This window comes from Marivirga lumbricoides, from assembly GCF_014636295.1.
GTDB classification, from domain to species: domain Bacteria; phylum Bacteroidota; class Bacteroidia; order Cytophagales; family Cyclobacteriaceae; genus Marivirga; species Marivirga lumbricoides.
Genome location: NZ_BMEC01000010.1, coordinates 115,344 through 230,686, shown reverse-complemented (window position 1 = coordinate 230,686; position 115,343 = coordinate 115,344). Strand labels below are relative to the sequence as shown.

Here is a 115,343-nt window from a genome sequence, read left to right as displayed (position 1 = left end):
TTCAGCAGACTTCTCATCCATAAAAATTACCGGGTTACCCTGACGAACTAAAGGAGCATATAAAGTCTCCATAATTTTTTTGGCTTTTACAGATTCCGTACCAATTACTACCCTGTCCGGTTTCATAAAATCATCTACTGCCACTCCTTCACGAAGGAATTCAGGGTTAGAAACCACATCAAATTCTACTTTAGCATTTTTGGAAATTGCCTGAGTAACTTTTTCAGCAGTACCTACAGGCACTGTACTTTTATCTACAATTACTGCATATTGCTCCAGTATACTTCCTAAATCATCTGCTACTTTCAATATATATTTCAAATCCGCAGAACCATCCTCGCCAGGAGGTGTTGGTAAGGCTAAGAAAATAACATCCGCGCCTTTAATACCCTCTTTCAGGCTAGTAGTAAATTCTAATCTTTTCTGACGAATATTCCTTTCAAAAAGTACCTCAAGACCCGGTTCATAAATAGTAATGATACCTTGTTGAAGTTTATTTACTTTCTTTTCATCAATATCTACACAAGTCACATGGTTTCCTGTTTCTGCAAAACATGTCCCTGTTACTAAACCTACATAACCTGTTCCTACTACTGCTATTTTCATGCGCTAATTTAAATTTAAGAGTTGATCAAAATGAAAAGGATGGTCCTTTCCGAAATTTATTAAGATAGTTTTACACAAAAATAAAGTAAGTATATTAAATAGCTACTTTTAAAACGGAAAATTCATCACATTATATTTAATATTAAGATAATTAAATAAACAGATAGATAAACTCATCTAAATCTTCAATGAATAATTTCTCATTTAGAAATCAATTACAATACCCAAACTGGGAAGTAATGAGCTGTTATCAAGTTCCTCGATCTTCACTAGCTGTCTTGGTGTAATTACATTTCCATTATCATCTCTTAATAAACCATAATTAGGTTCAGATGGAAGCTGCTGAACAAAAACATTCTGAAATTCGAGGAATACATTGAAGGTCCACTTAGGAAAGTTCCATTTTTTATCAATTCGCAAATCTGTTTGGTTAAACGGATCCAACAACAAATCCCCCTGGCGCGAGTAGTTTCTGATGATGGTAGGGTAACTGGCCAAAGTAGCTTCTTCATCCACAGGAGCCAAAGGTGTTTGGCCTAAGTAGCGAACTCTCGCACTCACTTCCCAGTTATTACCGAATTTATATCCCCCTGTAAAGGTGATTAGGTTTCTGTTGTCCCATGTAGAAGGCAAATATTGCTCTTGGTTAAAGCCAGTAAATTCACTTTTATAAAATGTATAAGCCAAAATTGCATAGAAATTCTTAGTGAATTTTCTCTGGTATAAAAATTCTATACCAAAGGTTCTCCCCAGGCCTGCACTCTCTACGTTTTCATTACCCAAAACAGAGAAGCCTCCTCCTAAATTAGCTAAAGAAACGCTATCCACCACTGACACAGGATAATCTTCATATTTTTTATAAAATCCCTCTATACTTATTCTGGAAGAAGGAGTTAAGAGATATTCAATCCCCGCTACCAAATGGTCGCTTTGAATATATTTGGTATTTTTATTTAATAAATTACCTGTACTATCTGCAAAACCTAAAATAGTGTAAGGAGGGATTTTGTAATATCTACCGATTGATGCATTAACTGACCATTTTCTCGCTTCGTCTAACTGATAAGAAACAGAAAATCTTGGACTGAAAGTTTTGTAAATCGCATTCCCACCTTCCATCAATGTATTCCCATCCATCCTAAAACCGGCCGACACACCCAATCTTTCTTTAAAAAATTTTCTTGAGGCCTGTGTATGAATTCCGTATCTCGTGAAATTTAAACTATTTGAATAAGAAAAACCCCTTGCACTATCAATCCGCTCACTTTTATTGCTGTAGATAGCCTGTTGTACGATGAACCCTGTATTTACAGTCCATTCATTCAGGAACTTTGTGAGGTTATATCGAAATTTAATCTCTTGCTCCTGAGAATCATTGTTAAATACCAGTCCTTCTTGTTCTGCCACATCATCAAATTGCTGAAATCTATTGTTAAGGATGTTGGTACTTAAGGCGGTTGTCATAAAACCGGAATTATCCTTGAACCGATTTTTCCAGCTTAAGCCTGCTGTAGTAGACCATTGATCAATGATAGGAATCTGATCTAATGTAGCCTGCTGATCAGGGCTAAATTCATCTGGAACATTGATCGATATATTATCCAGAGAACCTACACCAGTAAAAATCAATTCATTGTAGTTATCAAATTTGTGAGACAACTTATACTGATAGTCCCAATAGTCCGGCAGAAAGGGTAAATCAATTGCCTGAAATAGAAGTTGTAAATATGATCTTCTTACAGAAGCGATAAAAGATGTATTACTTTGCTCCTCATTTTTACTTTTGAATAGCGGGCCCTCGGTGGTCACTGCTGCTTCACTACTACTTACTCTAATGTTAGTTTGATACTCCCTGTTATTTCCGTTCCGCTGATCAAACTGCAAAACGCCTGATAAAACATTATCATACTGAGAGGGAAATGCGCTGGATGAGAGTGTGACCCCTTCAAAGAAAGAAACATTTAACAAACCCACCGGACCACCTGCACTCCCCTGTGTGCTAAAATGGTTAATATTAGGTATTTCTATCCCATCAAGGTAATAAACATTTTCGTTAGGAGCTCCACCTCTAATAATCACATCATTTCTAAAGCCTCCAACTGAGCCACTTACACCAGGTAAAGATTGTACTACTTTAGCAATATCATTATTTCCCCCGGGATAGGTAGCTATTTCTTCAGGTGATAATTTCTGAACAGACAAAGGTGTATCCTCCGTTTTGCGAAATGGATTTGCCCGCACGGTTACTCCTTCAAGTTGCTCAACGCTTTCCTGTAATTCAAAATTAAGATCAGGAATTCCTCCACTTTTAAGGACAATATTGAATTTTGTTTGAGATTGATAACCAACAAAAGAAGCTTTTACATTATAAGTGGCAGGTGTAGCATTGCGGATTGTAAAATAGCCATTTACATCGGTTACAGCTCCTAGCTCTGTTCCTTCAAGTAGTACAGTTGCACCAATTAGTGGCTCATTTGTTTTGACATCACGCACATAACCCGAAACTTGGGCTACATTTTGAGCAATAAGTGAGTGAGGCAAAACTGTATAAATTATTAGTGAGGTTAAAATTGAGAAACATCTGTATAACTGTAACATAACTTATATATGATTAATAGTTGTTCATTTAGCCAATTACCAACTCAGGCTGAGTATTTTTGAAACACTAAACTAAAAGCTCAATTAATTGTTACAAATTAATAATAATTATATTACAATTTTGTTATAATTAATAAAACATAAAATACATATGCTAAATGAAGGGATAACTTTATTACAGGAGTTTCAGAAGTTCAAGAAGAAAAATCCTTCAGGAAGTATGGCAGAATTTGGCAAGTTTCTTTCAGACACTGAAGAAAGCAATTCTACAAGTTTGGAGAAAATGGGTGAAAAAATGCCTTTTCAGTTTCCTGCTGATTCAATCGATGACTACTTAGGCTGGGTTTGGGGCAGATTAATTGAATTCACTCATGTTTGGGAGAAAAAAGCTTTTGCGAATCTGGATATAAGTAATACTACAGAATTTGGCATTCTCTTATTTGTATTAAGTCACTCAGGATGTAGTAAAAGAGATGTTACTGCACATGTACACCAGGAAAAGAGCACCATTTATGAGGTAATTAAACGCTTGGTGAGTAAAAATTTAATTATTGAAAATGCTGACGAAAATGACAAACGTGTAAAATCACTCACATTGTCAGAAAATGGAAAGCAGGCTGCTTTTATGAGTTTAAGCCGAATGAAAAAAGTGAGTAAGCATTTAGTGGCTCCACTTAATGAAACGGATAAAGTTCAGATGTTTGACGCACTTGTTTTACTAGACAAGTATCATCAGAAGTGTTTTGAAAAGTATAATGGCAAAAGGTGGGAAGAGATGGAGAAGGATTTACTTTCTTAACTTATTTTATTCTTGTTATCGACTTCATACTTTTTTGGAGCATATAAAAAGCCGAATGCCTCTGCACCATCCTTGGTATGAACTTCATGATGAATATAATGAGCCCTCATCATTCTTTTGAGATAAGAGTTTTTTGCTTTAAATTTTAATTTCACCCTTCTATGAACAAGTATATCATGAAAAAGAACATAAAAGACACCATAGCAAGCTACTCCTATTCCTACAAATAACAACCATCTTACAGCAGGAAACTCTATACCTGCCATAATTAAAGCTGCTGAAGGGATGCTAAATACTACTGCAAATAAATCATTCCTCTCTAACTTATGATTATGCACTTTATGGTGCGACTTATGCCAGGTCCATAAAAAACCATGCATAATATATTTATGTGTAAACCAGGCTACTGCTTCCATGAAAAAGAAGGTGCCTACTATAAGAAATGCATAAAATAAAATCAATAAAATATCAGTCATTGTTGCAAATATACTACTGAAAGGATATTAATAATTTAAAAGTTCATCCCTAACCTGTTCCATTAGCCACATGGGGGTGGATGTGGCACCACAGATTCCTACAGTATCATTATCTGCAAACCAATTTTTATCTAATTCAGAGGTGTTAGAAATGAAATAAGTGTTTGGGTTTTGGTCTTTACAAACATTATAAAGCACTTTCCCATTAGATGATTTAGTTCCTGAAACAAAAATTATTTTATCGAATTCACCGGCAAAGTTTCGAAGTTCCTTATCTCGGTTAGAAACCTGCCGGCAAATTGTATCATTAGAATTTACAGTAATTCCTGCATTGGTTAGTATTTCTTTTATTTCATAAAATTTGTCGGTACTCTTAGTAGTCTGGCTATAAAGCGTTAAATTTTTGGGTAAAGATGGAATGTCTAGCTCATTAATATCCTGAAAAACAACTGCTTTCTGGTTGGTCTGACCTAACAAACCTTCTACTTCAGCATGACCATGCTTTCCATAAATATAAATCAACTCCTCTTTATCGAAAGAATTTTTTATTCTGTTTTGCAGCTTTAAAACTACAGGGCATGAGGCGTCAATTAAAGTAAGATTATTTTCAATAGCTAATTTATAAGTAGAGGGCGGTTCTCCGTGTGCACGGATGAGTACCTTTTCATTATTGAGAAGCTTTAAATCCTCTCTATTAATAATTTTGAGTCCTTTATTCTCAAGTCTTTTTACTTCCTCATCATTATGAACAATATCTCCTAAACAATAAAGATATCCTTGTTCTTCCAGCATATCTTCTGCCATTTCTATAGCATAAACAACTCCGAAACAAAAGCCTGAATTATTATCAATTTTCACACTAAGATTCATCATGAGTCTATTTTATTATAAGGCGTTTAACCTATGCTTTAAATAACTACCAATCAGCAGAAATAGTTTTTTAGAATCTTTTACTCTAACCCTTTCTTCCAGAATTTTCTGTGGTGGGAAATTTTTAATCTTTTCGAAAAGCTTCAAATAGTATGTATATGCTAAATACACCCCTAGCCGCGCTCCTTTAGGTAGTGCTAAAATCCCCTGATAGGCAGCATCAAAATCACCCTGAATGTCTGCTTCAATTTTTTCTTTGTGACTTTTAGCAAAATCATTAAAATCTACTCCAGGAAAATAAACGCGTCCTCTTTCGTAATAATCTGATTTAATGTCGCGCAGAAAATTTACCTTTTGAAAGGCTGATCCTAAGCTTTTAGCTGGCGATAAAAGTTGCTGATACTGCGTCTCATTTCCTTCGCAGAATACTTTTAAACACATAAGACCTACCACTTCCGCAGAACCATAAATATATTCTTCGTAAGAAGATTGCTCATATTCAATATCAATCAGATCCATCTCCATGCTTCTCAAAAAAGCCTCTATTAAAGAACGGTCAATCTGGTACTCATTTACTACCATTTGAAAGCAATGTAAGACAGGGTTTAAACTTATTTGCCTTTCAATAGCTTCGAAAGTTTGCTTTTTAAATTCCGCTAATAAACTTTTTTTGTCCTTGCTATGAAAAGTATCTACAATTTCATCTGCATAGCGCACAAAACCATAAATAGCATAAATAGGGTAGTGAAATTTTTTATTCAGTGTTTTAATTCCCAGAGTAAAGGAGGTGCTATATCTTTGAGTAATCAGCTTGCTACACTCAAATGTGGTTTGGTTGAATAGTTCTTTAGCGTCCATAATTTAAACCATTTTCAAATCTTTTAAAACCTCTTTGCCTACTACCTGCCCGGATATAAGCGAAGGTGGCACGCCAGGTCCGGGAACAGTTAACTGCCCTGCGTAATAGAAGTTTTTAATTTTTTTATTTTTTAGAGAAGGTTTCAATATGGCTGTTTGTCTTAAGGTATTGGCTAAACCATAAGCATTTCCTTTAAAAGAATGATATTCACTTTTAAAATCATTATGTGCAAAGCTCCTTTTATAAATTACATGATCACGTATATTCTCTCCTAATAAAGCTTCCATCCTACCCATGATAAGATGATAATATTTCTCTCTAATCTCTTCTGTATCTTTAAGGTCGGTGGCTACAGGCATCAATATAAAAAGATTTTCCATTCCTGCAGGAGCAACTGTATCGTCAGTTTTAGAAGTAGCACTTACATAAAACAAGGGCTCTTCGGGCCATTCAGGAGTTTCGTAAATCTGCCGGGCATGAGAACCAAAATCATGGTCAAAAAATAAATTGTGGTGAGCTAGTTTTTGTATTCTTTTATCAACTCCTAAATAAAATATGAGTGATGAAGGTGCCAATTCTCTTTTATCCCAGTATTCCGAATCGTAGTTCCTGAACTGCTCCGGTAGAATTGACTGGTCTGTATGTTCATAATCAGCAGAGGAAATTACTACATCAGCTTCAAATGTTTGGTTAATTGTATGCACCTTATTTACTTTATTTCCTTCACAAGATACTGAAATCACCTCCTGATCCGTAATAAATTCAACTCCTTTTTCTTTAGCAAGATTTACCATGCCTTCTACAATTTTAAACATCCCTCCTTGCGGATACCAAGTACCAAGGCTTATATCTGCATAATTCATGAGGCTGTAAAGTGCGGGAGTATTCTGTGGCAGAGCTCCTAAAAACAATATAGGGAATTCCATGAGACGAATGATTCTCTCATGCTTAAAGAATTTTCTGACATGGCTGTGGATAGATGAAAATATATCCATCCTTAACATGTCATATAACAATCCGGGATTCATGAATTCGGTTAGAGACCGGCCGGGTTTATATACCAGATCATTAATACCTTTTTCATATTTATAGGCTGCCTGCTTCAAAAACTCATCTAAAGCTTTTGCACTTCCGGGTTCAAGCCCTTCAAGCATCTCTTTAAATTGATTGAGATTTGCAGGAACCTTCATCACATCATCCTTGCCAAACACTATATGATAGGAAGGATCAAGACGTTGCAGCTGGTAATAATCGGAAGTTTTCTTGCCAAAATTTTCGAAATATCTATCAAAAACATCAGGCATCCAGTACCAGCTTGGTCCCATGTCAAAAGTAAAGCCTTTAGCTTCAAACTTACGAGCTCTACCTCCTAAATCTTTATTTTTTTCAAGTACTGTTACCGCAAATCCTTCATTTGCCAAAAAAGTAGCTGCAGATAGTCCTGAAAAACCAGAACCTATTACAATAACCCGTTTTTTCACCATTTATTAGCTTGCTTTGGAATATATTTTAAGAGCATCCTTTAACTCTTTTCTGGCAATATGTATCCGATTTTTAACAGTTCCAATAGGTATCTCCAATTTCTCTGCTATCTCATGATATTTAAAACCTCTGAAATGCATCATAAAAGGAGTTTTATAGGCATCATCCAGTTTATCTACCTGTCTTACAATGTCATTCATTGCAAAAGTACCATAAGCTGTATTTTGAGCAATATTTTCGGTGGAATTGATGAAGTGTAAATTTTCTGTTGTATCTATAAAGGTTTTCCTTCTTACCATTCTCTGATAATTGGTAATGAATGTATTCTTCATAATAGTAAACAACCAGGCTTTAAGATTAGTACCTTCCGAAAATTTATCTCTGTTAGAAAAAGCTTTTAACACTGTTTCCTGAATCAAGTCATTAGCCTGTTCCATGTCCTTAGTCAATCTCAAAGCGAATGGCTTCATCGATTTTGTCATACTATTAATTGCGTAACCAAATTCTAAAGCTGTCATGATTGTTCTTTTATGTTTGTTTAACAAATCTATACAAAAGTTAAACGTTAAACAACATTTTTGTTTAATAATTACACACTTTTAATTAAACACAATTACCTAAAAAATGTATTAAAACTGATAAATAAAGCATCTAAACCAAATAAATCGATTTATCAATATATTTACATTTAATTAAATAAGATCGTAAAATGTTTAACAATACATAACAAAACTTGAAATTTATAAACATAAAGCAATGTTAACATTTAAGGGTCTAGTTCCTCATAATTCTATATTACCCGGGCAATCACCTAAATTTCATAATCATTACAAAAGCATTGGGAACAACATTTACAAATGCTAAAAAACACAGAATTTCGAGCTCAATGCTTTAAGAAGAGACTAATTTTTGAGTCAAAAAAAAGAGGCTATCTTTTGCAGAAAGCCTCTTAAAACAATTTTCAGAAACGTACTTTTAATGATACTTCATTTCATTAGTTGATTGATGCACTGTAGCGTTTCCCATCTCCTTTTCTTCCAAAAAATCGATTAGATCTTCAATCTTCATTATAAATTCAACGTTCTTCTTTCTCTTGATATCCTGACCAATTACCTGATAACCTCCCACGAATAATGTAGCACTACTGAAGAGTTCAGCTACTTCATTTACATACTCTTGTAATTCAGCTTTTTTGGGTGCCACAGCACTCATTGTGAGAACAAAATCAGGATTATGCACCTCTTTTACTGTATATAAATCTTCTTTAGGTAAACTTTGGCCCAAGTAGATCACTTTATATTTTCTGACTCTTAAGAGAAAGGCTGCAAACATTAGAGAAAGTTCGTGCAACTCACCTTCAGGCAAGTACAACAACCACTTTCCTTTGGATTCTTTATCGGTTACAAATTGTCCATCAATGGCTACAGTAAGCTTTTGACGTATTAGATTAGAGATAAAATGTTCCTGGGCAGGAAGAATACTTCCTGTTTGCCACAGCATTCCTATTTTTGAAAGAAATGGATAAATGATATTTAACATGGTTCTTTCAAAACCATATTTAATAATGTTATTACTCAGTATTTTCTCAAACCTGTCCTCATCCATATCAATCATACTTAAGGTTAAGGAATTGATTTGATCAGGAAACCGCAGGTTAGTTTCTGCAATTTTCAGAACTTCAGAATTAAGTTCTGCCTCAGACATTTTAGCTATTTTGGAGATTTTATAGCCATTCTCTTTCAGTGTGGAGATATTGAGAATTAACTTTAAATCTTCATCACTATAATACCTAATATTGGTATCTGTTCTTTTGGGCTCTATAAAATTATACCTCTGCTCCCAAATTCTTAAAGTATGCGCCTTTATTCCTGATAGATGTTCTAAATCTTTTATTGAATAGTTACTCACTTTCTTCTTCTCCTTTCTACTTACCTTAAGTTAACAAAACATATATCACAATGGTTGGATAAGTAAATAAATAACCAAAGGAAGACTAAAAATGTTTTCAGGTTAAATTTAAAAACTCCAAATTTGAGGAAAAATAAGTAAATTATATGATTATTTATAATGTAACAGTCAATGTTGAGAAAGAAATAGAGAAAGAATGGGTAAACTGGATGAAAGAAACTCACATTCCTGACATTCTCGCTACAGGTTTTTTCCATGATCACAGAATGTTGAGGCTTTTAAATGAGACTGAAGGCGAAGGTGAAACTTATGCTGTTCAATACTTTACTGATGATCTTGACAAACTGGAAAACTACATGACAAAGGAAGCTCCTCGCTTAAGAGATGAGCATTTTGCTAAATTTCAGAATAAATGTGTTTCTTTCAGAACGTTTCTTGAAACTGTTTAAATTTAAAAGTCCCACACTGAATATTTGTGGGACTTTTAATACCTATTGATTGTAAACTGACTTATATTGAGACTTCTTCACAGTACAATTAATCCATGACTCGTCAAGATTTGCACCTATGCTCTTATAGAAATTAATAGAAGGCTCATTCCAATCCAGTACCTGCCATGTACACAACCTGCAATTTTGCTCATCTGCTTCTTTTAAAATAGCATTTAGAAGAACTCTTCCATATCCTTTCCCACGTTCAGATTCAGTAACAATTAAATCTTCCAGATATAGAACTTTTCCGTTCCAGGTTGAGTAACGATAATAATATAAAGCAATTCCTACTATTTGCTTCTCATCTTCCCCAACAAATAATCCATAAGCAGGATTTTCGCCAAAACCATCCTTAATCAATTCTGCCTCATCTATTACTACTGCATCTGGCTCACGCTCGTAAACGGCTAATTCTTTAATCAATTCCAGTACTCTGGGGATATCATTTTCTGTTGCTTTTCTTATAACTATGCTCATGTTTAAATTTAACTGCAATGCGCCAAACGCACAAAGTTTATGAAACAATTTATTAGCTAAAACAGGGTGCATCAATCACGAAAAAGATTAGGAGATACTTTTATAAACTTAAAGTTATGATCTGTTTAGCAATACATGTCATTAGTAAAGGATAGTATTACTTATCTTGTATTTCACGCTTAACTCTTTCATTTTCCTGCTAAATGCATTTTTATAATATTCCGGCATCTGTGAGCCATATTGAAAATATTTCTCATACTTGCTTCTCAAATGTGGAAAATGCTTTGCTATAGCATTCAAAACCAATACTTTGCTATCTGCAGCGCCATTTCCGTACAATGTTAATGTTGCAGGAAGAATATAATTAACATCACATCTCTTAAAAGTTGAAAACAAATTTTCCAGATGCTCTGTAGTATCTGAAATAAAAGGGAGCAGGGGCATCATGCTTATTCCTGTATGAAAACCCTCCTTTACAGCTTTTTCAACAGCTTGAACGCGCAAAGATGGCTTGGTAGCACCTTTTTCAAAAATTTGAGCCACCTTGTCATTAAGAGTTGAGAAAGAGAATGATATAATTACTCCTCTTCTCATACTTTCCTGAAAACTTCTTGGCAAAATAGCTTCCTTATCTATTTGATGCAATAAATCAAAATCTCTTTCTATTAAATCTGATTTTGTAATAATGTGAACGGGAAACTTATATTTAGCTATTACTTCTAATGCATGACGAGTTAACTGATATTTGTTTTCCAACTGTAAATAAGGATCTGTTGCTGAAGAAAGTACAATAATTCCAAATTGCTTTTTTCGAGCTCGGTTGAACAGCTGTTTTTCCAGAATTTCTATTGCGTTCGTTTTTATGCTTAAACTTTCTTCAAGGTTAGCTCCATATTTACTTCCTCTTATGTAACAATAGAGGCAATTGAATGAACAGCTGCTATATAAATTGAGTGTATAATCATCTAAAAACCATGGATCTCTCCTTTTGGTTTTATTTAAAACTGATTTCACTTCAATTTCCTTTGGCATAGCTATTTCTATTTAATCCTATCTCCACTTTTCTCCTGAACCAATTGGCTACTTCTTTCTGATTATTTATGTCTAACTTATAAGAAGAGATGATATCAGGATGAAATTTGGCTGTGGTTTTTGCAGCCCAGCCTACCCCTTGCCTGATTTCCTTATCACTGCTGTTTGCCATAGTCAAAAGTATTCTAAAAAGCTGCTGACAGTGAGCTTTCCCTAAACCCTTCTTTATAGCATAATGGCCTCCTGCCCCCAATGAGCGCACAACCCAGTTACTTGGATGTATTGAAAGTTGATCAAATTTTGGAAACATTTTATGAGGATAATTAAGTAACGCATATCCGAAAACTCTTTCGCCAATGATATCACAGACATACCAAATGTCAGCTTTGGAGATATATTCAGCAGCTTTTTCTATAGATAAATCAAAATCTACTACTAATCTTAACTGCAATATTTTCCCTATCAGCACATTCCCTCCTTCTGTTTTTAGGCTTTCTATCTTATCACATACAAGAATATGTTCAGTATCTGGCAAAAAATCAAACATCTTATGAGCACAATATTCTAAAAGCGGGAATTTAACCTTTTGGGAAAGTATAACTTCATGTAGTTTTTCAACGAATAGACTTATTTGACCCGGAACATAACTCTTTACACAAAGCTCCCACTGTGCTTTCAAATCACTTTTTCGTGTAATTACAGTCATAATCCTCAAGTGTTAAACTCCTTCTAATGTACTACTATCTAATTTCCAAACAAAAAAGGGATGAGCAAGCTCATCCCTTTTCTAAAAGAAGCCGGTCAATCGATATTACATCTCTTTATCATATGGCACCACACCCATATTATACCATGCAAAAGCATACATATCTGCATACTCATCAATAATTTTATCTGTTGGCTTGCCTGCTCCGTGTCCTGCATTGGTTTCAATTCTAATTAAAACCGGGTGATCTCCTTCATGTTTACTCTGTAACTCTGCTGCAAATTTAAAGGAATGTGCAGGTACTACACGATCATCGTGATCTGCCGTAGTAACCATTGTAGCAGGATATTCTACTCCCTTTTCAACATTATGAACAGGAGAATAGCCTAAAATATACTCAAACATTTCTTTGCTATCTTCAGAAGTACCATAGTCAGAAGCCCAACCAGCTCCGGCAGTAAAGGTATGGTATCTTAACATGTCCATTACTCCTACAGCAGGAAATGCTACTTTAGCCAAATCCGGTCTCTGCGTCATAGTAGCACCTACCAGTAAACCACCATTAGATCCTCCGGCAATTGCAAGGTAATCAGAACTTGTATAATTGTTTTTGATGAGGTACTCTCCGGCTGCTATAAAATCATCAAACACATTTTGCTTATTCATTTTAGTACCCGCTTCATGCCAGGCTTCTCCATATTCTCCTCCACCTCTTAAGTTTGGCTGAGCGTAAATCCCACCTTCTTCTAACCAAATTAACCTTGAAACGCTAAACCCAGGCCTTAAGCTTACATTGAAACCACCATATGCATATAAGTAAGTGGGATTTTTGCCGTTTAATTCTAATCCTTTTTTATAGGTGATAAACATAGGTATTTTAGTACCATCCTTGCTATCATAAAAAACCTGCTCTGTTACATAAGCCTCAGGGTCAAAATCTATAGCCGGCTTCCAGTATAATTCTGAGGTACCCTCTTTAATATTATACTTAAAAATTGCTGACGGATAAGTGAAAGAAGTAAATGAATAATATAATGTAGCATCTTCCTTTTCACCACCAAAGCCACCTGCCGTGCCTATACCTGGCAACTCCACTTGTCTGATTTTATTACCTTCATAATCGAATTGGTGGATTTCAGTTTTCACATCAACCATGTAATTAGCAAATATATTTCCCCCTGCAGTACTTACACTAAGTACGTTTTCAGTCTCGGGAATGATGTCTTTGTAATTTTCAGTAGAAGGGTCATTTACACTAACCTGTACCAGCCTTTGATTTGGCGCGTCCAGATTAGTAACGATTAATAATTTTTCCCCTTCATTGTCTAATACATAATGTTCACTTTCAAAACCTGTAGCAATTGGAACTATAGGGCTATTTTCCTTAGAAAGGTCCTTAATATAGAGTTCATTTCCGCTTGTACTATTTGCTGCAGTAATGAAAAGGTATTTTTCATCATCACTTACGGAGCCACCAATGTATCTTCTCGGGGTTTCAGAGCCTCCAAACACTAATTTATCACTAGATTGTGGAGTGCCTAGCTGATGATAATAGAGCTTATGTTCCTGTGTTTTTGCTGATAGTTCACTCCCTTTTGGTTTATCGTAGCTACTATAATAAAAGCCTTCATTTCCTTTCCATGAAACACCACTGAATTTTACATCTGTCAAAGTGTCTCCAACCATGCTTTTATCAGCTGTATTGAGAACAATTATTTTACGCCAGTCAGAACCTCCTTCGGAAATAGAATAAGCCAGCAAAGAGCCGTCCTTAGTAAATGAAGTGCCGGCTAATGAAGTAGTAGCATCTTCTGAAAAAGTATTAGGATCAAGAAATAGTTCTTCTTCTCCTTCCAAACCCTTTTTTCTGTAGATAACCCACTGATTTTGCAATCCGTCATTTTTATAGGTATAATAATAATCACCGTGCTTTTGAGGAGCCCCTTCCTTTTTATAATTCCACAGCTTAGTTAATCTTTCTTCTATTTTATCTCTGAAAGGAATAGAATTTAGGTAGCCAAAAGTAACTTCATTTTGAGCTTTTACCCATTCTGCTGTCTGTTCGGAACGATCATCCTCCAGCCATCTATAAGGATCAGCCACTTCAACACCAAAATAGGTGTCAACTGTATCTACTTTTGCAGTTTCTGGATAAGATTCAATTACTTTTTTCTCTTCTGCTTTTTCCATATTACATGCCATTAATAAGGCAAAGGAAAGAATTATCAAGTTGTTTTTCATCATAAAAAGAGGGTTTAACATAGAATTAGAAAAATAATAAGAAAATATGATTATGGCGAATAATATATATCAGGGTTCCGTATAAATATTAAATGCGGTTTGTTAAAGTTATAATTGGCTAGGTTCACAATTGAAGATTGTAATTATTCTCTTTGAATTAGAAAGCTTAACTTGCCGCTTAATAACAATCTATAGAATATTTGGAAGTATTAGGCATTGACATAGGCGGATCAGGGATGAAAGCTGCCGTAGTTGACTTAGAAAAAGGAATATTTGTTTCCGAAAGGAAAAGGTTTCAAACACCTCAGCCTGCAACACCTGAGGCGATGATAAAAACAATTGTACGACTTCAAAAACACTTCCAGTGGGCTGGCGAGATAGGCTGTGGATTTCCTGCAGCTATTGTTGATGGAATTGTAAAAACCGCTTCCAACATTGATGAAAGCTGGATAGGTAACCCCATCAATCAATTAATAGAAAAGGCCACCGGCTGTAAGGCTGAGGTAATGAATGATGTGGATGTAGCAGGCTTAGCTGAAATGAGGTATGGTGCCGGGAAAAATTATAATGGGGTGGTGTTAATGATCGCGGTTGGTACAGGAATAGGTTCTGCTTTATTTTACAGGAAAAAGCTTGTACCTAACACAGAATTAGGTCACCTTCAACTACATGGAGATATTGCCGAAGCTTATGCAGCAAATTCGGTAAGAGAAAGTGAAAGGCTAAGTTGGGAAGTATGGGGAAATAGACTCAATGAATATCTGTTAGAGGTAGATAAATTATTTTGGCCTGAATTAATTATTTTAGGAGGCGGGGTAAGTAAGGAGTTTTCTAAGTATAAAAAATTTCTACATCCAAAATTAAATATCATTCCTGCTCAGCTACGCAACCATGCAGGAATTGTGGGTGCAGCCTATCAGGTACATTCTGAGAATAAATAATATATTACAACTATTAAATAAAATAATGTGTCCTTTAACTATGAAAAATCTATCCATATTACTTTCAACTATTATTTTATGCCTTATGGCTTCAAGCTGTAAAGATCAAAATAATGATAAAAACGATGATGCAGCTGGTAACAATGTTACTATTGAGGCCAAAAGTGGGGAATTAATTATTCACCCGATTAGTGACGCTATTCCTACAGAAGGAGGTTACAAAATTACTCAACAAGCCAAAAACTATAACAAAAGTGAGATAATAAACGGAGGAGAGGAAGCTGCTATCGAGTATCATTATCAATCTAAAGAGGGCTTTACCGGCACTGAAACTGTAGAAATTACCAGTACCTATAGCATTGGTGATGGCAATATGAAAGTAGGAGATATTATCACGCTTACAATCACTGTAAAATAAAAAATGTCTGCCGTAAAATTATGGCAGACATTTTCTCATTAAACCCTGATCGAAGTTTATTTGCTATATAGTTGCTTTCCTGCTTCATAGTATTTATCACCTTCCATCCAAAATGGAGTTTCAGGATCATTGGCAATTAATCGGGCAGAAAGAACAAAAGCTTTAAAAAACTTTTCAAGGTATTCATAATCCAGGTTATCAGGATTATCAGCCTGCTGATGATAATACTTCATTATTTCAGCATCAAAAGCTGTAAACCCTAAACTAAATGTAGGTGCAGGAATCCCTTTTTTCGCAAAATTCACATTATCACTTCTGTCGAACAGACCTTGCTCACCGGCAGGATCATCAATAGCTTCTAAACCAAAAGTAGTAGCCGCTGTAATAATATGTTTTCCTGCAGTAGTTCTTCCCAAACCAACAATTGTTGCAATACTTGTGTCATTATAGCCACCATTATCGCTATTAAAGCAGTATACCATCTGATTAAGTGGTATTAGCGGATTTTCTGTATAGTATCGGCTACCCAATAATCCCTTTTCTTCAGCTGTAAACAGGATAAAAAGGGCTGACCTTTTAGTCGGATTTCTGGCAATACTTTCTGCAGCACTCATTACGGTTACTACACCAACTGCATTATCCCTGGCTCCATTATAAATTGAATCTCCTTCTGCATTAGGCTTACCAATACCTATATGATCATAATGTGCTGAATAGATCACATACTCATTTTTAAGTTTAGGGTCTGTGCCCTCCACCATACCTACTACATTTTTTGCAGGGATATTTAATTGCATTTCTTCGCCAATGAAAACATCAAAGTACTGCTTAATTCTTTTAGAAATAGCCATTAATAAATTACTCTCATAATCCTTCACCCAAAGCTTAAAAAAATCATTCCCCTCAGTTTTTTCCTGCTTTTTTATAGTAACAGTACTTCCTCCAGTATACCTTTTAAACTGAGTCCAATTTTCGGGTGATTTTGTATGAAGTTCTATCAACCCTTTAGCACCTGCTTTTTTTGCCCGTTCTGACTTGGCATTGCTTTCTATAAAAACTGTTCTCAAATCCTGAGCCTCTTCTGTGCCAGCTAAAACCACAGCTATTTTCCCTTTTATGTTTTTATTTTCGAAATCCTTTTCTGTCCCGTAACCGGCATAAACAAATTCAGCTTTCTTCGTATCAACACCTGAACCCTCAATACGCATTAGGTTTTCAGGGCTTACCACGGTTTCTCCTAACTTTAGTGAGTAAACCTCCGGTGCTATAGTTTTAACCAGAGGCACATGTTGAAAATAAGGTTCTTCAGTTCCGGGAACTGGTTTTACGCCATATCTTTGAAATGTACTGGATAAATATCTTGCCGCCACATCAATTTCGGGCGAACCTGTTTCTCTTCCTCTAAGCTCATCAGAAGCAAGAAAGTAAATATGACCTTTAATGGTGCTCTTTTGAATTACCTCTTTTGTAAGCGCTTCATCAGATGATTGTGCAAAGACTGAAGCAGCAAAAAAGACAGAGATAATAGCTATTACATAATTTTTCATATGGTTAGTTTTATTTTATAACTTTATTATAATCGCAAAATGATCAATTAATTTAGATCAATCTATTGTTGAATAAGTGGTATTGCTCTCTTTGTGCATTAAAAATAGCACTAATAAATTTATGTACTACCTTAATTAGTGGGCATCCATCCAATTATCGGCCACACCAACACCAATATCCATAGGCACTTCAAGATCCATTGCTGTTTTCATAAAGTGAACTACTTTCTCCTTTAGCAGCTCCAATTCATCTTTATGCACATCAAAAATCAATTCATCATGTACCTGCATAATCATTCTGGACTTTAACTGTTCCTTTTTCATCCAGTTATGAATATTAATCATAGCAAGCTTAATCATATCAGCTGCGCTACCCTGGATCGGTGCATTAATAGCATTTCGTTCTGCGTATCCTCTTACCGTTTGATTTCTGGAATTGATATCTCTTAAAAACCGTTTCCTTCCCAGAATAGTCTTTACATATTCGTTTTTCCTCGCCTCTTCCACACACTCATTCATATAAGCACTTACATTCGGAAACTCTTTAAAGTAGGCTTTAATAATATCTGAAGCTTCGGTACGGGAAATATTTAGGTTTTGAGCTAATCCAAAGGCAGAAATACCATAAATAATACCAAAATTCACCTCTTTGGCCTTCCTTCTCATACCCGGATCAACATCCTCAAGCGCTACTCCAAATACTTTAGCCGCTGTGGTGGAATGGATATCTCTGCCATTTTTAAAAGCTTCCATCATGGCCTCATCTTTGGAAAAAGCAGCCATTATCCGAAGTTCTATTTGAGAGTAATCCGCAGACATTAAAAGGTAATCTTCGTTGCGGGATACAAAAGCTTTCCTGATTAGCCTTCCCTTTTCCGTTCTTATAGGGATATTCTGAAGGTTAGGATTATTGGAGCTTAATCGACCTGTTGCAGCAACAGCCTGCCGGTAGTCAGTGTGCACTCTTCCATCTACTTTGCTAATTAGCTTAGGTAGCGCATCCACATAGGTAGATTTCAGCTTTTGATACTCTCGAAATTCAAGAATTTTAGCTGCTATAGCATGCTCATTAGCTAATTTTGAAAGTATTTCTTCACCTGTAGCATACTGCCCGGATTTTGTTTTCTTTGGCTTATCCACCAACTTCATTTTATCAAAAAGGATTTCCCCCAGTTGTTTAGGCGAAGCAATATTAAATTCCTGCCCGGCTATTTCAAAAATTTCGGCCTGGATGTCAGCAGCAGACTTTTCCAACTCTTTTGACATAACAGCCAGAGCTTTCTCATCAATTTTTACGCCTTCGTATTCCATATCTGCTAAAACGTAGGAGAGAGGCTCTTCTACCTCATGCAGTAAATGCTCCAGCTCATTGGCTTTAATATCTTTTTCTAAAACATGCTTAAGTTGTAAGGTGATGTCAGCATCTTCTCCTGCATATTCCACCACATCCTTGACATCCACATCACGCATATTCCCTTGCTTAACACCTTTCTTACCTATTAATTCTGTAATTGAAACCGGAGTATAGTTAAGATAGTTTTCAGCTAAAGCATCCATATTATGCCTGGTTTCAGGATCAAGCAGATAATGCGCCAGCATGGTGTCAAACATTTTTCCCTTTAGGTTAACGTTATAATTGCGCATTACCTGAATATCGTACTTAAGATTTTGACCGATTTTAACAATCTTGTCATTTTCAAGTACTTCTTTAAATTCATCTACAATTTTCTGTGCTTCCTTCTGGTCTGCAGGAATTGGTACATAGTAAGCTTCCCCCACTACATAGGCAAAAGCCAAACCGACTAATTGCGCATCTTTAGGCTCTAAATCAGTGGTTTCTGTATCAAAGCAAAATTCATCCTGTATGGAAAGGTAATAGATTAAATCTTTCCTTAATTCTTCTGTATCGATAAGATGGTAGTCATGAGCAGTGTTAAGAATGGTCATTTTTTCTTTCGGAGGCTCTTCCTCAGAAAGTGCGTTATCTTCAGGGGAATCCGTAAACATAGAAATCTGAGCAGGATCCACTTTTGCGCTTGATGAAGATTTAGCTGCCACTGGCTCTTCACCGAGTACACGCTTCATCAAAGTTCGAAATTCCAATTCATCAAAAAGTGCTCTTAATTCATCTTCCTTTGGCCCATCATATATAAGCTTCTCAGGTTCATAATCTATAGGTACATCAACTTTAATAGTGGCTAACCTTTTAGAAAGTAAAGCCTGCTCCTTAAAAGCTTCTACTTTCTCTTTCATCTTTCCTTTTAAATCAGCAGTATTTTCCAGTAAGCCTTCCACAGAGCCATATTCTTTTAGAAACTTTATAGCTGTTTTCTTACCTACTCCCGGAATGCCAGGAATATTGTCAGATACATCGCCTTCCAACCCTAAAATATCAATTACCTGTTCTACTCTTTCTATTTCAAACTTTTTGAGGACTTCAGGGATACCTAAAACATCAACCCCATTTCCCATAAAGGAGGGTTTATATAAATAAACATGCTCCTGAACTAACTGGGCATAATCCTTATCGGGCGTCATCATAAATACTTCAAAACCTTCATCGGCAGCCTGTTTTGCAATTGTTCCAATAATATCATCTGCCTCATAACCATCCATGACCAGAACAGGAATATTGAATGCTTCCACAATTTTTTTCACATAAGGAATGGCCACACGAATATCTTCAGGCTGTTCCTCCCGCTGGGCCTTATAATCAGGGAATTCTATATGGCGAAAGGTAGGTGCACTGGTATCGAAAGCAACACCAATATGAGTAGGCTTTTCCTTTTTTAAAATTTCCAGCAACGAATTGGTAAATCCTAAAGCTGCTCCTGTATTCAGACCTTTAGAGTTAATTCTTGGGTTCTTACTGAAGGCAAAATGCGCTCTGTAAATTAATGCCATTGCATCTAAAAGGAAGAGTTTTTTATCCGGCTTACTCATGAAGTGTTAAATATTATTATAATTTATAATCAGTTTTTAAAGGTAGGAAAACTTTCAGCTTTTTGGAATGCTGGACCTGGTTTAAATAGCAAGTACCTTTCGACACATAAAAAAAGCCCGAAGCTAATTAAACAGCTTCGAGCTTATAGTAAGTATAAGATTTTAATCAATCTGCTATCTTAAAAGTAAGAACAGGGCGTTTGCTATGATTTACTACATCTTCCGCAATACTGCCGCTTAGCAAATGCATTAAACCTTTTCTTCCGTGAGTACCCATTGCAATCAGATCAACATTGTTTTCCTTAGAGAATTCCAATATACCTTCCTCCTCATTTGAGGCATTATAAATATGCTTATCTGCATCCAAGCCATTTTTATGCATATATTCATCCATCTTTGTATGCATAGAAGAAGTGGATTCAAAGTTATTTGGTGTATTAACCTTCAATAAATGAATTTTAGCATTCGAGAGCTCTAAAATTTGCTTTAAACTTTTTATTATACCGAGGTCATCATGTTTGAGTGCACTTGCAAATACTACATTATTTATCTTTTCAAGGCTAATTTTCTCCTTTAAAGTAAGAACAGGGCATTTAGCATTTCTTACCACTTTTTCAGCATTGGAACCTATTAAAAGTTCTTCCGCACCTGTGCTACCACTTGTCCCCATTACTATTAAATCAGGCTCAAGCTCATTTACAATACTTGAAATATTGTAGTATGCATTACCGGCTTTTAACTCAGTTTTCAGATTTACGCCTTCAAGAATAGCAGAATTACTTAATTCACTTAATTTCTGTTTTCCTCTTTCCAACATTTTCATCACAAAAACACCTTCCATGCCATCACCATAAGTAGAGGATGCCTCACCAGTAACATTGAAAGAGGGCTGGGTGCCCGGAATTTCTACTACGTGCAATAAAATCAATTCGATATTTCCTTTTTTGGCTATTTCTGCCGCAATGTTTAAAGCTGATTCCGCTTGTTCAGAAAAATCAGTAGGTACGAGTATTCTTTTCATGTGTGTATAGTTAATTTTTTAGTTGTCACATGGAATTCAATAAATTTTGTTCATCCTTGGTTGGTATAGTAAGGATTCGAAGAAATTTATATTCATTTCATGGTTTATGTTTCGATTAAGTTTAATAAGTATACGATTCTTAGCAGTAAATGATATAACTAATTTCAGAAGTAAATTACATCTGCTAAAGTACAATTCCAAATCCGAACGCAAGCACAAAAAAAAGTGAGGATAGGGCTAGCTGTTTTAACAATGGGTCTATTTCACTACTTTTATTGCTTTTCCATAGAATAATCAGATGGTAAACAAAAAGCGGAAATGATAAAAAAAGCAAAAAATTCCACTGAGAAACGTAGTTGATAAAAATAAAAATTCCAATTGCTACCCATGCCGAAACTATTAATGCAATATGGTATATTTTAGCATTTTTTTGACCTAATCTTACCGGAATGCTTCTTTTGCCTGCTAATTCATCCGATTTTATGTCTCTGATATTATTTACATTTAAAACTCCTGTAGCTAAAAAACCACATGCTATAGCTGGTAAAAACACAGTAGGTTCAATGGATTCCGCATGAAGAAAATAAGTTCCCACAACTCCTACTAATCCAAAGAAAAGAAAAACAAAAACATCCCCCAGCCCAAGATATCCATAAGGCCGCTTCCCATTGGTATAAGCTACTGCAGCAAGAATAGCTAATAAACCCATTCCTAAGAATGCAAAAAATGTGTTTGAGCCTATCCCTACAGCGAAATGAAGTAAAAGCAAGCCACTAATAAATGACAAAACAGCACAGATAATAATTGCTCGCTTCATGGAAGAAGCACTTATGACCCCTTGCTGTACGGCTCTACCAGGTCCTTCCCTATCTGCACTGTCTGCACCGTGCACTGAATCTCCATAATCATTAGCCAAATTAGAGAGAATCTGTAAAAATAAAGTTGTGATTAAACTTAGCACACATACAATCCAATTGAATGTGGAGAAAAAAGCTGCTAAAAAGCTGCCCATTCCTATGCAGGCCAAAGCCAGCGGAAGTGTACGTAACCTAAAAGCTTCAATCCAATGTTTCAGCATGCGTGGTATTATAATTTTTCTGCAATTTCACCAGGATTAACTGATGATGGATAAAAGCTCACTTCTTTTCCATCCTCGGAAATCAAATACTTACAAAAATTCCAGGTCGGTTCCTTGCCAGTTTTTTCCTTAAGCCAAACAAACAATGGATGCTGATTTTCACCTACCACATCCATTTTGGCAAACATAGGGAATTCTACTCCATAGTTTTTTTCACAGAATGTAGCTATCTGACTATCCGATCCCGGCTCCTGTCCTCCAAAATTATTAGCAGGAAAACCTAAAACCTGAAGTTGTTCTTTGAAACTCTCATACACTAATTGTAAATCAGCATATTGAGGAGTGTAACCACATTCAGATGCGGTGTTTACTATTAATATTTTTTTGCCTTTGTAGTCTGAAAAATCAACTATTTCTCCAGAGATAGACTGTATTTGAAAATCGTAAATGCTCATTTCTTTCTGTTTTGACTGCGAAAATGAAGTATTGTTATAAAATAATAAAAGCTGAAACAGTAAAAGAATATACTTTTTCATTCTAGACCTTTAAACTACATTCATTATTTACTGTTTCAGCTACAAGCTTGTCCACTACATTTTTTCGGGCACATTTATACCTAAAAGCTGCATGGAAGCTTTAATTACTCTCGCTACCATTTCTGAGAAAGCGATTCTAAAAGCCAAAGCTGCTTTATCTTCTTCATTAAAAATTGAAACCTCTGAATAAAACCGATTGTATGCTTTAGCTAATTCATACACATAATTGGCAATTACGGAAGGTGCATAAGCATTGGCTGCCTCTTCTATTTTTGAAGGAAAGTCTTGTAACAGATTCATCACAAAAAGCTCCGATGGTTCTAATTGATTTAAATCGGTAGAAACTTCAGGAGTTACACCTAATTGTTTGGCTTTTCTTAATAGAGCACAGATTCTAGCATGTACATATTGAATGAAAGGCCCTGTATTCCCCTGGAAATCTATGGATTCTTCAGGGTTAAATAGCATTCTTTTTACAGGGTCCACTCTTAGTAAATAGTATTTTAAAGCGCCCAGACCTAAATCCTTGTAGAGCTTTTCTGCTTCTTCTGATGTGAAACCTTCAATTTTGCCTAATTCATCGGTTCTTTGGCGGGCAGTATCAAACATATCCTGCATTAAATCATCCGCATCTACCACCGTTCCCTCCCGTGATTTCATTTTCCCGGAAGGTAAATCCACCATTCCATAAGCTAAATGATAGCAGCTTTTGGCCCATTCATAACCCATTTTATCCAGAATGGTAAACAATACCTTAAAATGATACTCCTGCTCATTTCCAACAGTATAAATCTGTTGCGATATACTTGGGAAGTCCCTGTAGCGTAAAATAGCAGTACCTATATCTTGTGTCATGTACACAGAAGTTCCATCCTTTCTCAACAACAGCTTTTCATCCAGCCCTTCCTCTTTCAAGTCAATCCAAATGGAGCCATCTTCTTTTTTGAAAAGCAATCCCTGATCCAATGCTTTTAATACCTCTTGTTTTCCTAAAGAGTAAGTCTGTGATTCGTAATAAAGCTTATCGAAATCTACTCCCATAGTTCTGTAAGTAGCATCAAATCCTTTATAAACCCAACTATTCATCTTCTCCCACAGCGCTACCACCTCAGCTTCATTCTGCTCCCATTTAAGTAGCATTTCCTGCGCTTCCAACATTATAGGAGCAATCTTTTCTGCTTCTTCCTGAGCCTTACCCTCTTCTACTAATGCTTTAATCTGCTCTTTGTATTTCTGGTCAAAGATTACATAATATTTACCTACCAGCTTATCTCCTTTCATTCCAGCAGATTCAGGTGTTTCCCCCTCCCCAAACTTTTGCCAGGCCACCATGGATTTACAGATGTGAATTCCACGATCATTTATAATCTGTACTTTATGTACAGTATTTCCATTTGCTTTTAAAATTTCAGAAACTGAGTAACCTAAAAAATTATTTCTAAGGTGCCCCAGGTGCAATGGTTTATTGGTATTAGGAGAGGAATATTCTACCATCACTTCCCTTCCATCTGGCTTTTTAAACCCATAGGAGGAAGTTGAGTAAATATCAGCTGCCAGTTGAATCCATATGGCATCTGAAATACTTAAATTCAGAAACCCTTTTACCACGTTATAGTTAGCTACCAGGGATGTTTTCTCTTTAAGATAGCTTCCTAATTTTTCTCCTGTCTGCTCCGGATTGAGTTTTGAAAACCGCCCTAAAGGAAAACAAACTAATGTGTGACTGCCTTCAAACTCTTTTCTTGTGGGTTGAAAATTCAGTAAATCTTCTTCAATTTTTTGATCAAATAATTCTTCAAATGCAGATAGTGTAAACTTCTTAAGTTCCTTTTCTATATTCAGCATGGTTTTTCTTTAATTCTTTTTTAGATGGAAATTATATGGACTTTGGCAAAAATACTTCTGCCATCATGCATCGTGCACTACCTCCGCCTAAAGCTTCAATAGTATCCAAAGAGCTACTTATAATTTCACAATATTTCTCAATACTTTTAATTTGAAAATCTTTTAATGACTGAAGAGCTGCACCTGACATTACCAGATAAGGCTTTCCATCAATAGATTTCACCTGCAACATATTGCCTGCAAAATGATGCTTTTGATGCTCAGATATTTCAATAACTTCCTTACCGGTTACTTCAAGACTTTCTATTACCGCCTTCCTTTCTTTTTCATCATCAATAGATTCGGCACAAAGGATAGCGAAGTTATCTGCCACACACATCATTACATTGGTGTGGTAAATAGGTAGTCGCTTGCCCTCCACAGTTTGGTTAGCTACAAATTTTACCGCTCTATAATTAAATTTACGGCAAAAATCCTCAAGCACTTTTTCGTTGGTCCTTACAGAAATAGCTGCATAAACTATTTTATTTGGTCTATCCAAAATCATGCTTCCTGTACCTTCCAGGAATTTATCTTCTGCTTCGTATGGAGTAAAATCTTCTATTTCCGAAATTTTTAGTCCGTAATTCTGCTGTAGCTTTCTTAGAATATCTTTTCTTCTTTCAACTCTTCTGTTTTCCGCAAACATGGGGTACAATCCTACTCTGCCATCTCCATGAAATGAAATCCAATTATTCGGAAAAATTGAGTCAGGCGTGTCAGTATCTTCGGTATCATCGATAACAATTACTCTTATCTTTTTTGCTCTCAGCTTTTCTACAAACCTGTCAAATTCCTGTACAGCTTTATATTGTACCTCTTCCGGCTTAATACCATCAATTACTCTTTGATAATAATTATTGACAGCCGTCTGTTCATTAAGCCTAAAATTTATAGGCCTAATCATCATTAAGGTATCAGTGCTTTGCTTTTCCATTTTAAACCAATCTTTATTTAATTTTTATCACGGATTAGTGGTAAGGTAGAACACCTTAATAAACCTTCCATCTTAGAAATTTCAGCATAGGGTACTTTTTCAACTGTAAAGCCTCTTTCTTCCAAAACTTTAGACAAACGATCAAATTTTTGTTCTACTACTACAACCTTCGGACTTATGGAAAAGACATTTGAGTTCATCTCATACATTTCATCCCTGTTGATGTGAATTAAATTTTCTTCCCCAAAATAGTTTACGAGGTATTGATAGTCTTCTTCCAGCTTAAAGCCATCTTTATAAATAATAGCCTGATTTTGGCCAATTGGCTGAAAGCAACAATCCAGGTGCAAGGCATTATCTTTTGCTACCTCATCAGATTTTTTTAGCTGAAAACCTATTACCTTTTTATTAGGGAACTGTTTTTGTAAAAATTCAAGCCCTGCCCTGTTGGTTCGGGAGACAATATATTTTCCAAAATCTTCCTGTTCAGAATAGCCTACAAAAACATGATCTTTCCATGGCATAACATCCCCCCCTTCAATTCTACCATCATCAGGAACATCCAGAATATTTTCCGGAGCAATTTGATCAATTACATACTGAATACCCTGAATTTCCTCATCCCTGTCCTTTAAAATTCTAGGCTTTATAAATTTATCTTCAATTACAAAACCTATATCTCTGGAGAAAATCTGGTTGTAATTACCAATAATCTCAGGTCTGTATACTTTAACATCATATTTCTCCAGAATCTCGGCAAAAGCCTCCATTTCTTCAATCATATCATCTTCTTTCGGATAAGTGCCTGCTTTAATGTGCTCTTTTGATTTAGGATCATACGCATCTTCCATGTTAGGAACGTCTCCAACCCCTTTAGCAGTTCCTAAAATCACAGCCCTCAGAAACGATGTTTCATCGCCCACATAAACATTTATCATAAAAAAGTATTGTATTAATAAGTAATTTCGTCAGAATTTCGTAACTAATATTTTAGCTTTGCAAAGATTGCAAATTTACACCAATATTTCACGCAAGCATAAAAAGCAAAAAATTATTAAATGAAGAGTTATATAGATTTAATTGAACAAACCTTTTATTGGCCTCAAAAGGAATTTAATGTTGAAAATAATGCTTTAAAATTTCACGATGTCCCCTTAATGGACATCATCAAAAAATATGGAACTCCGCTCAAGCTAACCTACCTTCCTAAAATCAGTGAAAACATTAATAATGCCAGGTCCTTTTTTGCTAAGGCATTTGAAAAACATAATTATAAGGGTAAATACACATATTGTTACTGTACTAAGTCATCCCACTTTTCTTTCGTTATGGAGGAGGCTCTGAAAGCAGGTGCCCACATTGAAACCTCTTCATCGTTCGACATCCCTATTGTGCGAAAGCTTCATGAAAAAGGTTTGTTAAGCAAGCAACATTTTGTGGTATGTAACGGCTTTAAAAGACCACTTTATAAGAAATACATTAATGAATTAATTAATGATGGCTTTGAAAATGTTGTGCCGGTTTTAGACAATTTAAATGAGCTTGAAGCTTATGAGGAAGGTGCTAACAAGCCATTTAAAGTTGGTATAAGAATCGCCTCTGATGAAGAGCCTAATTTTGAATTTTACACAAGTAGATTAGGCATTAGGTATAATGATGTAGTAAGCTTATATAATGAGAAAATAGCTCCCAGCAAGAAAGCTACATTAAAAATGCTTCATTTTTTTATTAATACTGGCATTAAGGACACTGCTTATTATTGGAGTGAGCTAAGTAAGTTTGTAGACATGTATTGCGAATTGAAGAAAGTATGTCCGGAACTGGATACTATTGATATAGGAGGTGGGTTCCCTATTAAAACTTCGCTTGGTTTCGAATATGATTACCAGTACATGGTTGATCAGATTGTGGAAAATATCCAATGGATTTGTGAGAAAAACAACGTAGAAGTCCCTCATATTTTCACTGAATTTGGCAGCTATACTGTGGGCGAAAGCGGTGCAACTATCTACTCTATACTTGGTCAGAAACTTCAGAATGATAAAGAGCTATGGTATATGATTGATGGTTCATTCATTACGCATTTACCAGATGTGTGGGGATTAAACCAGAAATTTATTCTGATGGCTATTAATAATTGGGAAGAACCCTTTCACAAAGTGAAGATGGGAGGTTTAACTTGTGATTCCATGGATTATTATAACTCTGAAGCGCATTCATTTGAGGTTTTTTTACCTAAGGTGGAACCTAAAACACCTCAGTACATAGGATTTTTCCATACAGGTGCTTATCAGGAATCATTAGGGGGTTATGGAGGCATTCAGCACTGTCTCATTCCCGCTCCAAAGCATGTATTAATCAATAAAGATAAAGAAGGCAATATAACTTCCGAGCTTTTTGCTGATGAACAGGAAAGTGAATCGATGCTTAAGTTGCTAGGCTATTCGAAATAAATATTATATGGAATCTAGAATTAGATTACACAAGGGGAGATCATTTGTCACTTACTTTCCCATATATCAAATTGATTTTCGTGTAATTGCCTAATAGGCTCTATTTAAGCTTGAGAAAGAGTAAAGAAGAAGGTACTCCCTTTTCCTTCTTTACTCTTTATCTCTAAAGACGAATTATGTCTTTCCAAAAATTCATTTATCAGCTTTAATCCTAAACCTGAACCTTTTTCCTTTCGAGTACCCAGGGTAGTAATTTTTTTCTCTCCTTTATTTAACTTGTTGACTAATTGCTCACTCATCCCAACACCGCTATCCTTAATTGCAATGCAAATTTTCCCATCTTCCTGTAACGAAGAAGATAACTCAATGCTTCCATTCTCAGTAAATTTGATCGCATTACCTGTCAGATTTCTAAGTATGAATCTTAACATTGAAGAATCAGCTAATACTTTGAGATGACGGTCTACCTTATTCAGTAATTTGATATTCTTTTTATTAGCCTGCACCTGAAACAACTGTATTACCTCGTAAATGTATTGATGCAAATTGAGGCTACTTAAATTAAAGTCTCCTACACTTTGCGACCACTCTAGTAGATTCTCTACAAGATTATGAATACCATTAACACTTTCTTTAATCACGGGCATCAATTTCAGCTTTTCCTCAGTAGAAGAATTTTTAAAATAATCTGAATTGAAATAAGATCGCACACTTGAAATTGGCCCTCTTAAATCGTGAGAAATAATACTTGTCATTTCATTATTCTGATTATTGAGATTTTTTAATTTCTTATTCTGTACCTCAATAATTTTTACATTTTCTTCAAGTTGTAATTTTTTCTCCCGAAGTTCAATCAACCTGGAAACCTGATTACTGAGAATCTCCAATGCTGTTTTTTGAGATTTATTTAAAGTTTTAGGTTTTGAATCAATAACACACAGGGTACCGAGATTATATCCATTTTCAGTTGTAAGTGGCATACCTGCATAAAAACGAATACTCGGATCATTTATCACTAAAGGATTGTCGGTAAAACGTTCATCCTTGGTAGCATCTTCAATTATAAATAAGTCATTTTGATAAATTGCGTGTCCGCAGAAAGAGATGTCTCTTTCAGTTTCGCTCCAGTCAATGCCTTTTTTTGATTTAAACCACTGTCTGGAAGCATCTATCATCGTAATTAAGGAAATGGGCACTTCGCAGATAATAGAAGCCAGCTCTACAACATCATCAAAATCTTTCTCAGTTGCTGTATCAAGAATTTTAAACCTGTAGAGCTCTTCTAATCTCTTCTCCTCATTTTCAGGGTTCAATGGCTTTATCATAATCAAACAATTTCATGGTAGCGATTTTCTGCCCTTTAGCTTAATGATGAACTGCTAGAGCTGGTCTACTTCCGATTCTCTATTTATTTTTTTTACTAACCCCTGAAGAACTTTTCCGGGTCCACTTTCAATAAAAATGTCCGCGCCATTGGCTACCATATGTTGCACCGATTGTGTCCATCGAACCGGAGCTGTTAATTGAGCAATTAAATTTGCTTTGATAATGGCTATGTCTTCCGAAGGGCTCGCATTAAAATTTTGATAAATCGGACACTTAGGTTTAGAAAAAGTGGTTTGTTCTATGGCTTTTGCTAACTCCTCTCTGGCGGGTTCCATTAGAGGTGAGTGAAAAGCTCCCCCTACAGGCAAAGGTAATGCACGTTTAGCTCCCGCTTCCTTCATTTTCTCGCAGGCTATTTCTATTCCTTTATTAGATCCTGATATGACCAGCTGACCAGGACAATTATAATTAGCAGGTACTACAATTTCTTCAGTAATACTTGCACAAATTTTTTCAACTTTTTCATCCTCAAGCCCGAGGATAGCGGCCATAGTAGAAGGATTGATTTCACAAGCTTTTTGCATTGCAAGCGCTCTTTTATAAACAAGGTTGAGACCGTCATCAAATGAAAGCGTGCCATTTGCTACTAAAGCAGAAAATTCTCCTAATGAGTGACCTGCTACCATATCGGGCTTAAAATCTGGATGAACCAATGCCGTTATTACTGAATGCAAAAAAACTGCTGGTTGCGTCACCTTGGTTTCCTTTAATTGCTCATCGGTTCCTTCAAACATTATCTTAGTGATTTCAAATCCTAAAATATCATTAGCCTGCTCAAAAAGTGTTTTGGCTTTTGGTTGGGTCTCATATAGTTCTTTACCCATTCCTGAAAACTGAGCACCCTGGCCCGGAAAAACGTATGCTTTTTTCATTTGTAAAATTTATTTTCTAATTGAAAAAGGATTCAACTTGAAACAATTATAATTTAGTTAATATTCAAGCCTTATTAAAGCTCAAAGATATAAATTTTACAACAGACAGGAAGTATTAAAATTTAAGCCTATATTTTAAAGAAACCTTGTCTTTATATCAGGCGTAGGCATCCTACAAGTTTCCTGCTTCCCAAACCATTTATATCTATTTTTCGCAACTAAATCATAGAAAAAATCTCTCATGAAAGGGGGAATAATTATCAGTCCGTATAATAATGGCCACGCACCAGTTAACTTTTTTGCTATTCGAAGTGCAGCACTACTCTTTTGATAAATTTTGCCTTCTTCAAAAAGTGCAATGCTATTTAAGTTATCTAATTGTTCTTCCTTTAAATATTTGGCTGCAATATCAGATTGTAGGGGTGCCAGCTTAAACTTTGCTTTGGGATCCCTATCTATCACAAAATTTACAGCCCCATTACACAGATTACAAACACCATCAAAAAATATTATCCTCATAGAATCTTATCTTCTGATTTCTACATAGCCTTTAATAAAACGCTCCTTATTTTCAGGCCTAAGCATATCAAATGTTACAAGGGCTTCAAAATAGTAAATAGCAGAAGGCAACTGTTCACCACTAAAATTGGTACCATTCCAATTAATGTATACACTATTTTCTCCACCTGAAGTATATTCATAAACCTGTTTTCCGTATCTGTTATATACCTTGAACTCAATTTTCTCCAGGAACCTCGGGCACTTATCTAAAGGAATTGCTCCTGTTGCAGCCCCTCCCGGGTAAAAAGGAGTAAAAAGATCATTTTTATTGTCACCATTAGGAGTGATCAAATTAGGGAAAGCTATATTAGGACAATTTTCTTTGCAGAAGACTTCAGAGAAATCACTTCTATTTTCCGACTGATCTACTGCACGTATTTTATAACATCCCGCAAACTCTTCCAAATCTTTATGAGTAAAAGTAGTTTCTGTAGTAGTTCCTACTAGCTGAAATTCACCATCAATGGTATTGGTATAAAAAATCTCGTAATAGCTAATATTGGCATCACAACTATCAGTCAGATTCGCTTCCCAAACAAGTGTGTTTTCAAATTGGTAGAAATTACAAGGCTTATCCGCCAGAAAGCTTAAGCAATCTCCCTCTGATCCTAAATTGAAAGAAACTTCGAAAGGAGGGCAAGGATTGATATTATCATCCGGCATAGCACAAAGCACCTGTGAATTATTTAATAGAGGTTCAAAAATATCCTCGTTACCATAACCACCTGAAGTTGTTACATAGTAACAATATTGCTCATTATTTGATAGCTTCACATTATTAAAAGCCCCACTATCTATATATTGATACCCAAACTGAGTTACATCCACAGAATCTATCAAAACCATTAAGTTAGTATCTGCTGCTACCTTATTCCTGTAAATATAGTGGTAAGGAAAATCCTGATTTGTATTACTCCATGGTACATCAGCTTCCCAATTCAATTCCACTGCTTCAAATAAGCCTACCGAGCCTAAACGTACTGTTGAAGCTGTAGCAGACACTTCAATTAGATTTTCTTCATTAATTTCTGCCTCATCCAAATATAAATTTAAGCGGTATCTGTAAACCTCATCTAAGGTATTTAATCCTGAATCAGTATAAGTGGTATCATTCACAACTGTAGTTACAGGTGAAAAGCCACTTCCTGAAGACCTCAATACCTGATATTTGTAAGGAGGAGGATAAATACTGGTGTCAATTTCAAAAGGAGGAAGCCAACTCACTATAACTTCTCCATTATTAGCATCTGTAGAGGATATACTAACATTAGTTATAACCGGCCCTGTGGCAGCTATTTGCTCACAAACTTCCTCGGAAGCATAGCTCACCCCACCTGTAGGCAACTCAAAAACAGCCACTAATCGGTAGCAATAGGTTGCTCCGAAATCAAGACCTCTACCAGCATTATTATCAAGAAAAGAATTTTGAGCTACAGGAACAGCACCAATTAATTCGTAGCCTCCATTTTCAGGAATTCCAATCTCACAGTTTTCAGGGTTAAATGCAAAACTATCCACCCTTCTGTATACCTGCACTACTTCAGCTAAACCGCAGTCGTAAGGATCCCATGAAACCTCTATAGACCTTTGAGGTTTGCTTTCTGCTACAACATTCTTAGGTGCCGGAGGTACAACCGTAACACTCCATGTCTCAAATGCTGTAAGTCTAATACCCGGGCCATTATCAGTAGCTTTAAAGCGAATCAAATAAGGATCTTCCCTAATATGATCGCAAGTAGTTTGCCAGCTAAAGTCTGCTGTTGTTGGGCTTTGATCATAAACAGCAGGGTCAGGTGAAAGTGTAGCTGATGGCACCAGGGTAAAAGGCCCTCCAAACGCTTCAATTTTAACTAAAGATTCAGGATTAGGATCTGTTGCAATGATTTGAGCCTCTAATAAAGTACCTGCTTCAATACAGGTATCCATCGGTATTTCCAGTTCAGGTGGGTCATTATCCGTTTCCCCTATAATAATTTGCATATCTCTGGTAACACTACCTAAAAAACGGTACTCTCCATCAATTTTACGCCATTCTTCGGCTATAAATGCAATGTTATATTCACCTTGCAAACCTGGAGCATCCCAGAAGATATCACCAGTCAACTGATCAAGCGTGTAGGTGGCAGGTCCAGTTTGCTGCTCATTTTGGCCACCTCCCGCTACATCAGGAAAACGATAATTACCAACCTCTACATTTTTTCTGCTTTTAGGAATTGTAACTTTAAAAGAAATACTATCTCCATTAATATCAAAAGCACCCGGATTATGAAAAAACAAAACTCCTACTGCACCTTTATCAATAGGAGGTACAAGAAAAACAGGAGTATCATTACAACCAAAAATAGGATCTAGCCTAACAGTGGTCTCTACATAAAAAGGAGTTTGCACGGAATTCGACATGTTAATAATGTTCGCATTCCTAAAATCTTCCACGTAAGAAACTGTAAAACTACCATCTCCAGGATAGGTATGCGTAAGTCGAAACTGAACTAGTTCTACTTCATTATCTATTATTTCTTTTCTAAAAAAACCATCCGGATTAAGAGCTATTGTATTTCCATCTCCATAATCGAAAATCCCATTTCCAAATAAAATATCAGAACCTGTATCTCTGTAAGCAGTTAATGTAAATTCATAAGTACGACTTGTACATCCCAATCTTCTTGCTGTAATCTCTCCAGCACGTATATGGGTTGCCTGTGCATTAATGCATAAGCAGGTTAAGAAAAGTATGATAAGGAGTAACTGTTTCACTTGTTTAGCGCTGAGAGATTTAGAACGTTAAGATATAAAATATTGTTCATAAATCACCAAAACATTCATATTGTAATTTTTGTTTAACGGTAATTACAAAAAATAATTATACTATTTAGAATGTTTTAAAATAAAAAACACAATTGTTTTATAAGGGTTCCACACGTAACTTTGAATCTATCATTTTAAACCCTAATAATTAAGTAAATATATGAGTTGGCTTTCTGATACTTTAACAAGCACAATCGGTAGGAAATTAGTGATGTCACTTACCGGATTGTTTTTAATCATTTTTTTAGTCGTCCATTTAGCTGGTAATTTTCAGTTATTAGCTGATGATGGTGGGTTAGCTTTTAATGCTTATGCAAAATTCATGACTTCTAATCCTATAATTAAAACGACATCTTATGGACTTTATGCGTTCATATTAATACATATTATTATGTCTATTGCTTTAGTAAGAAAAAATAAAGCTGCGAGGCCTGTGGGATATTCTGAGGTAAAAGGATCTGCAAACAGCTCATTTTCTTCAAGAAATATGGGCATTTTAGGTTTTATTATTTTTGTTTTTTTAGTGATTCATTTGAGAAATTTTTGGTACGAAATGCATTGGGGAGCAATTCAGATGGATGATGCAGGAAACAAAGACCTTTATAAAGTTGTTAGTGCTGCATTTAGTGAATGGTGGTATGTAGCAATTTATGTTTTGTGTATGGTGGGACTGGCTTTCCATTTGTCTCATGGGTTTTCAAGTGCTTTCCAAACACTTGGTGTAAATCATAGCAAATACACTCCATTTATTAAAAAATTGGGAATCGCATACGCAATATTAATACCATTTGCATTTGCATTAATTCCAATAATCATGTTTCTCAATAGTTAAGGATAATTACTGTACTATGAATTTAGAATCAAAAATACCTGAAGGTCCATTATCAGAGAAGTGGACAAATCATAAATTTAATGTGAAGCTGGTAAACCCGGCTAATAAACGAAAATATGATATCATTGTAGTAGGAACCGGATTGGCGGGTGCTTCGGCAGCAGCTTCATTAGCTGAATTAGGTTACAATGTAAAGTCATTTTGTTTTCAAGATAGTCCAAGAAGAGCTCACTCAATTGCAGCTCAAGGTGGTATTAATGCAGCTAAGAACTATCAAAATGATGGTGATAGTGTGTTCCGTTTATTCTACGACACTATTAAAGGTGGGGATTATCGCTCTAGAGAGGCAAATGTCTACAGACTAGCTCAGGTGAGTGTAAATATAATCGATCAGTGTGTAGCTCAAGGTGTTCCTTTTGCAAGAGAATACGGTGGGTTATTAGCTAATAGATCATTCGGTGGAGCGCAAGTTTCCAGAACATTCTATGCGAGAGGTCAAACGGGACAGCAATTATTATTAGGAGCTTACAGTGCCTTAAGTCGTCAAATAGCAAACGGTAAAGTTGAGCTTTTCCCAAGAACTGAAATGCTGGATTTAGTGATGGTTGATGGAAAAGCCAAAGGTATTGTAGCCAGAAATCTGGTAACCGGTAAAATTGAATCACATTCAGCACATGCTGTTGTATTAGCAACCGGAGGTTACGGTAACGTATTCTACTTATCTACTAATGCAATGGGGTCAAATGTTACAGCCGCTTGGAGAGCTCACAAAAAAGGAGCTTTAATGGCTAACCCATGTTACACCCAGATTCACCCAACTTGTATTCCAGTTAGTGGAGATCATCAATCTAAACTGACTTTAATGTCAGAATCTTTAAGAAATGATGGTCGTGTATGGGTTCCAGCTACTAAGGAATTGGCTGAAAAAATCAGAAAAAAAGAAATTCATCCGAATGATCTTAGTGAGGATGAAAGAGATTATTATTTAGAAAGAAAATATCCTGCTTTCGGTAACCTTGTACCTCGTGATGTAGCTTCTAGAAATGCTAAATATGTTTGCGATGAAGGTAGAGGAGTAAATGAAACAGGAAAAGCAGTTTACCTTGATTTCAGAGATGCTATCAAGAGAGACGGTGAGGATACAATTGCAAGTAAGTATGGTAATTTGTTTGATATGTATAAGCAAATTACCGGGGAAAATCCTTATGCTCAACCTATGAAAATTTATCCTGCTGTGCATTATACTATGGGTGGTCTTTGGGTTGATTATAATCTTAAAACCAACATAGATGGACTATACGCAACAGGTGAGTCTAATTTCTCAGACCACGGGGCAAATAGATTAGGTGCTAGTGCTTTAATGCAAGGCTTAGCAGATGGTTATTTTGTAATCCCTTACACTATCGGTAATTATTTAGCTGGTGAGAAATATGAAAAAGTAGATACTGATCATGAAGCTTTCAAAGCAGCTGAAAAAGAGGTAAAAGATAATATCGATAAATTATTATCTATAAAAGGAAGTAAGTCTGTTGATCATTACCATAAAGAGTTAGGTAAAATCATGTGGGACTATTGCGGAATGTCAAGAACTGGTGAAGGCCTGAAAAAAGCAAAAGAACTGATTAAAGATCTTAAAGTAGATTTCTGGAAAAATGTAAAAGTTCTCGGTTCAAATGAAGAATTCAATAGCTCTTTAGAGAAAGCGTCTAGAGTTTCTGATTTCCTAGAATTAGGAGAGTTGATGGTTGATGATGCACTTCATAGAGAGGAGTCTTGTGGAGGCCACTTCAGGGAAGAGCATCAAACACCAGAAGGTGAAGCTAAACGTAATGATGAAGACTTTGCTTACGTAGCAGCCTGGGAGTACACTGGTCCTGAAAAGCCGGAAACTCTTCACAAAGAACAATTGATATTTGAAAATGTAAAACTGACACAAAGAAGCTATAAGTAGTCTTTAGGTCATCAAAATATTTTAATTATGAAATTTAAATTAAAAATCTGGAGACAGAAAAACAATCAAGATAAAGGCGGGTTTAAAACATATGATTTAGATGGTGTGTCATCAGACATGTCATTTCTGGAAATGATTGATGTTTTAAACGAGCAATTAATAGATAAGGATGAGGATCCTGTGCATTTTGATCATGACTGTAGAGAAGGTATTTGTGGCATGTGCAGTATGTATATTAATGGTGAGCCGCATGGCCCACTTAGAGGTGTAACTACTTGTCAACTTCACATGAGAAGCTTTAGTGATGGTGAAACTATCACTATTGAACCTTGGAGAGCAAAAGCTTTTCCTGTTATAAAAGATTTAGCGGTAGATAGAAGTGCTTTTGACAGAGTTATTCAAGCAGGAGGATATATTAGTGTAAATACTGGAGGAACTCCTGATGCTAATGAAATACCTATTCCTAAAACTGTGGCAGATGAAGCATTCGATTCAGCTACTTGTATTGGGTGTGGGGCTTGCGTTGCAGCGTGTAAAAATGCATCTGCTATGCTTTTTGTAAGTGCTAAAATATCGCAGTTATCAATGTTACCGCAGGGTCAAGTTGAGCGTGATGAGAGAGCTGAGAAAATGGTAGCTCAAATGGATGCTGAAGGATTCGGGGCTTGTACTAATACAGGAGCCTGTTCTGCTGAATGCCCAAAGGGAATTGATCTATCTAATATTGCGAGAATGAACAGAGAATACTTAGGAGCTAAGTTGAGTTCTGGGAAGTAAAATCATAAATTATAATGTTAAAAGGGCGCTAAGCCCTTTTTTTATGCCTGAAAAATTTTGCGTATCTTAGAATTTTTAAATTATTTAGAACCAGTTACAGGATATTATTCGGCAGCTCTTACACCAGCATACCGATAAGACTCGCCTCCACTTTGCTATCCGTAACTTACTAACTGAAAATAATATGCATATTATCGATTTATCCATTTTCATCATCTACATAGTAGGTATGTTGGGAGTCGGCTACTATTTCTACCGAAGTAATACCGGCATGGACGATTATTATGTAGGAGGCAGGAGCATGACCAGCTGGCATATAGGCTTAAGCGTGGTAGCTACTGATGTAGGTGGTGGATTTTCCATTGGCTTAGGTGGTTTAGGCTTTACGATAGGCCTATCTGGCTCATGGATGCTCTTTACAGGCTTAATCGGTGCATGGCTTGCAGCTGTCTTTTTGATTCCTATTGTGCGAGGCAATAAAGCTTTTGCCAATTTCCACACCATGCCCCAAATTTTTGAATACTTTTTTGATAGAAAAGAGGCTCTCCTGGCGGCTATAATATCGGCAATCGGATATGCCGGTTTTACCAGTTCTCAACTACTTGCAGGGGCTAAATTAGCTTCAGGTACTTTTCCGGAAATTTCACTGACCGGTGCTTTATGGGTTATGGGTGCCATTGCGGTAATCTACACCGTGATTGGTGGAATAAAAGCCGTTATTTATACAGACACCATCCAGTGGATTATTTTACTTTCCGGATTAATTTTTATAGGGATTCCCATGTCTTACAATGCGGTGGGCGGAATGGAAGCTATTAAAGCTACATTAAGTCCTGATATGCTCAGTTTAACCAATATTTCCTGGCAGGATATTGTTTATTGGGTAGCCACTATTATCCCTATTTGGTTTGTTGGCATGACACTTTATCAAAGAATATATGCCAGCAAAGATGTAAAAACAGCGAAAAGAGCGTGGTTTATTGCAGGACTCTTTGAATGGCCAATTATGGCATTTATGGGCATTGCTCTTGGTATTTTAGCCAGAGTAGCTGCAGATCAGGGAATGTTTGCGCACTTAGGAACTTTCGGCATTACAGATGCAGATCCTGAACAAGGATTACCTATGATGCTGGCTACCGTTCTGCCAGTTGGCCTTTTAGGTTTAATGATGTCAGCTTATTTCTCTGCTATCCTGTCAACAGCTGACAGTTGCCTAATGGCTTCGTCCGGTAACATTGTTTCAGACTTTATACAAAAATTCTCAAAAAAGTTTTCTACTGATCAATCCGAGCTAAGGCTCTCTCAAATAGTTACTCTGGGAGTAGGTTTATTAGCACTTCTATTAGCCAGTGTAATGGAAAATGTACTTAACCTGATGCTATACAGCTATGCATTTATGGTATCCGGATTATTCATCCCAATTATGGGAGGGCTGTTCTGGAAAAAAAGTAGTACTACCGGAGCATTTTATGCAATGCTTGCAGGCGGTTTTACTACAGCACTGCTTCAGGCAAATAAAGTTACTTTAAGCCTGGCTTCCAGGAAAGGAGAAATTCTAAGCAGTATTAAAAAATTCGATCATTTAATTCCTAACAATGAAGCTTTTGATATGATGACACCCGGTCAAATTGCAACAGTCATTAACAAGTTGCAGGTAATTCACGTTCCTTTATCAGATGCGTTCTTTAAATTACCCTTAGGACTCGATCCAAATGTTTTTGGAATAACGATTTCTGGTATCATATTTATCACGCTTTCATATTTATTTCCTAACAAAAATTTATAAATATTAACATGGAATATCAAACTATAACATCAATAGACACAGCTACAACGCTTCAGAAAAATGAAGTGGCTGACTTTTTATTTACTCATTTGGATCAGTACGGAGATTCAAAAGAAGACATTATGAAATGCCTTGATTATGCATTAAGCTCTTTCGGCCATCAGGGAGGATTTGTAGTTGTAGGGCGAGAGGATGGTGCCATCAAAGGTGCCGTAGTTGTAAACCAAACCGGAATGTCAGGTTACATTCCGGAAAACATACTGGTATACATTGCTGTACATGCTGATCAGAGAGGAAAAGGTGTAGGCAAAGAATTAATGAAAAGAGCCATAAATATGGCAAAAGGAGATATTGCTCTACATGTTGAGCCGGAAAACCCTGCAAAGTACTTGTATGAAAAATTAGGCTTTACAAATAAATACCTGGAAATGAGGTTAAAAAAATAAATATGGCATTTTTAAAACTATACCGGGAAAAGCTTAAACATAATTTCGATTTTCTTCATGAACTTTTTACAAAAAATAATTTAGACTGGGGCGCAGTTACCAAACTTTTTTGTGGAAATGAGCTATACCTAAAAGAAGTGATTGATTTAGGGTTTCGGGAAATCCACGATTCCAGAATAAGCAATCTCCAGAAGGTGAAGGCTATTGATCCTACAGTAAAAACATGTTACATCAAACCTCCGGCAAAAAGGAGTATTAAAGATGTGGTAAGTTTTGCTGACATGAGCATGAATACAGAGTATTACACACTCAAACTACTTTCTGAAGAAGCCGGGAGACAAAATAAAATCCATAAAGCAATAATTATGGTGGAAACGGGTGATTTGAGAGAAGGTGTTATGGGGGATCACTTAATCGATTTTTATGCTAAAGTATTTGAATTACCTAATATTGAAATAGTAGGAATTGGCACTAACTTAAACTGCCTGCATGGTGTAATGCCTTCCCAGGATAAGTTAATCCAGTTAAGCCTGTACAAACAAATAATAGAGCTGAAATTTAACCGAAAAATCCCACTGGTTTCAGGTGGCACATCAGTTACAATTCCGCTGATCATGAATAAGCAGATTCCTGCAGGGGTTAATCATTTCAGGATTGGCGAAACCCTATATTTTGGAGCTAACCTTTTTGATGATACTACCATACAGGGTATGCACGATGATTGTTTAGAATTATTTACCGAAATAATAGAAATCACTGAAAAGCCTAAAGTGCCAATGGGAGAAATGGCAGCCAATCCGCAAGGGGTAACTACCGAAATAGATGAGTCTCTGTATGGCCAAACCAGTTTTAGGGCTATTTTGGATATTGGCGTTCTAGATATTGATCCCAAATACCTTATTCTTGATGATTATGACTTCAAAGTTGTGGGATCCAGTTCTGATATGATTGTTATTGATCTGGGAGATAATACTGCTAATAGAAAAGTGGGAGACTTAATCAATTTCAAATTGAAATACATGGGCGCCTTAGGAATTCTAAATTCAAATTATATAGAAAAAACGGTGGAGTAAGTGCTCATTTCAGTCTGAATATCAGCTGATTCCCATGTGCTATTTTACCTTATAATCATCAGAAAAAAAGAGAGAAAAGATGCTAATTGCAGCTTATTTTTAATCTTATATTTTCCTTTATTATGCAATTTACACCCGATTTAGATGACCTGAAAAAATTCAGACATCAACTTCATCAGCATGCAGAAACCTCAAATAATGAAGCCTTCACTTCCAATATTGTTAAAAAGAAGTTAGAGGAGTATCATCCTCATAAAATAATAGAAAATGTTGGGGGGCATGGTTTGGTAGCTATTTTCAAAGGAAAGAATCCTGGAAAAAATGTAGGAATCCGTGCTGATATGGATGCTTTACCTATTGATGAGTTTCTTGACCTTCCATATGGCTCAATAACATCCAATGTTGCGCATAAATGCGGACATGATGGTCATATGACTATGGTAACTGGTTTGGGTGATTATCTTCAAAAAAACCAGCCTGAATATGGCGATGTATATCTTATATATCAACCAGCTGAAGAAACAGGCGAAGGAGCGGCAAGAGTGATAAAAAGCTTAAAAGCTTTAAATATTCATTTAGACTACCTATTTGGACTGCATAATTTACCGGGGTTTGAGAAAAACCTGATTGTAAGTAAAAAAAGCATTTTTGCTGCCGCCTCAAAAGGTATGGTAATTAAGCTGACAGGAGAAACCAGCCATGCTGCAGAACCGGAAAATGGAAAAAGTCCCGGGCTTGCCATTGCTAAAATAATTACTGAAATAACGAACTTGCATAAGAACCACACCTTTTCATCTCTCACATTGGCTACTGTAATTCATACAGTAATGGGAGAAATTGCCTTTGGCACATCTCCGGGATATGGTGAGGTGAGAGTGACTCTTAGAGCAATGCAGGACAAAGACATGCATGAATTAACCAACCTTGCTGAAGATATTGTAATACAAGCAGCCAAGGAAAATCAGCTGGAACAGGACATTAGCTATATAGAAAGCTTTCCTTCTACTGAGAATAGTGAGTACATTTTTGAAACATTACAAAAAGTTGCCCGCTTAAAAAATATAGCTTTTAATGAAATTGAAAAACCATTTAAATGGAGTGAAGATTTTGGCCATTTTAAAGAAATAACACATACAGGCTTTTTTGGCTTAGGAGCAGGCCTAGAAATGCCAAGTTTGCACAGTAAAGAATATGATTTCCCGGATGAAATTACAGCTACCGGCATAGCAATGTATATAGGTTTAATAGAGCAATTCACCAGCGATGTACAAGACTAAAGATCCTTTTAATACTTCTCAGATAACATTAAGCAAAAGTGCTGTAAGGCAAAATGTGAAATTTATTAAGAAGCAGATAGGAGAAAAAGTAAGGCTTTCAGCTGTGGTTAAAGGAAATGCCTATGGCCACGGAATTGAGCAAATGGTGAAAATATTTGAGAAGAATGAGGTAAACCATCTTTCGGTATTTTCAGCTCATGAAGCATGGCGCGCTTGCCAGGTAAAGGAAGAAGAAACCACTGTAATGATTATGGGCTGGATTCATGATGAGCAAATTTCATGGGCCATTGAAAATCAAGTTCAGTTTTACGTTTTTGATATTGACAGACTAAAAGAAACCATTAACAGAGCAAAAAAGATTGGCCAAAAAGCGATCATTCATTTGGAGATTGAAACAGGAATGAACCGAACCGGGCTGGAAGAAAAGTTTTTCCCAAAAGCTATTGAGTTAATTAAGAAAAACCAGGAGCACCTCATTTTCGAGGGTTTGTGTACACACTATGCTGGTGCTGAAAGCATCTCTAATTATTTACGAATCAAGGATCAGATTAATTTGTTTCATCAGTATGCTGAGCATTTTGAGAAAAATGGACTTACTCCCAACGTTAAGCACACAGCCTGTTCAGCAGCAGTAATTGCTTATCCGGAAACTCATATGGATATGGTTCGCGTTGGAATCTTATTATATGGTTTTTGGCCAAGTCGGGAGACTTTCATTCATCACAAGAAGAGCAATGGTTATGATGGCAACGGCAAGGAAAGGTCGAGAGACCCTTTAAAAAGAGTTATCACATGGAAATCACGGGTTATGGCATTAAAAAATCTCCCAATGGGAGAATTTGTTGGCTATGGAACCAGTTATCAGGCACCTAAGAATATGAAAATAGCTACTGTGCCAGTAGGCTACGCTTATGGATTCTCTCGTTCTCTGAGCAATCAGGGACGGGTAATTGTAAACGGACAACGGGTTGCAGTGATCGGTATAGTAAATATGAACCTGCTTATCATCAATATTAGCGAAGCCAAAAATGTAAAAAGAGATGATGAGGTAATAATGATCGGTTCGCAAGGTAAAGTGAAAATTACTGTTGCCAGTTTTGGTGAAATGAGTAACCAGCTAAACTATGAATTACTGAGCAGAATCCCCATGGATATCCCGCGGGAAGTAGTAGATTAATCTGGAAAAGTTTTTACTTTTGTCTTAGATTTAATTGAATACAAATGCGCTATCTATTTATATTCCTTACTCTATTTGTTTGCCAATCAGGATTTTCACAGATGTATAATACGATAGCTGTGGATGCAACTGTAAGAAGTGCTGAGGAGGGAAAAATCACTACCTTAAAGACCACTATTTATTACAATGTGAATGGAAAAATGGTGACCTATTACTCTCGCCCTGATAATATTGTGATAATTAATAATGAAAAAGGGCAGGTTAGTGTATATGACAAAGACAATAACTCAGTCATTCAATCTCAGAATGCCTATTACAGCACTAAAACAAATGAGCTTTACTATTTTATCAACAATAAAAAGAACGATCTGGGCCTGGCAGAGATAGGCTTTACGATTAAAGATGTTAGCTATGAAGATGGTCTTACAGTAACAGAATGGTGGCCACCTAGTGAAGGAATGAAATATTTTTCTTCAATTAAGATAGTGCATGATCAGGAAAATCCAATTTTTATGGAGTACAAGGACCATACAGAAATGGTGGTTAAGAAAGTATATTTTTACAACTATGAGCAAGTTAACCAAATAGATTTCCCTCGTTCTATCACTCAAATAGATTTTAAGACTGAGAGAGACTCTATTGTGTCAAAAACCCAATATGAAAACATCAGGTTTAATGTACCTGAAGCATCAGAAAAGTTAAATTTCAAAATTCCTGCCGATGCTAAACTTATTAAATAAGGCTATGATTATCTTATTATTATATTTTGCTTTTGGCCCATTTGCCCATGCTCAAACTTTTGAAGATGATTTAACCTTAATTTCCAATAGCACTAAAGACTTAGAAACAGTGCATGAAGAGACTCCTAAGAAGAGTTTACTCCAAAAAATCAATCCACTCAGAATTCTTTATAATGGAAGCCTGGGGTTCTATCAAAAGAATATCAGTGTGCAAATTGCTGCCAATTGTGTATTTGCAAAAACGTGCTCTCACTTCAGCAAAGATCTGACAAATGAATTCGGGATTTTAGGAGGCATGGTGCTCTCAATTGACAGGCTTAGCCGCTGTAATAGAATATCTATTCTGGAAACGAGCCCATTAAACTTTGATGAAAAAGGTAAAATAAAAGAAAGCGTGAATGATTACAGATTTTAGGCATAGCTTCTTAGCTTTCTTTTTTATTTTTTTTTTAGGATCAAGTTACTCAGCAAGATGTCAAAATAATGAGAATAACTTCGTTGAATACCTATACAATTCCAATCAATACAAACATGTTATAGATTACTTACAACATTTGCAGCTAAGCCAGAAAAGCCTCATTAGCCCTGACTCGGCAAATTTTCTTATTGGAAAATCGTTTTACCATTTACAAGAGCACACTCACTCTAATCAATATTTGAGTAAAGTCTCCGGGTCATTAAATAACTATAACGAGTCCAGGTTTTTGATTAATATCAATTCCATATATAATGAAGATTTTAAAAGGGGGTACGAGGCTTTAAATAATTTAAAAGTAGAAGATTCTGTAGTGGCCAATCTAAAATACTTTGAATTATCAGGACTCGCGTTACTCAATAGAGACATAGCTGCTTTTGATAAGTATGACCAAAATATAACTCAAGAATATTATTACTTCAGCAATGAAAGAGCCTCGTTGCAAAACGTGGCTGAAGAACTCCGCAATAAAAAATTGAAATCTCCCTGGGTAGCCGGAATTGCTACTGCTATTATTCCCGGTGCCGGAAAATTTTATGCCGGAAAAAGAGGCCAAGGAATTTATTCATTTGTAATCAGCATGTTTTTAGCGTTACAGGTATGGGAAAGTTACCGTATTGATGGGATAGAAAGCCCTCGATTTATCATTTATGGTAGTTTGTTTTCACTCTTCCATGCAGGAAATATTTGGAGTAGTGCTTTAACAGTTAAAAATTATAATAAAGAATACAATGAAGCTGTCAATTATCGTATTAAGATGGACTTGCATATTCCTATTCGTTCCTTTTTTAACTAAAGGCCAGTTAAGTGATACCCTTTGTAACGAGGGAAATCATGATTTGGCATTAGTATATTATGAAAAAGATGTTTTTGAAGCCAGCAATCAAAATGCACGAAATATTGCTTTATTAAAAAAGGCCTATTGCTATAAACATCAAAAAGAATTTAAAGAGGCAGCCTCTACAATCGGCAGAGCTTACCCACAAGCATCAAATGATTCTCTCAAGTATTTATTGGGCTATGAAGCATCATTATGCCATTACCTTGCTGAGTCGTTTTCACAGGCAAAACTCTCTTTAATAGGCTTACGCAATGTCCAACAATCTGCCTTTCAAAAGAAAAAAACTTCCTATTTAGGAGCATTGATTAACCTGGAGATGAGTCAATGGGAGGAAGCTAAAAATTTAAGCCTTCAAATTTCATCCTCCCCAATTTATCAGGATTCTGTAAAGAGCCTTTATACTGAACTTGCTGGGTTGAAGTTAAAAGATCCTTCAAAAGCAGAGACTCTATCCTATTTTATTCCCGGCTCAGGACAAATGTATGCTGGTAAGGTATTTCGTGGTATTACTTCATTAGTACTACAAACTGGGCTCTTGGGCTTTGCAGGATATAGCTTTTTAAATGGCTATTATTTTTCAGGCACATTTACCGGAGTAAGCTTGTTCTATGTTTTTTATATGGGAGGAGCCAGGCACGCTGAATATTTAGCACAAGAATATAATAAAAATAAAATTGCTAAAGTCCAGGATAAAATAGAGTTATTTTTGTTAGAAGGCATAAAAAAAGAGGCCTCTTTGTAGAAGCCTCTTTCAATAAAATTATGAGGGTAACTAAATTACCACATAATAAATTTGTCATTATCTACAAACTGACTGATGTCGTCATAGTTAATTGCAAGCACAATTAAATCTACTAGAGGGACAATACCGAAAATACCACCACAAGTGATGAAGTAAATTAAAACCAAAGTTCCTCTACCACCAAGATAAACCCTGTGAATACCTATACCTCCTAAGAAAAAGTCCAAAATAATCGCTACTAGTGGGTCTTTTTCATCAAGAGTAGTTTGCTGACCTAAGGTTGCATTTGGGTTTAAGTTAAATTCCGCGCTTAGCTCAACACCTGAAGTTAACACTTCTTCTACTGCAGCATCATCAACATAGTAACTGTTGTTAGCGAAGGAATTTGACAATCCTAAAAATGATACAAAGCAAATTAATAATAATAATTTTTTCATAGATAAATATGGTTTATGTTTGGTACTAAAGTAGTATAATTGATAATATCCACAAAACACTGTTAAGATTATTTGATGAAAATATATGTTTTAAGTACACTTTTCTTTTTTTTATTTAATTTCCACTTTGTTAAAGTGCAAAATATTACTGACGCTCCTTGCACTAATGCCGCAGTTGATATTTTATCATTGGTTTACAATAATGAGATTGACTCGGCTCAGGCCTTAAAAGATTACTATTGCACTAATAATACTGATGAGGCAGCCCTTCTTCAGGCACATATTATAAGGTGGAAGTCTCTTCCCGTCTACTTGCAAAAAGAAAGTATAGTTAGTCCATACATAAACCTCCTTCAATCTATTGCGGAAAGTGAAGAACTGCTTTCTGACTATCAATCTTTCATTCAGCTCAATGCTTTTTTATTACTTGCTGAATTCTATTATAACAAAAATGAAACAATGGCAGCTGTTAAGTACGGTGGTAAAGCTTATAGCTTAATTAAACCTAAACTGGCAGAAGAAAATTTAAGTGACGAATGGCTATTGGTTGCGGGATTGTACAATTACTTTTATTCCTATTATTTAAACAAAAATATGGCCTATCACTCTTTGTTATTTTTTTTTAAAGAGGGTGATAAAAACAAAGGGCTTCAACAATTAGACAGAGCCTCTTCTTCTAATACTATTGTACAGGCAGAGTCTTTAATATACCTGAGTCATATCTTTTTAAGGTTGGAAAATAAAGCAGATCGTTCCTTGATATATGCTAAAAGATTAACGAATCAATTTCCAAATAATCCAAAATTTTATGAGCTCTATATAGAAGCCTCAATTGCAAATAATCAGGTAGATGATAAAACCACAAGTTTAATTAAAGCACTAAAAAATTCGCAACAAGTCTATTACCAGAAATATGGCAGAACATATGAGGCAATTATTAATAATAGTAGTAATGTAGAGATACTTAAAGAAGCAATAAATTTTGTTAATGCGAACGGAGGGGGAAACCATTTACTGAGTTTGCTTTACACGAAACTCTCAACAAAAACTTCGAATAACAAGTCATATTTAGAGAAGATAAAAGAGTATAAAGTTTACGATTACGTTTTAACCCGCCCCTAAACCATCTTTAAAACGAAAGTAAAATAATCTCAACGGGGATGAATTGTAACTCCAGTTACAAACATTCATTACTCATATAACGTATCTTTGAACATTAGTAAGTAAAATTTTATAATCAATCGTTTATGAATCATAAAAATATAAAACCGGCAGAATTTGAAAGATTATCTAAGGAAGAGAATACGGAGATAATTGATGTAAGGTCACCGGAAGAAGAAGTAGAAGGGTTTATTGAAGGAGCCACTGTAATTAATATTATGGGACCTGATTTTGCTGATAAAATTAATGAACTGGATACTGATAAGACTTATTTAGTATACTGCAGAAGTGGTAACAGAAGTAGCACTGCCTGTGGCTTTATGTCCAGTAATGGATTCGATAAATTGTATAACCTTGAAGGTGGTATACAGGCTTGGAATCAATACCAAAATACAAAGTAAAAATGGCAAGCTTTAGTGAATTAATACAGAGTGATACACCGGTTTTGGTAGACTTCTATGCAGATTGGTGTGGTCCTTGTAAAATGATGGCTCCTTACTTAGAAGAAGTAGCTCAGAAAATGAAAGGGAAAATAAAAGTTATTAAGGTAGATATTGACAAAAATCAATCGGCCACTTTTACTTACAGTGTTCAAAGTATCCCTACACTCATTTTGTTCAAAGAAGGCCAGATAAAATGGAGGCAAACAGGAGTAGTGGATCCTAATAATATCATTCAGCAAGTACAAAAGAATTCCTAATGAGACTACCTAAAATCGCTCTGGCAGTTATTTTAGTTGCTACAATAGGACTTGCTCCTTACTTTCCTGAACCCCACTTTTTTGGTAAAGTAAGATGGGTTTTAGGAGGAGCAGATGGAATGAAATTCATAGACTATTTCGACTTAATTATGCACGGTGCTCCATGGGTATATCTGGTTTTTGTATTATGTAAATATACCATCAGGAAACTTAGATCAGCCTAAATTACAATAGAAGAATCCGGAGAAACACACTCCGGATTCTGTAATTTTCATACACCTGATTCTATTAAATTTAAGTAAAATCAAATACCTCCCATAGCAAAAGATGCAATACCTCTTGCTGAGTTTCCAATGATATTCTCACCTATATATTTAATGGTTTCGTAGTTCTTCTTCAAATCACAACCTTTTATTAAATTGACTGTGGATGTAAGGCTATCATTGAGGTAAACAGTAAGGTAGGCTTCTACAGGTTGTGGCTTAGCTCTTTTAACCATTGGCCAACCTAACAATTGACATCATTACCCGCGTCATCATAAGTAATTTTCAAATATTCACTTAGCAAAGGCTGAAATGGAGTATGCCATTTACAAATTTACCTAGGGCTATCAGTCATGTTAAATACTGTAAAATAAAGAGGAACGGAATCTCCAAATTGAATGGTATCACTCATCTTCATTTTAGCCAAAAGCCTGTAGGAATTATCAAGATAACTGGACGAAGAATCTTCTGAAACTAAGCCTTCTTCTGCTTTACTTATTCATTGGCTACATGCATAGAGTAAAACCAGTAAAGCTGGAAAATATAAGAACATTTTTCTCATTTGAATCACTTAATTAGCTCGCCTAATGTAATTATTTTCAATCAATAGTTAGTTGTTCAGAAACCTATGGCTTTTCACAAAATAACCGTTAAGAAAAAAATTATACTTTTGTCAAAATTTGTATTATGTTTTTTATTCTCTCAAAAACACTCAGCTACCTGTTTCTTCCCACTACAATTATTGGGTTATGTTGGCTTACTTACTTTCTCTTCAGAAGAAAAAAATGGTCAAAGTACGCTGCTATTACCGGATTTCTTTTATTTATCATTTTTACCAATGATTTCCTGGCAAATTCTTTATTAAAGCACTGGGAAAAAGACCCGTTGCCCATGAAGGAAATTGAGGATAAAAATTATACTTATGGAGTATTACTCACAGGGATGACTAACACACAAAAACTTCCTGATGACCGGGTTTATTTTCATCAAAATGCCGATAGATTACTTCAGGCAATGATGCTTTTTAAGCAAGGAATAATAGATACACTTTATATTTCAGGAGGTGGAGCAACAGCTTTAAGGTCAGATTTGCAGGAAGCTAAAGTGATTTTAAACTATCTGAAATCAATCAATTTCCCTTTGAATCGGGTGAAAATAGAAATTGAGTCAAGAAATACTGTAGAAAGTGCCCAATTAGCTTCTAACTACATCAGCAACAACTACCCTATTTTATTAATTACCAGCGCCAGCCATATGCCAAGAGCATCCGCCTGTTTTGAAAAAGAAGGTTATGAGGTGGTAAGGTTTCCTACTGTTTTTCTTACTGTAGATGATACAATATCTCCTGCAATGTTTATTCCGAGCATTGATGCGCTCAAAAAATGGCATATCTTATTTAAAGAATGGATGGGCTATTCTGCTTATAAGCTGGCTGGCTATATTTAAAATTATAAACGAAAAAGCCCGGCCATGATAACTGGCCGGGCTTTTCACAGAAACCAATTAATGATTAATTGATTTTAAAAGTATCATCCGCCAAATCAACATTAAACTCTACTGATTTCAAGGTTGTATTGATTGGAAAACCCTGATTGAGTAATTTTTTAGTTGGGATCATGATACCATTCCTTTCTTCGTATGCTTTATATTCTTCAGAAACAGTAACTTCACCCTGCGGGCCTTTTTGAACAGAAGCCGTTTTTAACTTAAGACCTGAATCTGCACTGTAGTAATAGGTAGCTTTAGTACCTGAAGGCATATTTACCTCTACAGCATAAGCAGTTTCTCCATCTAAATCTAAAATGCTTTTTAATTCATAAGTGATACCCATTTCATCAAAGTATAATTCAGGGAAAATTTTCGCTGAAGCTATTACATCTTTCTTAGCCTCTTCCGGTAAAGGTACTTCCTGCCCTTGCATTACTATTTTAACTTTATCACCATTTACCACTGTTTTAGTTAAAACCATTCCTGACATCCCCACTTCTTGCTTAAGAGCTCCATCCTTTTTAATTTCATTGATGGAAAGACTTTGTCCTTGTACAGAGGCATCATAAACCAGCTTCATATTTTTGATCGCCTTCAATTTATCTTTCCCTCCTAACGCTTTGAAGTAATCTGCCATAACAGTTTGAGCAGTTACTCCTTCAGGTATTTTCAAGTTATCTTTCGGATCATATTCATTACCTTGTCTGTCGAAGTATCTTACCTCTCCAAATTTTTTCAATCCTTTAGCAATTTCAGCTCCTTTACCCACTATTACAATATTAGCATTTTCAGGAAGTATATACTTTTGAGCCATTGCTTTTACATCTTCCAAAGTAACAGCATCCAGTTTTTTAAGATAATTTGTATAGTAATCTGCTGGTAAACCATAAATGGCTGTATTAATGGCAAAAGAAGCTACAGTTTGAGGGCTTTCCAATGATCTGGCAAAGCTACCTGCAATAGAGGCTTTAGCCGCATCCAATTCCTGCTGAGTAACACCTTCATTCACAATCTTCTCAAGCTCAGACATAAACTCATATACTGCACTGTCAGTAACTTCATTTCTAACACTGGCGCTTGCTGTAAAGCTACCTACTAATTTATCACTACTTAAAGAAGATCTCGCTCCATACGTAAAGGCTTTATCTTCTCTTAAATTTTGCATTAATCGTGAAGAAAAGCCTCCTCCTAAAATCTGGTTAAGCACTCTCGCTTTGATCACATCCTCAGAACCTACTTTAAGGTCAACCGGGTAACTTACATTAATCACTGATTGAACTGAGGCATCTCTGTCTACCAAAGCAACAAAAGTTTTTTGAGGAGGCTCCGGGGTTTCATATTCAGCAGAAGGAACGGTGCCTTTTTCCCAGTCGCTAAAATTTTTCTTAATTAACTTTTTAGCTTCTTTAGGAGTGATATCGCCCACTATTGCCAAGTACGCAATGTTAGGTTTGAAGTATGTATTATAATACTTTTTGGTATCTTCTAAAGTAATGTTTTCTACACTTTCCTCAGTGGTAAACTCTCCGTAAGGATGATCTTTACCATAAACCACTACTCCCTTTACATTTGAAGCTATTGCATTGGGATCATCTTTTGATGCTGCTAAACCTGATAAAGTCTGCTTTTTTAGCTTCTCCAGCTCATCTTCAGGAAAAGCAGGATTAAATAAGATATCCGTCATCAGCTCCATCAACTTCTCTTTATGCTTAGTTAGAGAACTCGCATAGATACCGGTTGAAAAAGCACTGATATTAGCACCTATAAAATCAATTTCAGCATCTAACTCAGCTTTTGTTCTATTCTTGGTACCTTTAGTAAGCAGCTCACCAGCAAAGTTGACATAACCAGCTTTGTCTCCCTCAAGAATAGGATCTCGGTCTAAAGAAAGTGAAAAAGCTACTCTTGGCAACTTGTGATTTTCCACAACATAAACCTTTAATCCATTTTTTAAGGTAAAAGTATAAGGCTTAGCAATATTAATTTCAGGTGCTTCCGTTGGTTCCGGAGCTTTTGTTCTATCTACCTGAGCCACAGCTATGGTAGCTATCAGTGCAAATAGTAGGCTTAAATATGTTTTAAATAATATTTTCATGATTTGTATAATTTAGGGTAGCATCTGCTGCTTCTGAAAAGCCACACAAATGCTTCCTTAATGAGCTAATTATTTAGTTGTTTTGCTGAGATTTAGGAAGATAATAAAGTACCACTCTATTGTCTTCAGTCAGGTATTTTTTAGCTACACGCTGAATATCTTCCCTGGTAACAGCCATATATCTATCTATCTCATTATTAATTAAATTGGCATCACCATAATATACATGATAATTAGCAAGGCTTTCAGCAATACCTGTCATGGTACTATTACCAGAAATAAAATCATTCTCTACCTGATTTCTCACTTTTTGAAATTCTGTCTCAGAAATTAATTCATTTTTCAATTTAGTAATCTCAGCATCCATCGCTTCTTCCAAATCTTTCAAATCACCTCCAATAGTTGGCAGTCCAAACAATAAGTACAAGCCCGGGTCCTCAGATGAAAACGGAATTGCAGCAACCTGAAGTGCTTTTTGTTGCTCATCCACCAATGACTTATACATTCTTGCACTTTGCCCTCCTGATAAAACAGTACCTAACATTTCCAAAGCATAAGAGTCTTCTGAACCTTGTTCGGGCATATGATAAGCCTGAATCACTGCTGGCAATTGAATATTATCATAGATAGTGTCTCTAACCTCCTCTTTTTGTTTAGGCTCCACCACAGTAGGTCTTGGAATCTCATTTCCACCTCTTGGTATATCTGCAAAATATTGATTTACTAATTTTTTTGCTTCTTCTATTTGAATATCACCGGCAATTGAGATGGTAGCATTTTCCGGTACGTAGAAGGTCTCATAAAAATTCATAAATTCATCTAGAGAAGCTGCGTTTAAATGCTCTAGTGAACCAATTGTTGTCCATCTATACGGATGAACCTTGTAGGCTCTTTTTGCTATTTCAGACAATATTGAACCGTATGGCTGGTTATCAACTCTTTGTCTTTTTTCTTCCTTAACTACCTCGCGTTGCGTTTCCACTCCCACCTGATCAATATTGGCATGCAAAAGCCTTTCTGACTCTAACCACAAGCCTAATTTAAGCTGATTGGATGGTAATATTTCGTAATAATAAGTTCTGTCATTTGAGGTATTTGCGTTGTTCACTCCACCTGCATTAGTGATATACTTATCAAATTCACCTCTTTTAATATTTTTAGAACCTTCAAACAATAAATGCTCGAAGAAGTGAGCAAAACCTGTTCTCTCAGGGTTTTCATTTTTAGAACCAACATGGTACATTACTGAAACTACTACAATAGGAGTTGAATTATCCTGGTGCAATATTACATGCATTCCATTGTCTAAATCGAATTCAGTGAATTCAATTTTTTTATCCTGAGCTTGCACTGAAAACACAAGTAGCAGGAATAAAAGTGCTAAATTTAATCTTTTAATCATCTTAATTGATTTGGTTTGTAATAATTTTGTAAAAATTAGAATATCAAATATATAAGATAAACTTACATCAACCTCACATATTCAATAATATAATTTTTAACTGATTAATTTGTTCAAAATTTCTTTTGACTCGTGCCACTCGAGGCGAGGACCAAATTTTGTCACTACTCTGGAACTAGCTAAAGAAGCCAATTTACCCGCATCAGCAAAGCTATGGCCATGTGTAATAGCATATAAAAAGGCTCCGGCAAACATGTCTCCTGCTCCGTTGGAGTCAACTGCTTTAACTGTGTAAGGTTCAATATCGATAAAAGTATCTCCATCATAGATCATTGCACCGTTTTTGCCCTGGGTGATAGCAAACTTCCTGGCTAGTTTCTTAAGCTCCTCTCGTGCCTCATTAATGGTTTCTTTACCTGTAAAAAGCAATGCCTCTTCTTCATTGCAGAAAAGCAAATCAACACTTGCCCCAACAATAGACTCCATCTGCTCTCTAAAGTACTTCACCATACTAGGATCCGAAAATGTAAGGGCCACTTTTACATCATTATCTTCTGCAATCTTTTTGGCTTTTTTCATGGCTGCTAAACCAGTTTCAGAGGGAACCAAGTAACCTTCCAAATACAAGTACTTAGAATCTTTAAGAGCATATTCGTGAATTTCATTTTCTGAGAAATCAGATGTAATTCCAAGATAAGTATTCATTGTTCGCTCAGCATCAGGAGTAGTCATCACTAACACTTTACCAGTGGTTCCTTCAGGCGCAGTTTCAAGGGTTAAATAGGTATCTATTCCATTAGCTTTCAAGTCTTTTAGAAAAAAAGCTCCTTCCATATCATTAGCTACTTTACAAGAGTAAAATGCTTTTCCTCCAAACTGACTGGTAGCTACCAAAGTATTAGCTGCGGATCCACCGCCATACATATGTTCCTCAGTGATATTCATAGAGTTTAAAAGTTGTGCCTGTCTGTCAGCATCAACTAATGTCATCACTCCCTTTTCAACATTGTGCTTCTTAAAAAATTCATCTGTTACTTCAGTAACAATATCAACAAGGGCATTACCAATGCCATAAACATCATATTTTTTATGAGACATAATTATTTTTTTAATTGAGATAAATAGCTTTCGAGTTTAACTCTACTTCTATTTAATTGTTTTATCTCAAAATTAGGGATTCTTACGGAATTTGTGTGCTAATTCCGGATAATCTGTTATGATGCCATCAACGCCTATTCTGATAAGTCGTTCTGCTTGCTTTTCATCATTCACTGTCCATGGAATAATTTTTACGCTCTGCTTATGTAGGTCATTTACCATTTCCTGCTCTACTAATTCATGGTAAGGACTATAAATTTCAGGAGTAAAGTCAAGCTCATTAAATTGCTCTTTATAATCTCCACTTTCATAAACTAAGGCTGCTAATTTCACCTTTGGATAGGTTTGATGAAAGTACTTTAATACGTTAAAATCAAATGATTGTATATTCCATAGCTCTGCAGGATAATTTTCTGACAAAACTTTATAAAGCAAATCACTGAACTCATTTATCTCAGGGTGAAAGATATTCTTCATCCCCTCCTCATATTTAATTTCTACATTTAGATAAGGTAATTCTTTATCATTTGATTTAGTATAAGATTTAATATTTTGGATTATATCAGTTAATAGAGGTTTGGGGGAGTTAGCCACAGGCTTTTGTTGAGGAAAATTAGGGTTCTGGATACTTCCACAATCAAATTTCTGAAGCTCATCGTAATTCATTTCATAAATGTTGTAGGATTGTTCCTGTTCTTCAGTAATAGGGTTGCCAGTAGTATCTTTACATATCTGGTGATTTAAGAAAGGCTCATGTGAAAGCACTACTCTTCTATCTTTAGTGATCACAACATCCATTTCCATAGTATTCATATTTTGGTCGATGGCATATTGAAATGCCCGCCAGGTATTTTCAGGAAAATTACCTCTTGCACCTCTATGACCTTGCCAGTCAATGCTTTGATGATTTTCAGATTTTTGAGAGCAGTTGCTGAACATAATGAGAACCAGTAAAATAAATATTGAACTTCGCATAATTGAATCTTTTAATAAACTTAATCCAATATGTAGATTTTAAATCGAACTTGAATTAAGAGAATATTATTTTTTTATTTGAGATAGAAGTGAGAAGAAAATATTAAAAATAAACTCTAATTTTAACCCCTTATCACTGAACATGTTTCAAAGGCTTCGTAAATACATATTCTTTCTTCAGTATGCCATTAAGGGCACTTCTGAAGACCTCACAAACATCAAAATTAGCAGGGCTATCATTCTATTGGCTATACCTATGGTTTTAGAGATGGTTATGGAATCGCTGTTTGCGGTAGTGGATGTATTTTTTGTGAGCCAGATAAGCACCAATGCCGTGGCCACTGTAGGACTTACTGAGTCGGTCATCACAATAGTTTACTCCTTAGGTATAGGTTTAAGTATGGCAGCAACAGCCATGGTGGCAAGGAGAATTGGTGAAAAAAAACCAAAAGAAGCATCATTTACAGCAGTTCAGGCCATTATAGTAACTCTAATAATTTCTGCCATTTTAAGCATCAGCGGATTCGTTTTCGCAGAGGATGTCTTGAGATTAATGGGCGGAGAAGAAGACTTAATTAGTGAAGGCCGATGGTATACAAAAATACTTTTTGCCAGTAATGGTTCCATCATGCTACTTTTCCTAATTAATGGAATATTCCGGGGAGCGGGCAATGCTGCAATTGCTATGCGCGCCTTATGGATTAGCAATATCCTTAACATGGCTTTAGACCCCTTATTCATTTTTGGCTGGGGAATTATTCCTGAAATGGGTGTTGCGGGAGCTGCTATTGCTACAGCCATCGGACGGTCAACAGGTGTGCTATACCAGCTGTTTCATTTGTTAAAGGGAACTGGAGTAATAAATATTAGCTTTAAGCAGCTTAAACCCGATTTCTCCATCATTTCAAGATTGATAAAAATTGCCTCTGGAGGTGTAGGCCAATTTCTAATTGAATCTGCCAGCTGGATCTTTCTTACCAGAATTATTTCCAATTTCGGTAGTGAGGCATTAGCAGGTTATACAATTGCTCTGCGCATTATTATCTTCACAATCCTCCCCTCATTCGGGATCAGCAATGCAGCAGCCACATTGGTTGGGCAAAATTTAGGAGCTAAATTACCAGAAAGAGCAGAAAAATCGGTTTGGCTGGCAGCCAGGTATAATGTCGTTTTCCTATTCTCTGCCTCTGTTATTTTTTATGTTTTCGCGAATGAAATAGTGGGAATATTTACTGAAGTAAGCTTAGTAAAAGCAGAAGCGATAAAAGCCATAAAGTATATTTGTTTTGGCTATATCTTCTTTGCTTACGGAATGGTTGTAAGCCATGCTTTTAACGGTGCCGGAGATACAGGCACACCAACAATTATCAATTTTGTATGCTTCTGGCTTATACAAATCCCCCTCTCCTATTTTCTGTCCATCAACTTAGGTTGGGAAACTGACGGTGTTTATGCTGCTATAATAACAGCGTTTTCACTATTAGCCATCATTTCGATTATTTGGTTCAAAAAAGGCAAATGGAAATTAAAGGAAGTTTAATTTCATGAATTTGAAGCAGGTAAAGAAACCAGGAAATTTGACCCTTTACCGTGTTCACTTTCTACCCATATTTTCCCACCCATTTTATCTACCATAGTTTTCACTATATACAAACCTAAACCCGTGGACTCATCGGTTCCTATTGGCTTCGCTGAAAGCTGTTGATATTTTTTAAATAATCTACTTTTATCATCTTCTGTCAGTCCAGGGCCCTGATCCTTCACCGAAAACAGGATGTTCTCATCTTCTCTTGTAATGGTATAGTTTATTTGTGTACCAAAAGGTGAAAACTTAATAGCATTAGAAACCAGGTTATCTATTATACGCTTAAGATAAGTTTTATCAGTTTTCAGCTCCATATTTTTCCCTAAAATTTGGGTAATAAATATGATGTTCTTTTTTGCCGAAAGCAACTCGTAAGGCATAAGACATTCATCTACCAGTTCCTGAACTTTTATGAGTTGAGGCTTATATTTATTCTCATCCAATACCATATTACCGGTATCAAGAAAGCCTTTTACAATCTGTAACCCATCCGCAACAACTTGCTTTATTAAACCAATCCGTTCAACCTGCTGAGCAGATAGGTTTTCCTGGTGATCGGTAAGCAGCAACTGTACTATGGTATACACTTTGGCAAATGGAGTTCTCAGATCATGGGTAACTTTTCCCAAAATATCATTATTGTCATATTGCTGGATAATGCGAGATTCCTCAGCCTCCAAATCTGTTATACTTTTCTTCCCGGTAGACTTTGATTGGAATTCGCTAAGGTTTGCATTGATTTCATCATAAGCAACATTTAAAGTTCTGAATAAAGAATTAAGCCTCTCATTGGCATAGTATAACTCACTTACATTATCGAAAACCCACAACTCGCCTTCTTTCCCATTAATTTTCGCATTTTTACGAATAACTTTAAGCACGCTATTATCAAATTTCCAAATCCAATCCTCTCCAAAGCTGGACGGGAAGGCTCCACCAAGATTGAATATATTATTCCCCATCAAATCAACTTCTTCTTTATTGATCACCTTATTTTTAAGCCGAGAAAATTTGTCAGCAAATTGTTCTGATGAGATAAGCGAATCACCCGCTGATAATCCAAAAAGCTTTAATGCAGATGAATTTAGCCAGGCTACATCATTTTCATATTCAGCAAAAGCAATGGATTGAGGCATGCGGTCAAAAATTACTTCATAGCGCTTATTTTGAAATTGATGATCTGAATTTTGTAAATGAGAAAGAAACAGTTCTTTCAGCCGCATACTGATAAACTGCATTATTGGTGAGTGATCCCCAAATACCTCAATAGATTTATTAGAAGAAAAGCCAATACAGATTTTTCTACCATTTTCCTTAAAAGGAAATATAAGATGATGCCTGTGCACCAGAAAAGGCTTACTTAGTTCCAGTTCAAAAAAGAGCTTTTCTGCTGAACGAAAAAATTCATCCCTAACAAAAACCTCTTCTTTAATTAAAGGATTTTCTAAATCCCAAAGTAAACTGGTATCTTCTTCACGCTGTTGAATAACCCAGCTTTCTCTGGCTTCAAAGTAATCCTCCAGATACTTAAGAAAATCCTTTAGAGCTGAAAGAGCATTACCTCCATGAGCAGCTAAAGAACTTACCTCTATCATTTTCAGGAACATGTGCGACTCATGTTCTGCTGTCAGATCAGACGTATTGCTTATTTTATACCCCATGAAATAGACTTAATAATTTTGTTTATCCCCTAAAACAACTTAAATATAAGTTAAATTTCAGTCTTTATCGAAAATTATTAAGAGTAAAAATTGTTTACGTAAGTTAATTGTACAAAATAGTACAATTTAAAAATACGTAATCAAATACAAATAGGATGTTTTAAGGGGTTTTTCCTTTTAGCAGATCGGTAAGAAATACCTGCTTTCTCTTAGCTTTACTTGCACCTATAAAAAGGTTCCTTTCAGTATTATAAATAATTTCATCAAACTGATGATTAAGTGCCGGATTACCCTGTTTATCTAGCACTTTATGTTTACTATATTTTTTAACGATAATATAATTTCCTGCAAGGGATATTTCCTCATAGCCCGGATAAAGGATTACTTTCGCAGCAGCATTTGCTACCCCCCATTGATTATTCTTCCTAAGTAAAAACATGCTGTTAGAGAACAATATTTCATCGTAAGTCGCTTCAATTTTATAGTTGCCGGTTTTATCAATTACCCCAAACTTACCTTTATATTTCACTACACTTAATCCATTTTTAAAATCAGAAACCTTAGTAAAATAAGGTTGAACACGGAGCACCTCTCTTCTATCTATAAAACCCCAACCTGATCTGATTTTCACAGCGGCCATATCTTCACTAAAAGAAGCTACTGAATCATACCTGTTAGCAATTCTCAGCAAACCCTGCTGATCAATAAAGCCATAACTACCGCTCTTTTTAATTGGTATAAACTCATCTTTACTTAACAACACACTATCATATCCTTTTATCTGGAATTGCTTGTTACCTGATGTAGTATAGAGCTTTATTTGTTCTCCATTTCTAATTAAAATTCCTTCTTCAGAATGACCCGCATACCGGCCTTTCATATATTCTGTCAAAGCATTCCCTTTATTATTTACAAGCCTGATATTATTATCAATATCCTTTTCAATAATGTGTTTACCATGCAGATCATAATACAGTTTTGATTCTACATTATGGTTTCCTGTCAATATAAATTCATGCAGATATTTATTCACACCTAAATATATCCCTTTACCAATTTCCTCAATACTTAAATAACTGGGCGGAATCACCCAATCATTATTCTGGTTTACCACTCCGTAACTATTTTGAAATTGAACAATAAACTGGGTGGTATCTGTAGCTTCTACTGAGCTATATAAAGAAGGAATGATTTCGATAAAGTCTCTGTCAAAGACACTCCAGAAATCGCCCTTTCCTACAGCAACTGTATTAGGCAAAAACTTAAAGGTATCGGCAACTAACTTTTTACCTTTTTTATTAAGAATCTCATATTTCACACCTGAAAATCCTTTCTTTTCAGCTATAAAATAGTTTTCATTCCAGTATACATTGGGTGAAAAAGAGAGCGAGATGAGTGCAGTATCCCGGTGTATTAATTGCACACTTTGATTTTCCTTGATAATAAAATAATTAGCAAAAACCCCTAAAAAACTCCCACTATGCATGGCTATTATTTTATCATTATTCAGATTTAGAATTTCGGAGTAATGCCCTATGTTTTTAACCAATAATGAATCATTTAGAAAAGAAACAGAGTCCGCTAAATTAGTATGAATGGTTTTTCCATCATTTATAATCTGCCATTCATCCAAGGGCGTAACATATATGCTATTATCGCTCCACTCTATTTGTTTATACTTAATCGGCAGTAATATCCTGCCGTCTTCAGTAATTAAACCTTGTCTGCCTTGCTTATAAATAATTGCTACTCCATTATTAAATTTTGAAACGCTATCTAAATCAGCATAAAGTAAATCCGGTTTTCTATCTATGTTGTACAGAGAAGTAATGCCTTCATTATCTGTAATTTCAAACTTTTCTTTCCCTAAATACTTAATACGGAAATAATTAAAGTCGAGAATTTTTTTACCGTTGGTATCAATTAATCCAAATTGGATATTTTTCTCCTGCTTAGTGGCAGCAATGATATAGTTACCGGCAGGAAGAAGATTTCTATAAGTAAATTCCACTTTTACATTACCCTCGGCACTAATTACTCCATAAAAATTAGTCTGAGAATATTTACCTAATATTGATGCTATATAATATTCATCATTTATTGGTACTAAAGAATTATATTTTGGAGAAGTGACTGCATTCAAATTCACATCCAGCAAGCCCCAAAATTTATCTTTTTTGTAGCCTAACAAATTCGTTTCTTTGTGCCTTTTATTATCTGACCATCCAAAATCATCATATTTTGCAGGTAGCAAAACTTCTCCCTTACCATTTTTTATACCTTTTTTTTGATTTTCGTAAAACACTTTGTGGGTAGAGTCGGAAAGTGACAGAGGTGCCGCCTGACAATATATATGTCCTAGAATTAAAAGAAAGCCGGAAAGAAAAATAAATAGTAATTTAGCCATATCAACTTACAAAAATATAAAAACAACCGCAGCCTACATAAGTAATGAGCAAAAACAATGATTTTTTCGACCAGGTTTATCAAGTGGTAAAACTTATCCCTAAAGGCAGAGTAACCTCATATGGTTCCATTGCACAATATTTAGGAGCAGGAAGGAGTGCCAGAATAGTAGGTTATGCCATGAATAGCGCTCATACTCTTGCTGATGTTCCTGCTCACAGAGTAGTAAACAGAAATGGCTTATTAACAGGTAAAATGCATTTTGGAACCCCGGATACCATGCAGCAAAGACTAGAAGCTGAAGGCATTAGAATAGAGGATGACCAAATCCAGAATTTTAAAAAAGTTTTTTGGGATCCAAAAGAAGAGCTACTTTAGGAAAATCTAAACCTTCCCTAATGGAAATATATTATGTAGGTATTGATTACGGACATTCCGGTAGATATAAAAATCTGAATCAATACTTGCTATTTCTTTAATTCCTGTTATTTCAGATGCTATAATTAATGTAGCATCAGCTAAATCCATAGTAACATCATCATACTTTCTGCATAAGTCAATTAATCGAAACATATGAGAGGGTTCTATTTCCATTACCTGCAAACCACCTCTATCGATCCAAGTAAGAAAATTAATTTGCACTTGAGTGCTAAAACTTAGCATATGAGAAACTTCGGTAATTACAGGCCATGTAGTTACTAGAGGATTATCAATGCTTTTTATAAAAGCCAGGGCATCTTCATGATATTGATCACTTTTATCAAAAAGTGCTAAAAGCGGACCGGCATCAATAAGCGTGCTTCTCATTCAGTATTTGCTTTAAGCGCTTTTTATAAGTGATAGATTTATCTTTAATTCCACTTCCTTCAATACCAAATAAATCTTCGCCAGCCTCATAAGGGCTGATAGCATTTTGATTTTTCTTTAAATATAGTGCTAATGCCTCTTTTACAACCTGAGATTTTGGTAAGCCTTCTTTTTGGCAGTACCTATTAAGCTCCTGCTCTTCGGATGATGTTAATCTTACAGTTAGCATATTCTTTAACATTTAATGTAATACAGATAATCATAAAAGAAAGCTCCTTTTAACGTAATTTACAACGCCTTATAATTTTCATTTTTCTCTTTTAATAAAAATAAGCCTATAAAGGTAAGTAGCCCATTCACCACTAGTATTTCAAAGCCAAACTTGTAACCATTCAACCAAGCTTCAGAATTAATATTGATTATATATGATAGTACAGGAGAAAGTAAACACACAATAGGCACATATTTATCTTTGAGGGAGTACTTCGTGATCAACCCGAAAGTAAATAATCCTAAAATTGGCCCATAAGTATAGCCAGCAGCAGTAAAAACTGCTGTAATTACGCTATCATCATTTATAGCTTTAAATATCAGGATTACAGCAAAAAGAATAACAGAAAAACCAAGGTGCACCCTAATTCTTAATTTTTTAGAAATTGGTTTTTCCTCCTTCCCCAACCCCAGAAAGTCAACGCAAAATGAAGTAGTTAGTGCTGTTAATGCGGAATCTGCACTGGAATAAGCTGCAGCAACAATCCCTAATAAAAATACTACTCCGGCTACAGCAGGAAAATGCTGCAGAGCCAACATAGGGTATAAATCATCACTTTTTTGGGGTAGTGTAATTTGCATTTGCTCCGCATACACGTACAATAATGCACCCATGCTAAGAAAAAGGAAATTCACTATTACGAGTACAATACAGAACCAAAACATATTTTTCTGTGCATCTTTTAAGGTTCTACAGGTAAGATTTTTCTGCATCATATCCTGGTCCAGACCAGTCATAACAATGGCAATAAAAGCACCACTAACAAATTGTTTAAAGAAGTTTTTACCACTTTGCCAATCCCATACAAAAATTTTAGAATAACCGGAGTTAGACACTTTTTCCGAAAGGGAAGTCCAACTCATATCCAGGCCGTCCTTCATCAGGTAAATACTGATTACCACGGCAGAAATCATGAATAACGTTTGTAGGGTATCGGTCCAGACAATTGTTTTGATTCCTCCTCGGAAGGTATATAGCCAAATTAAAGCGATGGTAACAGCAACAGTAATAGAGAATGGCCATTTAAAAGCATCAAAAATTGCTATTTGTAGTACTCCTGCTACCAAAAACAACCTGAAAGCGGAACCGACAATTCTTGACAGCAAAAAGAAAAATGCCCCTGTTTTGTAAGACCTTGTACCAAAACGTTGCTCTAAATAAGTATAAATACTAATTAGGTTAAGCCTGTAATAAAGAGGCAAGAGCACCGCTGCGATCACAAAATACCCTACTAAATACCCTAAAACTACCTGAAAATATGAAAAAGCAGTGTTTCCAACTTCCCCGGGTACTGAGATAAAAGTAACTCCGGACAAAGAAGCTCCAATCATCCCAAAAGCCACTAAATACCAGGGAGATTGTTTATTAGCAGTAAAAAAAGTTAAATTATCTGCACTTTTAGAGGTTAGATGCGAAATTACCATCAACAGAATAAAATATAAGGAAATTACTGTAATAACCAGAATTGGATTCATAGGGATTATTTTAATTCAAGATTCGAAGTTGGTTATTTTTTTGTATTTTTGTCTTATATCAATCGCTTTAAATTGTAACAATGCGCTTGCAATGAGGTTAATATAATTTATAATTCAATTAATATGTCACAGCATCAATATCAGGAAGAGCAAAGAGAGCAGGTTGTTGAAACCATTTCCGGAGAAGAGATTAATGATTTGATAGTTTACAATGATGATGTAAACACCTTTGATCATGTGATTAATACACTTGTGAGAATTTGCAAACATACTGCAGAACAAGCAGAACAATGTACTTTATTAATTCATTACAAAGGCAAATGTGCTGTTAAGAAAGGATCATACCTTGAGCTAATTCCCTTCAGACAAGGAATAGTAGATGCGGGCATTAGTGCTGAGATTGAATAATATGGAATTTTCTTCGAAACTCATTGAGTCTGCCGTCAATAACTTTTCTAAACTTCCCGGTATAGGCCAAAAAACCGCTTTGCGTTTAGTGCTCCACTTACTTAAACAGGAGGAAGATTTAACCCAGGATCTTTCCAAAGCGTTAGTGGACATGCGCCTGAATATTAAATACTGCAAAAAATGCCACAATATTTCGGATGATGAAATTTGCAACATTTGTGGCAATCCAGTTCGTGATCAGTCAATTATCTGTCTCGTAGAAGATACACGTGATGTGCTGGCGATAGAGAACACATCGCAATACAATGGTTTATACCATGTTTTGGGAGGAATAATCTCCCCTATTGAGGGCATCGGACCAGATGATTTAACAATAGATAGCTTACTTTCCAGAGTTTCCTCTAAAGAGTCAGAAGTAAAGGAGATAATACTTGGGCTATCTTCTACCATGGAAGGAGATACGACTGCCTTCTATATTACCAAGAAGGTGAAGCCATTCGGCATTAAAACCAGCACTATTGCCAGGGGAATTCCTATAGGTGGTGAGCTGGAATATGCTGATGAAATCACCTTAGGCAGAAGCATTATCACACGAACAGCTTATGATATAGAAGATTAAATTTTGATTCTTTTACTTCAGAAAACCTACAATTTCTATAATAAAGTATCCCTTTAAGATAGTAATCAGAAAAAATTAATAAAAAAATACACGTTATCAATTAATTGATTATCAAACATTTAACAAGTTACCCTTATCACTATCACATCAGGATAGTAATACGCTAATTAAAAGTTGGCATCAAAATTGGAAATATCCTTATAACATCAAATAATAAAAGTTATGAAGAAGCCAATTTTACTTTCGCTAAGTGTGTTAATCGCTCTGGTTCTAATTAACCAGCCAAAAGCATCAGCACAGAGTTTCCATATAGTTGCTTCTTTCGGAACTACGCATCAGTGGAACGTACCTGCCAGTATTGAATATGAAGTATATAACTACTACCCTTATCACAATTGGGTTCATGTAAACCGTATAGTTCGTGGAAGAAGAGTATTTTACAATGTACTTTTAGAGCAAGATGGCTTTTTCACTGAATTACAATTTGGAAATTATTCCAGAATTTTAAGGGTTCAGCACTTTGTAGATTATCCTTTGTATGATCACTATTGCTCAGCACATTGTGGGTATCACGAAAGATACTATGTAAACCAAAGAGTTGTTAATAATTACTATTACTATGGAGGACATAATCATTATGTATATAGAGCTAGACCAAGCTATTTGAGACAACCTGTAAGACCGCATAGTGTTAGATATGCTGATAAAAATTACAGACATGTGAATGGCAGGTCAGTAGCTGACAACAGCAGAATTATAAGTAGTGCAAGAGAAAGCAGGCCTACGTCAGTAAGAAGCGTGAGCAATAACAACAACCGCTCTTCTAATAATGATAGAACAGTAAGATCTAATAGTAGTAATAGAAATTATGCTAGTAACAGCAGAAGTTCAAGTACTGTGAATAGAAGTCAGCCAGCAGCCACTGAAAGGCAAGTTACTACTACACGAACTACTTCTAGCACTCGAACTGTGAATAGAGGAAGCACAACTACTAATAATAGAAATGCTGAAGTGGCTAAAAGTAGTAGAACAAGTAGTGAGCGTGCAAGAACTGTAAGTAGCAGACCTGCCAGCAGCACTTCAAGAAGTTCAGGAACTTCATCAGCTCGAAGCAATAGCAGGGGTTCTTCCTCCTCTGAGAGAAGCTCAAGCAGCCGATCCAGAGGTAATTAAGATAGAGTAAAATAAAGGTAAAGCAGGTTTTCAAAGCCATCTGATTTAGTTCAGGTGGCTTTTGTTTTTTAAGAGCGATTGTTGCATACATATTTAATTAAACTAACTAAACCTTTCAACATCAACATTAGTAAATTTCAAGAGGTTGTATTACTGTTGATTCTATCGGCCCAGATATTTGTAATTGATTATTACCACCTAACAAAATCCATTTCTTCATTTAGCCTAAAAAATGTATTTTTAACAAACTAAAAGTCTATGCATAAAAACAAGATCCTTCCATTTCTCCTCATTCTCTTTAGCTTCACCTCTTTTTCTCAAACTATCCAGTCACCCGCTGAATTTCTTGGCTATGAATTAGGAGACAATTTCACAAGACATCACCAGGTAGTGGATTATTTTCATCATCTGGCTGAAAATTCCGGGCAGCTCATCTTAAAACAATATGGCAAAACCAATGAAAATCGGCCACTATATTATGCCATTATCTCTTCTCCGGAAAATATGGGTCAGCTGGATGAAATAAGAAAAAACCAGCTGCGAACTACAGGTTTGATAGATGGAAGTCCTGTTAACAGCAATATTAATATTGTTTGGCTTAGCTACAACATCCATGGAAATGAATCATCTTCTACTGAGGCCTCCATGCGCACTGCTTATTCCTTACTAAACGGAGAGATGGAAAGTGAAGAATGGCTAAAAAACACTGTAGTTATTTTAGATCCTTGTGTAAACCCTGATGGTCGAGACCGATATGCCAACTATTACTGGCAATATGGTGCTCAGCCTTATAATCCAACTACAGATGCGGTTGAACATCGAGAAGTCTGGCCGGGAGGGAGGGCAAATCATTATCTATTTGATCTTAACAGAGATTGGGCCTGGCAAACGCAAGCAGAATCGGAAGCCAGAATGATTGCCTACCATGAGTGGATGCCTCATATTCACGTAGATTTCCATGAACAAAGTTTTAATGATCCCTACTATTTTGCGCCTGCCGCTGAGCCTATACATGACATCATCACACCCTGGCAAAGAAGTTTTCAGACAGAAATCGGTAAAAACCATGCTAAGTATTTCGACAAAAACAACTGGCTATATTTTACAAGAGAAAGATTCGACCTGTTTTATCCCAGCTACGGAGATACTTACCCGACATTTAATGGTGCTATTGGCATGACTTACGAGCAAGGTGGCGGTGGTGCCGGTGGTTTGGGAGTAATTACCGAATTTGGCGATACCCTTACTTTAAAAGACAGAATTGCTCATCATTATACTACAGGTATGAGTACCATAGAAGTAGCTTCAAAAAATGCTAAAAAGCTAAACAGTAATTTTAAAAATTATTTCGATAAGAATAGAAATAATCCTAACGATCCTTTTAAAACCTATATCATAAAATGGAGCCCTGAAAAAGACACGGATTTAGAAGCATTGAAAGCTTTATTAAAAAAGCAGAAAATAGAATACTCTACCTTGGCAAATAAGCAGTCGTTAAAAGGATACAGTTATTTTCAGCGAAAGGAAAGTGTATTTACCACCAATGAAAACGACCTTGTAATATCATCCTATCAACCTAAGTCTACCCTCATCCAGGCACTTTTCGACCCTAAACCTAATTATAGTGATTCGTTAACTTACGATATTACCTCCTGGGCTTTGCCTTATGCTTATGGCCTGGAAACCTATGGGGTAAAAACAAAAGTTACTCCATCATCTAATACAGTCCGGCAGCACACAGAATTCAATTTGGAAGATTCTTATGCCTACGCTATCCCATACAGTAGCTTTGAGCATTCCAGGCTTCTTGCAAGCTTATTGAAGAATAAAATAAAAGTGAGGGTTGCAAACAAGCCTTTACAATTTGAAGGAAAAAGTTTTGGAAGAGGTACATTGATTGTTACGCAACGTAATAATGAATCGGTCAACAATCTAAACCAAAAACTTCAGGAGTTAAGTAATGAATTCCAGCTTGAGATTTACCCTTTAGCAACTGGTTTTGCTGACAAAATGTATGATATTGGATCAGGAGAATACTCTTATCTTAAAGCTCCAAAAATAGCAGTAGTGATGGGAGATGGGGTTTCCTCATTATCATATGGAGAGGTCTGGCATTATTTTGAACAGCAGCTTAATTACCCCATTACCAGCATCAGAACAGATGACATCGCTAGTATTGATCTAAATCTTTACGATGCAGTAGTTCTGCCTTCAGGCTACTATGGAGAACTACGGGATTTTCTTAAAACTAAATTACTAACATTTGCTCAAAATGGAGGCAAGGTAATAAATATTGGAGCCGCGAATAGCTTATGGTCAGATATGGATGAGACCTCCTTAATGAAAAGGAATATAAAAAAGGATACCACAGAGTCGGAATTGAAGCTATATAAAGATGCGGAAAGAGAAGCGCTTGAAAACAATATTTTTGGAGCAATATATGAAGTAAAGCTGGATGAATCACACCCTTTAGCTTATGGATATACAGGCTCCTACTTTTCTTTAAAAACTAGTAACAATACCTTTAAATACCTTAAAGATGCGTGGAATGTTGGCTATATACTAGATAAGGATTATCTGGTAAGTGGCTTTGCAGGTTACAAAGCTAATAAAAATCAGGCTGAGAGCTTAACTTTTGGCGTGGAAGAGATAGGAAGAGGAAATATGGTTTATTTAATAGATGATCCATTGTTCAGAGGCTTCTGGTACCATGGCAGAATGCTTTTTGCCAATGCCGTTTTTATGCTTGATTGAGTTAATAAAATTATGCCAGGGTACTCATGATAAATACTGCACACTCATCCTGAAACCATTGTGAAAGTTCAGTAGAAGAATATAATCCCATATGGTACAAAGCAATAAAATTCTTCTGAGAGGCAAGGCTCAAGAATGGTAAGGGGTCTTTAGGGTTACCATGATAGCCAGGAGCATATAAGCTATGAGGCACAACAAAACCAGGCATTCCATAAGCCATAGTTTCCTCAAAGCCATTTGGTAAACTAGTTTTAAGTATTACCCTCAATTTCTCCATTGCAGGCTTTCTCTCGTCTGCTAAATCTTTATAGTACTGATCAGGAGTTTTTGCTATAGACAGCATATACCAGTGATTTGTTATTTTGATTATATCCTGAATGAACAATTTAATCAAAATTCGTATATTAATATTATGGAAATCAGATTTCAAAGCAAAGAAGAGAGCAATCAACAACAGAGAGAGGAATTTCTTAAATTAGCACCTATTGATCGCTTTTATGCTTTTTTAGACTTAAGTGAGCGCATGAAAGATTTCCCCTCTCGATTAGATAAACATAAAAATCTCCATAAAAATAATTTTGAGATTGTTATTCTTAGCAAGTGAATACGATCTGGAAGGAGAATATCGATAACTTTATTCACTTAGCTAATTTGCATGGTGTAAAAATGATTATGATTGGAGGTGGTGCTGTAAACTTTCATGGTTACCAAAGGCATTCCGCAGATGTCCATTTTTGGATTGATACTCAGGAGGAAAATTTACAAAAATTAGTGATTGTTTTCAGAGACATGGGATTCTATTTAGAAGATTTCCCTAAAGAGGGAAAAGAGGGAAAACAGAATATCTCTGTGAAGTTTTCTCCTGAAGATTTAAACCTGGAGCTCATCACTAAATTTCACATCAGCAAAAGTTTTGACCAGGCTTTGGCTGACAGTGAAGAGGTAAGTATTCAAAAAGAAAAGGTGATGAAATGGAATGTGCTGCAGCTCTCAGATTTACTTGAAAGTAAAGAAAGAGCTGCAAGGCCAAAAGACCTATTAGACATTCAGCAATTAAAGGAAATTCATATGTTAGATTAGCCTAGTTTCCTTTTTTGGCATAGCAAACCAGAGTATCACATACACCAACATTCCCGGAAAAGCTGCGCTTAAAACAGAAACGAGTATATAAAGTAATCTAACTTTTGCTGCATCCCAGCCCAAATATTCGGCTATTCCTCCGCATACTCCTCCTAATACCTTGTCATTCGATCTTTCTAATCTATTTTTCATATTTCTATATTTATAATGAGATGGAATCCAATTTCAAATAGTCGTCTTAACTAATCTTTATGATTCCATTTACTTGTTTACTATAGTTATCCAAAATAGATGCCAATAGTAGAAAAGCAGTCAGAGAGCATTTAAATAGTGTTTTTAAGTTACAGTTGATCATTTACGTACAGTAAATTTCACAAAAATGAACAGCTTTGCCAGCAAGCAAATAAAAGTAGTATTTGAGTTAACGCTTCCAGAAAAGTCCTGTAACTAACGAATCTTACTGAAAAGACTCACAGCCTTTGCCTAAATCATTATATTTGCGGCTGCAATTAAAAAGCGAGATGGGAAAAACTACAAAGAAGATTATCTACAGATTTATGAGAAGGCTGGTATCAGCTGCCTATGCTTTTGGCTTTAGAAACATCATTATCAGTGGCTACTCCAATATAAAAAATAAGAAACCAGCACTTTTTGTAGCTAACCATCAGTCTACTTTTATGGATGGCATTTTAATGGGGATCACCGCGGTTAAAGCCTCCCCTTATATTTTAGTACGTGCTGACATCTTCAAATCAAAAGCAGCGAAAGTTGGCCTGGACCTCATCAGGCTGCTACCTATTTATAGAAAAAGAGATGGTTTGAGTAGTGTCACACAAAATGATAGTGTTTTCGAAAAATGCTTTCAACTGTTCGAAGAAAAAGGTGTAGTTGCCCTTTTTCCGGAAGGCAACCATGCCATTGAAAGAAGTTTAAGACCTTTACAAAAAGGTGCTGCAAGAATAGCACTTCAGGCAGAGGAGCGCAACAATTTTGAATTAGGTTTATCTGTAATACCTGTAGGGCTTCACTATGAAAACCATTCTGAAAGATGGCACGATGTGTACATTCATTACGGAGAGCCTTTTTCCCTCCTTCCGTATAAGGAGCTTTATCTGGAAAATCCTCAGAAAGCTTTAAAAGATCTGACTGATAAAATAAGGGAGGGAATCGAAAAAGAAATTGTAGACATTAAATGGAAAGAAGAATATACTTTATTTGAACAATTGAGGCAGATTATAAAGCCTTACTCTCTGAGTTTACAACCAGAAGCAAAATCTATAGTGCATGCGGAAAGTACATTGTTAGAAAAAATAAGAGCAAGGCTGGTAGAACAGCCGGAAAGAATGCAAGTGCTAAAAAACAAAGTAAACGACTACTTTCAAAAAGCAGAAAGAAATGGCTTCTCTGCAGATTTTCAGGTTCAAAAGCCTAATGCGCTGAAATTTGCTATTCAAACTTTACTACTTATTGCAGGCTTCCCGCTCTGGCTAATCGCTAAGATTTTTAATTTCATCCCTGAATTTATTATCGAAAATAAAATTATTCAAGGTGTAAAAGATCGCACCTGGCACATATCACTAAGAGTAGGAATTTCTTCCTTTATCTATCCTATATACTACGGTCTGTTGTGGATAATCTTTAGTATCGTTTTCAATTGGGTAATAGCAGGGCTGATCATATTTGCTTTACCTCTTACTTCAATTATCTATTATGAAGTACAACTGTTGAAAAAACAATGGAGTAACCATCAACTCTTTTTCAAAAACAGAGGAATGCTGAAGGAAGAAAGTGAAATTTTAAAGGAACTGAAACTTTTGGTTTCAGGAAGCTAAGAGCATAGGGAAAGATTAGGAAGCAAATATTTTATTTCCTGACCAAAAATAAGCAAGGCAAAGTCCGGCAATAATATGCCATATACCCCACCAGCCTGCTACAATTGCCATTCCTCCGAGGCCATCAAAAAAGTTAAATACAATGACGAGCCCAAGCCCTGAATTTTGAATACCTGTTTCTATGGACACCGCTTTCCGCTCACTCAGATCCAGACCGAAAATTTTACCCATCCAGAAACCTCCCAAAAATGCCAGTCCATTATGAAATAGAACAATCACAAAAATGATATGGATAAACTCAAGGAAATAGTCTGCATTTTTCATAAATGCTATCACTACAAAAGCTGTAAAAATTAAGATGGACAGGATGTTAATTGGTTTCTTAATCTTTTGTGCAGTAGATGGAAAATATTCACCAAAAAGTAATCCTACAGCTACGGGCAAAATAATCAGATTAAATATGGTAAAGAACATATCGGCTACATCCATGGTAATGCTGCTCCCAACTTCCAAAGGTGAAGATGGTATAAAACCAGACCAGAATGCGAAACTCAGAGGTGTGATAAAAATAGCTGCAGAGGTAGTTAGCGCGGTTAAACTTACAGACAAAGCAGTATCAGCACCAGCTAATTTACTTACAAAATTACTAATATTGCCTCCGGGACATACAGCCACCAGCACCATACCCAGCGCAATACTTGACTGAGGATTGAAAATATAAATTAAGACAATTGTAATTACCGGCAATAAAACCCACTGCGCTATTAACCCTACTAAAGTGGCTTTTGGGTTACTAAAAACACGCTTAAAATCTTTCAATTGAAGTTCCAGCGCCACACCAAACATAATAAATGCTAATAGAAAATTTAGCAACAGAAGTCCTTCAGCATTAAAATTTAATGTAATTTCATCCACATTCATTGCACCAATATAATTAAATATTTTCTATGGAAATAAGGTTTTAATATGCTTTCATGCCCTTTGTTTATAAATTTGGCTTCATATGAATCATCAAAAAGAGTACACCCCTCAACAATTAGCTTTGCGCAACGGACAGGATAAACCTGAAATATGGATTGCCTACCAGGGAATTATTTATGACGTAACGGAATCGCGGCTGTGGAAAAATGGAAAGCACTATGAACATTGGGCCGGACAAGATTTAAGTAAGGAATTAATAGAAGCTCCCCACAATGAAAGGGTTTTTAAAAAATTTAAAGTTGTAGGTACCCTTATAAAGCAGGCTTAGCTTGTATTAAATCTTCTCTATACGTAAAGCTATCGCCATTAAACACCTGCTTACTAATTAGGATATTTTGTTTAGGATCAATTAATATACTAGTAACTGGCTGATTTTCCCCTTCATATTGAATTGTAAACTCATATAAAGAATCCAGCGCTATATCATTATAGGAATAGCTTGCTAAAACATTCGAGACGCATATATTATATTGCTTATTGCCCACATAAAACGACTGACAGTCATTCAGCTGTCCTAATCGTAACGACAGAGAGTCGAAAGTAATTCTTTTATTTCTCCTATTTACCTCAAAAATTCTGCTCGGAGTATTTTTTATTTCCTTAGGTGAGTTCAGTTTATCATACTCAAACCAGTGGCTCAGGTATTGTTCTTCATAACTTTTCACAATTACTTTTTTGTAATAAGAAGTACCCGAATTATCAATTTCATACATCAACTCCCTCTTAACCTGGTCGTCATTATTAAAAGAAATGAGTATAAAAGGAATAATAAAAAAGGTTAAGATAATATATAGAAACCCACTTATTCTATATTTCATAGCCATCTTACCAAATTGCTTGGCCAGGTAGACAGGGATCTCACGCAAAGGAGCAAATGGCAGAAAGATTAATGCACCAATCAGGTTAAAGAACAAATGAACAAGGGCTACACTAATTGCAACTTCCGATTTAAAAGCTGCAGCAATTAAGGCTGTTAATGTTGTACCTACATTTGCCCCGATAATAAAAGTAAAAGCCTGTTTCAAACTTACTTTCCTTGTAGCCACAAAGGGAACAATCACTGAGGTAGTAACCGAGCTTGACTGAATTCCGGCAGTTAAAACAGTACCCCATATGAAAGAGCGATAAGGTCCTCCAAAAAAGTATTTCTGTAGTACTTCCTTTGATCCGGCAGTAATAGAGCGGTAGAGAAATTTGGAGAGAATTTTAATTGAAAGTGCCAGTAAAATAAATGACAAAATAGCTAAAAGTATAGGGTAAGGCATTAATTGACTTACCACCTCTATTATTGGCTTGGTAAAAACTGAATAACTTAGCTCAGTTTGCAAATTCATAAAGGTAGACCCTACCAGCCTGGAAGAGAAGCCTGTTGAAAGGTAGGTAAGTACCCCGTAATAATACTCCAGAGGAAAAAGTATGATCACTATAAGAATATTAAAAAAATCGTGCACTACTCCTGCAGAAATAGCTTTTCTAAATTCACTCCCTTTAGTGATGAAGCTTAAAGAAACCAGTGTACTTGTCAGTGTAGTCCCAACGTTCGCTCCCATAATCATAGGTATGGCTTCCGGAAGGCCAATGGAGCCCGAAGCAACTACAGCTACAATCATTGCAGTGCTGGTGCTGCTACTTTGAATCAAGGCTGTAATAAGTAAGCCTATAAATAAGCCAATGAAGGGATTCGAGGTAAGTGTAAGAATAGAATCTACTATCTCCCGATTAAGCAGTTTAAAAGAATGTCCAATAAAATCTATGGAAAAAAGAAATAGGAATACCGCAAGAAAAATCAATAAAGATCTCTTTAAAACCCGTAGGCGTTTATCTGTACTATTTCCTGCTAAAGTCTTGATTGTTTACTGGCTCAATATAAAAAACAAAAATACACTAAAGTTTTCATCTTGTTGGCTATGCTAAGTAAAGCAATTGTTAAGAAATTTTAAATGAATGAATTCATTTTAAGTTAACATTAAGGGTTCTTTGCACGAACATACCAACATTTTAGGAGTTTTGAGAAATTTGTAAACCAAAGCTTAACAATTACTTAACCTCTACTTTCTAAAGGTATCGCTAGCTTTGTCTGCGAAACAATTCAGTAGGGGAATGAGTAAAAATACGTTTGAGAAATACAGCAGGAACAAATTATCAGAAATTGCTTATTTCATATTTGAACTTGCCAGAAAAGAACGTTCCTTTTTAACGCTTATCGCTGTTCTTACTTTTCTCTGTGGGGTTCTAACTCCTTACCCTCAAATAGCTATGTGGCTGGGATTCTGTATGGCTGCTTATTCGGCTATAGCCAATGACAGTATCCAAACTATTGGCACTTTTATAGCCTCAAACAGTGAAAAAAAATGGTGGATCTTATGGTTATATATTGGAATAATATTCCTGGCCACCGTATTCTACAGCTGGTATGTTTTTGAAGGTGATGTAAGCCATCAAAGACTGGCCTCCAAAGGTTTTAATGAGGCTCCTACCTCCTTTAGCTTTCTACAACTGGCAGCTCCCATCCTGCTGTTAATTCTTACAAGGCTTAGAATGCCTGTTTCTACCTCAGTACTTTTGCTAAGTGCGTTTTCTACTCAGGCAGACTCAATCGGTAAAGTATTAACCAAAAGCTTTTCAGGATATATAATTGCTTTTATCTCTGCGATAGTAGTATGGTTCCTTGTAACTAAATATGTATCTAAGTATTTTAAAAGAAGCAAACCTGCTAAATTCTGGCTACCCCTGCAATGGCTCACAAGCGGAGCTTTGTGGTCAATATGGATTTCTCAGGATGCTGCTAACATTGCTGTTTATTTACCCAGAAGTTTGAGTGCCTGGCAATTTGTAGCTTTTTCAGGCTTTATATTTATCGGGTTAGGAGTACTATTTTATTTAAAAGGGGATAAAATTCAAGGAATTGTTAATGAGAAATCCGGTGTCACTGATGTTAGAGCAGCTACTCTGGTAGATCTTATTTACGCTTTATTGCTTTACTATTTTAAAGTAATAAGTACAATTCCTATCAGCACTACATGGGTTTTTATCGGCTTGTTAGGCGGAAGGGAATTAGCCATTGCCATCAGTAAAAGGAGGAAAAATAAACGCTCCAAAAGCGTTAAGAAAGCCAAAAAAATGCTAGGAAGAGACGTACTGTATGCCTCAATAGGTCTATTCCTTTCCGTAATTTTGGCACTTGCTATCAATCAGGATGTTAGAAGTCAGATTTGGGATGACATAGTGAACTTCTTCTCGTAGAGAGAGAGGAAAATTATTTCAGAATTTTATAGCTATTCACCTTTAAAGTCAGACTTTCAATTCCTGAATGGCTAACCAAGCCATTAACCCCATGCCTGTTTCAAGTGCTGAACTATCAATATCAAATGTTGGAGTATGAACAGAAGAGGTGATACCTTTCTCTTCATTTCGTGTACCTAAACGATAAAAACAAGCAGGTTTTTCCTGTGAATAATATGCAAAATCTTCTGCTGCTAACCATAAGTCCAGATCAACCACATTTTCCTTACCTAAAAAGTCAATAGCTTGTTGCTTTGTCCGTTCAGTTAACTCCGGCTCATTCACTAAAAAAGGATAGCCTTTCTTAATTTCAAACTCGCACTTTGCTCCCATGCTTTCAGCCATACCCTCGGCCATTTTCTTCATTTTTTTATGAGCAGAAGCGCGCCACTCTTCATTCAACGTTCTAAAAGTACCTTCAATATAAACCTCATTAGGTATTACGTTGGTGGCCCCCTCGGCAATTACCTTTCCAAAAGATAAAACTGATGGTATTTTCGGACTGGCATGTCTGCTCACAATCTGTTGCAAAGCCACTAAAATATGGGCTGTTATAATGACCGGGTCAACATTCATTTCAGGCATAGCTCCATGTCCTCCCTTACCGATTACTTTTACATAAAGCTCATCAGCACTGGCCATATACATACCACTTCGGAAACCTACTTTCCCTACGGGGATTAACGGCATTACATGCTGCCCTATAATGTTTTCCACAGCAGGATTTTCCAATACTCCTTCTTTAATCATTAAAGAGGCTCCACCAGGAAATTTCTCTTCAGCGGGTTGAAAAATGAGTTTCAAAGTTCCTTCAAACTCTTCTTTCAACTCGTTTAAAATTTTTGCTGTTCCTAGTAAAGAAGAAGTATGGACATCATGCCCACAAGCATGCATTACACCAATATTCCTGCTTTTGTAGGGCACTTCATTTTGCTCTGTTATCGGAAGCGCATCAATATCAGCTCTTAATGCAGTAATTTTCTTGTCAGGATTTTCCCCTTTTATCAGGGCAACAATTCCATTATCAGCAATACCCGTTTGATGTGGAATTCCCCAGTCATTTAATTTCTTAGAGATAAATTTAGCGGTTTCTGTCTCCTCAAATGAAAGTTCAGGATGTGCGTGCAGGTGCTCCCTGCTTTCCTTTATTTCCTGAAAATTTTCCTTTGCTAAAGATTTGATTCGCTCTTTTAAATTCATCTGATATTAATTTACTTTTATTCGGGAAGGGACTGAAATAGCTGAAGGAAATTTTGGCTTTAATTTTAACAAAGTACGTTGTACTTCCAGTCTTTCTGTAAAGCTTCCTACACGCACCTTATAAACCGGCTGTTGATATTGCACATTGGTCCTAATTTCAGGCAATAATATCATTGCTGTATCTCTTGCCTGGTAGGCTTCTGCACTACTGCTACCACTGTATATTTGTATTGAATAGCCATTTACATAGGCAATATCAGCATTATTGAATGCCAGAGAATCCAGTTTTTCATTGAGGAGCTCAGTGACATCATATTTAGGATTGAAATTCTCCTCTGTTTTTCTGAAGGATACCTCCTCCTCAGATTTAACTGTTACCGTATCAATTTTAGGCCTGAATTCAGAAATATCTTCTGAGAAGCTCTTACTAGCGGTACTTGTTTTCTGTGTAGTAGTACAGGCAAAACCTATACCGGCAAGTAGTAGAAATCCGATATAATTCTTAAGCTTATTCATCTAATAAAACACATTTATTGCTCTTAATATCTTCTTCCACGGTTTTAAACTTAACGTCTTTTTTCACGCTTCCATCAACATATTGAACTGATACTCTATCATTTCTACCTACAATCTTTTCCGATTTAACAGGCATCTGTTTTTCAACCGGAGGCCTGTTTTTGTTTCCACTGCCACCGCTTAGTACTGAACCTGATTCTGCCTTACTTTCCTGCAATTGCTGTCTTTGCTTTTGCTTAGCTGCGGCATGTACCTGGCTGCTATCCTGAACGGGCAAATCCATTTTCATCAGGAAGGAAACGGTATCTTCATTTAACTTTCCGATGAAGCGCTTAAACAATTCAAAACCTTCAAATTTGTAGATCAATAAAGGATCCTTTTGCTCGTAAACTGCATTTTGAACAGACTGCTTCAAATCATCCATTTCACGCAAATGCTCCTTCCAGTTTTCATCGATAATGGCCAGTGTAGATATTTTCTCCATGGAAAGTATCATTTCTTTGCCATCCGTTTCCATGTTTTTCTCCAGATTAGAAACTACACCAATTTGTTTCTTCTTATCTGTAAAAGGTATTACGATATCCTGAACTGTAGCTCCCTTATTTTTATATATGTCCTTCAGAATTGGTAATGCTTTCTGTCTGATCTGGTCATTTTTAGCTTTATAAGAAGAGTATACCTTGTCATAAAGTTGCTGTGTAAGCTCTTTTTCACCTGACTTTGTGAATTCTTCTTCAGAAATATCGAAATCTATTCCGAAGGTACTTAGTACTGATAAACGAAGATTATCGTACCCATCGACAGATTTGGCACTCATAATTACATTTTCAGCAGTGTCAAACATCATATTCATGATATCAAGCTGAAGCCTTTCGCCAAATAAAGCGTTCCTTCTTCTTTCGTAAATCACCTCTCTCTGAGAGTTCATTACGTCATCGTACTCCAACAATCTTTTTCGGGTACCAAAGTTATTCTCCTCTACCTTTTTCTGAGCTCTTTCTATAGATTTGGAAATCATTGAATGCTGAATTACTTCACCTTCTTCAAGTCCCATTCTATCCATTAACTTGGCAATTCTATCTGAACCGAAAAGCCTCATCAGGTTATCTTCCAATGAAACGAAGAACTGTGATGACCCCGGATCTCCCTGACGACCTGAACGACCTCTCAACTGCCTATCGACCCTACGAGATTCGTGACGCTCGGTACCTACAATGGCCAAACCACCTGCTTCTTTGGACTCTTTGGTTAATTTAATATCAGTACCTCTACCAGCCATGTTGGTAGCAATTGTTACTGTACCAGGCTTACCTGCTTCAGCAACAACATCCGCTTCACGAGCATGCTGCTTAGCATTAAGTACCTGATGTTTAATTTTTCTGATGGTAAGCATTCTGCTTAAAAGCTCGGAGATTTCAACTGAAGTAGTACCTACCAGAACAGGTCTGCCGGCATTACTCATTTCAACAATCTCTTCCGCTACAGCATTAAATTTCTCACGAACTGTCTTATAAACTTTATCCTGCCTGTCATCCCTTACAATTTGTTTGTTGGTAGGAATAACAACTACATCCAGTTTGTAAATATCCCAGAATTCACCCGCTTCAGTTTCTGCAGTACCCGTCATACCCGCAAGCTTATGATACATTCTGAAATAGTTCTGTAAAGTAATAGTGGCATAAGTTTGGGTAGCATCCTCCACCTTTACATTTTCCTTTGCCTCAATGGCCTGGTGCAATCCATCAGAATACCTTCTGCCTTCCATTACCCGGCCTGTCTGCTCATCCACAATTTTAACCTTTCCATCTACCAAAATGTATTCAGTATCTTTTTCAAATAATGAGTAAGCTTTTAATAATTGGTTAATGGTATGGATCCTCTCAGCTTTAACTGCATAATCCTTAATGATCTCATCTTTCTGCTTAAGAATTTCCTGATCAGATAAATCAGAATCATTTTCAATTTTAGCGATCTCCACACCAATGTCAGGAAGAATAAAGAAGCTTTCATCTTCTCCATCCTTAGTGATTAGGTCAATACCTTTTTCGGTAAGGTCAATGTTATTGTTTTTCTCTTCGATTACGAAAAACAATGGCTCATCAGCCTCAGGCATTAACTTCGAATTATCTGCCAGGTATATGTTTTCAGTTTTCTGCAGTACATGGCGTACACCTGTTTCACTTAAAAATTTAATTAAAGGCTTGTGCTTAGGAAATCCACGGTAAGCTCTGAAAAGCGCTAAACCTCCTTCTTTTTCATTCCCTTCTTTTATCAATCTTTTAGCATCCAACAGGTATTGAGCAACAATTTTTCTTTGCTCCGCCACCAGTTTTTCTACTCTTGGCTTTAAATCCTGAAATTCATGAACATCGCCTTTAGGTACAGGACCAGAAATAATCAATGGCGTTCTGGCTTCATCAATCAACACAGAATCCACCTCATCAATCATAGCGAAGTGATGTTTTCCCTGAACCAGCTCCTTAGTTTCCCTGGTCATGTTATCACGCAGGTAATCAAAACCAAATTCGTTATTGGTACCGTAAACAATATCAGATTGGTAAGCCTCTCTTCTTTCAGGAGAATTAGGTCTGAAATTATCTATACAACTACAAGAAATACCATGAAACTGGTAAATAGGTGCCATCCACTCAGCATCTCTCTTAGCGAGGTAATCATTTACTGTTACAATGTGTACTCCTCTTTTAGCCAAAGCATTTAGGAATGCCGGTAAAGTAGCCACTAACGTTTTACCCTCACCGGTAGCCATTTCTGCAATTTTTCCATTGTGCAGTACCATTCCCCCAATAAGTTGCACATCATAATGCATCATATTCCAGGTAACTTCAGTTCCCGCAGCTTTCCAGGAATTATTCCAGATTACTTTATCTCCGATTAAATTTATATGTTCATACTTACCTGCCAACTGTTTATCATACATGGTGGCCGTCACTTCCAACTGCTCATTTTCCATGAACCTTCTGGCGGTATCCTTCACGATAGCAAATGTTTCAGGCAATACCTCTAGCAACACTTCTTCCAGCTTTACATTTCTTTGCTCTTCCAGCGAGTCAATCTCATTGAAAACAGCCTCCTTTTTATGTAAATCCATGTCAGCATCCTCCTCTACTTTTTCATGTAAAGCAGCTATCTGATCGTCTATATCCTTAAGGTAAGCATTAATTCTTTCGCTGATCTGATTGGTTTTAGCCCTTAACTCATCATGGGATAAGCTGGCTAGTTTTGCAAACTCTTTATTAATCTGCTCCACTTTCGGAAGCACTTCTTTTATATCTCTATCGGATTTTGTACCGAATACTTTTGTAAGTCCTTTTGCTATAAAATCAAACATTGGTTGTTCAAATATTAATTGAAAATATGTGCTAATTTACACGCTTTTTTACTAATTCTATTGTTTTTCAGAGCTTGATTTGCCCTTCATACACTTTCATTGCCGGTCCTTCAAGATAAACGTTCTTCGCAGCTCCATCTTGTAAATCAAATTTAACAATCAGATCACCGCCTAAAGTAGAAATATGTACCGGAGAAACTCCTCCATGTAATACATGAGCGATGGCACAAGCTGTAACACCTGTTCCACAAGATAGCGTTTCATCTTCTACGCCTCTTTCATAAGTACGAACGGCAATTTTTTGTTTCCCTAGTTTTTCAACGAAGTTGACGTTGATGCCTTTCTCTTTAAATTCATCACTGTAACGAATCTGTGCCCCCTCCTCTTTAACGGATTTATGCTCAATGTTACTGGCGAAGATAACATAATGAGGTGAGCCTGTATTAATGGTAAAATGTTCCGGAAAGGTAACAATCTTATCCGGTTGCACATCCTGCATGCTCAGGCTTACAGTATCTCCGTCTATTGTAGCAGTATGAACACCATCGGTAGAAAGAAAGATGGTTCGGTCCTCTATGATTGCCAGATATTGAGCAAATTTAACAGCACACCTGCTACCATTGCCACACATACTTTGTGAGCCATCAGGGTTAAAGAATACCATTTCAAAATCGTACTTTTCATGATTTTCTATTAGAATAAGACCATCTGATCCTACCCCAAATTTTCTATCACACAGTTTTTGAGCAAATTTTTTGTCGTTTCTATCTATCAGTCCCGAACGGTTATCTACCATCACGAAATCGTTACCTGTTCCCTGATATTTATGAAATGGGATTTCTATCATGATTCAAAATTAGCTAAAATAGCACCAAACTTAAAGTTATGACATTGTGGCATAGTTAAAATAAAAATATCATAAATTATAACGCATTTATCGATGATATAGTAAGATGTCTTGTCGTGAGAAACGTTTGATTTTCGTTTAATTTAACCTCGTATAGAGCAGAGAATGCATCTTTTGTAAAAGAAATTTATTAACGAGTAATATAGTGAGATAAGAAAGTAAGGAAACCTCTTACTAAATGATGGAAGCAACATTAAGCTTCATTTATAAAAAATGCATGCAAACCCTCTAAGTAATTATATTAAATGAGAACTTTGATATCAAAAATACCATTTCCAACTTTAAGCGATGAAAATAAAAGCAGAAGTTTAATTCTTCTTTAACAATAGTCCAATACAAACAATATTAATTATAGATGACGAAAAAGATATTCGGGACTTACTGTCTAAAACTATCTCTTTAGAGGGTTATGAGATTTTCAGTTCCGAAAATGCTAAAGCAGGACTGCAAAAGCTGGCAGGCACTAATCGTGTTATGTGATATCAAATTACCTGACATGTTTTATTGACAGGACCTGCTGGTACAGGAAAAAAGGTTTTTGCAAATGCTATACATGGGGAAAGTCCCAGAGCAAAAAATGAATTTGTGGCTGTAAACTGTAGTGCACTCAGTAAAGATTTATTATAACCCGAGCTTTTTGGTAATAAAAAACACTTTAATACAAGTAGAACGAATTATAAAGGTGAGAAATATAGAGATCGAAAATCTGCAAGATTTAGTGTATGAATATACTGGAAAACCGCTTGTAGTTATTTCTGAACCTTCTGATAGAATAAATACTTTAAAAATTAACCTGCTTCAGACGAATTAAAAAATGAAAATAGGGTCGGATATTCCATGCAATTACACCAACCCATTTGAATATCTATTAAATTTCGAAATATGCAAAATATAATTAATACTCAAACAACTGCTTCTGAAAATAAGGCAAGTAGAACCCCAGGCATGCTAAGCTTACAATTATTCAAACTATGCATAATTGCAGTCATTGGATGCAATATTATCATTTCAAATGCAACAGCACAAGAAATAGAGAATGACAAACCTCTTAAGTTCAGCGGATACTTAGAAGCCTATTATGTGTATGACTTTGGTAATCCTGCAAACCATAACAGGCCTGATTTTCTTTATTCATTTAGCAGGCATAATGAAGTAAATCTGAACTTTGGCTATCTCATGGCTGAATATGATAATGATAAAGTAAGGGGCAAACTAGCTTTAATGACAGGTACTTATGCAAATGCTAATTTATCAGCAGAACCAGGTGTTATTAAAAATATTTTTGAAGCCAATGCCGGAGTAAAAATTTCTAAAAATAAAAATTTGTGGATAGATGCAGGAATTTTCGCTTCTCATATAGGTTTTGAAAGCGCTGTAGGAGCTGATACATGGAATATGACAAGAAGTATTTTAGCTGAAAACTCTCCTTACTTTTTATCTGGTGCTAAAATATCGTATACTTCAGAAGATGAAAAATGGTTTTTGAGTGGTTTACTGCTCAATGGTTGGCAGAGAATTCAAAGAGTGGATGGTAATCAAACTCCTGCTTTTGGACATCAGGTAACTTACTCACCTAATGAAAAAGTTACTTTAAACAGCAGTTCCTTCATAGGAAGTGATACGCCAGACAGCATCAGGCAAATGAGGTATTTCCATAACCTTTACGGTATTTTTCAACTAAGCGAAAAGTTAGGCTTAATTGCCGGTTTTGATATCGGTATTCAACAAGATGCACCTGAAAGTAGCACCTACAATACCTGGTATGCACCTGTAATGATCGCTAAGTATGATTTAAGTAATAACTTATCCCTTGCAGGTAGACTAGAATTCTATTCAGATGAAAATGGTGTTATTATTCCAGGTAATACCCCAAATGGATTCCAAACCTTGGGTTATTCTTTAAACCTGGATTATGCTGTAACAGAAAATGCCTTATGGAGGATAGAAGCAAGAAGCTTTAATAGCGAAGATCTGATTTTTATGAATGAGGGCACACCTACTGATACTAACTTCTTTTTAGGAACCTCAATGTCTGTTCGCTTTTAATAATTTAAAGCATCTATAATTACATTTTTAAAATGTCTACAAGCTATGACAATTTTTTACAGCTCATTATAAAGCGTTAAAAGGAAGCTTAAAAATCTACATCGGCATGATTGCCGGTGTAGGTAAAACCTACCGTTTCTTGCAGGAAGCTCATGAATTGCTGAAATCCAATTTAGATGTCAGAATAGGTTTTATTGAAACACATAACCGAAAAGAAACTGCAGCTTTAGTTGAGGCAATTAAAGAAATGGATCTGGAAGGCTTTTAAAAGCTAAACCAGATGTAGTATTAGAGGATCTATTTTTTGGGTAGAGTGTCCTATTGCCCTATGATCAAATAAATCTTTTTTGTCAATCAAATTTCGCTTTACCCAACCATAAGGTGTGCTTTCGGATATTTATACCCTTTAGTAGCTTTTCTGCTACTTAAGGCAAGCGCGAATGTTAAGGTTCCTACCCTCCCGATAAACATGGACAGAATGATTACAATTCTACCTGCAGTAGATAAATTTGACGTTATGCCAGTACTTAAACCTACAGTTCCGAAAGCTGAAACCTGCTCAAAAATAAGCTGTGGCAATGAAATATCGCTGTCTGTAATAGTTAGGGTAAAAATAGCAATCAGGTTAATAGAAGCCGCAAAGAAAAATATACTTAGAGCTTTGAAAAGCAACTCTTTCGGAATAAATTTTCTATCTATCTCAATTTTAGCCTTCCCTCTTAAAGTAGCTAATACTGAAGTGATTAGCAGATAGAATGTCGATGTTTTGATACCTCCACCCACTGAACCTGAAGAAGCTCCAATAAACATCAGAAATGAGATTAAAATAATTGTTGGAATTCTGATAGCAGAAAAATCGATGGTATTAAAACCAGCAGTTCTTGCGGTTGCGGATTGAAAAAAACTGGTAATCATCGATTCCACCAGATTTTGTTTAGCCAAAGTATTATCCTTTTCTAAAAGATAGAAAACCAACATGCCGGAGGCCAATAGTACCAGAGATGTGTATACTGCTATTTTGGTGCTTAGTTTCCAATCTTTCCACGGACTTTTAAGCCTTTCTCTTAAACTGGAAATACTGAATAAATCCTGCATGGCCGAAAAGCCTAAACCACCTAAAATTAATGTAAGGGCAATTACAATGTGCAATAAATAACTTGAGGCCACACCATTTTCAAAGAGTCCATTAGTAAAAAGACTGAAACCTGCATTACAGAATGCACTGACAGCATGAAAAACTGAGAAAAACAATTTTTGACCTACAGAGCTAAACTGCACATCCGGTCCCCAGGTGAAGAAAATTAATACAAATGAGACAAATTCTACCAAAAAAGTGATAATGATGACCTTTCTTAACAAGCCCTTCGCTGAAAATAAAGAGTCGCTTATTAGGAAATCCTGCAGCATCAATTGCTGCTTAATTCCTACTCCTGTTTTTAAGAAGGTACCAAAAAATGAAGCAAATGATATAATCCCTAAACCACCTAACTGAAATAAAATCAAAATTACAAACTGACCTTTTAAGGTGAAATAAGTAGCAGTATCTACTACAATTAACCCTGTAACACAACTGGCGCTTACTGAAGTAAAGAGTGCATCCATAAAGGACATGGTGCCTTCATCAACAGTCATGGTAGGAAGCATTAGTAAGCCGGTACCCAATAATATCAAGAGAATAAAACTGTAAATGAAAGTTCTTGCTGGCTTGGTTTTTAAGCGCGATAAAATAGTGCTGGCCTGAATAATTTCATAAATAATAATAATCAGGAAAAAGAAGGTAATAAAGGTAAGGTAGGCATCTTCATAACTCTTAAAATCCAGGTTTTCGCTAAAAAAACCTAGAATCTGGTTGTCGAAAAAATGATTACTTACTGAGTTGATAATAATTATTATTACCAATATTACCTCTAAAATATGGTTCTTTAAAAATTCATACCTCCGGAAGGAGTAGAGAAACCGGGTGAGGAAAGTGAGGAAATAGATAAGAAGAACTACATCTAATGCCAAAAAAATCTGTTTTAGCCCCTTCTCATCCACATCAAACCCGAACACATACAGCAACAAAACTGTAGCGGCCAACCACATAAACGCCTTTAATGAGGATACTGTATTGAGCACGGAGGTTCTGCTGCTGTAGATCGCATTATTGAGCCACTCGGCAAAAGCATTTTTTAGTTTTGAAAATTTCACAGCTGCAATTTGTTCTTTAAAGCCTCTTCCAGCAAACGTTGCTTATTGATTGGCACAACTCCCAACTCCTCACACACAATGCCCCCACCTAAATTAGCTAAAGCCGCTGTAAAATAAGGTGATAGTTGGAGAGCCATACATAAACCCGCTATACTTACAACGGTATCTCCTGCGCCTGAAACATCAGAAATGCTCCTTTTATGTGCCGGAATGGAATGCTCTATCGTCTCTCCCTGAATATACACTCCCTTTTCCGAGAGTGTAGTCATCACATACCGGGCTTGTAAAATTTCCCGTAAACGAGAGGTTTGTGTTTTTAAAGCCTCTTCATCGTGGTAATCAAAAACTGTATTCAAGCCTTCTTTCAATTCCTTCAGGTTAGGCTTAAACAAATCGACTTCTTTATAATGGAAGAAATTATTCTTCTTTGGATCTACAATTGTGGGAATACCTTGTTGAACTGCTGCTTCAATAGTTGTTTTTATTATAGAAGCTGTAATGGTACCTTTATCGTAATCTTCAAAAATTACCGCATTAACCTCAGGAAGTAATTTTAAAATATGAGACTGCAATTTTTCTTCTTCAGCAGCATTCAGTTCCGTTAAAGATTCGCTATCTACCCTCAATAAATGCTGAGATCCTGCCAGTACTCTTTCCTTAACAGTAGTTATACGGTCTTTGCTTTTCACCAATCCACGTGAAGAAATCGTTCTCCTATTTAAAAGATCGATGAAAACATCGCTGTCTTCATCATCTCCCAAAACTGAACATAAAATAGGCTCTGCTCCCATAGATTGAAGGTTTAACGCAACATTGGCAGCTCCTCCCAATCTTTTTTCCCTGTTTTTTACGTTTACAACAGGAACCGGTGCTTCAGGGGAAATTCTGGAAACGTTACCCCATACGTAGGAATCTATCATTACATCGCCAATGACCAATATTTTCAATTGGTCAAAGGCTTTGAATATTTCTTCTATAGAAGTGAAAGACATGCTTATTTTAACTCGCTCAACACTTTTTTCATTCTTACCATTGCTTCTTTAAGCTCTGCATCAGAAGCTGCGTAAGAAATGCGGATACAATTTGGCGCTCCGAAAGCTCCTCCTGTTACCACTGAAACATGCGCTTTGTTCAATAAGTAAATAGCTAAATCATCCGCATCTCCAATGGTAGTCTCTCCATCTGACTTACCAAAAAAGCTGCTTACATCAGGGAATATATAAAACGCACCTGTAGGAACATTCGTCACTACACCCGGCATTTCTTCCAAAAGCTCCAACATCATATCTCTACGTTTGTGATATGTTTTTGTCATATCTAAAGTAGGAGTTAAGTCTTCAGTGATGGCAGCTAAAGCAGCACGTTGTGCAATGGAAGAATTTCCTGAGGTTATTTGTCCCTGAATTTTCGTAGCTGCTTTCGCAATAGGTAGCGGTGCAGAAATATAACCCACTCTCCAGCCTGTCATAGCAAAACCTTTTGAAAAACCATTTACTGTAATGGTTCTCTCAGCCATACCCGGCAAAGCACCAATACTTGTATGACCTTCCGTTCCGAAATTAATATGTTCATAAATTTCATCAGAGATTACTAAAAGATCTGTATGTTCTTTTACTACTTCAGCAATAGCTTCTAATTCAGCTTTTGTAAACACACTACCTGTAGGGTTACAAGGAGACGAGTACAAGATCGCTTTTGTCTTAGGCGTAATAGCTTCTTTTAATTGTTGCGCAGAAGGTTTAAAATCATTCTCAAGAGTTCCGGTAACAAAAACTGGTGTGCCTTCGGCAAGCTTTACCAATTCAGCGTAGCTCACCCAGAAAGGTGCAAATACAATTACTTCGTCTCCAGGATTAAGTAATGACAGCATTACATTAGCAATAGATTGTTTTGCTCCGTTAGACACTACAATCTGATCTGCAGAACTAGGAATACCGTTTTCCTTCTGCAATTTTTGGGCAATAGCTTCTCTCAAATCTAAATAGCCTGAAACAGGTGGGTAAGCAAAATACTTTTCGCTATCAATCGCTTTTTTTGCCGCTTCCTGAATGTGTTTGGGCGTTTTAAAATCGGGCTCTCCCAAACTAAGGCTGATGATATCAATGCCTTGTGATTTCAACTCTCTGGCTTTTGCAGCCATGGCCAAGGTGGCCGATTCCGACATGTTATTGATGCGGTCGCTTAATGGATAGTTCATACTTATAATCTTAAGACGCTAAAATTAAGAATTTAGATATTGAAGTGCTAATGTATTTGTATTTTCAGTTAGAAAAGAAAAAAGCCTCTAATAAAAGAGGCTCTTAATCATTTTTAGAGAGCTGACTTTAAGCAATGTTGGTATAAACCGCCTGCACATCATCATCCTCTTCAATTTTATCAATCAGTTTTTCAATATCTGTCATTTGCTCGTCAGTGAATTCTACCGGAGTAGTAGCAAATCTTTTCAAAGAAGCACTTTTTACATCAATCTTCATTTCTTCCAGTTTTTTAGAAAGTGATCCGAAGTTGGTGTAATCGCCATATACATAAATAAAGCCTTCATTTTCTTCTATCTCTTCCATACCGGCATCAATCAGCTCTAATTCAAGCTCTTCAATGTCCATTCCCTCTGTTTTTTCTATTTCAAAAACAGCATTTCTGGAAAACATGAATTCCAGGGAGCCATTTGGTACAAGTGAAGCCCCTACTTTATCTTTATTAAAGTAAGATTTAATGTTAGCAACCACTCTGTTATTATTATCAGTGGCACATTCTATAAATAATAAAACACCATGCGGGCCTTTTCCTTCAAAAGTAACTTCAATATAGTCTTCGGCATCAGCTCCGGATGCTCTTTTGATGGCTGCATCGATATTATCTTTAGGCATATTTTGTGCCTTGGCATTCTGAATGGCAGTCCGAAGTGAAGCGTTCATTTCCGGGTCAGGGCCTCCTTCTTTGGCGGCCATGGTAATAGTTTTAGCCAGTCGAGGAAACAATCGGGACATTTTATCCCATCTTTTTTCCTTAGCTGCTCTGCGGTATTCAAATGCTCTTCCCATAATTAGCTTTTTATTTGCTGCAAAAATAAAAATTGTGAGCGAACTATGTATAATTTATTAAGGATTTGTTAGATGTTAATGGCTGATCAGATTATTAATCCGTAATTATAAATCAAACATTAAAAAGAAAAATGTTGAATCATCAAATCTCTTTACTATTAATAACCCTCATTATGAATAAATTACTGCTTTTTGATTTTAGTGTCACTGAAGATTGGTCAGCCTGGCAAATAGAGAATGATGTAGTTATGGGAGGTAATTCCAGTAGTAGTCTTGAAAGAAGTGAAGAGGGTAATGCTGTTTTTAAAGGAACTGTGTCTCTGGAAAACAATGGTGGTTTTGCCTCAGTACAGTATCATTTTGCTACCAAGAATATAGAAGGTTATAAAAAAGCAGTGCTTTTAGTAAAAGGTGATGGAAAGTCTTATCAGTTCAGAATGAAATCCAGTTTAAAAGAGAAAGCTTCCTACATCTACACCTTTGAAACTACAGGAGATTGGCAAACTGTAGAAATTCCGCTTCATGAAATGGAGCCTGTATTCCTAGGAAATAAGCTGGATCTTCCTAATTTTCCTGCAGAAACACTTCAGGAAGTTCGGTTCTTAATTGGTAACAAAAAGGCTGAGGATTTCAGACTTGAGGTTAGTAAGATTGAGCTGGAGTAAACTCTTAGATAAACATAATTATCAGTCTCTTTCATGATTTTCGTCATGTTTTTCACTTTTTGAAGATGCTAAGTTTGCATAAAAAGTAATTAATATGATTCAATCACTGGCTCAAAAGTATAACAGACCAATTCCCCGCTATACAAGTTATCCAACAGTTCCGTACTGGAAAGAAGTGAAGCCTAACTCACATAAATGGCTTTTCCATGTGAATGAAAGCTATTATAAGCAAAAAGAAGAAGGAATAAGCTTGTACATTCATTTGCCCTTTTGCGAAAGCCTCTGTACATATTGTGGTTGTAATAAACGAATTACCAAAAAGCACGAGCTGGAAAAGCCTTATATTGAAGCAATATTAGCTGAATGGAAACTTTATGTGACTGCTATTGGAGGAAAACCTGTGATCAAAAATCTTCATTTGGGAGGGGGGACTCCCACTTTCTTTTCTCCGGACACACTTAAATTAATGATGGAGGGCATTCTTAGCCAATCCCGAATAGCCCAAAAACACGAATTCAGTTTTGAAGGCCATCCTAATAATACTACATATGAACATTTAAAAGTGTTGGCAGACCTGGGTTTCAACAGGGTTTCTTATGGTATTCAGGATTTTGACATTACAGTTCAAAAAGCTATTCACAGGCTGCAGCCTATCGAAAATGTGCGAAACGTAGTTAAATGGTCAAGAGAACTTAATTATTCTTCCATCAACTTTGATCTGATTTATGGTCTACCATTTCAAACAGAAGCAACTCTTTCAGAAAGCATTGAAAAATTAAAAGAATTTGAACCTGAGAGAATTGCCTTATACAGCTATGCACATGTGCCATGGAAAAGCAAAAGCCAAAGAGGTTATGATGAAAGCAATTTGCCACAAGCTGAGCAAAAAATCAATATGTATTGGCAGGCAAAGCAGCAATTGAATGCTATGGGATATGTAAATATTGGAATGGATCATTTTGCCAAACCAACTGATGAATTGACCATTGCAAGAGACAAAGGCTATCTGAATAGAAATTTTATGGGCTACACTACCGATAAAAATGAATTGATGATAGGGTTAGGTTGTTCTTCCATAAGTTCCACAGGGAAAGCATTCGTACAAAATGAAAAAACAGTGGAGCTTTACCAAAACAGCATACATGAAAAAACGCTCCCTCTCATTGTAGGGCATTATTCAACAGAGCAAGAAATAGAAGTAGCTGAATTGATCAAAGAAATTATATGCAATGGAAAAGTTACATTTCAACACTCTGCTTTTCTCATGAATTTATTTGAGGGAGCAATGGATAGCTTAAAAGAAATGGAGCAGGATGAGTTGCTTACTATTGGCAATTACAGCCTTGATGTTACTACTAAAGGAATGCTTTTCGTAAGAAATATTTGTAGCTTGTTCGATCCAGTTATTCAAAAAAGAACTTCAGATAAGCCGCAGTTTAGTCAAAGTATTTGATTTTATTTTAAGCATTCTCGTTGCAAAAGAGGATGCTTAAAATACAACATTTGAAATGCGTACTGCAAGCACTGCGATTTAGAAAGCCTCGTTACAAACCAGGTTTAGACACTTCGAAAAATTCCGGGATGACGCTCTATTTGAGTATCAAATCAAATCATTCGAAAAAAGGCATAGGTTAAGCAAACTTTTCAGCTTCTCTCCTGTTTTTAAAATATGAGAAAGTTGTTTTTTCCATTGAGCCTAACAACATTCCTGCTATTCTTTTACCTCATAGGAATAGTGTTCAACTTCCCTTACCCACTAATTTCTTTCATATTTGGAATTTTCCCTTTCGTATTGGTTTGGATGGTAATAAAAATTTTAAAAGACGGTGAGCACAGCGGAAAAACTTTTGATCAAGATTTTTATGAGTATTAATTGGCAATGAACCATTTTATTTAGTTTTGTAGAAAACGCAAAACTTATTTAAAATGCCACTACTTAAGAAAAACATCTTACTTCCTTTCACCTTCATAATTCTATTTTCCTGCCAAACAGCTAAAGTAACGTCTACTAAAAATGCAGAACCTTTACTTTCAGAGCAATTAGGAAATGCCACACTATGGTTTCAAAAGTCTGCCGAAATGGAAGCTGCTTATCTTCAAGCTTATGGCTTCGGAAAAATGCTCCTCGCTCAAAAAATGGACACTCTAAGTGCAGGCTCTAAAAAACCTGCAGTTGTTCTCGATTTGGACGAGACTGTGCTTGACAACAGCCCTTATGAAGCCAGACTATTTTTAAATGGAGAAACCTATGCTTCCGAAACCTGGAATGAATGGTGCAGGGAAGCCAAGGCAAAGACTCTTCCCGGTGCAGCTGATTTTCTACATTATGCTAAAGAGCTTGGAGTAGAAATTTTTTATATCTCTAACAGGAAAAATTTAGTTTTTGAAAGCACCTTAGAAAACCTGAAAGCTTTAAACCTTCCCGATGCTGATCCAGCTCACCTTATGCTCAAAACAGCTGAAAGTGATAAAACCGAAAGAAGAAACAGGGTTAAAGAAGAGCATGAAATTTTACTCTACGTGGGAGACAACCTTACAGATTATAGTGAGGAGTACGCTAAAAGAGGAAATAATTTGGGTAAAGATTTAGTGAGCCAAAATAAGAAAGAATTGCTATATAATTTCATCATGCTTCCTAATCCTATGTATGGCGAGTGGGAATCAGCTTTGTACAATAACAATTTTGGCATTTCGGATGAAGAGAAAATTCGTTTACGAAAAGCTGCTTTAGAAACTGCTAAATAACCTCTGACAAAAAAGCTTTAGAACACTTATTTTAATCAAGTATGAAGAAAGTCTATTTGGATTTAATCACTTTCGTACTTAAAATAAATTAATTAGCTTTAAAGGACACTATTTAAACCTTAAACAACATTCGCCTTATGAAAAAAATATCGCTGTTAGTCTTACTATTAGGCTCCTCTTTGTGGGTTTATGCCCAAAAAAAGCAATTATACATGCCCTTGGAAATCCAAAAAGCTTACGAAAAAGGAACCCGCTCATGGGATGGGGCTCCCGGAGAAAAATATTGGCAGAATACTGCAGATTATACCATTGAAGTAAGCGTTGACCCATCTGACAGATCAATAAAAGGGTCTGAAAAGATCACTTACTATAACAATAGCCCAAATTCAATTAGCACATTAGTGATCAGGTTATACTATGATGTTTTCAAAAAAGGAGGAAAACGAGCTATGGCTGTAAAAGATCAGGATATTGGAGAAGGAGTAGAAATTTCTGCCCTTAAAGTTAATGGCACTGAAATGAACCTAAAAGGCCAGCAAGTTTCTCGTTCAGGAACCAATATGTATGTATTTCTAAGTGAGCCTTTGGCATCAGGAGCCTCCGCCAATCTGGATATTCAATGGAGCCAGTTTGTTCCACTTACATTAAGACGCACTGGTGTTTATGACAGTTCCTCTTATTTTGTAGGTTACTGGTACCCTCAAATTGCTGCTTATGATGATATATTTGAGTGGGACACCTTCGATTATACTTTTCAGACTGAAATGTATAATAACCTCGCTAATTTTGATGTAAAAATCACTATCCCTTCTAATTTTACTATCTGGGCAACAGGTGAACTCCAAAATCCGAAGGATATTTTCACAAGTCAGACTTACAAAAAGTATAAAAAAGCAATTACTTCAAAAGAAGTTGTTCATATAATTGACAGCTCAGAAATGAAAAAAGGTTTCTCTCATAAGGGAAATACCTGGCATTATGTAGCTAAGGAAGTATCCGATTTTGCTTTTGCCACCAGCGACCACTACCTGTGGGATGCTGCCATGCAAAAAGTAGGAGATAGAAACGTGCTGGTAAGCTCTGCCTTTCCGGCTGAAGAAGCAAAGGATTATACTGAATTAACCAATATTCAGCAGCGTACTATAAAATATTTCTCAGAAAATATCCCTGGTGTGCCTTATCCTTATCCTGCATTTACAACATTTGTGGGTTTAAAAGGTGGAGGAATGGAGTTTCCGATGATGGCCAATAACGATGGCCCCGGGAGAGGTGTGGCTATTCATGAGCTTTTCCATACCTATTTTCCAATGTACGTGAGAATCAACGAAAGAAGGTTTGCATGGATGGATGAAGGTTGGGCTAGCTATATCACTCAGCTAGTTACCGATAGATTTTTTGAGGAAAATGATAACGATTTATTTGGAGCAGCAAAGCTCCAGCTCGGAGGCATATTCGGAACTTATGAAGATTTACCATTAATAACTTCCACCCAATTTATGGATAACAATAACTATGGTTACGCTTCTTCCCCTTTGCCTCAGTTTGTTTATGCCATGTTGCATCATCATTTAGGTGATGAAATGTTTCTAAAAGCTTTCAGAACTTATATCACAAGATGGGCTCAAAAATCACCTACTCCTTATGATTTCTTTTTCACTTTTGAGGATGTAAGTGGGGAAGACTTGAGCTGGTTGTGGAAACCCTGGTTTTTCAACTTTGGCTACTCTGATGTACAAATTGAAAGTTGGGAAAACGGTAAATTGACTGTAGCAAACAAAGGAGACAGGCCTGTTCCTTTACTCATAGAAGTAACCTATAAAGATGGTACTAAAAAAGACTTTAGCAAAAGTGCCAAAGAACTAATGGAAAATGATAGTCCTGAAATAAATATACCGGATGCAGATAAAGTGAAAATGATTATGGTAAACAGGCAGATCCCGGATGCAAATGATGTTGACAACATCTATCCATCGCTTGATAAACTGTACAGCGAAATGGGAATCACTGACCAAATTGCAGGATCCTATCAGTTTAAGGAATACCCCATTACGGGGCATTTAACTAAAAAAGAGAATGGTTTTTTTCTCAATCTGGATCAAACAGGCATATCTTTCTATCTACTTCCACTAGGAGATAATAAATTCGAAAGCCTTGATGGCGCAGCCTCTTTAGAATTCACTAAAGAAGGTGATAAATATACTGGTTTAAACCTTTCTATTTTGAACTATTTCTTAACGGCAGAAAAAATAGATTAAATAGTTAAACTAAACCCATAATACCAATTGGCTTCATACCGGATAAATTAAAGCTTTTAAAATTAGAGTTTTAATTTATCCGGTAACTTATACAGAAATACTGAAAAGGCTATCCTTGCCTGGCCGTTGTTACAACCAATTATTTCCTCCATACCAGATAACCCAAACCACTCATAAAATTTTTTATCGCTGTTCAGCAAAATTGGATTATATTGAGGCAATAAGATAACCCTACAGCAGCAGAATCTTCTTACAAAATTCAAAATACTAATTACAATGCAGCGATTTAAACCTCTCTTTTTATTGCTTCTTTTATTAATGGGAAGTGGAGCATTAATGGCTCAGAAAAAATCAAAAAACAATAACATTTCTTACGATGAAAAGCTATATGACGCTTTAAAATGGCGTGGAATCGGACCTTACAGAGGTGGCCGTTCCGCAGCTGTTACCGGTGTGCCGGGAGAACCTAACCTATATTACATGGGCTCTACAGGAGGTGGCGTTTGGCGTACAAAAGATGGTGGTGGCACATGGGAAAACATTTCAGATGGCTTTTTCGGAGGTTCAATTGGTGCTGTAAGTGTAGCTGAAAGTGATCCCAACGTAATTTATGTGGGCGGTGGAGAAAAAACTGTTCGTGGCAACATGTCATTTGGCTATGGTATGTGGAAATCTGTAAATGCAGGAAAAACATGGGAAAACATAGGCCTGAAAAACAGTCGTCATATTAGCAGAGTTAGGATACACCCTAAAAATCCGGATATACTCTATGTAGCTGTTATGGGCGATATTTTTAAAAGCTCTGAAGAACGTGGTGTTTATAAATCAGCAGATGGAGGAAAGAGTTGGAAGCGGGTTCTGTTTTCCAATGCCGATGCAGGAGCTATTGATTTAATATTGGATCCTAATAATCCTCGCATTATGTATGCCTCCACATGGAATGTTCGCAGAACCCCTTACAGCTTTTCAAGTGGCGGACCCGGATCTGACCTTTGGAAATCTACAGACAGCGGTGAAACGTGGGAAAAGCTAACCGCTAATGAAGGATTGCCTGGTGGAATTTGGGGCATCTCAGGAGTTACTGTTTCTCCAAAAAACTCGAACAGGGTGTGGGCAATTATTGAAAATGATAAGGGTGGCGTTTACCGGTCAGACGATGCGGGAAAAACCTGGAAAAAATTGAATGATGATAGAAGCCTGAGACAAAGAGCATGGTATTACACAAGGATTTATGCTGATACTAAGGACGAAGACATTGTTTATGTGGTGAATGTAAATTACCACAAATCAAAAGACGGAGGAAAAACTTTTACTGCAGCCAATGCACCTCATGGAGACCATCACGATTTATGGATAGCACCGGAAGACAATCAGCGAATGATTATGGCAGATGATGGTGGTGCGCAGGTAACTTTTGATGGAGGAGAAAACTGGAGCACCTACATGAATCAAAATACCGCCCAGTTCTATCGAGTTACTACAGATAATCATTTTCCTTTCAGGATTTATGGGGCTCAGCAGGACAATAGCACGGTAAGAATTGCCCACAGAACTACGGGGTCAGATATTGGAGAAGGAGATTGGGAAGAAACTGCAGGAAGCGAAAGTGCTCATCTCTCAGTTGATCCCACTAATAACAATATAGTTTATGGGGGAAGTTATGATGGCTTTTTAACCAAGTATAATCACGAAACAGAAGAAATCCGAGCTGTAAATGTGTGGCCGGACAACCCAATGGGCCATGGGGCTGAAGAAATGAAATACCGCTTTCAGTGGAATTTTCCAATATTCTTTTCACCCCACCAGAAGAACAAATTGTACACTACCTCTAATCATTTACATGTTTCAACAGATGAAGGACACACCTGGAAAACCATCAGCCCTGACCTCACAAGGAATGATCCTACAAAGCTAGGCTCTTCAGGGGGCCCGATTACAAAAGATAACACGAGTGTGGAGTACTATTGTACTATTTTTGCCGCAGTAGAATCACCTTATGAGGAAAATGTAATTTGGACAGGTTCTGATGACGGGCTGATCCATATTACTAAGAATGGTGGAGAGAGTTGGGAAAATGTTACACCTTCCATTATGCCTAAATGGCTCATGATTAACAGCATTGATGCAGACCCTTTCACTAAAGGTGGTGCTTATGTAGCCGGCACTATGTATAAAGAAGGAGATTATCAACCTTATTTGTACAAAACAAAGGATTACGGCAAAACCTGGACAAAGATTACCAATGGAATTCCGGCCGAACATTTTACAAGAGTGGTAAGAGCTGACCCTGAAAAGAAAGGCATTTTATATGCAGGTACAGAAACAGGAATGTATATTTCGTTTGATGATGGCTCAAGCTGGAAACCTTTCCAACTAAACCTCCCAATTGTACCTATTACTGACCTAACCATTAAAGACAATCATTTAATTGCAGCCACCCAGGGAAGAGGCTTCTGGCTAATTGATGATTTAACAGTGCTTCATCAGCTTAATGAGGGTGTGGCTACTAAAGAACAGTTTCTTTATCAGCCGAAGCCAAGCTACAGAATTGGAGGCAGGAGCCGTGAATCCAAAACTTCAGGTACCAATATGGCTTCCGGAGTAATGGTCCATTATTATTTGAAAGATACTGTTGCTACAGACACTGTGAATTTGACATTTAGTGAACTGTCAGGCAAGGAAATTGCAAGTTTTACAACTCACCCTGATAAAGAGAAAAAAGAAAATAAGCTGGAAATTAAGCCGGGAGGGAACCAGTTTATTTGGGATATGCGCTATCCTGATGCAGAAGGTTTTGAAGGAATGATCCTTTGGTGGGCTTCTTTAAATGGCCCTAAGGCATTACCGGGAGAATATAAAGTTACTTTAGCTAATAATGGTGTTACCCAAAGCCAGACCTTTGAAATTTTAAAGGATCCGAGGGCTTCTGCTACACAAGAAAATCTAAAAGCGCAATTTGATTTTATGAATGAAGTAATTGCCAAACTCACTGAAACCAATACTGCCATCAAGAATATCAGAAAAGCAAGGACACAGATAGAAGATGTGCTTAAAAAAGCTGAGCTCGATACTATTCAGTCGTATGGGAAAAATATCCTAAAAGAAATGAAAACTGTGGAAGAAGCACTTTATCAGACTAAAAATAAGAGCGGGCAAGACCCACTTAACTACCCCATCAGGCTAAACAACAAATTGGGGCATTTAAATTCTTTGACAGCTATGGGCGATAACCCTCCGACAGCCTCAGCTATTGAGTTTAAAGAAGAAGTCACAGGAAGAATTGATGAGCAGCTCAATATATGGTATGCTATTCTCAAAAAAGACATTCCGTCTTTTAACAATTTAGTACAGCAAAATAAAATTGATGCTGTAAAGCTGGAATGAGCAAATAAGCCACTAGAAATCTTTAAAGCATCATCTGAAATTTCATTTGGTGCTTTTTTTCTAATAGAAAATGATATTTCAACATTCGTTTATTCCTACGTCTTTGACTCACAGATATTTGTAAAAAATATGAAATTTCAACATGCTGTTGAAATCACCAGATTGCCAGCTCCCGATAATGATCGGGACAAGTTGCGCGGGAATGACGGTGCTAATGGTAATTTGGATATAAAAAAACCTATTTTATTGCACAAATGAACAGAAAAACCAAGGTCTGTGGCTCACAGACCTTTCCCCTATTGCTGGACTGTAAGCCGCAGACCAGTGAAAAAAAAAGACCTAAATAAGCAAGCACTAAATGCTTGTCACAACTACAAAAGCCAGCAAGCATCGTCATCCCAGAAATTTTTGGAGAGCAACGGAAAAAATTATCAGGGATCTTTTCAATGAAATGAAATTTCATTACCAGAATATTTATCTAATCGTACTTATTGCAAAAGCTGCTTGTATAAAAAAGACGCTATTTCAACCTTCAGTTGAAATTATCAGATTCCCACCTGCGTGGGAATGACAGTTTTAATACGAAAGGAATTGCTTTAATTCTTACCACAAATGGGGATTTCTATACTTGTTTTTTCCTGCCCTAAATCAGGCATAGGCACATGGATAAATTGTACCTGAAGACCCCTCAGCACTAAAAACAGAGCAAGGGTGAAAGCCAGAACAGGTTTGATTTTTTTAGTGAGATTACTAAAATAATTCAGGGTAAATCTTCCTATCCACACACTACCGATTATCCATGGCAGGGTACCCAAACCAAAAACCAACATAAACAAAGCAGCATGTGCAACAGAATCTGTAGTCACTGAGCTTAACAAAGCCATATAAACTAAACCGCAGGGTAGCAAACCATTCAGCACCCCAATAAAAAAGCGAGACACAACATCTTTTCTCCCTATAAACTTCTTAAAACCACCCTTCAGCCATTGATAAGGCCGGCTTTCCCATTGATTGATTTTATTAAGAAAACGAAATTTGGCAGGAAGCACATAGAAATACAGTATCAGGATGGCCATAGCAATTGAAAGTGCATTTTGCCAACCTAATAATGCAAGCCCTTCACCAAAAGCTGCTAGCAAAATGCCTAAAATGATGTAAGTCATCATTCTCCCCCCCTGGTAAGCGGAAAAAGCGAATAGCTGTTTCTGATTTTTAAAAACGCCAAGCATAAGTGGTGTACACATTACTGTACAATGCATACCTCCTATTAACCCGATGCTCAATGCCGCCCAAAACATTATTTCTGAATAAAAATTCTTTCTTCCTTATGATAAGCTTTTTCTCCTTTACTCCAGCTGATATCTACCTGCCAAACGCCACTTTGCAGCTTTTCAACCGGAATATAATTTTCCTCTTCTAAATCTACTTTAAAGTCCATCTTCGCATCAGAAGGCCGAAAAAAAGTAATTTCACCTTCTACTTCACCTGCATTCTGAAAATAAAGATAAACAACATCTCCTTGTTGCTCAACCTTGATTGGCGTATCCCATTCCATTGCATTTGCTACCTTTTTCATATGGCTTTGGTAGGCAATTTCCTCTTCGTAGTAGTTCTCCGCTACTAAATTCACATCCTGATTAAAGCTGATGGTCACCATAGTAATTACTAATGCGACAAAGAGCGCAAATACAACAGCTATTTTATTTCCCCAATTCATATCATCTCCTTTCTTTTTATCCTTATTTTTTAAACGATTGTGGCCCAGGAAACCTGGAATTAATAGTTTGAAGCACCTCGCCATTCTGCTTCACCTTTATTATAATTTTATCTCCTTTTTCATTAAACACCCTGCGACTCATTTCCACAAATACGTAAGCTTCTTCTTTTTTCTGCCCGCTAAGTTCTTCTATAGGCCCGGCCGGAAAGAACAATTTTGCCTCTGCCGGAATTACCTCAAAGCTCACCATCATGGGGTCAAAGGATTTGTTGATCAATTCTATCTGGTACATATTGCTAATAATAGAATCGTTTTTCATTTGATAAAGCGAGCCCGGTGTTCTTGTAATGGTAGCTTCAACAGGTGCTCTGCCTACCAAAAGAAAGCCCATGGCAAAAACTAAAATTGCCAATACCGCTGAATAGGCCATCACGCGAGGAGTAATAAGTTTTTTCTTCTTCTTTTCCACGCCTTCATGCGAGTCAAACCTGATTAAGCCTTTGGGCCGATTCACTTTTACCATCACCTCATCACAAGCATCAATGCAGGCGGTACAATTTACACATTCCATTTGCGTACCATTCCGAATGTCAATTCCGGTCGGGCAAACCTGTACGCATAATTTACAATCAATACAATCACCTTTTTCACCCTGCACTCCACCTCTTTTAATGGCTCCTCTAGGCTCTCCACGCAACCAGTCGTACATGACAACAATGGATTTTCTATCCAGAAAAACCCCCTGTAATCTCCCATAAGGACAAACCACAGTACATGCCTGCTCTCTGAAGTAAGCGAAAACAAAATAAAATATACCTGTAAAGACCAGCAAGCCAATGAACCCGTTCCAGTTAGCCTGAGGACCGGAGGCTATAACCTCTTTCATTTCCTCAATACCAATCAGATAAGCCATAAAAGTGTGAGAAACCCAAAAAGCAAGTAGTAAAAAGATAAATTGCTTTAGAGATTTTTTCCAGATCTTTTCAAAATTCCATGGCGCAGCATTTAACTTCTTCTGCCTGCTTGCATCTCCTTCAATCCAATATTCAATTTTGCGAAATACCATTTCCATGAATACTGTTTGAGGGCAAGCCCATCCGCACCAGACACGTCCGAACACTACGGTGAAAAGCAGAATGAACACCACAAAAATCAATAGAAGAAATATTAATAAGTGAGTATCCTGAGGCCAAAAAACGCTCCCCAAAATCACGAACTTTCTATCGAAAATATTAAAGAGCAATAAAGGGTGCCCTCCTATTCTGATAAAGGGGCCGCTGAAAAACAGCCCTAGAAGTAGCCAGGCTAATATTCTTCTGTAATTATGCAGCGTACCTTTTGGCTTTTTAGGATAAACCCATTGCCTTCCGCCATCCTTACTTATAGTAGAAAGCTGACCTCTAAATTGCTCTTTGTTATCTGTGGTATTCATTTTCTCTTACTCCTGATCAAATTCTTCTGGTAGATTTTCCTCTACCGCCTCGTCAATAAGCTCTTCAGCATTTCTTTGCTTCCAGATTTCCCCCTGAGGCTCCTTTGGATTCTCAGGTGTAGTTCCTGCCAGGCTTAATACATAATTGGCAACATCCTGAATTTCTTTAGGAGCCAACTGTCCTTTCCATGGAATCATCCCTTTTTGAGGCACCCCTTCGGAAATGGTGTGAAACACACCTTTGATATCACCATCATGAATCCAGTATTCATCGGTAAGGTTAGGGCCAACCCCACCCCCTGCATCTTTAGCATGGCAAACTGCACAGGATTTACTAAAAATAGCTTTACCGGCTTCAATTACTGCTTCATCGGATGAAAGTTCCGCTGTTTCTGCTGTTATAGCACTAAATCCTGCCATGGCTCTCTTTTCTGCCAATAATGCAGCTTCCTGCACTTCTTGCTGGTATTCGGTTTCCTGGTCAGGAATAATATCCAAAAACATAAAAGCAGGAACATAGAAAAGTGCAAAAAGAAAAGTACCTATGAAAACATAGCGCAGCCAGGGTGGCATTTTATAATCCATCTCCTGTATGCCATCATAATTATGATCCAGCAGCATATCACCATCCTGACCCACAGGCTTCATTCTGCCTACTATCCATTTTTGCTTAAACCTGTCGAAGAAGCTCAATTCCTCTTCACCTTCAGCTAAAGGCTTTTTCTTCAATATTAAGTTGGCAGTTTGAAACATTAATATTGTTAATGTAATCATTAAAACTACCATTATGATCACTAATACACCAATGGCCAGCAATAGCTTACCCTGCTCGGTTTGCATTAATTGCTCAATCATTCCGGTTTCAGGCACTTCAGCTCCTTCAATTGCTTTCTCCACCTGCGCCACCACTAGCATTGGTTTTAATAAGTAAGCTAGTGGAAAAAGTAGCATAAGTTTATAAAATATTTTATTCATGGCTCTTAGTGTTTTGATCTTCAGTATTCAAGTCCTCTACAGGCAAATTTTTCATCGTACTGATATAATTTTTATCAGCCTTCACCACCCACCATATCAGCCCTACAAAAAAAGCAAAGAATATGGTTAATGAAATTATCGGGTAGATCTGGAAATTATCTAGTTGTTCAAAATAATGCTTAAACATGGCGGTCTATTTATTTTGTGTTACATCAGTTTTAATATCAGTACCTAACCTTTGCAGGTAAGCAATTAAAGCCACTATTTTCTGTTCTGGCATTGCTTCGATTCCATCTGCATCAAGGTTTTTCACAATTTCATCAGCCTGTGATTTTGCATCAGCTACTGCTTCGTTTTCATATCCTTCTGGGTAAGGCACTCCCAGTTTCCTCATTACATTAATTTTGGCTGGAATGTCAGAAACATCATAAGTTTCCTGCAACAACCAAGGATAAGGAGGCATAATTGAACCGGGAGCCATTGAACGTGGATCGTACATATGGTTGAAGTGCCATGAGTCAGGGTATTTCTTCCCTACTCTGTGCAAATCAGGACCAGTTCTTTTAGACCCCCATAAGAATGGGTGATCATACACATATTCTCCTGCTTTGGAATATTCACCATATCTTTCCGTTTCACTTCTGAAAGGCCGGATCATCTGAGAGTGACAACCCACGCAACCTTCGCTGATGTAAATATCCCTACCTTCCAACTCAAGCGGAGTATAAGGTTGAACTGATTCTATGGTAGTTACATCTTTAGATTTTAGCAAGAAAGATGGAATAAGCTCAAACACACCTCCTAAAAGAATAGCCACAGTGACCAAAATTGTGAAGAAAACAGGTTTTCTTTCCCATACTCTGTGCCAGTACTCTTTTTTCTCTGTTCCGGATTTCTCAAGTGCTTGCGCCTCAGCGGCCTCATTGGCAAGAAAACTACCTTGCTTAGCAGTTTTTACCAGGTTATAAATCATTACAAATACACCTACTAAGTATAGCAAACCTCCAAAGGCTCTTAACATATACATAGGGATAATTTGTATGGTAGTAGAAAGGAAGTTAGGGTATTGCAAAATACCTTCTGCTGTAAATTCTTTCCACATTAAACTTTGTGTAATAGCTGCCACATACATTGGCAACGCGTAGAAAACTATCCCTAAGGTACCCAACCAGAAATGCGCATTAGCTAATTTATTAGAGAATAGTTTAGTCTGCCACATTTTGGGGATCATCCAGTAAAGTATACCGAAAGTAAGGAAGCCGTTCCAGCCTAAAGCTCCAATATGTACGTGAGCAACAATCCAGTCAGTATAATGAGCAATTGCGTTAACATTTTTTAAAGAAAGCATTGGACCTTCAAATACCGCCATACCGTACGCAGTAATAGCTACCACCATAAATTTTAAAATGGCATCTTCACGTACTTTATCCCAGGCTCCCCTAAGTGTCAGTAACCCATTTACCATCCCTCCCCAGGAAGGAGCAATTAACATTACTGAAAACGCAGTACCTAAAACCTGAGCCCACTCCGGTAATGAAGTATAGAGAAGGTGGTGCGGCCCTGCCCAGATATATAGAAATATCAGTGCCCAAAAGTGTACAATTGACAGTTTATAGGAATATATAGGTCTGTTGGCTGCCTTAGGTAGGAAGTAGTACATTAATCCCAGGTAAGGGGTTGTCAGGAAGAAGGCCACAGCATTGTGTCCATACCACCACTGTACAAGTGCATCCTGCACACCTGCAAAAGCTGAATAACTTTTCATAAAGCTAACTGGCATTTCAAAGGAGTTGACAACATGCAAAACTGCAACTGTAATAAAAGAAGCAATGTAAAACCAGATGGCCACATACATGTGCTTTTCTCTTCTTTTAATGATGGTGCCAATCATGTTAATCCCAAAAACTACCCAAACCAATGTAATGGCGATATCAATTGGCCACTCCAGCTCTGCATATTCTTTGGAAGTAGTAAAACCCATTGGAAGTGTTATTACTGCAGAAAGTATAATCAACTGCCAGCCCCAGAAGTTAATCCATGAAAGGGTATCATTAAACATTCTGGCCTTAAGCAAGCGCTGCAATGAATAATAAACTCCGGCAAATATGGCATTCCCCACAAAGGCAAAGATTACAGCATTTGTGTGCAAAGGCCTAATCCTGCCGAAGGTAGTATATTGCATTCCGAGATTAGCTTCAGGCATAAATAGCTGCGTGGCAACCAGTAAGCCTACAAACATGCCAATGGCTCCCCATACCACAGTGGCTATGGAAAAGTATTTGACTATTTTGTTGTCGTAATGAAATTTCTCAATTCCCATTTTAATTGTTATTTATTGTGTATAGATTTTTCCTTATTATTCTCTTCATTATTGGTGTTCTGTGGTGTATCATCCCACAAAATGCGGAATGAGGGTGTGGAAGCATCGTCAAACTGCCCCGACTTTACTGCCCATATAAATGCAATCAGAAATCCGGTTGCTACCAGTAAGCTGACTGCTATAAGTACAATGAGTATATTCATAGCTTTAAATTTTTATTCTCAAACAAACCCTCTTTTTTCGCAAAGTAATTGACCCCCAGTGTGCCTAGCAGTACTACAGAAAAGGAGCTTAATGGCATTAGAATAGCTGCCACCACCGGAGAAAGTGCTGCCTGAACAGCAAAACTCAGGCCTACAATATTGTAAGTAAATGACAGTAGGAAACCGGCTATTACTATATAGTAACTAAGCCTGGCAAACCTCATAAATCTGGGTAGTTCAGAAAACTGCTTACCCAGCAGAATTGCATCGCAAGCCGGACTAAACTGGCTTGTGGATTCCGTAACCGCCAATCCGAAATCACTTTTCATTAAAGCTCCTGAGTCATTCAATCCATCACCAGCCATCATTACTTTATGGCCTTCTTCCTGTAGCTTTTGGATAAATTCTTTCTTCTGCCCAGGCAATTGTTGAAAGTGTAATTTATCCTTTGTAATCCATTGGGATAAGTAAGAAGCCTCATTTGCATTGTCTCCTGATAGAAGGTGCAAATTGAATTTTTGCTTCAGTGCGTCTAATAAAGAAGCCAAACCATTTCTAAAAACATGCTTAATGGAAAAATGACCAAGTATCTGGCCTTCTACTGCCACAAAAACAACAGAATTATTATTTTCCTTAGTGAAATAACCCCTGCTATCTTCCACAAAAGTCTGTTTTCCCAGCTTTACCTGTATGCCATTTACAGTAGCAGAGATTCCCTGACCTGCTATTTCTTTAAAATCAGTAATATTTTGTTGAGGATAGTAAGGAAGCCAATGGTGAATTATTCTACTCAAAGGGTGCTTGGACTGGTTAAAAATAGAGCTTATAGCAGCTAATATTTTATGATCAGGCAATTCCCCAATGAATGAAACTTCTGCTTTATCAGGATAGGTAAGTGTCCCGGTTTTATCAAAAACAATTGAATCAATGCCAGAAAGTTGCTCAATTGACTGAGTATTCTTCACATAGAATCCATTTTTACCTAAAACACGCATGGCTGTTCCTAATGTAACAGGAGTTGCCAATGCCAGTGCACAAGGGCAGGCGATAATAAGTACGGAAGTAAATGTCAGTAAAGCTTGTTCAGTAGTTCCTGCAAATAACCAATAAGCTCCAGAAGTAAAAGCAATTATAAGTACCACAGCAGTGAAATATTTGCTTATGCTGTCAGCAGTATTTTGCACCTGTGCTTTTGCATGATGCTGAATAGATTCATCATCCCATAGCTGTGACAGGTAGCTTTGAGAAGGCCTTTTCTTTACCTGAACCAGAATAGAGCTACCTTTCAATCGGCCTCCGGCATAAATCAATTCCACTTTCTGCTTAGTTTCCGGAATAGATTCTCCCGTTACAAAGCTGTAATCAATCAATGCTTCATCTGAGAGTAAAAGGCTGTCAGCAGGAATAATCTCCTCATTTCGGATTCGCAGAATATCTAATGGCAAAATATTGTTTAGCAATATCTGCTCTTCTTTATTTTTAACTATTCTGGCAACAGAAAGAGGAAAAAAAGATTTTACGTCCCTATCAAAACGCAGGTGGTCAAAAGTCTTTTGCTGATAGAACTTGCCTAATAAAAGGAAAAATAATAATCCTGAAAGTGAGTCTATATAACCTAAACCTGACTTGAAAAATATTAAGTAGTAACTATAAGTAAATAGGGTAATAATCCCCATACTAATAGGCACGTCCATATTAATTTGTTTCTGCTTTATAGCTCCCCAGGATGATTTATAATAATCCTGAGCGGAGAACAGAAGTACAGGAAGAGCCAACAGTGCATTTAAATAGGGGAAAATTCTTTCTACCCCGCTACCGTTAAAAATGTCCATTCCGAAATATTCCGGCAAGCTAAAAAGCATACTATTGCCAAAGGCAAAACCTGCCACACCCAATTGCAACCAGATTCTTCGGTAAGGATTGGCTTTCTCTGATTTTTTGTCTAACTGAATGTCGGGAGTATAGGCTAAAGAATCCAGTAAGTTAACTACCTCAAGAAGAGAAACCTCCTGGTGATTAAAAGAAATACTAACACTCTTTTTGTTAAAATCTACCCTGCTTGACTGGATAGCGGGATTTAGTTTGTATAATTTCTCCAACAACCACACACAGGCACTACAGTGGATGGCGGGGATGTACAGACGTACTTTGCTGATACTTTCATTTTTAAAATCCAGCAGGCTATCGGCAAAAGCTTCATCTTTTAAAAACTGGAAGGATTGTTTGCCGGATTTTTTTCTACTGATACCAGGGTTCTCGGCTACACAGTAAAAGTTAGTAAGATCATTTTCTTTGATCAGTTCAAAAACCAGCTTACATCCTTCACAGCAGAATGTATTTTCACCTGCCTGAATAACCTGCTCATCACATTGTTCACCACAGTGTTGACAAGTGATTTCATTCTTCTTAATTGTAGTAGCTTGGCTCATTTGTATTACCTGATTCTTATAGTACAATATTAAGGGTGGCACTATTCAAAAAACATGACATAAGTCAGTGTTTAACTTGAGTTTTATCATGCATTAGGGTTGGAAAATAGCCGGAAGAAGAAGTTCTTCTTTTTCTATATTAAAGGCATATTGTAAGTAATCAAGTAAGTCCTTAAGTGGCAGCATTAGCAGTCCTATTTTATCTTCGGAAGCAAACTCATGAAAATCTGCTACAGAATGTAAGTTCAACTTGATAAAGCCCAGAGGTTCAAAAAACTGTTTAGTGAGAAGCACTAATTTATGCTCTTTAATTCTATTTGATTTCGAAAGTGAATAAGGTGAAATAATATTCGCAGGTAGTTTTTTCTTATCTAAGTAGGGAAGCAAAGTTTCAATAGCAGGTTGAAAATTTTCGTTGCCAGTGAATTTAATCAGCAACTTTTGATCTAAGCTCTTTTCCTGATGATAAAACAATACCGGCTTCTCCCAAACAGTAATGCTCTTATAAAAGCTAATTGCATCAAAAGTATCTTTCTTACCCATTAGGCCGGAAATTGGTAGCAGCAAGGATTCTCTACCCTTAAATTTTAGCAAACATTTGTTGCAAACTCCCCCTTTGCATGTATAAAACGATTTTACTTCTTCCCAATCGCTTATATGCACTTTTTCCTTAGCTATTTTATGATTTATCGCTTCCATAACTCTAAAATTCAGAAGCAAATTTCTTTTAAATCCGGCACATGGTAACTGAGATTGGTAAGGCTACAACATGATAAATGTCATGTTTTATGAGAGGATAGTTATTTTAGAATTCATGATGATTTAGATAAAGTATTATTTCCTCTAAAAAATTCATAAAACTGCAACGCACTGAAAAGCGTTGTAGCAACATGGAAAAAGCAAAATTATTTTATTTTTATGATCCGCTTTGTGGATGGTGCTTCGGCTTTAGCCCTGTGATTAAAGCACTTGAAGAAAAATTTAAAAAAGAAATTGAATTTGAAGCTATCAGTGGCGGAATGATTTTAGGAGATAGGGTGAAACCGCTAAGCAGCATGCATTCTTACTTAAGAGATGCCATGCCAAGGCTGGAGGAAATGACTGGGGTAAAGTTTGGAAAATCTTATATGGAAATTTTTGAAGAAGGCTCTATTGCTTTAAACTCAGAAACTCCATGCATAGCAATGACGGTTTTTAAATCAATGTCTTCCGCATCTTCAATACAATTTGCCTCTGCCTTACAAAATGAGCTGTATGTTCATGGAAAGGATTTAAACAAGCTGGAAAATTATCAATCGCTTGCTTCAGCATTCAATCTTGAATGGGAGGTATTCAGTGAGAAAATGAACAGCGATTTGTATAAAACTAAAACCTATCAAGAGTTCACTACTGCACAGGAAATGGGAATTAATGGCTTTCCTTCAGTGGTGCTTCAGGTAGGTGATAAGGGGTATCTTATTGCCAGAGGATATCGAAGCCAAGAGGAAATGGAAGCAGTTATAAATGAAATCATAAAAAAAGAGAAGGTGAATTAACACCTTCTCTTTTCGATATTTTTTAATAAGTTAAGCTATTTATTTGCCAAGAAATGAGCTTAACATCCAGTGATGTTTTTCCATATCCTGAATAAATGTGTTGAGCATATCTTCAGTACCAACATCACCTATATCTATAGCTGCATTCATTGCATCAGTTAAATACGATAATAATATTTCATAATCTTTTAAGATTTCCGCTACCATATCTTCCGCAGCAACATCTGTTCCTGCTTCTTTTATATTGGAGAGCTTCATGTAATCACTAAGATTACTTAAAGGTGTATGCCCGAAAACTCTGATTCTCTCAGCTATTTCATCAATACTCTCTTTTGCAATATTATATCTTTCTTCAAATTGCTCATGAAGATCAAAAAAATCAGCTCCTTTCACATTCCAGTGAAAATTTCTTAATTTCTGATAATGTAAATGATAGTTAGCAAGCAATGTATTCATTACCTCAACTAAACGCTCAGTTTCTTTCTTATCGAAACCTAATTTTCTATATCTTTTTGTACTAGCCATATTTATTATAAACTGTGTCTATTAAATTATTCTCACTTAAAGTTTTCTAATCAATTAAAGTATTGAAAACTCTTAGTTTTTATAATTTACAGAGCTTTTTAAGTTCTCATATGTTTCTTTCCCTTTAGCGGAAACTGATTCCATTTCCTTACTTAGGGATGCCTTCAATTCATCTATTTTCTTCATAGAATCCTGGTAAGACTTGTCTACATTTTTTTGTAATTTCTTTCTGGTTTTTTCTCCTTTTTCAGGAGCATAAAGCAATCCTGCTACTACTCCGGATAATAAACCTAAACTAAATCCTGTCAAAATTTTCATACCGTTATTCATAATTTTATATTTAAATGATTGATAAATTTCTTTACATTAATAACTCAATCTTTAAATAAAAGTTACATTATTAAGTAAAAATTAATAATTTTGTTAAAAATATTATCAATATGTCAGTCATTTCGTCAAATATTAAATACTTACGAAACAAAAAAGGAATCAGTCAAACTGCACTTGCAGAAGCTGTGGACCTTAAAAGAGGAAATATAGCGTCATATGAAAAGGAACTGGCTCAACCCAGTATAGAAAACCTTGTTAAGCTTGCTGATTATTTTAAAGTTGATATTAATCATATTATAAAAGCAGATTTAAGCCAAGGCAATCCGATTGAACACAGAATAATACCTAATAATTTAACCGGTGAGAAAATCCTTCAGGGAATAAAAGAAAGAGTGGGTTCATTTAAAACCACTGGGGATCATTACGAAAAAATTCAGCATTTGAAGGCTCAAAATGAAGACATTTATAAAATGGTTGCAGGCTTTAGAGCATATCATGTTCATAGAATGAAGTCAACTGACCACCATAGTGATACAGTAAGAAAAATTGCCTCCGACTATGAAAATATTATTGATTTGCTCGAAACAGTATTGAACAGTAATAAAGATTTGATTAAATTGTTGGACAAATAATATTATATGAAGAGGCTTCCTTTCCTGTTTTTTTTATTGCAGGTCTTTTATTTCAACTCTTTTGCGCAAAATAACCCTTACGCAAAAGATGTAGCTTCAATAGATGCTATTATGAAAGCACTAACAGAAGTAATCTCTGGTCCTGCCAATGAAGAAAGAGATTGGGAGAGGTTTAAATATTTATTTGCAGAAGAAGGCAAATTAATTCCTACAACAAAAGATGCTAACGGGAAAGTAAGTTTTAATTATTGGTCTCCTGGTGAATACATCCAAATGTTTATTAAGAACAGGTCAGGAAAAGCTTTTTACGAGCAGGAGCTCTACAGAATAACTGAGGCATTCGGAAACATTGCTCATTGCTTTAGCACTTATGCAGTGAGAACGGAAGAAAATGGACCAGTAGAAAGAAGAGGCATTAATAGTATCCAGCTCTTAAAAGGAGAAGGTAGATGGTATATTATGAATGTATTCTGGAGTAATGAGTTAGAAGGTGAACAGTTACCCCAAAAATATCTAACGGATTAATAGTTATTCACCCCCTTTAAATACTGTCTCATTTACATACGCTAAAAGCGCCTGACTCAAATTACCTAAAGACTGAGGCTCTACTCCATATTTATAGATATTTTTTTCTTCACCATTAAAGTTATAGTAGAACTCCTGCGATGGTAAATCAGTCATGTCAGACACATATCTGGGATTCATATTTTCCCACTTTACCATTTTAAGTAGCCCTATAAAGGCATCATATTCAGCAGCAGTAAGTTTTCTTTTATGAACCCCTTCTAAATCCGTGTGCTGCTTTCCTTCAAACATCAGAGTACTATCTGAATAAAGCTCTAAATTAAAAACAGGGCATGTGCCGAAACAGGGGGTAGTAGAAAGAGTAAATAACTTTTCCGGCTCCCGGCTTTGAGAACTTGCTGTTTGTTGTTGCTTGCAAGACATTAAACTAAAGATTATTAGAATTATAAAAGAATTTTTGACCATTTTTAATTATTATTGAGGGCGTTAAAATTTCGTCAGCTTGAAGTGATTTAATCTATTTTAGACTAGAAAGTACTAGAAACGAACTTCATCTTTATTACGCTTATCGTATAAGTAGGTTTAACAACATTATATTAAGCCTTTCAGTAGATAAGTATCATAAAACCAAAAAAGGGCTGATCCTTGCAAAGGATCAGCCCTTTTTATTTAAATGCATGCTCACTTATTTTTGAAATTCGGTAATCGTTCTCTCAATAATATCACAGCATTCATGTAATTGCTCTTCTGTCATCACCAAAGGCGGGGCAAAACGAATAATATTTCCGTGTGTAGGCTTGGCCAATAAACCATTCTCCTTTAAAGCCATGCAAATATCCCATGCTGTTGAGCTCTCTTCTGAATCGTTAATCACAATCGCATTTAGCAAGCCTTTACCTCTTACCAGCTTTACCAAATCTGATTTTTCTACAAACTTCCCGATTCTATTGCGGAATAACTCGCCTAATTTCCTGGCATTTTGAGCAAGTTTCTCATCTTTTATTACCTCAAGAGCTGTAAGTGCCACAGCAGCTCCAAGTGGGTTTCCTCCAAACGTGGACCCATGTGTTCCCGGGCTAATAACAGACATAATAGGGTCATCGGCTAACACAGCTGAAACAGGATAGAAACCTCCTGATAACGCTTTCCCTAAAATTAAAATATCCGGTCTCACATATGTTTCTTGTCTTTCGCAATGCCCTTCACACGTACAGTTTCCACATACTGCTAAAAGACTTCCCGTTCTCGCAATTCCAGTTTGAATTTCATCTGCCATAAAAAGAACATTATGCTCTTCACATAAGTCTTTACATTTTCTCATGTAGTCATCAGCTGGAGTATAAACCCCGGCCTCTCCCTGGATAGGTTCAATTAAAAATCCTACAATATTATCTTCTCCTTCTAATACCTTTTCAAGAGCCTCCACATCGTTATAAGGAATTTTAACAAAACCCGGAGTGTAAGGACCGAAGTTTTTCCTGGCTGTTTCATCGCTGGAAAAAGAAATAACAGTGGTAGTTCTTCCGTGAAAATTCTGCTCAGCAACTATTATTTTGCCGGAATTCTCCAGTACCCCATTTTTTTCATAAGCCCACTTTCTGGCAATTTTGAGTGCTGTTTCTACGGCTTCAGCACCAGTATTCATTGGCAATACTTTATCAAAATTGAAATATTCAGTAATGTATTTCTCAAAAGGACCTAATACATCATTATGAAAAGCCCGTGAAGTAAGGGTTAAAGTAGCAGCCTGCTTTTTAAGTGTTTCTAAAATTCTTGGATGGCTATGGCCCTGGTTTACCGCACTGTATGCAGATAAAAAATCGTAATACTTTTTACCTTCAACATCCCATAGATAAACCCCTTCACCTTTAGCCAAAACCACAGGTAAAGGATGATAATTGTGTGCTCCATGTTTATCTTCCAAATCAATGGCTTGTTGGCTTTTAGTGATCTCCTGAATCATAACTTTTAATTTTTTTATGTAAATTGCATTAACTCTATTCACAAAACTAACAAAAGGCATGTGTTTTTCGATCCTTTATGAAAAAATATAAAGGTATTTTCTTATATAGGTTTGTGATTATTAAAATATTGCCGATATTTGCAAACCAATTTAAAATCGACAACAAATAATTAGATATAGATATGGCACGAGTTTGTCAAATAACAGGTAAAAGACCTCAGGTAGGAAACAATGTTTCTCACTCTAACAATAAAACTAAGAGAAGATTTTTACCCAATCTTCAAAAGAAGAGATTCTATATTCCTGAGGAGGACAAATGGATTACTTTAAAAGTATCTGCGAGTGCAATTCGTACCATTAATAAAAATGGTATTTCTTCAGTTTTGAAGAAAGCAGTTGAAAACGGTAATTTAGTATATTAATTTGCTATCGCTAAAAATTAAGCACAATGGCTAAAAAAGGAAATAGAGTTCAGGTTATATTAGAATGCACTGAGCACAAGCAAAGTGGTTTACAGGGTACTTCCCGCTACATCACCACAAAAAACAGAAAAAACACTACTGAAAGATTGGAGTTAAAAAAATACAACCCAATCATGAAGAAATATACTGTTCATAAAGAAATTAAATAATCATGGCAAAGAAAGTAGTTGCAACGTTAAAAAATAAGGAAGCAAAGGGATTTGCTAAAGTTATTAAAGCGGTGAAATCCGAAAAAACAGGTGCTTACACATTCCGTGAAGAAATTGTACCTTTGGATGACGCCAGAGAAGCACTTAAAAAATAATTTTTTTGTAAAAAATTTATATTCATCTTAAGTCCCTTTTGGGGACTTTTTTTGTTTATAGCTACTTTATTAATTATCCACTGCTTACTTTTAATAGGATATTGCGTATTAACTTTACAAACTGACTTCCGGCAATTAGCTGATTGATAAAACATCATACAATGGGCATACTTAATTTATTCTCCAAAGACAAGAAAGAATCACTTGATAAAGGACTTGAAAAAACAAAAGAAAGTTTTTTCACCAAACTCGGCAGAACAGTTGTTGGTAAATCACAAGTAGATGAGGATGTTTTAGACGAGTTGGAAGAGGTTTTGATTAGTTCTGATTTAGGAGTAGGGACTACAGTTAAAATAATTGATCGCATTGAACAGCGTGTGGCCCGCGACAAATACCTGGGAGCTCAGGAACTTGACAAAATATTAAAAGAAGAAATAGCAGGTCTCCTTTCAGAAAATAATACGGAAGATTTAAAGGATTTCACTATTCCTGAAGGCACTAAGCCTTATATCTTATTAGTTGTTGGTGTCAACGGAGTAGGTAAAACAACTACTATTGGTAAGCTAGCAGCACAATACAAAAATAAAGGAAAAAAAGTTATTTTAGGTGCTGCTGATACCTTCCGGGCTGCCGCTGTGGAACAACTTAATATGTGGGGCGAGCGAGTGGGTGTACCTGTAGTTTCTCATGGAATGAACACTGATCCGGCTTCTGTTGCATTTGATGCTGCTAAAAAAGGAGTAGAAGAAAATGCAGACATCGTAATAATTGACACTGCAGGAAGGCTGCATACAAAAGTGAACCTGATGAATGAGCTTACGAAAATTAAGCGGGTTATTCAAAAATTTGTTCCTGAAGCACCTCATGAGGTGCTACTGGTTTTAGATGGCTCAACAGGTCAAAATGCGCTAATACAAGCAAGAGAGTTCACTAAAGCCACTGATGTTACCGCTATGGCAATCACAAAGTTAGATGGTACTGCCAAAGGAGGAGTAGTAATTGGTATTTCTGATGAATTTAAAATACCTGTAAAATATATCGGTGTAGGTGAAAAAGTAGAAGATTTACAGGTTTTTAATAAAATGGAATTTGTGGATTCTCTATTCAAAAAGATTTCCAAATAATAATTCCTTTAAGCTCAAAATCATCCACTAGCTACCGGGGATAAATACTTTCTTTTCTCGCCATGCTATTCTGTAAACTATATAGTAATTAAAAGTCCAGCGGTTTTTAAATTCGCTTAGGCCAAAACCAGGAATATCGTAAGATCTGAAATTACTCGCATCCTGCAACTTCCTGCTGAGCTGTATACGGAAAGTATAGCCTGTATATAAATTTTCGAGAAGCATTACTCTCAAGCCTGTAGTCAATTCAAACCACCTGGCACTCACATCCGGATTGGTAAAATTTTCAGAGTACGCTCCATAAACCGGATCAATTCTATTGGTAGCCAGGCTTTCACTAAAATTAGCTACTGCATATCTTACCCCGAAGGTTAATGTATTAAAGTCAGGATCCATCTTAAGCACATTGGCATCAACACCAATTCTGAAATAGGAACCTTCATTTTCATAGGTAAATTCATCACCCGATTCTTTAAAGTTTGCTATACCATATGACCCTGATAGATAAAAACGGTGAAAATCAATGTCACCCTGTATTTCATACCTGTCTCT

General features: G+C 36.3%; 110 protein-coding genes and 1 pseudogene (2 of these 111 cut by a window edge). 50 read left to right on the top strand and 61 right to left on the bottom strand.

All coding sequences use genetic code 11. The features are described from left to right. Nucleotides 1-606 carry the 5' end (the start) of a UDP-glucose dehydrogenase family protein gene (locus IEV85_RS16250; protein WP_188465331.1) on the bottom strand. It extends 693 nt beyond the left edge of the window, so only the first 606 of its 1,299 coding nucleotides appear in the window; it begins with the start codon at nt 604-606; its stop codon lies off the left edge, out of view. Nucleotides 607-810: 204 nt separating this feature from the next. After that, a complete protein-coding gene (locus IEV85_RS16245; RefSeq protein WP_229712620.1) occupies nt 811-3,147 on the bottom strand; it encodes a TonB-dependent receptor in 2,337 nt (778 codons plus the stop codon). Between the two features lie 208 nt (nt 3,148-3,355). Between IEV85_RS16245 and IEV85_RS16240 the strand changes: the two genes are divergently transcribed. Then, the gene (locus IEV85_RS16240) at nt 3,356-4,003 is read left to right on the top strand and encodes a MarR family winged helix-turn-helix transcriptional regulator (RefSeq protein WP_188465327.1); all 648 of its coding nucleotides are present in this window, start codon (nt 3,356-3,358) and stop codon (nt 4,001-4,003) included. Here the strand turns inward: IEV85_RS16240 and IEV85_RS16235 are convergent. The 6 genes from IEV85_RS16235 to IEV85_RS16210 all read right to left on the bottom strand — a co-directional run bounded on the left by IEV85_RS16235 (nt 4,000) and on the right by IEV85_RS16210 (nt 9,598). Then, nucleotides 4,000-4,479: a sterol desaturase family protein gene (locus IEV85_RS16235; protein ID WP_188465325.1), complete on the bottom strand. Its 480-nt coding sequence runs from the start codon at nt 4,477-4,479 to the stop codon at nt 4,000-4,002. The genes IEV85_RS16240 and IEV85_RS16235 overlap by 4 nt on opposite strands. 27 nt (nt 4,480-4,506) lie before the next feature. Next, nucleotides 4,507-5,352: a 4-hydroxy-3-methylbut-2-enyl diphosphate reductase gene (locus tag IEV85_RS16230; RefSeq protein ID WP_188465324.1), complete on the bottom strand. Its 846-nt coding sequence runs from the start codon at nt 5,350-5,352 to the stop codon at nt 4,507-4,509. Between the two features lie 12 nt (nt 5,353-5,364). Further along, nucleotides 5,365-6,207 carry a phytoene/squalene synthase family protein gene (locus tag IEV85_RS16225; protein ID WP_188465322.1) on the bottom strand — a complete coding sequence of 281 codons (843 nt, stop codon included), beginning with the start codon at nt 6,205-6,207 and terminating at the stop codon, nt 5,365-5,367. A gap of 3 nt (nt 6,208-6,210) precedes the next feature. After that, the gene (locus tag IEV85_RS16220; RefSeq protein WP_188465320.1) at nt 6,211-7,692 is read right to left on the bottom strand and encodes a phytoene desaturase family protein; all 1,482 of its coding nucleotides are present in this window, start codon (nt 7,690-7,692) and stop codon (nt 6,211-6,213) included. A 3-nt stretch (nt 7,693-7,695) separates the two neighbouring features. After that, nucleotides 7,696-8,208 carry an RNA polymerase sigma factor gene (locus IEV85_RS16215; protein ID WP_188465318.1) on the bottom strand — a complete coding sequence of 171 codons (513 nt, stop codon included), beginning with the start codon at nt 8,206-8,208 and terminating at the stop codon, nt 7,696-7,698. A gap of 457 nt (nt 8,209-8,665) precedes the next feature. Further along, the gene (locus tag IEV85_RS16210; RefSeq protein ID WP_188465316.1) at nt 8,666-9,598 is read right to left on the bottom strand and encodes a MerR family transcriptional regulator; all 933 of its coding nucleotides are present in this window, start codon (nt 9,596-9,598) and stop codon (nt 8,666-8,668) included. 146 nt (nt 9,599-9,744) lie between these two features. Here IEV85_RS16210 and IEV85_RS16205 point away from each other — a divergent pair, with 146 nt between their 5' ends. After that, nucleotides 9,745-10,047, top strand: coding sequence for a DUF4286 family protein (locus IEV85_RS16205; RefSeq protein WP_188465314.1), 303 nt, complete (start codon nt 9,745-9,747; stop codon nt 10,045-10,047). Nucleotides 10,048-10,089: 42 nt separating this feature from the next. On the opposite strand, the gene IEV85_RS16200 is transcribed toward IEV85_RS16205, so the two are convergent. From IEV85_RS16200 to IEV85_RS16185, 4 genes are all read right to left on the bottom strand, one after another. Continuing rightward, nucleotides 10,090-10,566, bottom strand: coding sequence for a GNAT family N-acetyltransferase (locus tag IEV85_RS16200; protein ID WP_188465312.1), 477 nt, complete (start codon nt 10,564-10,566; stop codon nt 10,090-10,092). Between the two features lie 141 nt (nt 10,567-10,707). Further along, on the bottom strand, nt 10,708-11,598 hold the full coding sequence (locus IEV85_RS16195) for an SPL family radical SAM protein (RefSeq protein ID WP_188465310.1): 891 nt from the start codon (nt 11,596-11,598) through the stop codon (nt 10,708-10,710). Then, nucleotides 11,582-12,304, bottom strand: a complete 723-nt coding sequence (locus tag IEV85_RS16190) for a DNA alkylation repair protein (protein WP_188465308.1) — start codon at nt 12,302-12,304, stop codon at nt 11,582-11,584. The genes IEV85_RS16195 and IEV85_RS16190 overlap by 17 nt, the downstream gene beginning before the upstream one ends. 105 nt (nt 12,305-12,409) lie before the next feature. Then, complete coding sequence (locus tag IEV85_RS16185) at nt 12,410-14,545, bottom strand: prolyl oligopeptidase family serine peptidase (protein WP_188465436.1); 2,136 nt, start codon at nt 14,543-14,545, stop codon at nt 12,410-12,412. A 200-nt stretch (nt 14,546-14,745) separates the two neighbouring features. On the opposite strand from IEV85_RS16185, the gene ppgK reads away from it, so the two are divergent. Both ppgK and IEV85_RS16175 read left to right on the top strand, forming a co-directional pair. Beyond that, entirely contained in the window at nt 14,746-15,486 is a 741-nt protein-coding gene (ppgK, locus tag IEV85_RS16180) for a polyphosphate--glucose phosphotransferase (RefSeq protein ID WP_188465306.1), read from the top strand. A 40-nt stretch (nt 15,487-15,526) separates the two neighbouring features. Beyond that, nucleotides 15,527-15,904, top strand: coding sequence for a hypothetical protein (locus tag IEV85_RS16175; protein ID WP_188465304.1), 378 nt, complete (start codon nt 15,527-15,529; stop codon nt 15,902-15,904). 56 nt (nt 15,905-15,960) lie between these two features. Here IEV85_RS16175 and IEV85_RS16170 read toward each other — a convergent pair whose 3' ends face one another. The 8 genes from IEV85_RS16170 to IEV85_RS16135 all read right to left on the bottom strand — a co-directional run bounded on the left by IEV85_RS16170 (nt 15,961) and on the right by IEV85_RS16135 (nt 26,788). Next, the gene (locus IEV85_RS16170) at nt 15,961-17,451 is read right to left on the bottom strand and encodes a M28 family peptidase (protein ID WP_188465302.1); all 1,491 of its coding nucleotides are present in this window, start codon (nt 17,449-17,451) and stop codon (nt 15,961-15,963) included. Between the two features lie 135 nt (nt 17,452-17,586). Continuing rightward, the gene (gene polA / locus IEV85_RS16165) at nt 17,587-20,394 is read right to left on the bottom strand and encodes a DNA polymerase I (protein WP_188465299.1); all 2,808 of its coding nucleotides are present in this window, start codon (nt 20,392-20,394) and stop codon (nt 17,587-17,589) included. A gap of 166 nt (nt 20,395-20,560) precedes the next feature. Continuing rightward, nucleotides 20,561-21,415 (bottom strand): universal stress protein, encoded by an 855-nt coding sequence (locus IEV85_RS16160; RefSeq protein WP_188465298.1) that lies wholly within the window; start codon nt 21,413-21,415, stop codon nt 20,561-20,563. Between the two features lie 184 nt (nt 21,416-21,599). Then, nucleotides 21,600-22,493, bottom strand: a complete 894-nt coding sequence (locus IEV85_RS16155) for a 1,4-dihydroxy-2-naphthoate polyprenyltransferase (RefSeq protein WP_188465297.1) — start codon at nt 22,491-22,493, stop codon at nt 21,600-21,602. Between the two features lie 8 nt (nt 22,494-22,501). Beyond that, nucleotides 22,502-23,029, bottom strand: a complete 528-nt coding sequence (locus tag IEV85_RS16150; protein ID WP_188465295.1) for a glutathione peroxidase — start codon at nt 23,027-23,029, stop codon at nt 22,502-22,504. A 54-nt stretch (nt 23,030-23,083) separates the two neighbouring features. Beyond that, nucleotides 23,084-24,874 carry an arginine--tRNA ligase gene (gene argS / locus IEV85_RS16145; RefSeq protein ID WP_188465293.1) on the bottom strand — a complete coding sequence of 597 codons (1,791 nt, stop codon included), beginning with the start codon at nt 24,872-24,874 and terminating at the stop codon, nt 23,084-23,086. Nucleotides 24,875-24,905: 31 nt separating this feature from the next. Continuing rightward, nucleotides 24,906-25,850 carry a citrulline utilization hydrolase CtlX gene (ctlX, locus tag IEV85_RS16140; protein ID WP_188465291.1) on the bottom strand — a complete coding sequence of 315 codons (945 nt, stop codon included), beginning with the start codon at nt 25,848-25,850 and terminating at the stop codon, nt 24,906-24,908. 17 nt (nt 25,851-25,867) lie between these two features. Next, nucleotides 25,868-26,788: a dimethylarginine dimethylaminohydrolase family protein gene (locus IEV85_RS16135; RefSeq protein ID WP_188465289.1), complete on the bottom strand. Its 921-nt coding sequence runs from the start codon at nt 26,786-26,788 to the stop codon at nt 25,868-25,870. Between the two features lie 120 nt (nt 26,789-26,908). Between IEV85_RS16135 and IEV85_RS16130 the strand changes: the two genes are divergently transcribed. Then, a complete protein-coding gene (locus IEV85_RS16130) occupies nt 26,909-28,303 on the top strand; it encodes a type III PLP-dependent enzyme domain-containing protein (protein ID WP_188465287.1) in 1,395 nt (464 codons plus the stop codon). A gap of 104 nt (nt 28,304-28,407) precedes the next feature. On the opposite strand, the gene IEV85_RS16125 is transcribed toward IEV85_RS16130, so the two are convergent. The 4 genes from IEV85_RS16125 to IEV85_RS16110 all read right to left on the bottom strand — a co-directional run bounded on the left by IEV85_RS16125 (nt 28,408) and on the right by IEV85_RS16110 (nt 33,876). Beyond that, nucleotides 28,408-29,628: a GAF domain-containing sensor histidine kinase gene (locus tag IEV85_RS16125; RefSeq protein WP_188465284.1), complete on the bottom strand. Its 1,221-nt coding sequence runs from the start codon at nt 29,626-29,628 to the stop codon at nt 28,408-28,410. Between the two features lie 54 nt (nt 29,629-29,682). Further along, complete coding sequence (fabD, locus tag IEV85_RS16120) at nt 29,683-30,561, bottom strand: ACP S-malonyltransferase (protein WP_188465282.1); 879 nt, start codon at nt 30,559-30,561, stop codon at nt 29,683-29,685. Between the two features lie 135 nt (nt 30,562-30,696). Next, nucleotides 30,697-31,080, bottom strand: coding sequence for a thiol-disulfide oxidoreductase DCC family protein (locus tag IEV85_RS16115; RefSeq protein ID WP_188465280.1), 384 nt, complete (start codon nt 31,078-31,080; stop codon nt 30,697-30,699). A gap of 6 nt (nt 31,081-31,086) precedes the next feature. Beyond that, a complete protein-coding gene (locus tag IEV85_RS16110) occupies nt 31,087-33,876 on the bottom strand; it encodes a T9SS type B sorting domain-containing protein (RefSeq protein ID WP_188465278.1) in 2,790 nt (929 codons plus the stop codon). Nucleotides 33,877-34,087: 211 nt separating this feature from the next. On the opposite strand from IEV85_RS16110, the gene IEV85_RS16105 reads away from it, so the two are divergent. The 12 genes from IEV85_RS16105 to IEV85_RS16050 all read left to right on the top strand — a co-directional run bounded on the left by IEV85_RS16105 (nt 34,088) and on the right by IEV85_RS16050 (nt 46,044). Further along, complete coding sequence (locus IEV85_RS16105) at nt 34,088-34,759, top strand: succinate dehydrogenase cytochrome b subunit (protein WP_188465276.1); 672 nt, start codon at nt 34,088-34,090, stop codon at nt 34,757-34,759. Nucleotides 34,760-34,775: 16 nt separating this feature from the next. After that, complete coding sequence (locus IEV85_RS16100) at nt 34,776-36,710, top strand: fumarate reductase/succinate dehydrogenase flavoprotein subunit (protein WP_188465274.1); 1,935 nt, start codon at nt 34,776-34,778, stop codon at nt 36,708-36,710. 27 nt (nt 36,711-36,737) lie between these two features. After that, on the top strand, nt 36,738-37,487 hold the full coding sequence (locus IEV85_RS16095) for a succinate dehydrogenase/fumarate reductase iron-sulfur subunit (RefSeq protein WP_188465272.1): 750 nt from the start codon (nt 36,738-36,740) through the stop codon (nt 37,485-37,487). 184 nt (nt 37,488-37,671) lie between these two features. Then, on the top strand, nt 37,672-39,273 hold the full coding sequence (locus tag IEV85_RS16090) for a sodium:solute symporter family protein (protein WP_188465270.1): 1,602 nt from the start codon (nt 37,672-37,674) through the stop codon (nt 39,271-39,273). 8 nt (nt 39,274-39,281) lie between these two features. Beyond that, on the top strand, nt 39,282-39,719 hold the full coding sequence (locus IEV85_RS16085; RefSeq protein WP_188465268.1) for a GNAT family N-acetyltransferase: 438 nt from the start codon (nt 39,282-39,284) through the stop codon (nt 39,717-39,719). A 2-nt stretch (nt 39,720-39,721) separates the two neighbouring features. Continuing rightward, nucleotides 39,722-40,792 carry an alanine racemase gene (locus IEV85_RS16080; RefSeq protein WP_188465266.1) on the top strand — a complete coding sequence of 357 codons (1,071 nt, stop codon included), beginning with the start codon at nt 39,722-39,724 and terminating at the stop codon, nt 40,790-40,792. Between the two features lie 122 nt (nt 40,793-40,914). Beyond that, nucleotides 40,915-42,069: an amidohydrolase gene (locus tag IEV85_RS16075; protein WP_188465264.1), complete on the top strand. Its 1,155-nt coding sequence runs from the start codon at nt 40,915-40,917 to the stop codon at nt 42,067-42,069. After that, on the top strand, nt 42,056-43,246 hold the full coding sequence (gene alr / locus IEV85_RS16070; RefSeq protein ID WP_188465262.1) for an alanine racemase: 1,191 nt from the start codon (nt 42,056-42,058) through the stop codon (nt 43,244-43,246). The genes IEV85_RS16075 and alr overlap by 14 nt, the downstream gene beginning before the upstream one ends. A gap of 44 nt (nt 43,247-43,290) precedes the next feature. Next, nucleotides 43,291-43,986 carry a hypothetical protein gene (locus IEV85_RS16065; protein WP_188465260.1) on the top strand — a complete coding sequence of 232 codons (696 nt, stop codon included), beginning with the start codon at nt 43,291-43,293 and terminating at the stop codon, nt 43,984-43,986. Then, nucleotides 43,967-44,401, top strand: a complete 435-nt coding sequence (gene yidD / locus IEV85_RS16060; RefSeq protein ID WP_188465258.1) for a membrane protein insertion efficiency factor YidD — start codon at nt 43,967-43,969, stop codon at nt 44,399-44,401. Before IEV85_RS16065 ends, yidD begins: the two co-directional genes overlap by 20 nt. Nucleotides 44,402-44,642: 241 nt before the next feature. Next, entirely contained in the window at nt 44,643-45,257 is a 615-nt protein-coding gene (locus IEV85_RS16055; protein WP_188465256.1) for a hypothetical protein, read from the top strand. Beyond that, nucleotides 45,193-46,044, top strand: a complete 852-nt coding sequence (locus IEV85_RS16050) for a hypothetical protein (protein ID WP_188465254.1) — start codon at nt 45,193-45,195, stop codon at nt 46,042-46,044. The genes IEV85_RS16055 and IEV85_RS16050 overlap by 65 nt, the downstream gene beginning before the upstream one ends. A gap of 35 nt (nt 46,045-46,079) precedes the next feature. Here the strand turns inward: IEV85_RS16050 and IEV85_RS16045 are convergent, their stop codons facing one another. Further along, nucleotides 46,080-46,481 carry a TM2 domain-containing protein gene (locus IEV85_RS16045; RefSeq protein WP_188465252.1) on the bottom strand — a complete coding sequence of 134 codons (402 nt, stop codon included), beginning with the start codon at nt 46,479-46,481 and terminating at the stop codon, nt 46,080-46,082. Nucleotides 46,482-46,556: 75 nt separating this feature from the next. Here IEV85_RS16045 and IEV85_RS16040 point away from each other — a divergent pair, with 75 nt between their 5' ends. The 4 genes from IEV85_RS16040 to IEV85_RS16025 all read left to right on the top strand — a co-directional run bounded on the left by IEV85_RS16040 (nt 46,557) and on the right by IEV85_RS16025 (nt 48,566). Next, nucleotides 46,557-47,603 (top strand): hypothetical protein, encoded by a 1,047-nt coding sequence (locus IEV85_RS16040; protein WP_188465250.1) that lies wholly within the window; start codon nt 46,557-46,559, stop codon nt 47,601-47,603. A gap of 125 nt (nt 47,604-47,728) precedes the next feature. After that, complete coding sequence (locus IEV85_RS16035) at nt 47,729-48,043, top strand: rhodanese-like domain-containing protein (protein WP_188465248.1); 315 nt, start codon at nt 47,729-47,731, stop codon at nt 48,041-48,043. Between the two features lie 2 nt (nt 48,044-48,045). After that, nucleotides 48,046-48,342, top strand: a complete 297-nt coding sequence (gene trxA, locus IEV85_RS16030; protein WP_188465246.1) for a thioredoxin — start codon at nt 48,046-48,048, stop codon at nt 48,340-48,342. Next, nucleotides 48,342-48,566, top strand: coding sequence for a hypothetical protein (locus IEV85_RS16025; protein ID WP_188465244.1), 225 nt, complete (start codon nt 48,342-48,344; stop codon nt 48,564-48,566). The genes trxA and IEV85_RS16025 overlap by 1 nt, the downstream gene beginning before the upstream one ends. Before the next feature lie 80 nt (nt 48,567-48,646). Here the strand turns inward: IEV85_RS16025 and IEV85_RS16020 are convergent, their stop codons facing one another. Further along, on the bottom strand, nt 48,647-48,841 hold the full coding sequence (locus IEV85_RS16020) for a hypothetical protein (protein WP_188465242.1): 195 nt from the start codon (nt 48,839-48,841) through the stop codon (nt 48,647-48,649). A gap of 451 nt (nt 48,842-49,292) precedes the next feature. Here IEV85_RS16020 and IEV85_RS16015 point away from each other — a divergent pair, with 451 nt between their 5' ends. Continuing rightward, nucleotides 49,293-50,051 carry an ElyC/SanA/YdcF family protein gene (locus IEV85_RS16015; protein WP_188465240.1) on the top strand — a complete coding sequence of 253 codons (759 nt, stop codon included), beginning with the start codon at nt 49,293-49,295 and terminating at the stop codon, nt 50,049-50,051. Nucleotides 50,052-50,115: 64 nt separating this feature from the next. Here the strand turns inward: IEV85_RS16015 and IEV85_RS16010 are convergent, their stop codons facing one another. From IEV85_RS16010 to IEV85_RS15995, 4 genes are all read right to left on the bottom strand, one after another. Then, nucleotides 50,116-52,188 (bottom strand): M16 family metallopeptidase, encoded by a 2,073-nt coding sequence (locus IEV85_RS16010; protein WP_188465238.1) that lies wholly within the window; start codon nt 52,186-52,188, stop codon nt 50,116-50,118. Between the two features lie 73 nt (nt 52,189-52,261). Further along, nucleotides 52,262-53,590, bottom strand: a complete 1,329-nt coding sequence (locus IEV85_RS16005; protein ID WP_188465236.1) for a M16 family metallopeptidase — start codon at nt 53,588-53,590, stop codon at nt 52,262-52,264. A 96-nt stretch (nt 53,591-53,686) separates the two neighbouring features. Continuing rightward, a complete protein-coding gene (locus IEV85_RS16000) occupies nt 53,687-54,688 on the bottom strand; it encodes an adenosine kinase (RefSeq protein WP_188465233.1) in 1,002 nt (333 codons plus the stop codon). A gap of 72 nt (nt 54,689-54,760) precedes the next feature. Then, complete coding sequence (locus tag IEV85_RS15995) at nt 54,761-55,663, bottom strand: glycerophosphodiester phosphodiesterase family protein (protein ID WP_229712619.1); 903 nt, start codon at nt 55,661-55,663, stop codon at nt 54,761-54,763. Between the two features lie 142 nt (nt 55,664-55,805). Between IEV85_RS15995 and IEV85_RS15990 the strand changes: the two genes are divergently transcribed. Beyond that, entirely contained in the window at nt 55,806-57,203 is a 1,398-nt protein-coding gene (locus IEV85_RS15990) for an MATE family efflux transporter (protein ID WP_188465231.1), read from the top strand. Between the two features lie 2 nt (nt 57,204-57,205). Here the strand turns inward: IEV85_RS15990 and IEV85_RS15985 are convergent, their stop codons facing one another. Next, nucleotides 57,206-58,909 carry a sensor histidine kinase gene (locus IEV85_RS15985; protein WP_188465229.1) on the bottom strand — a complete coding sequence of 568 codons (1,704 nt, stop codon included), beginning with the start codon at nt 58,907-58,909 and terminating at the stop codon, nt 57,206-57,208. Nucleotides 58,910-59,069: 160 nt separating this feature from the next. Then, on the bottom strand, nt 59,070-61,316 hold the full coding sequence (locus IEV85_RS15980) for a WG repeat-containing protein (protein WP_188465227.1): 2,247 nt from the start codon (nt 61,314-61,316) through the stop codon (nt 59,070-59,072). Between the two features lie 44 nt (nt 61,317-61,360). On the opposite strand from IEV85_RS15980, the gene IEV85_RS15975 reads away from it, so the two are divergent. Beyond that, nucleotides 61,361-61,693 (top strand): MGMT family protein, encoded by a 333-nt coding sequence (locus IEV85_RS15975; protein ID WP_188465225.1) that lies wholly within the window; start codon nt 61,361-61,363, stop codon nt 61,691-61,693. 6 nt (nt 61,694-61,699) lie between these two features. Here IEV85_RS15975 and IEV85_RS15970 read toward each other — a convergent pair whose 3' ends face one another. Genes IEV85_RS15970 through IEV85_RS15960 form a run of 3 tightly spaced genes read right to left on the bottom strand, consistent with a single transcriptional unit; the run spans nt 61,700 to nt 63,868 of the window. Beyond that, a complete protein-coding gene (locus tag IEV85_RS15970) occupies nt 61,700-62,122 on the bottom strand; it encodes a type II toxin-antitoxin system VapC family toxin (protein WP_188465223.1) in 423 nt (140 codons plus the stop codon). After that, the gene (locus IEV85_RS15965) at nt 62,103-62,351 is read right to left on the bottom strand and encodes a ribbon-helix-helix protein, CopG family (RefSeq protein ID WP_188465221.1); all 249 of its coding nucleotides are present in this window, start codon (nt 62,349-62,351) and stop codon (nt 62,103-62,105) included. The genes IEV85_RS15970 and IEV85_RS15965 overlap by 20 nt, the downstream gene beginning before the upstream one ends. A 59-nt stretch (nt 62,352-62,410) precedes the next feature. Continuing rightward, the gene (locus IEV85_RS15960; protein WP_188465219.1) at nt 62,411-63,868 is read right to left on the bottom strand and encodes a sodium:solute symporter family transporter; all 1,458 of its coding nucleotides are present in this window, start codon (nt 63,866-63,868) and stop codon (nt 62,411-62,413) included. A 123-nt stretch (nt 63,869-63,991) separates the two neighbouring features. On the opposite strand from IEV85_RS15960, the gene IEV85_RS15955 reads away from it, so the two are divergent. The 4 genes from IEV85_RS15955 (at nt 63,992) to IEV85_RS15940 (ending at nt 68,822) form a co-directional block, all read left to right on the top strand. Then, complete coding sequence (locus IEV85_RS15955; RefSeq protein WP_188465217.1) at nt 63,992-64,276, top strand: ATP-dependent Clp protease adaptor ClpS; 285 nt, start codon at nt 63,992-63,994, stop codon at nt 64,274-64,276. 1 nt (nt 64,277) lies between these two features. Further along, nucleotides 64,278-64,895, top strand: coding sequence for a recombination mediator RecR (gene recR, locus IEV85_RS15950; RefSeq protein ID WP_188465215.1), 618 nt, complete (start codon nt 64,278-64,280; stop codon nt 64,893-64,895). Nucleotides 64,896-65,117: 222 nt separating this feature from the next. Then, entirely contained in the window at nt 65,118-66,068 is a 951-nt protein-coding gene (locus IEV85_RS15945; protein ID WP_188465213.1) for a hypothetical protein, read from the top strand. A 258-nt stretch (nt 66,069-66,326) separates the two neighbouring features. Further along, nucleotides 66,327-68,822 carry a M14 family metallopeptidase gene (locus IEV85_RS15940; RefSeq protein WP_188465211.1) on the top strand — a complete coding sequence of 832 codons (2,496 nt, stop codon included), beginning with the start codon at nt 66,327-66,329 and terminating at the stop codon, nt 68,820-68,822. A 10-nt stretch (nt 68,823-68,832) separates the two neighbouring features. On the opposite strand, the gene IEV85_RS15935 is transcribed toward IEV85_RS15940, so the two are convergent. Next, the gene (locus tag IEV85_RS15935; RefSeq protein ID WP_188465209.1) at nt 68,833-69,165 is read right to left on the bottom strand and encodes a DUF1801 domain-containing protein; all 333 of its coding nucleotides are present in this window, start codon (nt 69,163-69,165) and stop codon (nt 68,833-68,835) included. Nucleotides 69,166-69,234: 69 nt separating this feature from the next. On the opposite strand from IEV85_RS15935, the gene IEV85_RS15930 reads away from it, so the two are divergent. Both IEV85_RS15930 and IEV85_RS15925 read left to right on the top strand, forming a co-directional pair. Beyond that, a complete protein-coding gene (locus IEV85_RS15930) occupies nt 69,235-69,426 on the top strand; it encodes a hypothetical protein (protein ID WP_188465207.1) in 192 nt (63 codons plus the stop codon). After that, nucleotides 69,423-69,902, top strand: a complete 480-nt coding sequence (locus IEV85_RS15925) for a nucleotidyltransferase (protein ID WP_229712618.1) — start codon at nt 69,423-69,425, stop codon at nt 69,900-69,902. The genes IEV85_RS15930 and IEV85_RS15925 overlap by 4 nt, the downstream gene beginning before the upstream one ends. On the opposite strand, the gene IEV85_RS15920 is transcribed toward IEV85_RS15925, so the two are convergent. Continuing rightward, nucleotides 69,894-70,094 carry a PspC domain-containing protein gene (locus IEV85_RS15920; protein ID WP_188465205.1) on the bottom strand — a complete coding sequence of 67 codons (201 nt, stop codon included), beginning with the start codon at nt 70,092-70,094 and terminating at the stop codon, nt 69,894-69,896. The two genes, IEV85_RS15925 and IEV85_RS15920, sit on opposite strands and share 9 nt — an antisense overlap. Before the next feature lie 329 nt (nt 70,095-70,423). On the opposite strand from IEV85_RS15920, the gene IEV85_RS15915 reads away from it, so the two are divergent. Then, nucleotides 70,424-71,734, top strand: a complete 1,311-nt coding sequence (locus IEV85_RS15915; RefSeq protein ID WP_188465203.1) for a 1-acyl-sn-glycerol-3-phosphate acyltransferase — start codon at nt 70,424-70,426, stop codon at nt 71,732-71,734. A 15-nt stretch (nt 71,735-71,749) separates the two neighbouring features. On the opposite strand, the gene IEV85_RS15910 is transcribed toward IEV85_RS15915, so the two are convergent. Then, a complete protein-coding gene (locus tag IEV85_RS15910) occupies nt 71,750-72,655 on the bottom strand; it encodes a bile acid:sodium symporter family protein (RefSeq protein WP_188465201.1) in 906 nt (301 codons plus the stop codon). 82 nt (nt 72,656-72,737) lie between these two features. On the opposite strand from IEV85_RS15910, the gene IEV85_RS15905 reads away from it, so the two are divergent. Next, on the top strand, nt 72,738-72,983 hold the full coding sequence (locus IEV85_RS15905) for a cytochrome b5 domain-containing protein (protein WP_188465199.1): 246 nt from the start codon (nt 72,738-72,740) through the stop codon (nt 72,981-72,983). Here the strand turns inward: IEV85_RS15905 and IEV85_RS15900 are convergent. Further along, entirely contained in the window at nt 72,967-74,505 is a 1,539-nt protein-coding gene (locus IEV85_RS15900; protein ID WP_229712617.1) for a Na/Pi symporter, read from the bottom strand. The genes IEV85_RS15905 and IEV85_RS15900 overlap by 17 nt on opposite strands. Before the next feature lie 310 nt (nt 74,506-74,815). On the opposite strand from IEV85_RS15900, the gene IEV85_RS15895 reads away from it, so the two are divergent. Further along, nucleotides 74,816-75,958 carry a hypothetical protein gene (locus IEV85_RS15895; protein WP_188465196.1) on the top strand — a complete coding sequence of 381 codons (1,143 nt, stop codon included), beginning with the start codon at nt 74,816-74,818 and terminating at the stop codon, nt 75,956-75,958. 48 nt (nt 75,959-76,006) lie between these two features. On the opposite strand, the gene IEV85_RS15890 is transcribed toward IEV85_RS15895, so the two are convergent. From IEV85_RS15890 to dapF, 4 genes are all read right to left on the bottom strand, one after another. Further along, nucleotides 76,007-77,197, bottom strand: a complete 1,191-nt coding sequence (locus IEV85_RS15890; RefSeq protein ID WP_188465194.1) for a M20 metallopeptidase family protein — start codon at nt 77,195-77,197, stop codon at nt 76,007-76,009. 6 nt (nt 77,198-77,203) lie between these two features. Continuing rightward, on the bottom strand, nt 77,204-77,713 hold the full coding sequence (locus IEV85_RS15885; protein WP_188465192.1) for an SPOR domain-containing protein: 510 nt from the start codon (nt 77,711-77,713) through the stop codon (nt 77,204-77,206). Further along, nucleotides 77,706-81,062, bottom strand: coding sequence for a preprotein translocase subunit SecA (gene secA, locus IEV85_RS15880; protein ID WP_188465190.1), 3,357 nt, complete (start codon nt 81,060-81,062; stop codon nt 77,706-77,708). The genes IEV85_RS15885 and secA overlap by 8 nt, the downstream gene beginning before the upstream one ends. A gap of 67 nt (nt 81,063-81,129) precedes the next feature. Then, a complete protein-coding gene (gene dapF / locus IEV85_RS15875) occupies nt 81,130-81,909 on the bottom strand; it encodes a diaminopimelate epimerase (protein WP_188465188.1) in 780 nt (259 codons plus the stop codon). Nucleotides 81,910-82,473: 564 nt separating this feature from the next. Between dapF and IEV85_RS15870 the strand changes: the two genes are divergently transcribed. The 4 genes and pseudogenes from IEV85_RS15870 to IEV85_RS25230 form a co-directional block, all read left to right on the top strand. Next, a complete protein-coding gene (locus IEV85_RS15870) occupies nt 82,474-82,596 on the top strand; it encodes a sigma 54-interacting transcriptional regulator (protein WP_188465186.1) in 123 nt (40 codons plus the stop codon). Further along, a complete protein-coding gene (locus IEV85_RS25235; protein WP_425562905.1) occupies nt 82,571-82,780 on the top strand; it encodes a potassium-transporting ATPase subunit C in 210 nt (69 codons plus the stop codon). The genes IEV85_RS15870 and IEV85_RS25235 overlap by 26 nt, the downstream gene beginning before the upstream one ends. A 71-nt stretch (nt 82,781-82,851) precedes the next feature. Further along, entirely contained in the window at nt 82,852-84,015 is a 1,164-nt protein-coding gene (locus IEV85_RS15860) for a porin (RefSeq protein WP_229712616.1), read from the top strand. A gap of 32 nt (nt 84,016-84,047) precedes the next feature. Then, nucleotides 84,048-84,256 (top strand): annotated as a pseudogene (locus IEV85_RS25230) (sensor protein KdpD); the annotation flags it as partial. A 125-nt stretch (nt 84,257-84,381) separates the two neighbouring features. Here the strand turns inward: IEV85_RS25230 and IEV85_RS15850 are convergent. The 4 genes from IEV85_RS15850 to IEV85_RS15835 form a co-directional block, all read right to left on the bottom strand. After that, nucleotides 84,382-86,205, bottom strand: a complete 1,824-nt coding sequence (locus tag IEV85_RS15850) for a TrkH family potassium uptake protein (protein ID WP_188465177.1) — start codon at nt 86,203-86,205, stop codon at nt 84,382-84,384. Continuing rightward, nucleotides 86,202-87,197 (bottom strand): bifunctional heptose 7-phosphate kinase/heptose 1-phosphate adenyltransferase, encoded by a 996-nt coding sequence (locus tag IEV85_RS15845; RefSeq protein WP_188465175.1) that lies wholly within the window; start codon nt 87,195-87,197, stop codon nt 86,202-86,204. Before IEV85_RS15845 ends, IEV85_RS15850 begins: the two co-directional genes overlap by 4 nt. Nucleotides 87,198-87,199: 2 nt before the next feature. Next, the gene (locus IEV85_RS15840; RefSeq protein ID WP_188465174.1) at nt 87,200-88,402 is read right to left on the bottom strand and encodes a pyridoxal phosphate-dependent aminotransferase; all 1,203 of its coding nucleotides are present in this window, start codon (nt 88,400-88,402) and stop codon (nt 87,200-87,202) included. A 127-nt stretch (nt 88,403-88,529) separates the two neighbouring features. Further along, the gene (locus IEV85_RS15835; RefSeq protein ID WP_188465173.1) at nt 88,530-89,246 is read right to left on the bottom strand and encodes a YebC/PmpR family DNA-binding transcriptional regulator; all 717 of its coding nucleotides are present in this window, start codon (nt 89,244-89,246) and stop codon (nt 88,530-88,532) included. A 173-nt stretch (nt 89,247-89,419) separates the two neighbouring features. Between IEV85_RS15835 and IEV85_RS15830 the strand changes: the two genes are divergently transcribed. From IEV85_RS15830 to IEV85_RS25110, 6 genes are all read left to right on the top strand, one after another. Beyond that, complete coding sequence (locus IEV85_RS15830; protein WP_188465172.1) at nt 89,420-89,911, top strand: CIA30 family protein; 492 nt, start codon at nt 89,420-89,422, stop codon at nt 89,909-89,911. 94 nt (nt 89,912-90,005) lie between these two features. Beyond that, the gene (gene hemN / locus IEV85_RS15825) at nt 90,006-91,364 is read left to right on the top strand and encodes an oxygen-independent coproporphyrinogen III oxidase (RefSeq protein WP_188465158.1); all 1,359 of its coding nucleotides are present in this window, start codon (nt 90,006-90,008) and stop codon (nt 91,362-91,364) included. A gap of 473 nt (nt 91,365-91,837) precedes the next feature. After that, on the top strand, nt 91,838-92,656 hold the full coding sequence (locus IEV85_RS15820; protein WP_188465155.1) for a 5'-nucleotidase, lipoprotein e(P4) family: 819 nt from the start codon (nt 91,838-91,840) through the stop codon (nt 92,654-92,656). 137 nt (nt 92,657-92,793) lie between these two features. Further along, nucleotides 92,794-94,911 (top strand): M1 family metallopeptidase, encoded by a 2,118-nt coding sequence (locus IEV85_RS15815; protein WP_188465153.1) that lies wholly within the window; start codon nt 92,794-92,796, stop codon nt 94,909-94,911. Nucleotides 94,912-95,187: 276 nt separating this feature from the next. Continuing rightward, nucleotides 95,188-98,295 carry a WD40/YVTN/BNR-like repeat-containing protein gene (locus IEV85_RS15810; protein WP_229712615.1) on the top strand — a complete coding sequence of 1,036 codons (3,108 nt, stop codon included), beginning with the start codon at nt 95,188-95,190 and terminating at the stop codon, nt 98,293-98,295. A 129-nt stretch (nt 98,296-98,424) separates the two neighbouring features. Beyond that, nucleotides 98,425-98,553 carry a hypothetical protein gene (locus tag IEV85_RS25110; RefSeq protein ID WP_262892154.1) on the top strand — a complete coding sequence of 43 codons (129 nt, stop codon included), beginning with the start codon at nt 98,425-98,427 and terminating at the stop codon, nt 98,551-98,553. Between the two features lie 338 nt (nt 98,554-98,891). Here the strand turns inward: IEV85_RS25110 and IEV85_RS15805 are convergent, their stop codons facing one another. The 9 genes from IEV85_RS15805 to IEV85_RS15765 all read right to left on the bottom strand — a co-directional run bounded on the left by IEV85_RS15805 (nt 98,892) and on the right by IEV85_RS15765 (nt 108,070). Then, complete coding sequence (locus IEV85_RS15805; protein WP_229712614.1) at nt 98,892-99,593, bottom strand: sulfite exporter TauE/SafE family protein; 702 nt, start codon at nt 99,591-99,593, stop codon at nt 98,892-98,894. Continuing rightward, on the bottom strand, nt 99,593-100,012 hold the full coding sequence (locus IEV85_RS15800; RefSeq protein ID WP_188465149.1) for a FixH family protein: 420 nt from the start codon (nt 100,010-100,012) through the stop codon (nt 99,593-99,595). The genes IEV85_RS15805 and IEV85_RS15800 overlap by 1 nt, the downstream gene beginning before the upstream one ends. Before the next feature lie 22 nt (nt 100,013-100,034). Beyond that, entirely contained in the window at nt 100,035-101,444 is a 1,410-nt protein-coding gene (gene ccoG / locus IEV85_RS15795; RefSeq protein ID WP_188465147.1) for a cytochrome c oxidase accessory protein CcoG, read from the bottom strand. Between the two features lie 6 nt (nt 101,445-101,450). Next, on the bottom strand, nt 101,451-102,419 hold the full coding sequence (locus tag IEV85_RS15790) for a cbb3-type cytochrome c oxidase N-terminal domain-containing protein (protein WP_188465145.1): 969 nt from the start codon (nt 102,417-102,419) through the stop codon (nt 101,451-101,453). Then, a complete protein-coding gene (locus IEV85_RS15785) occupies nt 102,412-102,606 on the bottom strand; it encodes a cytochrome C oxidase Cbb3 (RefSeq protein ID WP_188465143.1) in 195 nt (64 codons plus the stop codon). The genes IEV85_RS15790 and IEV85_RS15785 overlap by 8 nt, the downstream gene beginning before the upstream one ends. Nucleotides 102,607-102,612: 6 nt before the next feature. Further along, on the bottom strand, nt 102,613-104,739 hold the full coding sequence (gene ccoN, locus IEV85_RS15780) for a cytochrome-c oxidase, cbb3-type subunit I (RefSeq protein WP_188465141.1): 2,127 nt from the start codon (nt 104,737-104,739) through the stop codon (nt 102,613-102,615). 8 nt (nt 104,740-104,747) lie between these two features. Continuing rightward, nucleotides 104,748-104,942, bottom strand: a complete 195-nt coding sequence (gene ccoS / locus IEV85_RS15775) for a cbb3-type cytochrome oxidase assembly protein CcoS (protein ID WP_188465139.1) — start codon at nt 104,940-104,942, stop codon at nt 104,748-104,750. Next, nucleotides 104,939-107,371: a heavy metal translocating P-type ATPase gene (locus IEV85_RS15770; protein WP_229712613.1), complete on the bottom strand. Its 2,433-nt coding sequence runs from the start codon at nt 107,369-107,371 to the stop codon at nt 104,939-104,941. The genes ccoS and IEV85_RS15770 overlap by 4 nt, the downstream gene beginning before the upstream one ends. A gap of 93 nt (nt 107,372-107,464) precedes the next feature. Continuing rightward, nucleotides 107,465-108,070, bottom strand: coding sequence for a hypothetical protein (locus IEV85_RS15765; RefSeq protein WP_188465135.1), 606 nt, complete (start codon nt 108,068-108,070; stop codon nt 107,465-107,467). Nucleotides 108,071-108,261: 191 nt separating this feature from the next. On the opposite strand from IEV85_RS15765, the gene IEV85_RS15760 reads away from it, so the two are divergent. Continuing rightward, nucleotides 108,262-108,906, top strand: coding sequence for a DsbA family protein (locus IEV85_RS15760; protein WP_188465133.1), 645 nt, complete (start codon nt 108,262-108,264; stop codon nt 108,904-108,906). Nucleotides 108,907-108,945: 39 nt separating this feature from the next. Here the strand turns inward: IEV85_RS15760 and IEV85_RS15755 are convergent, their stop codons facing one another. Beyond that, complete coding sequence (locus tag IEV85_RS15755; protein ID WP_188465131.1) at nt 108,946-109,431, bottom strand: Dps family protein; 486 nt, start codon at nt 109,429-109,431, stop codon at nt 108,946-108,948. A gap of 72 nt (nt 109,432-109,503) precedes the next feature. Continuing rightward, entirely contained in the window at nt 109,504-109,749 is a 246-nt protein-coding gene (locus IEV85_RS15750; RefSeq protein WP_229712612.1) for a YtxH domain-containing protein, read from the bottom strand. A gap of 122 nt (nt 109,750-109,871) precedes the next feature. Between IEV85_RS15750 and IEV85_RS15745 the strand changes: the two genes are divergently transcribed. After that, nucleotides 109,872-110,393 (top strand): helix-turn-helix domain-containing protein, encoded by a 522-nt coding sequence (locus tag IEV85_RS15745; RefSeq protein WP_188465127.1) that lies wholly within the window; start codon nt 109,872-109,874, stop codon nt 110,391-110,393. A 6-nt stretch (nt 110,394-110,399) separates the two neighbouring features. Then, on the top strand, nt 110,400-110,918 hold the full coding sequence (locus IEV85_RS15740) for a hypothetical protein (RefSeq protein WP_188465125.1): 519 nt from the start codon (nt 110,400-110,402) through the stop codon (nt 110,916-110,918). Between the two features lie 3 nt (nt 110,919-110,921). Here the strand turns inward: IEV85_RS15740 and IEV85_RS15735 are convergent, their stop codons facing one another. Together IEV85_RS15735 and rocD are read right to left on the bottom strand one after the other, a co-directional pair. Further along, on the bottom strand, nt 110,922-111,341 hold the full coding sequence (locus IEV85_RS15735) for a DUF6438 domain-containing protein (protein ID WP_188465123.1): 420 nt from the start codon (nt 111,339-111,341) through the stop codon (nt 110,922-110,924). 262 nt (nt 111,342-111,603) lie between these two features. Then, complete coding sequence (gene rocD, locus IEV85_RS15730) at nt 111,604-112,881, bottom strand: ornithine--oxo-acid transaminase (protein ID WP_188465121.1); 1,278 nt, start codon at nt 112,879-112,881, stop codon at nt 111,604-111,606. A gap of 182 nt (nt 112,882-113,063) precedes the next feature. Here rocD and rpmB point away from each other — a divergent pair, with 182 nt between their 5' ends. The 4 genes from rpmB (at nt 113,064) to ftsY (ending at nt 114,791) form a co-directional block, all read left to right on the top strand. Beyond that, nucleotides 113,064-113,303 carry a 50S ribosomal protein L28 gene (gene rpmB, locus IEV85_RS15725; RefSeq protein WP_188465119.1) on the top strand — a complete coding sequence of 80 codons (240 nt, stop codon included), beginning with the start codon at nt 113,064-113,066 and terminating at the stop codon, nt 113,301-113,303. A 26-nt stretch (nt 113,304-113,329) separates the two neighbouring features. Beyond that, complete coding sequence (gene rpmG / locus IEV85_RS15720; RefSeq protein WP_188465117.1) at nt 113,330-113,512, top strand: 50S ribosomal protein L33; 183 nt, start codon at nt 113,330-113,332, stop codon at nt 113,510-113,512. 2 nt (nt 113,513-113,514) lie between these two features. Next, a complete protein-coding gene (locus IEV85_RS15715; protein ID WP_188465115.1) occupies nt 113,515-113,667 on the top strand; it encodes a DUF4295 domain-containing protein in 153 nt (50 codons plus the stop codon). A 161-nt stretch (nt 113,668-113,828) separates the two neighbouring features. Next, on the top strand, nt 113,829-114,791 hold the full coding sequence (ftsY, locus tag IEV85_RS15710) for a signal recognition particle-docking protein FtsY (protein ID WP_188465113.1): 963 nt from the start codon (nt 113,829-113,831) through the stop codon (nt 114,789-114,791). 27 nt (nt 114,792-114,818) lie between these two features. On the opposite strand, the gene IEV85_RS15705 is transcribed toward ftsY, so the two are convergent. Then, a protein-coding gene (locus tag IEV85_RS15705; RefSeq protein WP_188465111.1) for a DUF6048 family protein crosses the window boundary here: on the bottom strand, nt 114,819-115,343 show its 3' portion. It continues 216 nt past the right edge of the window; 525 of the gene's 741 nt are visible here — the last part of the coding sequence; the start codon falls outside the window, past its right edge; it ends in the stop codon at nt 114,819-114,821.

Coding starts and splice junctions, on each gene's coding strand:
- IEV85_RS16240 (WP_188465327.1), top strand. CDS start 3,356: ATGCTAAATGAAGGGATAACTTTATTACAGGAGTTTCAGAAGTTCAAG.
- IEV85_RS16235 (WP_188465325.1), bottom strand. CDS start 4,479: ATGACTGATATTTTATTGATTTTATTTTATGCATTTCTTATAGTAGGC.
- IEV85_RS16230 (WP_188465324.1), bottom strand. CDS start 5,352: ATGATGAATCTTAGTGTGAAAATTGATAATAATTCAGGCTTTTGTTTC.
- IEV85_RS16225 (WP_188465322.1), bottom strand. CDS start 6,207: ATGGACGCTAAAGAACTATTCAACCAAACCACATTTGAGTGTAGCAAG.
- IEV85_RS16220 (WP_188465320.1), bottom strand. CDS start 7,692: ATGGTGAAAAAACGGGTTATTGTAATAGGTTCTGGTTTTTCAGGACTA.
- IEV85_RS16215 (WP_188465318.1), bottom strand. CDS start 8,208: ATGACAGCTTTAGAATTTGGTTACGCAATTAATAGTATGACAAAATCG.
- IEV85_RS16205 (WP_188465314.1), top strand. CDS start 9,745: ATGATTATTTATAATGTAACAGTCAATGTTGAGAAAGAAATAGAGAAA.
- IEV85_RS16200 (WP_188465312.1), bottom strand. CDS start 10,566: ATGAGCATAGTTATAAGAAAAGCAACAGAAAATGATATCCCCAGAGTA.
- IEV85_RS16195 (WP_188465310.1), bottom strand. CDS start 11,598: ATGCCAAAGGAAATTGAAGTGAAATCAGTTTTAAATAAAACCAAAAGG.
- IEV85_RS16190 (WP_188465308.1), bottom strand. CDS start 12,304: ATGACTGTAATTACACGAAAAAGTGATTTGAAAGCACAGTGGGAGCTT.
- IEV85_RS16185 (WP_188465436.1), bottom strand. CDS start 14,545: ATGAAAAACAACTTGATAATTCTTTCCTTTGCCTTATTAATGGCATGT.
- IEV85_RS16175 (WP_188465304.1), top strand. CDS start 15,527: ATGAAAAATCTATCCATATTACTTTCAACTATTATTTTATGCCTTATG.
- IEV85_RS16170 (WP_188465302.1), bottom strand. CDS start 17,451: ATGAAAAATTATGTAATAGCTATTATCTCTGTCTTTTTTGCTGCTTCA.
- polA (WP_188465299.1), bottom strand. CDS start 20,394: ATGAGTAAGCCGGATAAAAAACTCTTCCTTTTAGATGCAATGGCATTA.
- IEV85_RS16160 (WP_188465298.1), bottom strand. CDS start 21,415: ATGAAAAGAATACTCGTACCTACTGATTTTTCTGAACAAGCGGAATCA.
- IEV85_RS16155 (WP_188465297.1), bottom strand. CDS start 22,493: ATGCTGAAACATTGGATTGAAGCTTTTAGGTTACGTACACTTCCGCTG.
- IEV85_RS16150 (WP_188465295.1), bottom strand. CDS start 23,029: ATGAAAAAGTATATTCTTTTACTGTTTCAGCTTTTATTATTTTATAAC.
- argS (WP_188465293.1), bottom strand. CDS start 24,874: ATGCTGAATATAGAAAAGGAACTTAAGAAGTTTACACTATCTGCATTT.
- ctlX (WP_188465291.1), bottom strand. CDS start 25,850: ATGGAAAAGCAAAGCACTGATACCTTAATGATGATTAGGCCTATAAAT.
- IEV85_RS16135 (WP_188465289.1), bottom strand. CDS start 26,788: ATGATAAATGTTTATGTGGGCGATGAAACATCGTTTCTGAGGGCTGTG.
- IEV85_RS16130 (WP_188465287.1), top strand. CDS start 26,909: ATGAAGAGTTATATAGATTTAATTGAACAAACCTTTTATTGGCCTCAA.
- IEV85_RS16125 (WP_188465284.1), bottom strand. CDS start 29,628: ATGATAAAGCCATTGAACCCTGAAAATGAGGAGAAGAGATTAGAAGAG.
- fabD (WP_188465282.1), bottom strand. CDS start 30,561: ATGAAAAAAGCATACGTTTTTCCGGGCCAGGGTGCTCAGTTTTCAGGA.
- IEV85_RS16115 (WP_188465280.1), bottom strand. CDS start 31,080: ATGAGGATAATATTTTTTGATGGTGTTTGTAATCTGTGTAATGGGGCT.
- IEV85_RS16105 (WP_188465276.1), top strand. CDS start 34,088: ATGAGTTGGCTTTCTGATACTTTAACAAGCACAATCGGTAGGAAATTA.
- IEV85_RS16100 (WP_188465274.1), top strand. CDS start 34,776: ATGAATTTAGAATCAAAAATACCTGAAGGTCCATTATCAGAGAAGTGG.
- IEV85_RS16095 (WP_188465272.1), top strand. CDS start 36,738: ATGAAATTTAAATTAAAAATCTGGAGACAGAAAAACAATCAAGATAAA.
- IEV85_RS16090 (WP_188465270.1), top strand. CDS start 37,672: ATGCATATTATCGATTTATCCATTTTCATCATCTACATAGTAGGTATG.
- IEV85_RS16085 (WP_188465268.1), top strand. CDS start 39,282: ATGGAATATCAAACTATAACATCAATAGACACAGCTACAACGCTTCAG.
- IEV85_RS16080 (WP_188465266.1), top strand. CDS start 39,722: ATGGCATTTTTAAAACTATACCGGGAAAAGCTTAAACATAATTTCGAT.
- IEV85_RS16075 (WP_188465264.1), top strand. CDS start 40,915: ATGCAATTTACACCCGATTTAGATGACCTGAAAAAATTCAGACATCAA.
- alr (WP_188465262.1), top strand. CDS start 42,056: ATGTACAAGACTAAAGATCCTTTTAATACTTCTCAGATAACATTAAGC.
- IEV85_RS16065 (WP_188465260.1), top strand. CDS start 43,291: ATGCGCTATCTATTTATATTCCTTACTCTATTTGTTTGCCAATCAGGA.
- yidD (WP_188465258.1), top strand. CDS start 43,967: ATGCTAAACTTATTAAATAAGGCTATGATTATCTTATTATTATATTTT.
- IEV85_RS16050 (WP_188465254.1), top strand. CDS start 45,193: ATGAAGCTGTCAATTATCGTATTAAGATGGACTTGCATATTCCTATTC.
- IEV85_RS16045 (WP_188465252.1), bottom strand. CDS start 46,481: ATGAAAAAATTATTATTATTAATTTGCTTTGTATCATTTTTAGGATTG.
- IEV85_RS16040 (WP_188465250.1), top strand. CDS start 46,557: ATGAAAATATATGTTTTAAGTACACTTTTCTTTTTTTTATTTAATTTC.
- IEV85_RS16035 (WP_188465248.1), top strand. CDS start 47,729: ATGAATCATAAAAATATAAAACCGGCAGAATTTGAAAGATTATCTAAG.
- trxA (WP_188465246.1), top strand. CDS start 48,046: ATGGCAAGCTTTAGTGAATTAATACAGAGTGATACACCGGTTTTGGTA.
- IEV85_RS16025 (WP_188465244.1), top strand. CDS start 48,342: ATGAGACTACCTAAAATCGCTCTGGCAGTTATTTTAGTTGCTACAATA.
- IEV85_RS16020 (WP_188465242.1), bottom strand. CDS start 48,841: ATGGTTAAAAGAGCTAAGCCACAACCTGTAGAAGCCTACCTTACTGTT.
- IEV85_RS16015 (WP_188465240.1), top strand. CDS start 49,293: ATGTTTTTTATTCTCTCAAAAACACTCAGCTACCTGTTTCTTCCCACT.
- IEV85_RS16010 (WP_188465238.1), bottom strand. CDS start 52,188: ATGAAAATATTATTTAAAACATATTTAAGCCTACTATTTGCACTGATA.
- IEV85_RS16005 (WP_188465236.1), bottom strand. CDS start 53,590: ATGATTAAAAGATTAAATTTAGCACTTTTATTCCTGCTACTTGTGTTT.
- IEV85_RS16000 (WP_188465233.1), bottom strand. CDS start 54,688: ATGTCTCATAAAAAATATGATGTTTATGGCATTGGTAATGCCCTTGTT.
- IEV85_RS15995 (WP_229712619.1), bottom strand. CDS start 55,663: ATGCGAAGTTCAATATTTATTTTACTGGTTCTCATTATGTTCAGCAAC.
- IEV85_RS15990 (WP_188465231.1), top strand. CDS start 55,806: ATGTTTCAAAGGCTTCGTAAATACATATTCTTTCTTCAGTATGCCATT.
- IEV85_RS15985 (WP_188465229.1), bottom strand. CDS start 58,909: ATGGGGTATAAAATAAGCAATACGTCTGATCTGACAGCAGAACATGAG.
- IEV85_RS15980 (WP_188465227.1), bottom strand. CDS start 61,316: ATGGCTAAATTACTATTTATTTTTCTTTCCGGCTTTCTTTTAATTCTA.
- IEV85_RS15975 (WP_188465225.1), top strand. CDS start 61,361: ATGAGCAAAAACAATGATTTTTTCGACCAGGTTTATCAAGTGGTAAAA.
- IEV85_RS15970 (WP_188465223.1), bottom strand. CDS start 62,122: ATGAGAAGCACGCTTATTGATGCCGGTCCGCTTTTAGCACTTTTTGAT.
- IEV85_RS15965 (WP_188465221.1), bottom strand. CDS start 62,351: ATGCTAACTGTAAGATTAACATCATCCGAAGAGCAGGAGCTTAATAGG.
- IEV85_RS15960 (WP_188465219.1), bottom strand. CDS start 63,868: ATGAATCCAATTCTGGTTATTACAGTAATTTCCTTATATTTTATTCTG.
- IEV85_RS15955 (WP_188465217.1), top strand. CDS start 63,992: ATGTCACAGCATCAATATCAGGAAGAGCAAAGAGAGCAGGTTGTTGAA.
- recR (WP_188465215.1), top strand. CDS start 64,278: ATGGAATTTTCTTCGAAACTCATTGAGTCTGCCGTCAATAACTTTTCT.
- IEV85_RS15945 (WP_188465213.1), top strand. CDS start 65,118: ATGAAGAAGCCAATTTTACTTTCGCTAAGTGTGTTAATCGCTCTGGTT.
- IEV85_RS15940 (WP_188465211.1), top strand. CDS start 66,327: ATGCATAAAAACAAGATCCTTCCATTTCTCCTCATTCTCTTTAGCTTC.
- IEV85_RS15935 (WP_188465209.1), bottom strand. CDS start 69,165: ATGCTGTCTATAGCAAAAACTCCTGATCAGTACTATAAAGATTTAGCA.
- IEV85_RS15930 (WP_188465207.1), top strand. CDS start 69,235: ATGGAAATCAGATTTCAAAGCAAAGAAGAGAGCAATCAACAACAGAGA.
- IEV85_RS15920 (WP_188465205.1), bottom strand. CDS start 70,094: ATGAAAAATAGATTAGAAAGATCGAATGACAAGGTATTAGGAGGAGTA.
- IEV85_RS15915 (WP_188465203.1), top strand. CDS start 70,424: ATGGGAAAAACTACAAAGAAGATTATCTACAGATTTATGAGAAGGCTG.
- IEV85_RS15910 (WP_188465201.1), bottom strand. CDS start 72,655: ATGAATGTGGATGAAATTACATTAAATTTTAATGCTGAAGGACTTCTG.
- IEV85_RS15905 (WP_188465199.1), top strand. CDS start 72,738: ATGAATCATCAAAAAGAGTACACCCCTCAACAATTAGCTTTGCGCAAC.
- IEV85_RS15895 (WP_188465196.1), top strand. CDS start 74,816: ATGAGTAAAAATACGTTTGAGAAATACAGCAGGAACAAATTATCAGAA.
- IEV85_RS15890 (WP_188465194.1), bottom strand. CDS start 77,197: ATGAATTTAAAAGAGCGAATCAAATCTTTAGCAAAGGAAAATTTTCAG.
- IEV85_RS15885 (WP_188465192.1), bottom strand. CDS start 77,713: ATGAATAAGCTTAAGAATTATATCGGATTTCTACTACTTGCCGGTATA.
- secA (WP_188465190.1), bottom strand. CDS start 81,062: ATGTTTGATTTTATAGCAAAAGGACTTACAAAAGTATTCGGTACAAAA.
- dapF (WP_188465188.1), bottom strand. CDS start 81,909: ATGATAGAAATCCCATTTCATAAATATCAGGGAACAGGTAACGATTTC.
- IEV85_RS15860 (WP_229712616.1), top strand. CDS start 82,852: ATGCAAAATATAATTAATACTCAAACAACTGCTTCTGAAAATAAGGCA.
- IEV85_RS15845 (WP_188465175.1), bottom strand. CDS start 87,197: ATGTCTTTCACTTCTATAGAAGAAATATTCAAAGCCTTTGACCAATTG.
- IEV85_RS15840 (WP_188465174.1), bottom strand. CDS start 88,402: ATGAACTATCCATTAAGCGACCGCATCAATAACATGTCGGAATCGGCC.
- IEV85_RS15835 (WP_188465173.1), bottom strand. CDS start 89,246: ATGGGAAGAGCATTTGAATACCGCAGAGCAGCTAAGGAAAAAAGATGG.
- IEV85_RS15830 (WP_188465172.1), top strand. CDS start 89,420: ATGAATAAATTACTGCTTTTTGATTTTAGTGTCACTGAAGATTGGTCA.
- hemN (WP_188465158.1), top strand. CDS start 90,006: ATGATTCAATCACTGGCTCAAAAGTATAACAGACCAATTCCCCGCTAT.
- IEV85_RS15820 (WP_188465155.1), top strand. CDS start 91,838: ATGCCACTACTTAAGAAAAACATCTTACTTCCTTTCACCTTCATAATT.
- IEV85_RS15815 (WP_188465153.1), top strand. CDS start 92,794: ATGAAAAAAATATCGCTGTTAGTCTTACTATTAGGCTCCTCTTTGTGG.
- IEV85_RS15810 (WP_229712615.1), top strand. CDS start 95,188: ATGCAGCGATTTAAACCTCTCTTTTTATTGCTTCTTTTATTAATGGGA.
- IEV85_RS25110 (WP_262892154.1), top strand. CDS start 98,425: ATGAAATTTCAACATGCTGTTGAAATCACCAGATTGCCAGCTCCCGAT.
- IEV85_RS15805 (WP_229712614.1), bottom strand. CDS start 99,593: ATGTTTTGGGCGGCATTGAGCATCGGGTTAATAGGAGGTATGCATTGT.
- IEV85_RS15800 (WP_188465149.1), bottom strand. CDS start 100,012: ATGAATTGGGGAAATAAAATAGCTGTTGTATTTGCGCTCTTTGTCGCA.
- ccoG (WP_188465147.1), bottom strand. CDS start 101,444: ATGAATACCACAGATAACAAAGAGCAATTTAGAGGTCAGCTTTCTACT.
- IEV85_RS15790 (WP_188465145.1), bottom strand. CDS start 102,419: ATGAATAAAATATTTTATAAACTTATGCTACTTTTTCCACTAGCTTAC.
- IEV85_RS15785 (WP_188465143.1), bottom strand. CDS start 102,606: ATGTTTAAGCATTATTTTGAACAACTAGATAATTTCCAGATCTACCCG.
- ccoN (WP_188465141.1), bottom strand. CDS start 104,739: ATGGGAATTGAGAAATTTCATTACGACAACAAAATAGTCAAATACTTT.
- ccoS (WP_188465139.1), bottom strand. CDS start 104,942: ATGAATATACTCATTGTACTTATAGCAGTCAGCTTACTGGTAGCAACC.
- IEV85_RS15770 (WP_229712613.1), bottom strand. CDS start 107,371: ATGAGCCAAGCTACTACAATTAAGAAGAATGAAATCACTTGTCAACAC.
- IEV85_RS15765 (WP_188465135.1), bottom strand. CDS start 108,070: ATGGAAGCGATAAATCATAAAATAGCTAAGGAAAAAGTGCATATAAGC.
- IEV85_RS15760 (WP_188465133.1), top strand. CDS start 108,262: ATGGAAAAAGCAAAATTATTTTATTTTTATGATCCGCTTTGTGGATGG.
- IEV85_RS15755 (WP_188465131.1), bottom strand. CDS start 109,431: ATGGCTAGTACAAAAAGATATAGAAAATTAGGTTTCGATAAGAAAGAA.
- IEV85_RS15750 (WP_229712612.1), bottom strand. CDS start 109,749: ATGAAAATTTTGACAGGATTTAGTTTAGGTTTATTATCCGGAGTAGTA.
- IEV85_RS15745 (WP_188465127.1), top strand. CDS start 109,872: ATGTCAGTCATTTCGTCAAATATTAAATACTTACGAAACAAAAAAGGA.
- IEV85_RS15740 (WP_188465125.1), top strand. CDS start 110,400: ATGAAGAGGCTTCCTTTCCTGTTTTTTTTATTGCAGGTCTTTTATTTC.
- IEV85_RS15735 (WP_188465123.1), bottom strand. CDS start 111,341: ATGTCTTGCAAGCAACAACAAACAGCAAGTTCTCAAAGCCGGGAGCCG.
- rocD (WP_188465121.1), bottom strand. CDS start 112,881: ATGATTCAGGAGATCACTAAAAGCCAACAAGCCATTGATTTGGAAGAT.
- rpmB (WP_188465119.1), top strand. CDS start 113,064: ATGGCACGAGTTTGTCAAATAACAGGTAAAAGACCTCAGGTAGGAAAC.
- rpmG (WP_188465117.1), top strand. CDS start 113,330: ATGGCTAAAAAAGGAAATAGAGTTCAGGTTATATTAGAATGCACTGAG.
- IEV85_RS15715 (WP_188465115.1), top strand. CDS start 113,515: ATGGCAAAGAAAGTAGTTGCAACGTTAAAAAATAAGGAAGCAAAGGGA.
- ftsY (WP_188465113.1), top strand. CDS start 113,829: ATGGGCATACTTAATTTATTCTCCAAAGACAAGAAAGAATCACTTGAT.